The organism is Kitasatospora sp. NPDC024654 (assembly GCF_055559155.1).
In genome coordinates this window covers 23380-137668 of record NZ_JBVHLF010000003.1, presented here as the reverse complement: position 1 = coordinate 137668, position 114289 = coordinate 23380, and the positions used below count along the sequence as shown (strand labels likewise).

The following is a 114289-nucleotide window of genomic DNA, read 5'->3' as shown; positions in this document are numbered from 1 at the left end:
GCTTCTTGTCGGCCGGGGCCAGCCCGTCGCCGGCGGCACAGATCACCGCGCCGGCGTCGCGCAGCACGGCCATCATCTCGTCGTTGGAGAGCAGCGCCCGCCAGCCGGGGATCGACTCCAGCTTGTCCAGGGTGCCGCCGGTGTGGCCGAGGCCGCGCCCGGAGAGCTGCGGTACGGCCGCGCCACAGGCGGCGACCAGCGGGGCCAGCGGCAGGGTGATCTTGTCGCCGACGCCGCCGGTGGAGTGCTTGTCGGAGGTCGGCAGCGGCAGGGCGGAGAAGTCCATCCGGACGCCCGAGCGGATCATCGCGTCGGTCCAGCGGCTGATCTCGCGCAGGTTCATGCCGTTCAGCAGGATGGCCATGGCCAGCGCCGACATCTGCTCGTCGGCCACCTCGCCGCGGGTGTAGGCGTCGATCACCCAGTCGATCTGAGCGTCGGTCAGCTCGTGGCGGTCGCGCTTGGCCCTGATGACGGAGATGGCGTCCATGTGGTGCTCCAGAGGGAAGTGGAAGCGGGGTGGAAGGGAAGAGCAGGAAGAAGGGGAAAACGCGAACGACGCGGGGGCGGCCACTGCTCAAGGCCGCCCCCGCGCCACTCTACGCGCGTCACTGACGCTTCTGCCAGATCCGGTCCAGAGCGGTCCGGGTGGCGTTCCGGAGGCCTACAGGTGCTCGGGCCCGAAGGCCTCCGGCAGCACCTCGGACATCGGCCGGATGCCCGAGGGCAGGTCCACCAGCAGCTCCGGCCCGCCGTGCTCGTAGAGCAGTTGGCGGCAGCGCCCGCACGGGACCAGCAGCTGCCCGCGGCCGTCCACGCAGGTGAAGGCGGTCAGCCGGCCACCGCCGCTGGCGTGCAGCGCGGAGACCAGACCGCACTCGGCGCACAGGCCGAGGCCGTACGAGGCGTTCTCCACGTTGCAGCCGGTCACCGTGCGGCCGTCGTCGACCAGGGCGGCCGCCCCGACCGGGAAGTTGCTGTACGGGGCGTACGCCCGGGACATCGCGTCCCGGGCCGCCGCGCGCAGCGCCTCCCAGTCGGGTGCCGGCGCCGAGGCCCGGTCGGCCGTCACTTGCCCTGACCCTTGCGGTAGATCTGACCGTCGGCCTTCGGCGGCCGCAGTCGCTGCGCCGACAGCACCAGCACCACCAGGGTGATGATGTACGGGGTCGCCACGATCAGCGGACGCGGCACCGCGCTGGAGTCCGCGTACCAGGCCGCCAGGCCGGCCGCGCAGGCCAGGCTGACCAGCGCCGGAACGAAGCGGCGGCGGTACAGCTGCCAGAGCGTCAGCAGCGCCAGCACCAGCGCGACCACCAGCAGCAGCACGTGCACCGAGTTCGGGTCGCGCAGCTGGAGGCTGTCGGTGAAGCCGAACAGGCTCGCGCCGACGGCCAGGCCACCCGGCATCCAGTTACCGAAGATCATCGCGGCGAGACCGATGTACCCGCGGCCGCCGGTCTGACCGTCCTGGAAGTTGCTCGCCGCGACCATCGAGAGGTACGCGCCGCCGAGGCCGGCGAAGGCACCGGAGGCGGTCACCGCGAGGTACTTGTACTTGTAGACGTTCACACCCAGCGACTCGGCCGCGATCGGGTTCTCACCGCAGGAGCGCAGCCGCAGGCCGAAGCTGGTGCGCCAGAGCACGAAGTAGCTGGCCACCAGCAGCACGCCCGCCAGCAGGGTGACCACCGAGAGGTCGGTGACGAAGCCGCCGAGCACGCCCGCGACGTCCGAGACGAAGAACCAGTGGTGGTTCTCGATCCCGTCCAGCCAGGACGACAGCCCGGGAACGGTGATGCTGGGCAGTTGGGGCGTCGGCGGGGACTTCGAGGCGCCGGCACCGGCCGAGACGTAGTCCGGGTAGTAGATCCGGTTGACGTACAGGCAGATGCCCGGGATCAGCAGGTTGATACCGACACCGGAGACGATGTGGTCCACGCCGAAGCCGACGGTGATCACCGCGTGCAGCAGGCCGCCCAGCGCACCGCCGATCATGCCGGCCAGCAGGCCGACCCAGGGGTTGACCAGGTAGCCGGTCCAGGCGCCGCAGAAGGTGCCGGCCGCCATCATGCCCTCGAGACCGATGTTGACCACACCGGCCCGCTCGGCCCAGAGACCGCCCAGACCCGCCATGCCGATCGGCACGGCCGAGCCCAGCGCGGCCTCCATCTGGCCGGAGGAGGTCAGGTCGTGGCTGCCGGTGAGGGCGCCGACCACCGAGAAGAGCAGCAGCGCTCCGGCGGTCAGCAGCAGCACGACGGGCAGCGAGAGCCGCTTGCCGCTCTTGGTCGGCGCCGCCTTGGCGGGCGCCTTGGCAGGTGCCGTGGTCGCGGTGCTCATGCCGCCACCTCCTTCTTCACGGCCGAAGCGGCCTGAGCGGCGAGCTGGGCGCCGACCTTCTGCTGCTGGCGCTTGAGGCCGAAGCGGCGCACCAGCTCGTAGGCGACGACCACGCAGATGACGATGGTGCCTTCCATGACGTTGACGATCTCGGGCGGGAAGCCCTGCAACGGCAGCTGGCCGCCGGTGGCGTCCAGGAAGGCCCACAGCAGCGCGGCGAAGGCGATGCCGAGCGGGGTGTTGCGGCCCAGCAGCGCGATGGCGATACCGGTGAAGCCGAGGCCCACCTGGAAGCCCTGGCCGAAGACGTGCGAGTTCTGCAGCAGGTCCGGCATGCCGATCAGACCGGCCAGCGCGCCGGAGATGCACATGCTGGTCAGCACCATCCGCTTGACGTTGACGCCGCTCGCGGCGGCGGCCGACTCGGAGCGGCCGGTGGCGCGCAGGTCGAAGCCGAACCGGGTGCGGGTCAGCACCAGCTGGAAGCCCACGCCGACGGCGGCCGCGACGAAGATGAAGCCGTAGAGCTGGCCGCCCTGGGTGGTGATGCTGAAGAAGTCGCTGGAGGTCGCCATCGTCTTGGTCTGGATGCCGTAGGTGACCCCGCCCGTCTTCGGCGCGAGGATCCCCGGCACCAGCAGCACGCCGATGATGGCGGTGGTGATGGAGTTCAACATGATGGTCGAGATGACCTCGTTGACCCCGCGGGTGACCTTGAGGACACCCGCGACGCCCGCCCAGGCCGCGCCGATCAGCATCGCGACGATCAGCACCAGCGGGATCTCGATGAACGAGGGCAGGTTCACCGTGGCACCGACGAAGGCGGCACCCATCATCGCCAGCTGGTACTGGCCGTCGGCGCCGATGTTGAACAGGTTCATCCGGAAGCCGAAGGCGACCGCGACACCGGCGAGGTAGTAGGTGATGGCCTTGTTGAGGACCGCGACCTGCCCGTTGGAGGCGAAGCCGTAGTTGGCCATGGTCTGGAAGGCCTGGACCGGGTTCTTGCCGGAGACCAACAGCAGGACCGAGCAGATCAGCACGGAGATGATGACCGCGAGGACGGGCGCGGCCAGGCCGAGAACCATCCGCTCGCGGTCGATCCGCTGCAGGAAGCCGCGCTTGGCGGGTTCAGTGGAGGTGGTCATGTGGGTCACTCCCCCGCCTGGGTGCCGGGGTCGGCGGCGGTGTCGGTGGTGGTGTCGTCCGACTCCTCGGCGGAGGAGTCGTCGGCCGCGGAGTCGTCAGCCGCGGTCGTGTCGGCCGCGGAGTCGTCAGCCGCGGTCGTGTCGGCCGCGGAGTCGTCAGCCGCAGTGCTGTCGGCCGCGGAGTCGTCAGCGGTCGCGTCGGCCGCGTGGCCGTCCAGGTGCCCGCCCGGCTCGTCGCTGCGGCCGTGCTCCTCTGCGGTGATCGCGGCGGCCTCGACCAGCGCCTCCTCGTCGGACTCGATGTGGCCGGCGGCCGCACCGGTCATCGCGGTGCCCAGGTCCTCGGCGGTGACCGTGGCCGGGTCCGCGTCGGCGACCAGACGGCCGCGGTAGATCACCCGGATGGTGTCGGAGAGCCCGATCAGCTCGTCCAGGTCCGCGGAGATCAGCAGGACGGCCAGGCCCTCGCGCTGCGCGGAGCGGATCTGCTCCCAGATCTGCGCCTGGGCGCCGACGTCCACACCGCGGGTCGGGTGGGCGGCGATCAGCAGCTTGGGGTCGTGGCTCATCTCGCGGCCGATGATCAGCTTCTGCTGGTTGCCGCCGGAGAGCGAGGCCGCGGTGACCTCGATGCCGGGGGTGCGGACGTCGTACTCCTGGACGATCCGCAGGGTGTCCTGCCGCGCGGCGGCCGGGTCGAGCCGGAAGCCCTTGGAGTTCGGCGCCTCGGTGACGTGGCCGAGGATCCGGTTCTCCCACAGCGGGGCCTCCAGCAGCAGGCCGTGCCGGTGCCGGTCCTCGGGGATGTAGCCGATGCCGGCCTCCCGACGGGCCCGGGTGAGCAGCTTGCTGAGGTCGGCGCCGTCCAGCGTGACGGCGCCTGCGTCCAGCGGGAGCATGCCCATGATGGCCTCGACCAGTTCGGCCTGGCCGTTGCCCTCGACACCCGCGATGCCGAGGATCTCGCCCTTGCGGATCCGCAGCGAGATGTCGTCCAGCACCACGCGCTCGATGCCCTCGGCGTCGCGCTTGGCGATCCGCAGGCCCTCGACCCTGAGCATCTCGGTCTCGGTGACGGTCGACTCGCGGCTCTCCGGGGAGGGCAGCTCGGCGCCGACCATCAGCTCGGCCAGCTGGCGGGCGGTGACGCTCTTCGGGTCCGCGTCGCCGACCGTGGTGCCGCGGCGGATCACGCTGATCGCGTCCGCCACCGAGAGCACCTCGTGCAGCTTGTGCGAGATGAAGATGACGGTGACGCCCTCGGACTTGAGCTCCCGCAGGTTGCCGAAGAGCGCGTCCACCTCCTGCGGGACCAGGACGGCGGTCGGCTCGTCCAGGATCAGGATCCGGGCACCGCGGTAGAGCACCTTGAGGATCTCGACCCGCTGGCGGTCGGCCACGCCGAGGTCCTCGACCAGGGCGTCCGGCCGGACGTTCAGGCCGTACTGCTCGGAGATCTCCAGGACCTTCTGCTTGGCCTTGGCGCCGATGCCGTGCAGCTTCTCGCCGCCGAGGACGACGTTCTCCAGCACGGTGAGGTTGTCGGCCAGCATGAAGTGCTGGTGGACCATGCCGATGCCGCGGGCGATGGCGTCCGCGGGGGTGTGGAACTCCACCTGCTCGCCGTTGATGGCGATGGTGCCCTCGTCGGGGCGCTGCATCCCGTAGAGGATCTTCATCAGCGTCGACTTGCCGGCGCCGTTCTCACCCATCAGGGCGTGCACGGTGCCAGGGCGGACGGTGATGTCGATGTCGTGGTTGGCCACGACACCCGGGAAGCGCTTGGTGATACCGCGCAGTTCGACGGCCGCAGGCGCCGTCCCCACGCTGGGGCTACCTCCCTTGCTGAGGGAGGGGTCGGAAGCGGTGATGGCGATCTCCTGGAGGTGAGCAGACGCGTCGTTGCGCTGGGGAGGCCAGTAGTGCTGCGAAACGGCGCTGTGGGACGCCGCGAGCGGGGAGGTGCGCGCGGGTTTCATTCGGGGGCGCACAGCCCCGGAGGGAAGGCAGGGGCCCGGCGGGATGCGCTCGCGCGCGACCCACCGGGCCCCTCCCTGTCATGCGTGGTGCTGGCGGGCGGTCAGCGGCTGTGGGTGCCGCCGCCCGGTGTCAGCGGGTGGATCAGTTGGCCGGCGGCGCGGTCGGAACGGTGATCTGGCCGGAGATGATCTGCTGGGTGGCCGCGTCCAGCTTGGCCTTCAGGTCGTCGATGTGACCACCGGTGGTGGCCAGGCCGACACCGCCCGACTTCAGGTCGAAGCGCTGGATACCGGTCAGCGGGGTGCCGTTCTTCACGCTCTGGATGTACGCGTAGACCGCGTTGTTCACGTTCTTGAGCGCCGAGGTGAGGATGCTGTTCTTGTACGCGGCCAGCGCGGGCTGCTTGGCCTGGTCGGTGTCGACACCGATCACCCAGGCGCCCGGCTTGGCGGCGACGGCCTGGATGGCACCGGTGCCGGAGGCGCCGGCGGCCGTGTAGATGACGTCGTCACCCTTGTCCAGCTGGCCCTGTGCGGCCTCCTTGCCCTTGGCGGGGTCGGAGAAACCGGTGTTGTCCGGCGGGGTGGTCAGGTAGGTGACGTCGACCTTGATGCTCGGGTCGACCGAGGCGACACCCGCCCGGTAACCGGCCTCGAACTTCTTGATCAGCTGGGACTGCACACCGCCGATGAAGCCGACCTGCTTGGTCTTGGTCTTGCTGGCGGCGGCGATGCCGGCGAGGTAGGAGCTCTCCTGCTCGGTGAACTCCAGCGAGGTCACGTTGCTCGGCTGGGACGGGTCGTCCGAGTCGATGATCGCGAACTTGACGTTCGGGTGCTCCTTGGCGACCGCGTCAACGGCGGGCTGGTAGAGGAAGCCGACCGCGATGATCGGGTTGTACCCCGCGTCGACCAGGCTCTCCAGGCGGTTCTGCTTGTCGGAGTCGGCCTCACCGGCCTTGGCCTCGGCCTCGTCGACCTGGATGCCGAAGTCCTGCTTGGCCTTGTCGAGGCCCGCGGCGGCGGAGTCGTTGAAGCCCTGGTCCCCACGGCCACCGACGTCGTAGGCCATACCGACCTTGAGGCCGGAGGAACCGGAGGAGCTGCTGCTGGTGGTGGTGCTCTGTGCGCCGCAAGCGGCGAGCGAGGCGATGCCCAGGGATCCCGAGAGCACAACCGCGGCGAGCTTTACTGAACGGCGCAAGGGAGTTCTCCTTCTACACACCCGTTTGGCGTGGTCTGGCGGAAACCGTAACGCGCGTAGAACACAGTTGTGTCACGGGCAGCCGGGGCATCCGGGTTGTTATCAAAACGTGGCAATTCAACCCGTCCCATCGGGAACACGCCCGAAGCCGACACCAGCCAACCCCCTTGAGTCGCTTAATGATCGTAATCCGGACACTCACCGACCGGGCGGCCGCCCCCTCCTTATAGAGCGACGGACAGCACGAGGGCCCGGCGGAGGTTCCGCCGGGCCCTCGGAGAAAACACGACTACTTGACCACGTGCTCCTGGGCGAGCGAGACAAAGAGTTCGACGCCCACCGCGATGGCACGTTCGTCCACGTCGAAGCGGCCCTGATGGAGATCGCGGACGGTCGTCTCGTCCGGCGCGCGGACGCCGAGCCGGGCCAGCGCGCCGGGGGCGTGCTCCAGGTACCAGGAGAAGTCCTCGCCCCCCAGGCTCTGTTCCGTTTCCTCCACGACTTCTTCACTTCCATCACCGAACTGAAGATTCATCGCCTTTTCCAGCACCGCGATGGAGCTGGCCTCGTTCACCACCGGCGGCACGCCCCGGTGGTAGTCGAGGGTCCACTTCGCTCGATGGGTTTCGGCCAACTTGGTGATCAGCTCGTGCAGCACGTCCGGTGCCCCGCGCCAGCCGGGCAGCTCCAGGCAGCGGACGGTGCCCTCCAGCTCGGCGTGCTGCGGGATCACGTTCGGCGCCGAACCGGAGGCGATCCGGCCCCAGACCAGGCTGACGCCCCAGCGCGGGTCCATCCGGCGGGCGAACGCGGCCGGCAGGTCGGCGGCCACCTTGGCGATCGCGGTGACCAGGTCGGTGGTCAGGTGCGGCCGAGCGGTGTGGCCGCCGGGCCCGTCCAGGTGCAGCACCAGCCGGTCGCAGGCCGAGGTGATCGCCCCGACCTTCAGGCCCACCTTTCCCACCAGCACCTTCGGGTCGCAGTGCACCGCGAAGATCCGCTCCACCCCGGCCATCCCGCCGGCCTCGATCACCTCCAGAGCACCACCGGGCATCACCTCCTCGGCGGGCTGGAAGATCAGCCGCACCGGCCGCCGCAGCCGCCCCTCGCGCAGCGCGTCACCCAGTACCAGCCCGGCGCCCAGCGCGATCGCGGTGTGCACGTCGTGGCCGCAGGCGTGGGCCCGGCCGGGGACCGTCGAGCGGTACGGGACCTCGGACTTGGCGTCGTCGATGGGCAGCGCGTCGATGTCCGCGCGGAAGGCCAGCAGCGGTGCGCCGGCCGGCGCGTCGGCCGGCACCAGATCGACCGTCAGTCCGGTGCCGCCGGGCAGCACCTTCGGATCCAGGCCCGCCCTGCGCAACCGCTCGACCAGCAACGAGGTGGTGCGGAACTCCTGTCGCCCCAGCTCCGGGTGGCGGTGCAGGTCGCGCCGGAAGGCGATCAGCTCCGCCTCGTAACCCCCGACCCGCGCCCGCAGCGAACCCCGCCCGGCGGCCGCCGGACCGGGTGCGGCGGACCGGCGTCCGGCGGCTGCCGCGGCGACGGTGGCCGGTGAGGGCGTGCGCCCGGCGACGGAACGGACCTGGGGGGGCGCCTGTTCGGCGGAGTGAGGCTGGTTCACCCCAACAAGGGTATGTCCGCGGCCGGATTTTGGCCTGGGTTCTGCGGAAGAAGCACCCGGATTGGCGCATACACGGCCGGGGGGTGGGTATGACATCGGAATTTGGCCGCCTTCCCCGGCTGACGCCGCGCTGGGTCATGGCCCTGTGCAACGACCGAGCGGCCGTCCGGTCACGTCTCGCGGGCACCGCAGGTCACCCAGTGCGCCGGGGGCGCATCACACCCGAATGGCCGGCATGTTTCAAGATCCGGACGCACTGGTCATGTGCTGGTAAAAAATTCAGACAAAGTCTTGAGCTTCGACCATCCGAGCGAATAGACAACGAGCGCACAGTCAAACCTCGCAGCCGCTCGACGCTCCGTCAGGAGCCAGGTCGGGCGGGGCGATCCGCCATGCCCGCGTCCGGCCGCGCCCACGAGGCGCGGCCGAGCCGCCGTCAGACATCCCTGCTCCGCAGGTGATGCGGCCCAGCCATGAGAGTGGGGAACCCACGTGCCAGCAGCTGTTCGCAGCCGGCTCTCCCGGATAGCAGTGGCGGCTCCGGCCGCCGCCGCGCTCGTCCTGGGAACGCTCGCGATCGCCTCCCCCGCGATCGCTGACACCACCTCCGACGGCCCCGGTGCCGCCAAGGCGCTCCAGGGGACCAGCCCCGCCTGGGCCACGCCCCAGGCCGACGCCGGCGCGGTGCCCGACGGCACCCCGGCCACCGCCCGGGTCTACCTGGCCGGCAGGGACCCGCAGGGGCTGGCCGCCTTCGCGCAGGCCGTCTCCTCGCCGGGCTCCTCGCTGTACGGCGAGTTCCTCTCCGCGTCCGACGTCAAGGCCCGCTTCGGGCCCAGCGAGCAGCAGGTCAAGGCGGTGACCGACTGGGTCACCGGCGCCGGTCTCAAGGTCACCGCGACCACCGAGCACTACGTCGAGGTCAGCGGCACCACCGCGGGCATGGCCAAGGCCTTCGGCACCCAGTTCCGCAACTACCGCACCGCGGACGGCACGCAGAGCGCCCCCGCCTCCGACGCGGTGGTCCCGGCCAGTGTCGCCAACGCCGTGCTGGACATCGGCGGGCTGACCAGCGTCAACCAGAAGTCGGCCTCGCAGGCCGTCTCGGTGGCCGCCGCCGAGGCCAAGGCCGAGGGCCGGAACCCCGCCGCGCAGTCGGCCCGTTCGGCCGCCGCGCCGCAGGCCACCACCGACGCCAAGGGGCAGAACACCCTGCCGACCACGCCGACCTGCTCGGACGACGGCTACGGCTCGAAGACCGCCAAGGGCGCACCCACCGGCTACGAGAAGAACGACCCCTTCGCCCCGTGCAGTTACGTCCCGAGCCAGCTGCGCAAGGCGTACGGCGTGACCGACGCCAAGCTGACCGGCAAGGGCGCCACCGTCGCGATCGTCGACGCGTACGGGCTGGGCACCATGGAGGCCGACGCCGACCACTTCTCGACCGCGCACGGCGACAAGCCGTTCGCGCCCGGGCAGTACAAGGAGGTCGTCACCCCCGCCAAGTGGACCCACCAAGCCGACTGCGGCGACTGGTCGGGCGAGGAGGCGCTGGACGTCGAGATGGTGCACGGCCTCGCGCCGGACGCCAACGTGGTCTACGTGGGCGCCAACTCCTGCGAGGACGCGGACCTGAGCGACGCGCTGGCCGACATCGTCGACAACCACCTGGCCGACATCGTCTCGAACTCCTACGGCGAGATCATGCACGGCAAGAGCGGTGACCTCGACCCGGCCGTGATCGCCAACGACAACCAGCTCTTCGAGCTGGGCGCCGCCGAGGGCATCGGCTTCAACGCCTCGGCCGGCGACTGCGGCGACAACTCGCCGGGTGCCGCGGCCACCGGTGTCAACTGCCAGGCCGACACCAACCAGGCGCAGACCCAGTGGCCGTCCTCCTCGCCGTGGGTGACCGCGGTGGGCGGCACCGCGCTGGAGCTGAAGGACAAGAAGGGCGACTACGGCCACGAGGTCAGCATGGGCGACGAGCGCTCGGTGCTCTCGGCCGACGGCAAGTCGTGGACCCCGGCCCCCGGCCAGGCCCCCTTCTACTTCGGCGGTGGCGGTGGCGTCGTCAAGGGCGAGCCGCAGCCGTGGTACCAGAAGGGCGTGGTGCCGGACTCCATCTCGCTGGTCGCGGCGGACGGCACCAAGTCGGCCACCCCGCAGCGCGCCACCCCGGACGTCGCGATGAGCGGTGACCTGGTGGCCGCCACCCTGGTCGGCTACACCCCGACCGGCGGTACCTACAGCGAGGGCGGCTACGGCGGCACCTCGGTCTCCTCGCCGGAGTACGCCGGCATCGAGGCCGACGCCATCCAGGCCCGCGGCGGCCGTCCGATCGGCTTCGCCAACCCGGGCATCTACGACCGGGCCGGCACCAAGGCCTTCCACGACGTCAACGACGCGGCCGTGCGCACCAAGCGCGGCAACGTGGTCGACCTGGGTGTCGTGGACGGCGCGTTGAAGGTCCGGCTGTACAAGATCGGCGCCGACTACGGCCTGTCGGCCTCGGCCGGCTACGACACCGCGACCGGTGTCGGCTCGCCGGGCAAGGACTTCTTCAAGTCCTACCGGCTGGGCAAGCAGCACTGATCGCGACGGCGAGGCCCGGAGTCCTGGACCCAGGAGGTCGGACTCCGGGCCTCGCCCGCGTTCGGTGACGGGTCAGAACCGTTCGACCGGGGTGTAGGTGCCCCAGACCTCCCGCAGCGCGTCGCACACCTCACCGACCGTGGCACGGGCGGCCAGCGCCTCCTTCATCGGGGGGAGCACGTTCTCGGTGCCCTCGGCGGCCCTGCGCAGTCCGGTGAGCGCGCGGCCCACCGCCGAGCCGTCCCGGTCGGCGCGCAACCGGGCCAGCCGGGCGGCCTGTTGGGCCTCGATCGCCGGGTCCACCCGCAGCGGCTGGTACGGCTCCTCGGCCGCCAGCTGGAAGCGGTTGACGCCGACCACGGTCCGCTCGCCGGAGTCGGTCTCCTGCTGGATCCGGTAGGCGGTGCGCTCGATCTCCGCCTTCTGGTAGCCGTTCTCGATCGCGGCCACCGCACCGCCCATCTCCTCGACCCGGGCCATCAGTCGCACCGTCGCGGCCTCGACCTCGTCGGTCATCGCCTCGACCGCGTACGAGCCGGCGAAGGGGTCGACGGTGGCGGTGACGTCGCTCTCGTAGGCGAGCACCTGCTGGGTGCGCAGCGCCAGTCGGGCCGACTTCTCGGTGGGCAGTGCGATGGCCTCGTCGAAGCTGTTGGTGTGCAGCGACTGGGTGCCGCCGAGCACCGCGGCCAGTGCCTGGATCGAGACCCGGACCAGGTTGACCTCGGGCTGCTGCGCGGTCAGTTGCACCCCGGCGGTCTGGGTGTGGAACCGCAGCATCTGCGACCGGGGGTTCTTCGCGCCGAACTCGTCGCGCATCACCCGGGCCCAGATCCGGCGCGCGGCACGGAACTTGGCGACCTCCTCCAGCAGCGTGGTGCGCGAGACGAAGAAGAAGGAGAGCCGCGGCGCGAAGTCGTCCACGTCCATCCCGGCCGCCACCGCGGTGCGCACGTACTCGATGCCGTTGGCCAGCGTGAAGGCGATCTCCTGCGCGGGGTTCGCGCCGGCCTCGGCCATGTGGTAGCCGGAGATCGAGATGGTGTTCCACTTCGGGATCTCGGCCCGGCAGTACCGGAAGACGTCCGCGATCAGCCGCAGGCTCGGCTTGGGCGGGAAGATGTAGGTGCCGCGGGCGATGTACTCCTTCAGCACGTCGTTCTGGATCGTCCCGGTGAGCCGGTCGGCCGGCACCCCCTGGGACTCGCCGACCAGTTGGTAGAGGAGCAGCAGCAACGAGCCGGGCGCGTTGATGGTCATCGAGGTGGAGACCTCGCCCAGCGGGATCCCGTCGAGGAGCACGCCCATGTCCTCGACGCTGTCGATCGCCACGCCGACCTTGCCGACCTCACCGGCCGCGATCGGGGCGTCCGAGTCGTAGCCCATCTGGGTCGGCAGGTCGAAGGCGACCGAGAGGCCCGTCGTGCCGTGGGCGATCAGCTGCTGGTAACGGGCGTTGGACTCGGCGGCGGTGCCGAAGCCCGCGTACTGGCGCATCGTCCAGGGCCGGCCGGTGTACATCGACGGGTACACGCCGCGGGTGAACGGGTACTCGCCGGGCCGGCCGAGCCGCTCCACCGGCTGGTCCGGGCCGTACAGGGGGTCGATCACGAAGCCCGACTCGGCCCGACGGACAGGCTGTGGGCCGCGCGACTCGGCTGCCATGGGATCCTCCGCGGGATGCAGGTGGGACGCCCGGAACGGGCGGACTCGCGGTCGGTGGAGATGATTCCGCTCCCGGGGCCGCCCTCACACCTCTGTTCCTACCCCGACTGCGATGATGGCGCCGGTATCGGGCACGACCAAACGGGAGAGTGGGCAGATGACGAGCGACCGGCAGAGGGTGGCCGTGGTGACCGGGGCGAGCAGCGGGATCGGCGCGGCGACCGCCCGGCGGCTGGCGGGCGAGGGCTTCTCCGTGGTGCTGACGGCCCGCCGCACCGAGCGGATCGAGGAGATCGCCAAGGAGATCGAGAGCACCGGCGGGACGGCCCGCGCGGTCACCCTGGACGTCACCGACCGGGCCGCGGTGGACGCCTTCGCCGCCACCTTCGACGAGCTGCACGTGCTGGTCAACAACGCCGGTGGGGCGATCGGCGCGGAGTCGGTGGAGGAGGGCGACCCGGCCGACTGGCTGGCGATGTACCAGGTGAACGTGCTGGGCGTGCTGCACATGACGCAGGCGCTGCTGCCGGCGCTGCGGGCCAGCGGCGACGGGACGGTGCTGATCCTCTCCTCCACCGCGGCGCTGGCCGCCTACGAGGGCGGCGGCGGCTACGTGGCCGCCAAGCACGCCGCGCACACCATCGCGGCCACCCTCCGTCTGGAGCTGGTGGGCGAACCCATCCGGGTGATCGAGATCGCCCCGGGCATGGTCCGGTCGGAGGGCTTCGCGGTGACCCGGTTCCGTGGCGACGAGGCCCGGGCGGCCGCCGTCTACCAGGGCGTCTCGCACCCGCTGACCTCGGAGGACATCGCCGACACGGTGACCTGGGCGGTGACCCGTCCGTCGCACGTGAACATCGACCTGCTGGTGGTCCGGCCGCGCGCCCAGGCCTCCAACTACAAGGTCCACCGCGACTGATCCCGGCAGGCGGGGTCGGGCGAGCCGGTGGTACCTGTGTTCGTGTGAACATATTCCGGTTCGCCCGCCTCGCCGTACCCGTGTCGCTCGGCTCGCTGCTGCTGGCGAGCTGCTCCGGGAGTGACCACTCCGCCGACACCGGCGCTCGACCCGCCGCCGCGAGCCCCACCGCCGCGAGCCCCGTCCCCGCCGTGGCCAGCCCCACGGATCCGGCCCTGCGGGCCTTCTACGGCCAGCGGATCGGCTGGACCAAGTGCTCGGACGGCTCCGACCTGCAGTGCGGGAAGCTGCGCGTCCCGCTCGACTACGGCCATCCGACCGGCGACTCGATAGAGCTGGCGCTGATCCGGGCGCAGGCCGCGCAGACCTCCAAGCGCGAGGGCTCGTTGGTGGTCAACCCCGGCGGTCCGGGCGCCTCCGGCGTCGACATGGTCAAGGACGGACTCTCCGACTTCGACGGCCCGCTGCGCGACCACTTCGACGTGGTCGGCTTCGACCCGCGCGGCACCGGCGCCAGCGCCCCGGTGCACTGCCTGAGCGACCAGCAGCGCGACGCCCGGTCCCAGCAGGACTCGCCGACCGACCCGGTGGCCCGCAAGGCCCAGCTCGACCAGCAGGCCAAGACCTTCGCGGCGGCCTGCCAGGCCAACTCCGGCAAACTGCTCCCCCACGTCGGCACCCGCGACAGCGCCCGCGACATGGACGTGCTGCGCCAGGCCCTGGGCGACGCCAAGCTCAACTACCTCGGCGTCTCCTACGGCACCTACCTGGGCTCGCTCTACGCCGAGCAGTTCCCGCAGCGGACCGGCCGGCTGGTGCTGGACGGTGCGATCGACCCGGCCGCCGACAGGCTGGACTCCAACGTCAACCAGCAGATCGGCTTCGAGAGGTCGCTGGAGCACTTCGCCACCGACTGCGCCACCAACCACGCCGCCGACTGCCCGTTGGGCAGCGACCCGGAAACCGCCGCGGACGAGGCCGCCGACTTCCTGGACGACCTCCGGACCAAGCCGCTGCCCACCGACGACGGCCGCAAGCTGACCTCCACCCTGGGCTGGACCGGCACCCTGTTCTTCCTCTACGGCGACCAGACCAGCGCCTGGCCGCAACTGCGCCAGGCGCTCGGCACCGCGATGAAGCAGGGCCAGGGCGACGACCTGCTGGACGCCGCCGACCTCTACGACGGGCGCGGCGCCGACGGCCGCTACGACGCCAGCTCGGACGCCCAGACCGCCATCTCCTGCGCGGACGGCCAGGAGCCGGCGCCCTCCCGGCAGCGCGCCCAGCAGGTGCTGGCCGAGCTCAAGCAGGAGGCGCCGCTGCTCAACCGGGACACCACCGCGGATGACGTGAGCAGCCCGGCCTGCGTCGACTGGCCGGTGCGGAGCGCGGAGCACCCGCACACCATCCGGGCCGAGGGCAGTGCCCCGATCCTGGTGATCGGCACCACCGAGGACCCGGCCACCCCGTACGCGGCTGCGCAGAACCTAGCCAAGGGCTTCGCCAACGCGACCCTGCTCACCCGGGAGGGTGAAGGTCACGCGGCGTTCGGCAGCGGCAACGCCTGCATCGACCAGGCGCTCGATGCGTACCTGGTCAACGGCACCATGCCGCCCCCGCACACCAGCTGCGCCAGGTAGTCCCAGCGTCCGATCGACGGCACGGGCGGCACCTCGGTCACAACTTGATAGCTCGTGCGAGTGAATTCCGCGAGCACTCTCCCCAACTGATGGGCACTCAACTACCGTGGTGCCGCTACCGGGAGGACCGAAGCGCCGCCCGGCCGAGCGCACCCGCACCCGTCGCCGCCGAGCTCGCCCGCAACCGCTGATCTCCGCCGTTCGTCCCCGCCGTCGCGGCCCGCGGGTGCCGCATGCTTGTTCCGTCCACCCGTCGCGCCGCCGTGCCCCTGCGAGGGGTAGCACAGGAGGAGGATTCCGCTGGCCAGCGACATTCCGGCCGACCGCTCGAAGGATCACACCGTCGAGCACCCGTCGGCCGGCCTACCCCCGCAGCGCCCGGACGGCCCGGCGGCCCTGCTGCAGCCGACCCCGCTCCAGCCGCCGGCCGCCGTCGGCCTGCACCGCTTCAACGAGGCCGACCCCGGCGCCGCCGAGGAGGCCCTGCTCGCCTGCTGCGGCAGTCACCGCTGGGCGCTCCGGCTGACCGCCCACCGTCCCTACCCGGACCTGGAGTCCCTGCTCGCCGCCGCCAGCGAGGCCTCCTACGACCTGCGCCCGAGCGACCTGGCCGAGGCGCTGGCCGACGAGAGCTGGATGCCGCAGCCGCTGCTCGGCATGCGCGCCCCCGGCAGCCAGGCGGCGCACACCGCGCTGCGGGCCGCGCACGCCGCCTACGAGTCCCGGTTCGGCCACGTCTTCGTGGTCTGCCTGGACGGCGTGGACCCGGAGGAGATGCTGGACGCCGTGCTCAGCTCGATCCGCACCCGGCTGGCCAACGAGCCGGACGAGGAGCGGCTGATCGCCGCCGACGAGCTGCGCCGGATCGCGCTGCACCGGCTGGAGCACCTGGTCGCCAGCCACGCCGCGGGCGCACACTGACCGCCCCGTTGGCATCACCCGGAGTGATCGGAGCGGGCCACATTACGCCGCCCGTGCCTGATTGATCACACTCAAACCCCCCGGAGGCGGGACCCGACAGGGCGTCGATAGGATGACCGCGGCCGGTGGACCGTACCCGGCCGGGCTGACCGACACCGAAGCCGGCCGAGCCCTTCAACCGCTCCCGGAGGGTTTTCCGTGCCGGCTGGAACGCTGTACCGCGGCCGAGAAGGCATGTGGTCCTGGGTGGCTCATCGAGTCACTGGCGTCCTCATCTTCTTCTTCCTGTTCGCACACGTCCTGGACACCGCGCTGGTGCGGGTCTCCCCCCAGGCGTACGACACCGTCATCGCGACCTACAAGACGCCTCTGGTGAACCTGATGGAGTACGGCCTGACGGCCGCCATCCTGTTCCACGCCCTGAACGGCCTGCGGCTGATCGCGGTGGACTTCTGGTCGAAGGGCCCGAAGTACCAGAAGCAGATGCTGTGGAGCGTCGTCGGCCTCTGGGTCGTCCTGATGGCCGGTGCCTTCTGGGGCATCCTGCAGCACACCCTGCTCACCTGGTTCGGGAAGTGATCTGGCATGTCGACTGACACCACTGACCTGGAGCTGGCCACCGCCCCCCAGGCGCACACCGGGCGGGGCCTCGGCACCGGCAACCCGGCCGACCAGTTCGTCATCCAGCCGCCGCGCACCCGGTCCACGAAGACCCCGCGCCGCACTCGGACCAACTTCGAGATGCTCGCCTGGCTCTTCATGCGCCTCTCGGGCGTCGTCCTGGTGGTGCTGATCCTCGGCCACCTGACGATCATGCTGCTGCTGGACGGCGGCGTGTCGAAGATCAACTTCGCCTTCGTCGCCGGCCGCTGGGCCTCCCCGTTCTGGCAGGGCTGGGACCTGCTGATGCTCTGGCTCGCCATGCTGCACGGCGCCAACGGCATGCGCACGGTCATCAACGACTACGCCGAGAAGGACTCCACCCGGCTCTGGCTGAAGACCCTGATGGGTGCCGCGACCATCTTCACGGTCCTGCTCGGCACCCTGGTGATCTTCACCTTCGACCCGAACATCTAATCGGCAATCGGCAGAGGCCAGAGGCGAGCTAACCCCCATGCAGATTCACCAGTACGACACCGTCATCGTCGGCGCCGGCGGCGCCGGCATGCGCGCGGCCATCGAGTCGACCCAGCGCAGCCGTACCGCCGTCCTGACCAAGCTCTACCCGACCCGCTCCCACACCGGCGCGGCCCAGGGCGGCATGTGCGCCGCCCTCGCCAACGTCGAGGAGGACAACTGGGAGTGGCACACCTTCGACACGGTCAAGGGTGGTGACTACCTGGTCGACCAGGACGCCGCCGAGATCATGTGCAAGGAGGCCATCGACGCGGTCCTCGACCTGGAGAAGATGGGCCTCCCCTTCTCCCGGACCGAGCAGGGCCGGATCGACCAGCGGCGCTTCGGCGGCCACACCCGCAACCACGGCGAGGCGGCGGTCCGCCGCTCCTGCTACGCGGCCGACCGTACCGGTCACATGATCCTCCAGACGCTGTTCCAGAACTGCGTCAAGCACGGCGTCGAGTTCTTCAACGAGTTCTACGTCCTCGACCTGCTGATCAACGACGGCAAGACCGCCGGCGTGGTCGCCTACGAGCTGGCCACCGGCGAGATCCACGTCTTCCAGGCCAAGTCGGTGGTCTTCGCCTCCGGCGGTACCGGCAAGTTCTTCAAGGTCACCTCCAACGCCCACACCCTCACCGGTGACGGCCAGGCGCTGGTCTACCGCCGCGGCCTGCCGCTGGAGGACATGGAGTTCTTCCAGTTCCACCCGACCGGCATCTGGCGGATGGGCATCCTGCTCACCGAGGGCGCCCGCGGCGAGGGCGGCATCCTGCGCAACAAGGACGGCGAGCGCTTCATGGAGCGCTACGCCCCGGTCATGAAGGACCTCGCGTCCCGTGACGTCTGCTCGCGCGCGATCTACACCGAGATCCGCGAGGGCCGCGGCTGCGGTCCGGACGGCGACCACGTGTACCTGGACCTGACCCACCTGCCGCCGGAGCAGCTGGACGCCAAGCTCCCGGACATCACCGAGTTCGCCCGCACCTACCTCGGCATCGAGCCCTACACGGACCCGATCCCGATCCAGCCCACCGCGCACTACGCGATGGGCGGCATCCCGACCAACGTCGAGGGTGAGGTGCTGCGCAACAACACCGACATCGTCCCGGGCCTGTACGCGGCCGGCGAGGTCGCCTGCGTCTCCGTGCACGGCGCCAACCGTCTGGGCACCAACTCGCTGCTGGACATCAACGTGTTCGGCCGCCGGGCGGGCATCGCCGCCGCCGACTACGCCAACGCCAACGACTTCGTCTCGCTGCCCGCCAACCCGGCGGAGAAGGTGCAGGCGCTGGTCGACGGCCTGCGCGAGTCCGAGGGCACCGAGTCGGTCGCGCAGATCCGCAAGGAGCTGCAGGAGACCATGGACGTCAACGCCATGGTCTACCGCACCGGCGCCACCCTCAAGCAGGCCGCCGAGGACATCGCGGCGCTGCGCGAGCGCTACAAGAACGTCGCCATCCAGGACAAGGGCTTCCGCTACAACACCGACCTGCTGGAGGCCGTCGAGCTGGGCAACCTGCTCGACCTGGCCGAGGTGCTGGTCGTCTCCGCGCTGGCCCGCGAGGAGTCGCGTGGCGGCCACTTCCGCGAGGACTTCCCGACCCGTGACGACGTGAAGTTCATGCAGCACACCATGGCGTACCAGGAGGTGGCCGAGGACGGCACCACCTCGATCCGCCTTGACTACAAGCCGGTCGTCACGACCCGCTACCAGCCGATGGAGCGTAAGTACTGATGAGCGCCCCCACTCTCGACAAGCCGCACTCCTCGGCGCTCGACGCGGCCGAGTCCGGCGCCGTCCAGCTGATCACCTTCACCCTGCGGATCCGCCGGTTCAACCCGGAGGAGCACCCGGAGCCGGTGTGGGTGGACTACCAGCTGACCATGGACCCGAAGGAGCGCGTCCTGGACGCCCTCAACAAGGTCAAGTGGGAGCAGGACGGCACCCTGACCTACCGTCGCTCCTGCGCGCACGGCATCTGCGGCTCGGACGCCATGCGGATCAACGGCCGCAACCGGCTGGCCTGCAAGACCCTGCTGAAGGACGTCGACCCGGAGAAGCCGATCACGATCGAGGCCATCAAGGGCCTCGCGGTCCTCAAGGACCTGGTCGTGGACATGGACCCGTTCTTCCAGGCGTACAAGGACGTCATGCCGTTCCTGATCACCAAGGGGAACGACCCGACGCGCGAGCGCCTGCAGTCCGCCGAGGACCGCGAGCGCTTCGACGACACCACCAAGTGCATCCTGTGCGCCGCGTGCACCTCGTCCTGCCCGGTCTTCTGGAACGACGGCCAGTACTTCGGCCCGGCCGCCATCGTCAACGCGCACCGCTTCATCTTCGACTCGCGCGACGAGGGCGCGGAGCAGCGCCTGGAGATCCTCAACGACCGTGAGGGCGTCTGGCGCTGCCGGACCACCTTCAACTGCTCGGAGGCCTGCCCGCGTGGCATCGAGGTCACCAAGGCGATCCAGGAAGTGAAGCGGGCCCTGGTCACCCGCCGCTTCTGACCCACCCCCGCCGAACGGCTGAGGCCCCGTCCACCCGGACGGGGCCTCAGCCGTTCCCGGAACCCGGGCCAGCGCAGCGCGCCGAGGTCCTTCGGGGTGCTCCAGCCGGTGAAGGTCGCCAGGTGCCGGTCAGCGCTGACGGCCCACAGGTCGGGAGGAAAGCACGATAGGAGTCCCCCCAAGTTCGTGGTCGGTGAAGCGGGGAGACTCTGTCAGTCACTGCCTCGTCAGGTCAAAGGCTTTGCGGAGCGCAGGCCGCGGAGGCCGACCAGGCCCACCAGGACGCCGAGGATGAAGGAGGTGATGGCGAGGGTCAGGTGGATCCAGAAGAAGGCGGTGGGGTGGGAGTGGTCGCCGTGGACGAAGGCCTGGCCGCTGGAGTCCTGCCAGAGGTTCTTCACGAAGGTGGTCCAGATGATCATGGACCAGACGCCGAAGGCGGCGAGGAACCAGGAGGTGCGGCGGCTGAGCTTCACGGGGCTGTCCTTCGGAGGGGCGGGGCGTGTCGGGCCCTTCCAGTATGGGCAGCGGGCCGAACGGCCCAGTCCCGGGTCCCCTTTCGAGGGACATCGGCGGCGCGCCGGGGCGCACCGGGGTCGGCCGGGTACTTTCACACGGTGAAGTCAAATGATCACATGATGTTTCGAGGCAGTCGTCTGTCGGCCGGGCTGGCCGCGCTGCTCGTCCTGGGCGTGACCCCGAGCGCCGTCGCGGCGACCCGCCAGTTGCCGCCGCCTCCGGTGGTCGGCGGCGCCCGACTGGGGCTGTCCGGCGTCCAGGTCGACCCGTCGCACGAGGTCCCGGAGCTGCCGCAGGACCTCACCGCGATGTCCTGGCTGGTGGCCGACGCCGACAGCGGCCAGGTGCTGGCCGCCTACAACCCGCACCTGCGGCTGCCGCCCGCCAGCACGCTGAAGATGCTCTTCGCCGACACCGTGCTGCCCAAGCTGGACCGCAACACCGTGCACCGGGTGGCCAACAAGGACCTCGCGGGACTCGGCGCCGGCAGCAGCCTGGTCGGGGTCAAGGAGGGCCTCGACTACAAGGTGGAGGACCTCTGGCGCGGGGTCTTCCTCAGCTCGGGTAACGACGCCGTGCACGTGCTGGCCAGCATGAACGGCGGGATCGACGAGACCGTCCGGCAGATGCAGGACAAGGCCGACGAGTTGGGCGCCGCCGACACCCACGTGGTCACCCCGGACGGCTACGACGAGGACGACCAGCTCTCCTCCGCCTACGACCTCGCGCTCTTCGCCCGCGAGGGCCTGCGCAACCCGGACTTCCGTTCGTACGTCGCGACCAAGCAGGCGACGTTCCCCGGTGCGGTGGACCGCGACAGCGGCAACCGCGGCTCGTTCGGGATCGCCAACACCAACCGGCTGCTCGGCAAGTACCCCGGGCTGATCGGGGTGAAGAACGGCTACACCACCAACGCGGGCAGCACCTTCGTCGGCGCGGCCCAGCGCGACGGGCGCACCCTGCTGGTCGCCGCGATGCACCCGAACACCTACCAGAAGGTGTACGACGAGACCGCCGAGCTGCTCGACTGGGGCTTCGCGTCCGACGGCAAGGCCTCGCCGGTCGGGGTGCTGGTCTCCCCCAAGGCCTCCGGCAGCTCGGACTCCGCCTCGACGGCCGCCGTCCCGCCCAGGCCCGGCCGGGGCGGCGGGCACCCGGCCGGCCGCGGGCCGCAGGCGCTGCGCCGGACGGCGGCCGACTCGGGCATCACCGGCTGGACGGTGGCGGCGCTGGTGTCGATCGCCGCGTTGGCCACGGCCAGCTGGTTGGCGGTGAACCGGCGGCGCCGGCACACCACGGGGACCGCCCTGTCGACCGACGGCACCGCGCCGGCCGGGGCCACCGCGCTGCGCCGCGAGTGACGGCTCACGCCGCCGGCTCGGCCGCCTCCGCCCGGGCCGCCTCGGCGGCGTCCAACGCCCGCCGCCGGGCGGCGTCCGGGTCGGCCAGCGCCGTCCAGGAGACGCAGTAGAGCAGCAGCCGGCAGACGAAGTCGATCCAGAGCAGCAGCGCCACCGGGACGCCGAAGGCGCCGTACAGGCTCTTGCCGGCCACCCTGGAGAGGTACGAGGAGAGCAGCAGCTTGAGCAGCTCGAAGCCGATCGCCGCGATCAGCGCGGCGGTCAGCAGGTCGGCCCGGCGCTGTCCGGGGATCCGCGGGAACGGCGCCAGCAGGTACCAGAAGAGCAGCAGGTCGGCGATGACCGCGAGGACGAACCCGGCGACCGCGAGCAGCACGTGGCCCGGTCCGCGGTCGGCCAGGCCGAGCGCGGACGCCAGCCGCCCGGCCAGCGTGGTGCCCACCGACGAGGCCCCCAGTGAGATCACCGAGACCACGCCGAGCCCGACCAGGACCAGGCAGTCCCAGCCCCTGCGCAACAGGAAGTTCTCGCTCTCCTCGGGCAGCCGCCAGACGTCCCGGATCGCGCCGCGCATGGTGTCCACCCAGCCCAGGCCGGAGATCAGCAGCACCACGCCGCTGATCACCCCGACCGCGGCCGCGTTGGCGACCAGCGAGTCCAGCCCCAGCGAGCTGGCCAGGCCCGGGATCTGATGGGCGATCCGGTTCTTCAGGTCGTCCACCTGGTGCCGCGAGAGGGTGGCCACCGCGATCGCCAGGGCCACGGTGAGCAGCGGGAAGAGCGCGAGGAAGCCGAAGAAGGTGATCGCGCCGGCCAGCCGGTTGGCCTTGACGGCGGTGAAGTGCCCGTACACGCGGTAGGGGCGGCTGCGCAGCACGGCGGCGGCGACCGGGCCGATGACCGGCAACCTGGTGAGCAAGTCCATGGGCGCAGGCGTACCCGGCCGGGCCGGCGAAAAGTCCTGAAAGCGCCCGACTCGCCCTGGAAGAGCTCCGGAGCGGCCGACCCCGGCGTGACCACGCATTGTAGGCCCCGGCCGAACCTGGGATTCCGGCCCCGGAAGGTAGGATCCCGTGGTAGTGCCTGTCCTGTGGCTCCACCGCGGTGGGTCCGAGCCCGCTCAGGCCCGTCGTTCGTCCCCGCGTTCCCGATGAAAGGCCCACGCAGCTGATGGCCCCCCGTCTCTCCGTCGTTGTTCCGATCTACAACGTCGAGCGGTACCTGCAGGAGTGCCTGGAGTCCATCGCCGCCCAGACCATGCGCGATCTCGAATGCGTCATGGTCGACGACGGCTCCACGGACGGGAGCGCGGCGATCGCCGAGGCGTTCGCCGCCCAGGACTCCCGGTTCCGGCTGGTCCGCAAGAAGAACGCGGGCCTCGGCGCCGCGCGCAACACCGGTCTGCTGCACCTCACGGACGGCACCGAGTTCCTCGCCTTCGTGGACAGCGACGACACCCTCCCGCCGAGCGCGTACGAGCTGATGATCAGCACGCTCGACCAGACCGGCTCCGACTTCGCCACCGGCAACGTGCTGCGCTTCCGGGCGGTCGGCCACTACCAGTCCGGCGGCCACGTCAAGCCGTTCCGGAACACCAAGCTGAAGACCCACATCACCGAGATCCCCGCCCTGGTCACCGACCGCACCGCGTGGAACAAGGTCTACCGGCGGACCTTCTGGGACGCGGCCGGTCTGCTCTACCCCGAGGGCATCCTGTACGAGGACGCCCCGGTCAGCGTGCCGCACCACTACCTGGCCCGCAGCGTGGACGTGCTCTCCGAGCCGATCTACCACTGGCGCGAGCGCGAGGTCGGCGAGATGTCGATCACCCAGATGCGCACCAACCCGCGCGGCCTGATCGACCGGGTCGCCTCGATGGAGCTGGTCCGCTCCTGGCTGCTGAAGCAAACCGACCCGAAGTACAAGGAGTACCTGCGCAGCTACGACGAGAACAACCTCGTCGAAGAGATCCCGATGTTCTTCTGGTCGGTGGTCGACGGCGAGCAGGACTACCGGGACGCCTACCTGGAGTGCGTCGGCCGGCTGCTCCGGGCGATCGGCCCCGAGCAGGTCCGCAAGCTGCGCGCCCCACTGAAGCTCAAGTACCACCTGACCCTGCAGGGCCGGATCGACGAGTTCGTCGAGCAGATGCGCTTCGAGGCGGAGAGCAACGGCGCGGCCCCGGCCCGCGGCCTGCTCCGCCCGTACGCCGACTACCCGTTCCTGCGCGGCGGCCGCAAGAGCGTGCCGACCGACGTGCTGCGGCTGGACAACGCGCTGGTCATGCGCAGCCGGATCTACGAGTCGGCCTGGGAGAACGGCAGGTTCCGGCTCACCGGGCACGCCTTCCCCGAGCACCTGGGCGCCGAGAACAAGCACGACATGGTCAAGGTGATCGTGCTCCGGGAGGCCAAGGGCCGCCGGGTGGTGGCCGTGCCGACCAAGGCACAGCACTCCGCCGAGGCCACCGCCAGCTCCCCGCACGACCTCTACAGCTGCGACTGGGCCGGCTTCACCACCACCATCGACCCGGCCAAGCTGAAGCGCCGCGGGGTCTGGCAGGAGGGCACCTGGCGGGTGCTGGTGGCCGGCGCCGGCAAGGCCGGCCTCTACAAGGGCCGGATCAGCGGCGGCTGGGCGGACACCGCGGAGAACTTCACCCCGCACTGGGTGGACCCCACCACCCGGGTGGTGCCGTTCCTGCGCGACAACTTCCTGCACCTGAAGGTGGAGCGGCTGCGGGCCGCGGTCACCGGGCTGCGCACCGACGGCGGCGAGATCGAGCTGACCGGGGCCGTGCGCAACGCCGGTGACCTGGCCGGCCTGCGGCTGCGGCTGCGGCACGCCGAGTCCGGCAACCAGCTCGACTTCCCGGTGGAGTTCGGCACCCCGGCCGGCCGGCCGGTGCCGTTCACCGCCAAGGTCCCGATGGCCGAGCTGACCGAGGTGCGGCGGGCCTGGGACGCCCTGGACCCGGCCGCCGAGGAGCGCACCGCCGACCACTGGCACGCCGAGCTGCTGCTCACCGACGGGACCGTGCTGCCGGTGATCGTCGACGACCGGGTGCCGCTGGAGCACCTGGACTTCGTGGTGGACCCCGAGACGCCGGTGGGCACCGCGCGGGCGCTGCGCAGCACCCCGGACGCCACCGGGCACCTTCAGCTGGTCGACCAGCTGCTGCAGCCGGTGGTGGACGGACTGCGCGCCACCGACGAGGAGGGCTTCGTGCTCTCCGGCAGCTTCGCGCTGCCCGGTGAGCACCGCTACGACCTGGTGATCCGGCACGCCTGGCGGGAGGAGGACTACCTCCACCCGGTGCTGATCCGCGACGGACGGTTCGAGGTCGAGCTGCCGGCCGTGCCGCTGAACGCGTACCGGGGCCGGGTGCCACTGCACAAGGGCACCTGGGAGGTCTTCTTCCGCCCGGTCGACGGCGCCCCGGAGCGGACCTGGCCGCACGCCCAGCTGGCGCTGTCGCTGCACGGCTCGCTGCCCAGCGAGGTCCAGCAGCGCGGCAAGCGGATCGCGCTGGAGCGCCGGCACTTCGACACCCTCTCCCTGGAGGCGCACTCCGACCTCGGCCCGCACGAGCGCAGCGGCTTCCGCCAGCGCGAGCAGCGCAAGGAGGCCTACCCGGCCGCCCAGCGCAAGCCGCTGCGCGACGCGGTGCTCTACAACGTCTCGCACGGCGGCCAGTACGCCGGCTCGCCGCGCGCCATCCACGAGGAGCTGGTGCGCCGCGGGCTGCCGCTGGAGCACCTGTGGACGGTCGACGACCAGCAGGCCGAGGTCCCGTCCAGCGCCCGCGGGCTGCGCCAGTGGAGCCCGGAGTGGTACGAGGCGCTGGCCACCGCGAAGTACGTCGTGACCAGCGACCACCTGCCGGACTTCGTCCGCAGGCGGTCGGGCCAGGTGATCATCCAGACCTGGCACGGTTCTCCGCTCAAGCGGATCGGCCACGACTTCGAGAAGATCTGGTTCATCGACAGCAACTACCTCAAGCAGCTGGACAAGGAGGTGCTGCTCTGGGACAAGTTGGTGTCGCCGAGCAGCTTCGCCTCGCCGGTGCTGCGGCGTGCCTTCGGCTTCACCGGTGAGCTGCTGGAGACCGGCTACCCGCACAACGACGTGTTCTTCGCGCCGGACCGGGAGAAGCGGGCCGCCGCGGTGCGCGAGCGGCTCGGCCTGCCGGAGGACAAGAAGGTGGTGCTCTACGCGCCGACCTTCCGCGAGGACCGCAAGCGTCCGCAGGGCGGCTACCAGACCGACCTCCGCCTCGACCTGGCCGCGGCCCGCGAGGCGCTGGGCGACGACCAGGTGCTGCTGGTCCGGCCGCACTCCTCGTGCCACGGTTCGATCCCCGGGGCCGGCGACGGTTACGTCTGGGACGTCTCGCGCTACCCCGACATGACCGACCTGCTGCTGATCGCCGACGTGCTGGTCACGGACTACTCGGCCTCGGCGTTCGACTTCGCCAACACCGGTCGTCCGATCCTCTTCTTCACGTACGACCTGGAGCACTACCGCGACAACCTGTGCGGCTTCACCTTCGACTTCGAGCGGGAGGCCCCGGGGCCGCTGCTGCGCACCTCGCAGGAGGTGATCGCCGCGCTGGGCTCGGTGGAGTCGGTGGCCGCCGAGCACCGCGAGGCGTACGAGAAGTTCCGCGCCACCTACTGCGACCTAGACGACGGCTCGGCCGCCGCCCGGGTGGTCGACAACATGCTGGGCTGAGGCCCGGGGCGCGCAGCACTGAGCCCCGGGGGCTCCCGCTGATGGCGGGAGGCCCCGGGGCTCAGTGCTGCGCCGGTGCTAGGAGTGGTCCGCGCCCACCGGGAGCGGGGTGCGGCGGGGCCGGTGCGGGGCCGCCCCGGCGGCGGCCTCGTCCGCCCCGGCCGGCCCCGTCCCCGCCGGCTCGTCGGTCTCCTGGTCGGTCTCCGACGGTTCCGGGTGGCGGGCGGCCTCGACCGGCGGCGTGAGCTCGAAAGGCCCGGCCACCGGGAAGTAGTCCTGCAGGAACCTGGTGACGATCCGGTCCTGCTCCACCCGTGGGACGTGGTCCAGATCGCCGTCGTTGAGGCAGAAGGTGTCGATGCCGCGGTCCCGCAGCAGGCCGGGCAACTGCTCCAGCGCGGCGTAGCGGTCCACGTCGACGTAGCGGTGGCCGATCCGCCCGAAGGCGACCCGCTGGCTGAGGTAGCCGACGGTGACCGCCAGGGTGATCGGGGCGAGGTCGGCGCGGGAACGGAACGCCGCCCGGGCGGTGTCGGCCAGCTCGGCCGCGAACTGCTCGGCGGTCTCGGCGAGCAGACCACGGGTCAGCGGGTGCGCCGCGTGGCTGAGCACGTTGGTGGTGTGCCGGCCGTGGACCCGCTGGACCACCGCACGGGTGTTCTTCTGCGAGGCGACGTACTCGTCGTCCGTCGCCTCGAGTTCACCAGGAGGAATGACCCGTGAGTCGAGAGTGATCAATGGTGCGCCATTGCCGAGGAAGAACTGCTCCGGACTGACCGGGCGACCGAGAAAGACGTCGTCGTTGAAATAGATGAAATGCTCGGAAAGACCCTGGATTCGGTGCAGTTGGGTCTCGATCGCGTGCGAGTTGAAAACCGGCAGCGCGCTCGGGTCGGCGAACAGCTCGCGGTGATGGACCACGGTCAGATCGGGGTGGTCGACACGCAGCCAGTCCGGCACCTGACCGTCGGTGACCAGGTAGATGTGCCGAATCCATGGCGCATACATGGCGATCGAGCGCAGGCAGTACCGGAGTTCATCACGGTTGTGGAACCGCTCCTGCCCGGTGCCGCCGGCCGGCGGCGCGTCCAGCGCGGCCAGCGCGGCGTCCCGCCGCCTGCGCCAGACCGGGTCGCTGTCGTCCACCCAGGTGATCACGGCGTCCACCGGGAACGTCACGTCGGTGAGCAGCGGCTGGGTGAAGGCCGCCGCGGTCGGGTAGTCGCGCCCACCGAGCCGCACCGTGGCGGTCGGCTCCAGCGACGGCACCCACCAGCCGAACGGCGGTTCGTGGATCGACGCGATGGCCCCCTCGGACGGCTCGGCGGAGTCCCAGAACTCCAACTCGCAGCCGTACTCGGCGCCGTAGTACAGGGTCCGACCACTGGTCACCACCGGGCGGTAGAGCCGCACGCCCTTGGCCAGTACGGCCGGGGCCGCGTCCGCCGACTCGCCCTCGCCGGCCGGCTCCCGCTCCAACTCGGCGACGGCCTGCGGAAGTTGCTCGGCCAGCACGGTACCCAGGGTGACGTCGTGGCCGAGCAGGTCGGCGTAGACCGGCTGTCCGGCGAAGGCCGCGGCACAGGCTTCCAGCACCGCTTCGCGACCGCCGGGCGGGATGGCCACCCGGTAGCGGGGCTCCCGGGCCGGCATCGGCACGAACTCCAGGCCGGCCGCCGTCAGCAGCTCGGTGGCCTCGGTGAAGCCGGCCAACAGGGCGTCCGCCGCGAGCAGATCGTCGCGCACCTCGGCCAGCCGGCCGTCGTGCCGGACGAGTTCGGGCCGCCGCTCGCCCAGCGCGTCCTCCAGCGCGACGGTGCGGTCCGCCTCGGTGGGCTCCGGTTCCGGCGCCTCCTCGACCACCGGCTCCGGCTCCGGCCCGCGCTGCCTCGGAAGTGCGTCGGCCGCCAGGACGATCCGCCGGGCCCGACGGACCGAACCTCGGATCACTCGCCGAAGCCAGCGAGGACTGCGCATCATCTCTCCAGACGGTGGGCACTCTGACCGTTCAATGCCCCCCGGCAGCCATTGGCGCCTAAGTGTAGCTGGCAGATCGCACGGAGATGAATTAGAAGCAACTAAGAAAAAACTATGACATGCCTCTCATGAAAACCTCGCTCATTCAATCAGCGAACCGGTAGCCGCGCCACGGCCGCCAGATCTCATCCGCGTCAAAACGGGACAAGGTGAACCCAAAGACCGGGAAGGCCGCATAAAATCCCCGGGCCTCCTGGTGGGCCTCGTCCAGCACCCGCTCGGACAGACCGTGCGCCAGGGTGACGTGCGGGTGATAGGGAAACGCCAACTCGCGGGCGAGCGGCCCGGAACGGACCGCGGCCTCCAGCACCCGGCATTCCTGGGCGCCCTCCTCGACCCGGAGGTAGACCACCGGGGAGACCGGCCGGAAACTCCCGCTGCCGCGCAGCAGCATCCGGAACGGCCGGTGCGCGGCGGCCACCGCCGCCAGGTGCGCCCGCACCTCGGGCAGCCGGGCGACCGGCACACTGGTCGGCGGCAGCAGCGTCACATGGGTGGGTATCGCCCGGGCCAGCGGATCGCCGTGCGCGGCCCGGGCGTCCTGAACGGCCGAACCGAACGGCTCGGGGACCGAGATCGCCACCCCGATGGTGATCCGGACGGGCCCTGGGTCGCCGGGGACGACGGGACCGTCGCCCCCGGCCGGCTCGGCGACCGGCATCAGCGGCCGGCCGGCCGCAGGAATCCGATCCGGTCGAAGACGGTCTCCAGCGTCTCGGACGCCACCGCGCGGGCCTTCTCGGCGCCCACCGCCAGCACCCGGTCCAGCTCCGCCGGGTCGTCCAGGTAGCTCCGGGTGCGCTGCTGGAACGGGACCACCCACTCGCTGTACAGCTCGGCCAGCTCGGTCTTCAGGGCGCCGTACATCTTGCCCTCGAAATGCGCGACCAGCTGCTCGATGGTCTGCCCGCTCAGCGCGGCGTGGATCCGCAGCAGGTTGGAGACCCCGGGCTTCTTCTCCTCGTCGTAGGAGACCACGGTGTCGGTGTCGGTCACCGCGCTCTTGAACTTCTTCACGCTGACCCGCGCCTCGTCCAGCAGGTTGACCAGACCCTTGGCCGAGGCCGCCGACTTGCTCATCTTGGCCGTCGGGTCCTGGAGGTCCAGGATCTTCGCGGTCTCCTTGAGGATGTACGGCTTGGGCAGCGTGAAGGTCGGCTGGTACCGGCTGTTGAAGCGCTCGGCCAGGTCCCGGGTCAGCTCCAGGTGCTGGCGCTGGTCCTCACCGACCGGGACGGCGTCCGCCTGGTAGAGCAGGATGTCGGCGATCTGCAGGATCGGGTAGGTGAACAGGCCGACCGAGGTGCTCTCGCTGCCCTGCTTGGCCGACTTGTCCTTGAACTGGGTCATCCGGGCGGCCTCGCCGAAGCCGGTGAGGCAGTTCATGACCCAGCCGAGCTGGGTGTGCTCGGGGACGTGCGACTGGACGAAGAGGGTGCACCGCTCGGGATCCAGGCCCGCGCCGAGCAGCTGGGCCGCCGAGATCCGGGTGTTCTGCCGGAGCGCCTGGGGATCCTGCTGCACGGTGATCGCGTGCAGGTCGACCACCATGTAGAAGGCGTCGTTCGCCTCCTGCAGGTCCACCCACTGGCGCACCGCGCCCAGGTAGTTGCCGAGGTGGAACGAGCCCGAGGTGGGCTGGATGCCGGAGAGCACCCGGGGGCGCTCCTTCGCCGGACCGTTGACCGCTGCGTTGACCATGCCCGCCATTCTTCCAGCTCCGCGCGGCGGTCAGGACAGGGAGTCGTTCGGAGGTTCTGCCAAGCGTGCGGTGCTCACCCGGATCCGGTCGATCCGCCGGCCGTCCAGCGCGGCGACGGTGAGCAGCGCGCCCTCCTCGACCCCGACCTCGGCCACCCGCACCTGGTCACCCACCGACGGCAGCGCGCCGAGTTCGGCGACCACGTAGCCGGCCACCGTCTCGTACGGGCCCTCGGGCAGGGTGACGCCGGTCTCCTCGGCGAAGTCGGCCAGGTTGAGCAGGCCGTTGACCTCCATGCCGCCGCCGGCCAGCCGGCGGCTGGCGGTCGCCTCGTGCGCGTCGTACTCGTCCCGGATCTCCCCGATCACCTCCTCGACCAGGTCCTCCAGCGTGACGATGCCGGCCGTGCCGCCGTACTCGTCGACCACGATCGCCAGGTGGTGGCCCTCCCGGCGCATCTCGCTCATCGCCTCCAGCACCAGCTTGGTGGCGGGCAGCAGCTTCACCGGTCGGGCGATGTCCCGGACCCGGACGGCCAGCTCGCCGAGCGCCCGGTAGAGGTCGCGGACGTGCACGAAGCCGACCACCGCGTCGTAGGAGCCCTCCACCACCGGGTAGCGGGAGTGCGGCGAGGTGCTGGTCTCCTCCCGGACCTCGGCGAGCAGCTGGTCGGCGTCCAGGAAGGTCACCTCGGTGCGCGGCACCATCACCTCGCGCAGCTGCCGCTCGCCGGCCTCGAAGACGTCGGCGATCAACGCCCGCTCGTCGCTGCCCAGTTCGGTGCTGGCGGCGACCAGGCCGCGCAGCTCCTCCGAACTCATCGCGCCACGGCCCGCCTTGGGGTCGCCACCGAGCAGCCGGACCACCAGGTTGGTGGAGCGGCCGAGCAGCCAGATCACCGGACGCAGCACGATCGACATCACGTCCACCACCGGCGCGGCCAGCAGCGCGAGCGACTCGGCCCGCTGAAGCCCGATCCGCTTGGGGGCCAACTCGCCGAGGACCAGCGAGACGTAGGAGATCAGCAGGGTCAGGCCGACCAGCGCCACGGCGTCCGCGACGCCCTTCGCGAGGCCGAGCGAGACGAAGGCGGGGGCCAGCTTGCCGGCCAGCGTGTCGGCGCCGAAGGCGGCCGACAGGAAGCCCATGCAGGTCACCCCGACCTGCACGGCGGCCAGGAAGCGGTTGGGGTCGGCGGCCAGGTGCGCGGCCCGCTCGGCCCGCTTGCCGCCCTTCTCGGCGAGGGTGCGGATCTGGCCCTCGCGCAACGAGATCAGCGAGATCTCGGCGATGTTGAACAGCCCACCGAGGACGATGAAGACCAGGACCAGGGCGGCGTCGCCGAGGGTTTCGTTCACGGTCGGCAGTTTAGGCGTACAACTCAAACAAACCCGGACGGCCGCCCCCGGGTGGGAGCGGCCGTCCTGGTGCTGCGGGGGACGACTCAGATCAGGCCGAGGGCCTGGACCGCGTCGCGCTCCTCCTTCAGCTCGTTCACCGAGGCGTCGATCCGGGCGCGGGAGAACTCGTTGATCTCCAGGCCCTGGACGATCTCGAACTTGCCGTCCTTGGTGGTGACCGGGAAGGACGAGATGATGCCCTCCTCGATGCCGTACGAGCCGTCCGAGACGATGCCCATCGAGGTCCAGTCGCCCTCGGCGGTGCCGTTGACCCAGGTGTACACGTGGTCGATGGCGGCGTTGGCGGCCGAGGCGGCCGAGGACGCGCCACGGGCCTCGATGATCGCGGCACCGCGCTTGGCGACGGTCGGGATGAACTCCTCGGCCAGCCACTTCTCGTCGTTGACGGCCTCGGCGGCGTTGACGGCGGTCTCGGCCCGCTTGACCTCGGCGTGGAAGATGTCCGGGTACTGGGTGGCCGAGTGGTTGCCCCAGATGGTCAGCCGCTTGACGTCGTTCACGGTGACGCCGAGCTTCTTGGCGAGCTGGGCCACCGCGCGGTTGTGGTCCAGGCGGGTCATCGCGGTGAACCGCTCGGCCGGCACGTCGGGGGCGTTGCGCTGGGCGATCAGGGCGTTGGTGTTGGCCGGGTTGCCGACCACCAGGACCTTGATGTCGTCCGCGGCGTGGTCGTTGATGGCCTTGCCCTGCGGGCCGAAGATGCCGCCGTTGGCCTGCAGCAGGTCGCCGCGCTCCATGCCGGCGGTGCGCGGGCGGGCGCCGACCAGCAGGGCCACGTTGGCGCCCTCGAAGGCGACGTTGGCGTTGTCGGTGATGGTGATGTCGCGCAGCAGCGGGAAGGCGCAGTCGTCCAGCTCCATCGCGGTGCCCTCGGCGGCCTTCACGCCCTGCGGGATCTCCAGCAGGCGCAGGTTCACCGGCACGTCCGCGCCGAGCAGGTGGCCGGAGGCGATGCGGAAGAGCAGCGCGTAGCCGATCTGGCCGGCGGCTCCGGTGACGGTGACGTTGACGGGGGTGCGGGTCATTTCTACCTTCTCCAGCTAATCGCCAGGTGCCCCAGGCACGTCGGCGCGCCGGAGCCGAGGATGTTCTCTCGACATCGAGAGAACCGGCGTCAGGTTATCGCAAGGGGAGCGCGAGGAGTACGCACGGGTGTGGCTGGTGCGTCACACGCCGTTGGCCTGGCAGGCGGCGCGGGCCCGCCCCTCGTCGAGGGGCGGGCCCGCGGCATCCGGCCGTCACCCGGGTCAGCGCTGCCGGCCGATGTAGTGGCCGAAGTCCTCCAGGGCCGGGATCTGCAGCCAGGGGTCGGGCTGGGCGAGCAGCGCTATCACCGCGATCGCCAGGCCCAGCACCAGCAGCACCAGCACGTCGGTGAAGCGGCTGCGCACCGCGAGCAGGCCGACCTCCGGCACCAGCGCCCGGAGCAACGCGCCGAGCATCAGCCCGCCGCCGATGGTCAGCAGCCCGTAGCGGAAGTCGACGGCGCAGGTGAGCCCCAGCCCGATCGCGACCACCGCCAGGACCAGCGTCATCGGCCACTGCCGTATCGGCAGCGGATGGCCGCGGTCCATGGCCGCACCGGAACCCTCCGGCGGGAGGGTCCCCGTGGTCCTCTCCGGCCGCCGACGCGACCGCCCCACTCGTACCGCACTCATCGGACGTCTCCGGTGGTCAGCGGGCGGCCTGGCGCTCGGCCGCCTCGACGATGTTGTTGAGCAGCATGGCGCGGGTCATCGGGCCGACCCCGCCCGGGTTGGGCGACAGCCAGCCGGCCACCTCGGCGACCGCCGGGTGCACGTCGCCGACCAGGCCGTCCTCGCTGCGGCTGACGCCGACGTCCAGCACGACCGCACCCGGGCGGACGTCCTCGGCCTTGACCAGGTACGGCACGCCGGCCGCGGCCACGATGATGTCCGCGCGGCGCAGGTGCGCGGAGAGGTCGCGGGTGCCGGTGTGGCAGAGGGTGACGGTGGCGTTCTCGCTCTTCCGGGTGAGCAGCAGACCGATCGAGCGGCCGACCGTGACGCCGCGGCCGACCACCACGACGTCCGCGCCGTTGATCTCCACCTGGTGCCGGCGCAGCAGCTCGACGATGCCGTACGGGGTGCACGGCAGCGGGCCCTGGATGCCGAGCGCGAGCCGGCCGAGCGAGGTGGGGTGCAGCCCGTCCGCGTCCTTGTCCGGGTCCATCAGCTCCAGCACCGGGTTGGCGTCCAGACCCTTGGGCAGCGGGAGCTGGACGATGTAGCCGGTGCAGGCCGGGTCCTCGTTCAGCTCGCGGACCACGGCCTCGACGTCGGCCTGGCTGGCGGTGGCGGGCAGTTCACGGCGGATCGAGGCGATGCCGACCTGGGCGCAGTCGCGGTGCTTGCCGCGCACGTAGGAGTGGCTCCCCGGGTCGTCGCCGACCAGCACGGTGCCGAGGCCGGGCACGATGCCCCGCTCCTTGAGGGCCGCCACGCGGACGGCGAGTTCGGACTTGATCGCGGCCGCGGTGGCCTTGCCATCGAGAATCTGGGCAGTCATGCCCCCTATCCTCCCGGATCCGCGGCGCTGCTCCGACACCCCCGCCCCGCGGACGGCGGACAGTGCCGGAAAGTGCCGGAACGTGTGGATCCGATTGCGGTTGCGCCACAGTTCTCCCGACGACCGCTCAGCTGCTGGACAGGTCACCGCGAAACGGTCGACGATATGGCCGAGTAAGTGATCGAGCCTGCCGTCCGCACCGTGGGCGGCGGGCGAACGGGGGAAGCACGCAGTGAGTAATCCGTACCAGCCGCCGGGGCCGTACGGGCAGCAACAGCCTGGCTACGGGCCGCCGCCGGCGGCCTACGGCCAGCCGCAGCCGTACGGGCCGCCGCAGCAGCCGGATCCCTACGCCCAGCAGGGCGGTTTCCAGCAGGCCGGCTACGGCTACCCGGTCGTCGCGCCGCCGCAGCAGAACAAGATGGCGACCGCGTCCGTGGTGCTCGGCTTCATCGGCATCTTCGGGTTCTGCTTCCCCGGCTCGTTCCTCTGCGGGCCGATCTCGCTCGGCCTGGCCATCGGCGGGCTGAACCGGGCCAGGAGGACCGGCGTCGGCCACCGGCAGGCGGTCGGCGGGCTGGTCATCGGCACGGTCGCCACCCTGGTGCTGATCGGCTGGATCGTCTTCTACGTCGTGCTGAGCAAGAACCACTCCGCGTGATCACCCCGGTTACGACCGCGCCCCTCACCCCGGTGGGCCGGCTGCGGCAGACCGCGCTGCGCTGCGCCCTGGCGACGGGAGCCGCGCTGGCGGTGGCGACGCTGCACTCCTGGCACGACCCGGGGGTGCTCTGCCCGCTGCGCCGGTTCACGGGGATCCCGTGCCCGGTCTGCGGCAGCACCACGGTCTTCGTCGAGGCCGGCCACGGGCACTGGCTGGCCGCGCTGACGGCCAATCCGGTCACCGTGGTCGCCGTGCTCGGGCTGCTGACCGCGCCGCTCGGGGGCGGCGCGTGGTGGTGGCGGCTGGCGCCACGCACCCGCGGCCGGTTGATCGCGTCAGCCGCCGTCATCTCCTGGGTCTGGCAGCTGAACCGTCTCGGTGTCGGTCTGTCATGACCCTCCACTAGTCTCACCCGCTGTCCGTCCCCCAGTTGATCCGTCCTGTTCAGAGCACTCCCGCAGTCCCGTCTCCGGAGGAATCCGTGTCCTACCCGCCCGATCCCAACAACCCCTACGGCCAGCCGCAGCAGGCCCCGTACGGCGTCCCGCCGCAGCAGAACCCGTACGGCCAGCCGGGGTACGGACAGCAGCCCGGGTACGGCTACCCGCAGCAGCCCGGGTACGGCATGCCGCCGCAGAACCCGTACGGCCAGCCCGGCTACCCGGTCGCACCGCCGGTCCTCGCCGGCTGGGGCGCCCGGCTCGGCGCTACCTTCATCGACAGCCTGGTGATCGGCCTGCCGGCGATCATCGGCTACTCGGTCGGCGTCGGGATGCTGGTCAGCAACGTGGTGAAGTCGACCACCAACTGCCCGGTCGACTCCTACGGGATCCAGAACTGCCCGCCGCCCTCCACCGGGATCAGCGGCGCCGGCATCGCGTTCATCGGGATCGGCGCGCTGCTGACGATGATCCTGGGCATCTGGCAGCTGGTCCGCGAGGGCGGCACCGGCCAGACCATCGGCAAGAAGGCACTCAACATCCGGGTGGTCCGGGAGGCCGACGGGCAGCCGCTCGGCTTCGGCATGGCGTTCGTCCGTCGGCTGGCGCACGTCGTCGACGCGATCCCCTGCTACGTCGGCTTCCTCTGGCCGCTGTGGGACGACAAGGGCCAGACCTTCGCCGACAAGATCGTCAGCAGCCTGGTGGTCCGCACCCAGTAGTCCGCCGACGGCCCGACCCTCCCTCGTCCGGGGGGCCGGGCCGCCCGCTCTGTCCAGGAGAGGCTATGAGCACCCCGTACGACCCGACCACCGCCTACCCGAACCCGCCGGTGCTGGCGCACTGGGGGCTGCGCGTGGCAGCCTTCGCGATCGACTGGCTGATCATGGCGGCCGTCGGGGTGGTGGTCGTGCTGGCCACCGGCTCGTCGGGGCTGGCCGAGATCGTCAACTTCGCCGCGCTGGCGATCATCGCGAACCTGGAGGGCAGCACCGGCCAGTCCCCGGGGAAGCGGATCGTCGGCACCCGGGTGCTACGGGAGGCGGACGGCGGCCTGCTCGGCTTCGGCCCGGCCCTCGGCCGGCGGCTGCTGCACACGCTGGACGCGCTCTGCTGCTTCCTCGGCTTCCTCTGGCCGCTCTGGGACCAGCGCCGGCAGACCTTCGCCGACAAGATGATCCGATCGGTCGTCATCCGGGCCCGCTGAGCGGTCAACCGACCGTTCGTGGGCGGAGGTTGACGCCGCGGTCGGCGTTTATCCGACGCTCACCCCGGTGCGTTATCGTTCACGCCTGGTGGGGCATCAGCAGGCCCGTCGTGCACCGCACGACACGAACGAGCAGGGGAGCAACCGTGCGAGAGCGGTTCTACGAGCGGGAAGAGCGCATCGAGCGCGACGGTTTCTTCGGTGGCGAGGAGATCATCGAGCGCGAGGAGATCGTCCGTCGCGACCGCTTCGGGCGCGAGGAGATCATCGAGCGCGAGCGGGTCGAGGAGCGCGGCGGCCTGTTCGGTCTCTTCGGCGGTGACGAGGTCATCGAGCGCGAGGAGATCATCGAGCGGCGCGACTTCTTCTGAGCCGAGCGACGCGAGGGGCGGGTGCCGATCCGGCATCCGCCCCTCTGCTGTCAGCACATCACTTCGTCAGTGGGAGAAGTGCCGGGTCCCGGTGAAGTACATGGTGACCCCGGCCGCCGCGGCCGCCGCGACGACCTCCTCGTCACGGACCGAACCCCCGGGCTGGACCACGGCCTTCACACCGCCGTCGACCAGGATCTGCAGCCCGTCGGCGAAGGGGAAGAAGGCGTCCGACGCCGCGAACGACCCCACCGCGCGCTCGCCGGCCCGCTCGACCGCGAGCTTGGCCGAGTCCACCCGGTTGACCTGGCCCATCCCGACGCCCACCGAGGCGCCGTCCTTGGCCAGCAGGATCGCGTTGGACTTGACGGCCCGGCAGGCCCGCCAGGCGAAGGCCAGGTCGGCCAGCTCGCCCTCGGAGAGCGCGTCACCGGTCGCCAGCGTCCAGGTCGCCGGGTCGTCGCCCGCGGCGTCGATCCGGTCGACGTCCTGCACCAGCACGCCGCCGCTGATCCGGCGCGCCTCGCGCCGCTCGCAGGGCGCCTCGGGGGCGCGCAGCACCCGGAGGTTCTTCCTCCGCGCCAGCACCTCCACCGCGCCCTCCTCGTACGCCGGGGCGACCACCACCTCGGTGAAGATCGGCGCGATCTGCTCGGCCAGCGCGACCGTCACCGGGCGGTTGACGGCGATCACGCCGCCGTACGCCGAGACCGGGTCGCACTCGTGCGCCTTGCGGTGCGCCTCGGCGACGTCCGCGCCGGTCGCGATGCCGCACGGGTTGGCGTGCTTGATGATCGCCACGGCCGGCTCGTCGTGGTCGTAGGCGGCCCGCCGGGCGGCGTCGGTGTCGACGTAGTTGTTGTACGACATCTCCTTGCCGTGCAGCTGCTCGGCCGCCGCCAGGCCGCCCCTCCCGTCGGTGTACAGCGCCGCCGACTGGTGCGGGTTCTCGCCGTAGCGCAGCACGCTCCCGCGCTCCCAGGTGGCGCCGAGGAAGCGCGGGAACGCCTCCTCCGACTCCGTGTAGCCCGAGGTCTCGAACCAGGACGCCACCGCGACGTCGTACGCGGCGGTGTGCGCGAAGGCCGCACCGGCCAGCCGCTTGCGGGTGAGCAGGTCGAAGCCGCCGGCCTGGACCGCGGCCAGCACGTCCCCGTAGCGGGCCGGGTCCACCACCACGGCGACCGAGGGGTGGTTCTTGGCCGCCGCGCGGACCATCGAGGGCCCGCCGATGTCGATCTGCTCGACGCACTCGTCCGGGGTGGCGCCCGAGGCGACGGTGGCGGCGAACGGGTAGAGGTTCACCACCACCAGGTCGAAGGGCTGGATGTCCAGCTCGGCCAGCTGCGCGCGGTGCGACTCCAGCCGCAGGTCGGCGAGCACGCCGGCGTGCACGCGGGGGTGCAGCGTCTTCACGCGCCCGTCCAGGCACTCCGGGAAGCCGGTCAGCTCGGAGACCTCGGTGACCGGGACGCCGGCGGCGGCGATCCGGGCTGCGGTGGAACCGGTGGAGACCAGCTCGACCCCGGCGGCGTGCAGGCCCTGGGCCAGCTCCTCCAGGCCGGTCTTGTCGTACACGCTGACCAGGGCGCGACGGATCGGGCGAACGTCCTCGGAGACGGGAGGGACACTGCTGGCACTCATGCCGGGATCCATACCTTTCGGTCTTCGATGCGGTGGCCTTCGCGGGCGAGACGGCCCACGACCTCGACGAGCAGGGTGCGCTCGACAATCTTGATGCGCTCGTGCAGCGCTTCGCCGCCATCGGCGTGGTCGGCGTCGGTGACCTCGACGACCCCCTGCGCGATGATCGGCCCGGTGTCCACCCCGGAGTCGACCAGGTGCACGGTGCAGCCGGTGACCTTCACCCCGTACGCCAGCGCGTCGGTGACGCCGTGGGCGCCGGGGAAGGACGGCAGCAGGGCGGGGTGGGTGTTGACGATCCGCCCGCCGTAGGCACGCAGGAAGCCGCTCCCGAGGATCTTCATGAATCCCGCGGTCACCACCAGGTCGGGCTGGTACGCCCGTACCGAGGCGGTCAGCGCGGCGTCCCAGTCGGCCCGGCCGGGGAAGTCCTTGATCCGGTGGACGAAGGTCGGCAGGCCGGCCCGCTCGGCGCGCTCCAGCCCCGCGATGCCGTCGCGATCGGCACCCACGGCGACGATCTCGGCGCCGTACGCCGGGTCGGCGACGGCGTCGATCAGCGCCTGCAGATTGGTGCCCGAGCCGGACACCAGGACGACCAGCCGCGCGGGACGGCCGACGGGGGGTGGGAAGGCGAGCGAGGAAACGGCGGCCACTGGCGCGATTCTCCGTACGTCGGTGTGCCTGACCGCTGGTACGTCCACCGGCGGTGGGGCCACTACGGACAGGCGAAACGTCGGCGTGTCCCGCGCTACCGCGGGTCCGGGAACCCGGGAGAGCCGCCGACCGTCACCACGATAACGGCTGGTTGAACGGGCGCTGTACCTGGGAATCCCCTTGACGCGCGTAGATGAGAGCGGGATCTCGCCCCGGCCCGCGAACCGGCCGTCCACCGGGCGCGGACGCCCCCGCCGGCGCCCCTCCGGCGACCGTGGGGCCGCCGGTCCCGCACCCGAACGGCAGGCCGCCCGCACCCGTTCATCGGCCTGCGGGATCATTGGGTCGCGGTGCCCCGCACGCGGAGTACCGGATCCAGGCCGGCCCGCCGGCGATCCCCGCCCCCGGCACCGCCGACGCCCGACAACGATTGAGGACCCCGACGCATGAGCAGCGGCCAGAACAGCGACGAGCGCAACCCCTTCGCGCCGCCGCCGGCAGATGCCCCGGACCAGCCGTGGCGGCCCCGCCTCCCGCAGGGCCAGGCGTCGGGGGCGGGCGGGGCCCAGGGCGGACCGGACGGCGACGACGACCAGCAGGGGCGCGGCCCCGCGGGCCGGCCGCCGGTGCCCCCGCCGCACCCGTGGAGCCCGAACTGGCAGGGCGGCGGCCGGCCCGAGCGGCCGCAGGCGCCGCAGCAGCCGCGCTTCGATCCCACCGACCCGGTGCAGCGCCGCTCCCGCTACGCGCTGCTCAGCGGGATGGCCGCGCTCTTCTCCGGGCTGTCCGCACTGCTGCCGCTCGCCCTGCTCTTCGGCGCCCTCGCCATGTACTGGGGGATCAGCTCGCTGCTCGCCTCCGGCAAGGACGAGCCGGCGACGGCCAAGGCCGCGCGGCCGAACCCGTTCGCGGCGCCGGCCGCGCCGGTCACGCCGGTCACGCCGAACGCCTGGCCGTACGGGCAGCGCAGCCGGCCACAGGTGCCGGCCGCGCTCGGCGGGCTGCTCACCGGCGGGGTGGCGGTCGCGCTGGTGCTCGGCTCGTTCGCGCTGCAGCTCGCCTACCGGCCGTACTTCGAGTGCGTGAACGACGCGCTGACCCAGCAGGCCCAGCAGAGCTGCTCCACGCTGGCACCGCAGTGGCTGGTCAGCTACACCGACCCGACGAACTGACCGGCTGACCGGGCGGGTCAGCCGCGGCGGCCCGGGAGCCGGCCGAGGAGCGCCGCCCAGCCGGCCCGGCCGGTCCGCCGCCAGCGGGCCGTCCGGTCCGCCAGGCCCCGGCGCGGCGCGAGCACGGGTTCCTCGTCGAGTCCGTCCGAGCCCCCGTCGACCTCGTCCCGACCCCCGTCGTCCCGGCCCCCGTCGACGGCCGGCGCCCGGAGCCGCCACCAGCGCACCACCGCGGTGCCCGGGACCAGCAGCACCGCGAACCACCCGGCGGCCACCGGCCCCACCCACCACGGCGGCCCCAGCACGGCCATCCGGCCCGCACCGAGCGCGCCGCCGGCCAGCCACCCGGCCAGCGTCACCACCGCCCCGGCGGCCAGCGCGCTGCCGAGCGCGACCAACGCCGTCGCCGGGACCCGCCAGGGCTCGGACGGCCCGTCCTCCGCGCGCCGCCCGCCGGCCGCCGCCGCGCGTCCGAGTAGCCCGGCCGCCACCGCGCCCGCCAGCACCGGAACCACGAAGGCCAACCGCTGCCAGCCCGACGCCGTCCAGGGCACCAGCCCGAGCAGCGGGAAGCTCGGCAGCGCGCCGAGCACCAGCCGGCCGGGGCCGACCGCCGTCCCGGCCCCCAGCAGGAAACCCGGCCCGAGCGCGTAGGAGGCGGACCAGACCACCGCGTTGGGCACCAGCAGCAGGCAGCTCAGCAGCAGCCCGGCGAACCCGGCGAGGCTGCCCCCGGCCAGCGAGTGGACCGCCGGCCCGGTGCGGTCGGCGCGCACCAGCAGAGCGAGCGCGAAGAGCAGCGCTCCCCCGGCGGCCAGGGTGAGCACCCCGACCGCCGCCGCCCGCCAGAGTGGTCCCAGCGCACCGGCCGGCCGGGCCCAGCCGGGCAGCCGCTCCGCCCAACCGGTCCAGCGCTCCCGCTGCTCCCGCCAGCGGGCCGCGCCGGGCAGCGCCCGGGCACCGGCCGCGGCCGAGAGGTAGGCCAGCGCGGCGACCGCCAGCACGTCCGGCAGCGGACGGGCCCGCAGCCCGCCCGCGCCCACGACGGCCGAGGAGCAGGCCAAGGTGATCGGGAGCGCGATCGCCAGGTATCCCGCGCACAGTGCGCCCGGCACGCTCCCGCGGCGCGCGCCCGCCGACCGGGCGGCCCGGGCGCCGGCCCGGCGCAGCAGCAGCGCGGTGAGCAGGGTGGGCAGCAGCGGGGTGAGCGAGAACGGGACGGCCGCGGCGCCCCGGGTCAGCGGGCCGCCGTGGGCGAGCAGCCAGAGGCCGCCGACCAGCCTGGCGGCGTCGCCCGCGTCGGCGGCGGAGTCCTCCGGGCCGGACGAGACGACCCACAGCACGAGCACGGGGAGGGCGGTCGCGGCGAGTCCGAGCAGCGCGGCGGTGATGCCGACGACGATCGGGCCGGATGCCGAGTTGAGCCCGCGTGAGATCGGACGGCCCATCAGGTGGTGCCTCATGGTCCCTCATGGTGCCAACGTCACCCGTCCTGTCCTCTGCAGGCGCGAGCGTTCGCCGTGTCCCAGATTATGTGCTTATGTGCCGCATCTCAGTCAGCTGCTGCCACGACCGGGCCGGCGCGCGCCGCGCCCGGTCCGTCCGTACCGGTGCACTCGGCGGGGGTGGTCGATGACCCACCAGCCGGACACCCCGGACAGCACGCCGGAGAGCGCGCCGGAGGAGACCACGCCCAGCCTCTCCGCCAAGGAGGTCCAGCTGCTCACCCGGCTGGCCGCCGGTGACGACCTCCCGGCGGCCGCCGCCGCGCTGCGGATCCCGCCCGACAGCGCGCGTGGGCAGCTGCGGCGGGCGATGCGGAATCTCGGTGTCCGGACTGACCGCGAGGCCGTCGCGCGGGCCGTCGAGGCCGGGCTGCTGGCGCCCACCGCCGGCGCCCCCGATCCCTGCGCCACGCCGTCCGCCGCGACGCCCGTCCCGCCCACCCTGCTGGGCTTCGACGCGCTGCACTCGCGCGCCTACACCGACCTGGTCCAGCAGACCTACCTGCTCACCGCCTCCCCCCACCGGGCCGAACGCGCGGTCTGGCGGGCCTTCGGCTCCGCCTGGAACAGCTGGGCCAAGGTCGCCGCGACGCCCGACCCGGAGTCCTGGGTCCGGGTCCGGGCATTCGACCACGCGCTCTCGCCCTGGCACGCACTCGGCCCCGAGCGGGGCTGGCGGCTCCCGGGGCTGCCCGGGGCGGCCACCCCCCTGATGGCCGCCGCCCCCGGCCGGTGCCGGGAGCAGCCGACGGAGCAGGACCGGGCACTGCTCGAGGCGGTGTCGCGGCTGTCCCGCCCGCGCCGCCGGGCGCTGCTGCTGCACGACGTGCTGGGCCATTCGGTGCCGGCGATCGCGACCGAGGTGCAGTCCAGCACGGCGGGCGCCGAACACCGGGTACGGGCCGCCCGGGCGGCGCTGGCCGCGGCGGTGCCGGAGGTGGTCGGCGCCGATCCGGACGCCCCGGGCTTCGGCGAACGGCTGGGCGGCCTGCTCTACCGGGCGGCGATCCGCGGCTGCGTGCTGCCGCCGTGCTCGTCGGGGACCGGGACGCTGCGGACCCGTGCCCGGATGCGCGCGGTCGCGGTGCCGGGGGCCGCCGGGCTGCTGGTGCTGGCCGCCGTGCTGACCGGCTGGACCACGGTGGACGGGCACGGGCCGTCCTCGCTCTTCGCGGTGCCCGCGCCGGAGCCGCTGCCGCTGTGCAGCGGCCCGGAGTCGGGCAGCGCCGGCCCCGCCGCGCCACCCGGGCCGGGGACGCCGGTCGGCAAGCCGGGGCTGCGGACCGAGTGGTGCTGGCCGCTGGACGAACGCCCGGTGGTGCTGACCGACCCGTCCCCCACGGCCACCGCGCAGGGGCCGGTCCTGGCCACGGACAGCACCGGCGGTTCCTCGGACGCGCTCGCCCTCCGCCCCGCCCCCTTCGCCCACCGCCCGCTCCCCCGGCCACCGGCCGGCCTGTTCGGCGCCCCGGTCCCGCCGCCCCACGTCCTCCGCCCCGCCCCGGCACCCCCGCGACCCGCATCCGCCGCACCTGCACCCGGCCCGCAGCCTCCGCAGGCCGCGCCGCAGCCCGCACCCGCGCCCGCACCGCACCCCCCGTCCCCACCCGCCGCGCCGGCGGCCCCGGCCCCCGCGCAGCGGCCCTGGCTGCCCTCCCTCCGCACGCGGCCCTGACCGGCCCACCCCGGAAGGCGGCCCCCGGAAAGCCGTGAGCCCCGGACCACCACAGCGGTCCGGGGCTCACTACGTGCTGCTACCGGCTACTTCAGCCGATCAGCTCACGGGCCAGGCGCGCGGTCTCGGACGGGGTCTTGCCGACCTTCACGCCCGCGGCCTCCAGGGCCTCCTTCTTGGCGGCCGCGGTGCCCGAGGAGCCGGAGACGATGGCGCCGGCGTGGCCCATGGTCTTGCCCTCGGGGGCGGTGAAGCCCGCGACGTAGCCGACGACCGGCTTGGTCACGTGCTCGGCGATGTAGGCCGCGGCCCGCTCCTCGGCGTCGCCGCCGATCTCACCGATCATCACGATGATCTCGGTCTGCGGGTCCTCCTGGAACGCCTTGAGGGCGTCGATGTGGGTGGTGCCGATGACCGGGTCGCCACCGATGCCCACGGCCGAGGAGAAGCCGAGGTCGCGCAGCTCGTACATGAGCTGGTAGGTCAGGGTGCCGGACTTGGACACCAGGCCGATCTTGCCGGCGGTGGTGATGTCGGCCGGGATGATGCCGGCGTTCGACTGTCCGGGGGAGATCAGGCCGGGGCAGTTCGGGCCGATGATCCGGGTCTTGTTGCCCTTGCTGCCCGCGTACGCCCAGAAGGCGGCCGAGTCGTGGACCGGCACGCCCTCGGTGATGACGACGGCCAGGCCGATCTCGGCGTCGATCGCCTCGACGACGGCGTCCTTGGTGAACTTCGGCGGCACGAAGATGACCGTGACGTCGGCGCCGGTCTCCTTCATGGCCTCGGCGACGGAGCCGAAGACGGGCACCTCGGTGCCGTCCACGTCAACCGTGGTGCCGGCCTTGCGCGGGTTCACGCCGCCGACGATCTGGGTGCCCGAGGCGAGCATGCGGCGGGTGTGCTTCATGCCCTCGGAGCCGGTCATGCCCTGGACGATGACCTTGCTGTCCTTGGTAAGGAAGATAGCCATGGTGTTAGTCCCCTTCCTTACTTCGCGTTGGCCAGCTCGGCGGCGCGGTCAGCGGCACCGTCCATGGTGTCCACCTGCTCCACCAGCGGGTGGTTGGCGTCGGTCAGGATCTTGCGACCCAGCTCGGCGTTGTTGCCGTCCAGACGGACGACCAGCGGCTTGGTGACCGCCTCGCCCTTGCTCTCCAGGAGGGCGAGGGCCTGCACGATGCCGTTGGCGACCGCGTCGCACGCGGTGATGCCGCCGAAGACGTTGACGAAGACCGACTTGACGTCGGGGTCGCCCAGGATGATCTCCAGGCCGTTCGCCATCACCTCGGCCGAGGCGCCGCCACCGATGTCCAGGAAGTTGGCGGGCTTGACGTTGCCGTGCTGCTCACCGGCGTAGGCGACGACGTCCAGGGTGCTCATGACGAGACCCGCGCCGTTGCCGATGATGCCGACCTCACCGTCGAGCTTGACGTAGTTGAGGCCCTTGGCCTTGGCCGCCGCCTCCAGCGGGTTGGCCGCGGCCTTGTCCTCCAGCGCCTCGTGCTCCGGCTGGCGGAACTCGGCGTTCTCGTCCAGCGAGACCTTGCCGTCGAGCGCGATGATCTTGCCGTCGCCGGACTTGATCAGCGGGTTGACCTCGACCAGGAGGGCGTCCTCCTTGATGAAGACCGTCCAGAGCTTCTGGAGGACCTCGGCGACCTGGTCGGCGATCTCGGCCGGGAAGTTGGCCGCGGCGACGATCTCGGCGGCCTTCTCCGGGGTGCAGCCCTCGTTGGCGTCGACCGGGACCTTGGCCAGCTTCTCCGGGGACTCCTCGGCGACGACCTCGATCTCCACGCCGCCCTCGACGCTGGCCATGGCCAGGAAGGTGCGGTTGGTGCGGTCCAGCAGGAACGAGACGTAGTACTCGTCCTTGATGTCCGCGGTCTGGGCCAGCATCACCTTGTGAACGGTGTGGCCCTTGATGTCCATACCGAGGATCGCCTCGGCCTTGGCGACGGCGTCGGCCGGGTCGGCGGCGAGCTTGACGCCACCGGCCTTGCCACGCCCACCGACCTTCACCTGAGCCTTGACGACGGCGCGGCCGCCGAAGCGCTCGGCGATGGCGCGAGCGGCTTCCGGGGTGTCGATGACATCACCGTCAAGCACGGGTACCCCGTGCTTGGCGAAGAGGTCCCTCGCCTGGTACTCGAACAGGTCCACGTGTGTTCGTCCTTGTTCGTGGTCGCGGATTGTCTCTGTAACGAGCGTGCCACGGCAGGATCTTCGCTGCGGGTCGTCGGGGCGGTACGGGTACGCAGAATTTTGTTCTTGCGGCCCGAACCGCCACGGGCGCACACGTCAATCAACACGCGCGTCACGTCCGTCTGGCAGGTTATCCCCGCAGGACCGGCGCGATTCGCCCGGGATGGGCCCCGCTTGGGTGAGAACCGTCACAACGGGTGCGTTCCACCGGGCCACGCGCCGGCCGGGGGTCGTTCCGTCCACCCGTCCGCTCACCCGCTCGCCCGGCTCCCGTCCGGTACCGGCAGCGGACGCTTCTCGATCGCGGCGGCCATGATCTCGGGGAAGGCGTCCGGGGTGCAGGCGAAGGCGGGCGCGCCCAGCGCGGCCAGGGCCGCCGCGTGCGCGTGGTCGTAGGCGGGGGCGCCCTCGTCGGAGAGCGCGAGCAGGGCGATGAACTGGACGCCGGCCGCCTTCATCGCGGCCACCCGGCGGAGCATCTCCTGCCGGATGCCGCCCTCGTAGAGGTCGCTGATCAGCACCACCACGGTCTCAGCCGGACGGGTGATTCTCGACTGGCAGTAGGCCAGCGCCCGATTGATGTCGGTGCCGCCACCGAGCTGGGTGGCGAACAGCACGTCCACCGGGTCGCCGAGCTGCTCGGTCAGGTCGACCACCGAGGTGTCGAAGACCACCAGCCGGGTGTCCAGGCTGCGCATCGAGGCGAGCACCGCGCCGAAGACCGCCGAGTGGACCACCGAGGCCGCCATCGAGCCGGACTGGTCGATGCAGAGGATGACGTCCTTCCTCACCGCGCGCTGGGCCCGTGCGTAGCCGACCAGCCGCTCGGGGACGACCGTGCCACGGCCGTCCGGGCCGACGTCCGGCAGGTAGTTCCTCAGGTTGGCCCGGATCGTCCGGTCCCAGTCGATGTCCCGGTGCCGGGGGCGGTTGACCCGGGCACTGCGGTCCAGCGCGCCACCGAGGGTGGCCCGGGTGCGGTCGGCCAGCCGGCGCTCCAGCTCGGCGACCACCTTGCCGACCACCAGCCGGGCGCTCTCCCGGGTGGTCTCGGGCAGCGCGTGCTTGAGTGAGAGCAGGGTCCCGACCAGGTGGACGTCCGGTTCGACGGCGGCCAGCATCTCCGGCTCCAGCAGTAGCCGGTCCAGGCCGAGCCGGGAGATGGCGTCCTGCTGCATCAGCTGGACCACCGAGGTCGGGAAGTACTCCCGGATGTCGCCCAGCCAGCGGGCCACCTGCGGGGCCGAGCCGCCGAGCCCGGCGCTGCGGGCGGCGGCCCGGTCGGGGCGGCCACCGGCCTCGGGCGTGCCGCGGTAGAGGGCGGCCAGCGCCTGGTCCAGGCCGGTGTCGCGGCCGGTCAACCGGCGGCCGGTGCCGTCCGCCTCGCCGCCGAGCACCAGCCGCCAGCGGCGCAGGCGCTCGGCGGCGGGATCGAGCGAAGTGCTGGTCATCGGGTGCTCCTCTGCACGGAGTCGTTCGCGGTGGGCAGGCCGAGCAGCAGGGCCAGGGTGGGCAGCGCGGCGTCCGCCCGTCGGGTGTCGAGCGGCTCGGCCGCCGCCGGGCCGCCGACCGGCAGGGTGCCGTCCCCACCCGGCGGGCCGGCCGCCACCCGTGCGCCGATCGTCCGCCGGACGCCGGCCTCCAGGGCCGAGAAGGTGCGCCGCAGCAGCGGCAGCACGTCGACGAAGGTGTCACCGGACACCCCGGTGAGCCACTCGTCGAGCAGCCCGAGCAGCTGCGGGTCGTGCAGCAGCAGCGCCCCGCCGCCGGCCAGGAAGCCCTCGATCCAACCAGCGGCGTCGGCCGGGCTGTTGGCCGTCGAGAGCACCAGCCGCAGCCGGCGGCCGGCCTCGGCCGTGTCCAGCCGGGCCTCGTCCAGCAGCAGTCGGACCGCCCGGCCGCGCAGCAGGCCGGGGACCCCGGTGGCCGGTCCGGCCGCGGGCTCCCGGCGGGCCAGCGAGCCGAGCGCGGCGGCCCAGCGGTCGGCCAGACCGTCCGCCCCGCCGGCCGCCCCCCGCGCCAGCAGCGCGACCGCCGCGTGCACCGCGTCCAGGTGGGCGCGCATCGCCGCCGCGCCGTCCGCGTCCAGCCCGGTGCAGGCGGGCGGCAGGCCGACGCGGATCCGCTCGGCCAGCCCGCGCGCCACGCCGTCCAGCGCACCGCTGTCGGTGCCCCGGACGTCCCCGTAGCGCAGCGCCCGGACCAGGGCCGGCAGCGCCTCGGCGAGCTGCGCGACGTCGGTGTCCAGCGCGGCCCGGTCGGCCAGCTCGCGCATCACCGCGGGCAGCGCGGCGGGCAGCTGGGCCACCAGGCACTGCTCGGCGAGCCTGGTGAGCTCGGCGAGTTCGACGGCGTCGGCCGCCCGGGCCGCGACCTTGGCGGCGGCGGCCTCGGCCACCGTCGTCCCCCACTGCGCGGCCTCCACCACCCGGACGGCGAACTCCGGCTCCCAGCGCAGCCGCCAGCTCTCCCGGAAGGTGCCGGTGGAGTTGACGGCAGAGCGGGTCTCGGTGCCCCAGCCGATGCCGAGCAGCCGCAGCCGGTGCAGCAGCAGCGAGCGGGCCGCGTCCAGCTCCTTGCGCAGGTCCAGGGCGAGTTCACGGTCCCCCGGGTCCGGCCTGAGCCGCAGGGTGCGCTGCTGGCGGGTCAGGTCGCGCTGCAACGGCACGGTCGGGGTGCCGGACGGCACCTCGCCGAGCGCCTCGCCGACCACCAGCCGCTCGCGGACCAGCGCGAGCGCGACCTCGGAGCCGTCGCACATCACGGACCGCACCGCGTCCAGCGTCTCGGCCAGCCCGGGCACCGGGCGGCCGCGCATCGCGGCCAGCGTCTCGGCCAGCCGGACCGCCTCGATGACGTGCGCGGAGGAGACCGGGTGGTCCTCGGCCCGCAGCAGTTCGGCGGCGCCGGTCAGCCAGCGGGCCAGGCCCTCCGGGCCGTTCCGGAACAGGTGCCGGTACCAACCGGGCGACTCGATGCCGGCGCCGTAGCCGGTGTGCTGGGAGAGCCGGCGGTGCGTCCAGGGCACCCAGGTGATCTCGGTGCGCACCTTCTTGGGCAGCTCGGCCAGCAGCGCGCGGTCGGCGGCCACGGTGGTCCCCACACGCAGCGCGGGGACGTGCCAGGCGCCGCAGACCACCGCGATCCGCCGGTGGCCGGCCCGCCCGGCGGCCCGGATCCGCTGGCGCATGTACGCCTCGCGCAGCTCGTCGCGACGGGCGGCGCCGCGCCGCGGGCCGGGGATCCCCTCCGCCCCCGGCCGCTCGCGCAGCGCCGCCATCGCCTCCGCCAGCGCCGCGAACGGCGCCAGCGCGTCCGCACCGGGGGTCCGGTGTTCGACGACGTCCTCCCACCAGGCCTCGGGGTCGTCGTGCCCGGCCGCCGCGGCGAGCGCCGCGATCGGGTCGACCCGTTCGGTCGGCCCGGCCTCCGCTTCGGCGGGCTCCCCGGCAGCCGCGAGCGCGAAGCCGTACCCCGCCGGGAGGTCGATGAAGTGGACCGGCAGCTGCCGGTCCAGTCCGTGACGGATCGCCACCCACTCCGGTGAGAAGGCGGCGAACGGCCAGAACCCGGCGCGGGCCGGATCGTCCACCGCGTGGGCCAGCAGCGCGACCGGCGGCACCATATCCCGTTCCGCCGCCAGTGCGATGATCGGATCGGCCTCGGCCGGCCCCTCGATGAGCACGACGTCCGGTTCCAGCTGCCCGAGCGCGGCGGCCACCGCCCGGGCCGAGCCCGGACCGTGGTGCCGGATCCCCAGCAGCGTCACTTCGGCGTCCACGTCCCCCTCCTCCTTCCGGTTCCTCCCGACTCGGGCGCTCAGCGGGAGAGTTCGCGAGCGGCCCGGTAGAAGTCCTTCCAGCCGTCCCGCTCGCGGACCACGCCCTCCACGTACTCCCGCCAGACCAGCTGGTCGGCCACCGGGTCGCGGACCACCGCTCCCAGCACGCCGGTCGCCACGTCCGCCGCCCGCAGCACGCCGTCGCCGAAGTGCGCGGCCAGCGCCAGACCGTTGGTGACCACGGATATCGCCTCGGCGGTGGAGAGCGTGCCGGTCGGCGTCTTGACCTTGGTCCGGCCGTCGGCGGTGACACCGTCCCGCAGCTCGCGGAAGACGGTCACCACCCGGCGGATCTCCTCGGCACCGCCGGGCAGTTCGGGCAGGTCGAGCGAGCGGCCGAGCTGGCCGACCCGGCGGGTGACGATCTCGACCTCCTCGTCGAGCGTCGCGGGCAGGGGCAGCACGACCGTGTTGAAGCGCCGGCGCAGTGCGCTGGACAGCTCGTTGACCCCACGGTCACGGTCGTTGGCGGTGGCGATCAGGTTGAAGCCGCGGACGGCCTGCGTCTCGCCGCCCAACTCGGGGACCGGCAGGGTCTTCTCGGACAGGATGGTGATCAGACTGTCCTGCACGTCGGCCGGGATCCGGGTCAGCTCCTCGACCCGGGCGATCTTGCCGTCCGCCATCGCCCGCATCACCGGGGACGGCACCAGCGCCTCCCGGCTCGGACCATTGGCCAGCAGCTGCGCGTAGTTCCAGCCGTACCGGACGGCCTCCTCGGGTGTCCCGGCGGTGCCCTGGACCAGCAGCGTGGAGTCCCCGCTGATCGCGGCGGCCAGGTGCTCGGAGACCCAGGTCTTGGCCGTCCCCGGCACCCCGAGCAGCAGCAGCGCCCGGTCGGTGGCCAGCGTGGTGACGGCGACCTCGACGATCCGGCGCGGGCCGACGTACTTGGGCGTGATCACCGTGCCGTCCGGCAGTTCGCCGCCGAGCAGGTAGGTGGCGACGGCCCACGGCGAGAGCCGCCACCGCTCGGGGCGCGGCCGGTCGTCCTGCGCGGCGAGCGCGGCCAGCTCGGCGGCGAACGCGTCCTCGGCGTGCGCGCGGAGGACCTCGGGGATCGGCGTGGTGGTCAAGGGGCTCCTTCAGGTCGGCCGCCGGGCGGGTACACGGGGGCGGTGAGGTGATCGGGGAGCATCGCGAAGAGGGGGCGGGGGACGATCGGTGACCCGGCCCCCGCCTGCGGGAACCACTCTGTCCCCCGCCACTGACAACGCACCGTCGCCGGGCGCCGTGCGGTCGCTACCCTGCGGTGAGGAGGAGGTGCGGAGATGACCGCCACAGTGCCGGAGACCGCACACGACCTGGTGCGCCTGCTCGAAGACATCCCGGAGCTCGACGGCAACCGCATCGAGCTCATCGACGGAGAGATCGTGCTGCGCCCGTCCGCCACGCCGTTCCACAACTTCATCCAGTCGACCATCACCAGCCGGTTCATCCAGCACGGCTGGCGGTCGATGACCGAGCAGGCCCTGGTCTCGGCCGGGCAGACCTTCGGGCCGAAGCCCGACATCGCCGTCACCACCCGCGAGTTGGCCGCCGACAACGCCAACCCGTTCCCAGCCGACCGGATCGCCGTCACCGTGGAGATCGTCTCCTCGGACCGCGACGGCGACCACACCAAGAGGCGGCTCTGGTCCGCCCGCTGCGGGATCCCGCTCCACGTCATCGTCGACCCCGACGACGGCCTCTGGGAGCTGTACTCACAGCCCCGTGGCGGTGACTACCGGGTGGTGGAGAAGGGCGAGTCCGGCGAGGGGATCTCCCTCCCCGAGCCCTTCTCCTTCGCACTGGGCACCAGCAGCTTCAAGGTCCACCCGCCCAGGCACCCCTGAGCGCTGAGGCCCTGTCAGTCCCTCGCTCTAGCGTTCGAGTCATGGAGGAACGCTGGAGCACCGAACACGTCCTGTCCCTCGCGCCCGACGCCGCTTCGCGGAAGGCGGCGGGGAAGCTGTCGTCGCCCGCGCCATGGTCCGGGGCGGGGAGCGGCCAGGGGGCGCTGTGGGGGTCGTGCGAGGGGAGCGGGAGCACACCGTACCGGACGGTCGTCGAGCTGGCCACGCCCGCGTACCAGTGCAGTTGCCCCAGCCGGAAGTTCCCCTGCAAGCACGCGCTGGGCCTGCTGCTGCTGTGGAGCGCCGGATCCGAGGCGGTGCCGGGCGGCGCCGAGCCGGCGGACTGGGCGGCCGAGTGGCTGGCCGCGCGGCAACAGCGGGTCGAGCGGGCCGTCGAGCGGCGGGCGGCCCGGGCGGAGGCGGTGGGCGCCGATCCGACCGCCGCCCGGCGTCGGGCCGATCGGCGGGCGGCCCGGGTCGCCGGCGGCGCCCAGGAGTTGCGACTGCGGCTGGCCGACCGGGTGCGCCGCGGCCTGGCCGACCCGAGCGCCGCGAGCGGCTCCTGGGAGCAGGTGGCCGCCCGGATGATCGACGCCCAGGCCCCCGGACTCGCCTCCCGGGCCCGGGAGTTGGACGAGCTGCCGGAGGACTCCGCACTGGCCGGCTACGCCCTGCTGCACCTGCTGGCCACCGGCTACGAACGGGTCGGCGAGTTGCCCGAGGCGCTGGCGGCGACCGTCCGCAGCCGGGTCGGCTTCACCGCCGACACCGCCGAGCTGCTGGCCGGCCCGACCGTGCGCGACCACTGGCTGGTCCTGGGCAGCCAGGACAGCGCCGACGAGCGGCTGACCACCCGCCGGCTCTGGCTGCGGGGCACCAAGACCGGCCGGACGACCCTGCTGCTGGCCTTCGGCCGGCCCGGCCAGGCGCCCGAACTGGCCATCCCCACCGGCCAGTCGCTGGAGGCCGAGGTGGCCTACCAGCCGGCCGCGCGCCCGCTGCGGGCCGTCCTCGGCACCCGCCACGGCGCCCCCGCGGCACCACCACCGGAGGCGGCCGTGCCACCCGGGCTCAGCCCCGCCGAGGCGCTGGCCGGCTACGGCGAGGCGGTCGCCGAGGACCCGTGGCTGGACTCCTGGCCGACCGTGCTGACCGGCGTGGTCCCGGTCCCGCCGGCCGGAGCGGGGGACGGCTGGCGGCTGACCGACGGCCGGCACGCGCTGCCGGTGCCCGCCGACGCGCCGCCGGGCGCGCTGTGGCGGCTGGCGGCGGTGTCCGGCGGCCGTCCGGTGACGGTCTTCGGCGAGTGCGGGCACCGCGGCTTCGCCCCGGTGACGGTCTGGGACGAGCAGGGACGAGCGACGGGAGTGGGCCAGTGACCGACGACTTCTGGGCGGAGCTGCGGGCCACCGCACTGCTCGGCACCGACCGCCGACCGCTGCCCGCGCCGGGCGGCGGCGGCCCGCTGGCCGTGGCGGCCGGCGCGGTCCGCCGCGACGACCCGGCGACGGCCCTGCTGGAACTGGCCGCGCTGGCCACCGTGCGGCGCCGGGCCGGGCTGCTGCCGGCCGAGGCGCCGCCGGCCGGCCCGGCCGCCGCGCCGGACGACCGCCCGCCGCTGCCCGAACCGGCCGCCCGCCGACTGGCCGTGCTGCTGGCCGGCCGGGCCCCCGGGCACGCCGGCACGCTCGCCAACCTCACCGAGCTGCTGCCGCAGTGGCTCAGCCGGGCACGGGAGTCGGGCCACCGCCCGCCCGCCGCGCTGGTCCCGACACTGCTCGACACCGCCCGGGCCCGCAGCGAACTGCGCGACGACGCCGTGGCATTGGCCGGTCCGCTGGGCCGCTGGCTGGCCGAGCGCAACCCGGACTGGTCGTACGTGCTGCGCACCGTCCCGGAAGCCGCCGAGCCCGGCTGCCCGGAGGACGAACGGGCCTGGGAGGAGGGCCTGTTCGCCGAGCGGGTCACCCACCTCACCCGGCTGCGCCGGCGCGATCCGGCCGCCGCGCTGGCCCTGCTGGCCGGCAGCTGGCCCACCGAACGGGCGGAGGACCGGCTGCTCTTCCTGGACGCCCTGCAGGAGAACCTCGGCGAGTCCGACGAGCCCTTCCTGGAGGCCGCGTTGGGCGACCGCAGCAAGAACGTCCGGGCCACCGCGGCCGACCTGCTCACCACTCTGCCGGGCTCGGCCCTCGGCAGCAGGATGGCCGAACGCGCCCGCGCCGCGGTCCGGTTGAGCGAGGGCCGGCTGCTGGTCAGCCCGCCCACCGAGTGCGACCCGGCGATGCGACGGGACGGCATCGCGCCCAAGTCACCGACTGGCCGCGGCCAGCGCGCCTGGTGGTTCGGCGAGATCGTGGCCGCCACCCCACTGCGCACCTGGACCACCGAACTCGGCCTGACCCCGGCCGAGTTGATCGCCCTGCCGGTGGCCGAGGCGACCGCGGAACCGGAGTCCGCCGAGTGGCGGGACGATCTGCGCGAGGCGTGGGCCCGGGCCGCGGTCCGGCAGCGCGACGCCGACTGGGCGCGGGCCCTGCTCGGCCCGGCGCCCCGGCGGTCCGGCGCGGTCCGGTCGGCCGGCGCGCCGGCCAAGCTGCTCGCCGTACTGCCGCCGGCCGAACGGGCCGCCTGGACGGCCGCGTTCCTGCGCAGCCACGGGCTGGGCGACGCCTTCCAGCTGCTCGGCGCCTGCGCCACCCCGTGGACGCCGCCGCTCAGCACCGCGGTGGTCGCGGCGCTGGAACGGGCCGCCGCCGCCGGCTCGTACCCGTGGAGCCACAGCGGCGTGCTGGGCATGACCGAGCGCTCGCTCTCGCCGGCCGCCGCTCCCGCGGTGGAGGCGCTGGCGGCGGACGCCGTGCCGGACGGCGCCTGGGCGGAGACCTTCGGGCGGCTGGCCGGGACGCTGCGGTTCCGAGCGGCGATGCTCGCCGAGCTGAGCCCCGGCGCCGAGCCCTGAGCCGGCGGGCCGGGCGGCCCGACCGCCCGGCCTCGGGCTCAGCCGGCGGCCCGCAGGTTGGCCTGGACCCAGGCCACCACGTCACGGGTCGGGGTGCCCGGGGTGAAGATGTCGGCCACCCCCATCGCCTTCAGCTCGGTGATGTCCTCGTCCGGGATGATCCCGCCGCAGAACACCTTGATGTCCGCCGCGTCGCGCTCCTTCAGCAGCTCCATCACCCGGGCGCAGAGCGTCATGTGCGCGCCGGAGAGGATCGACAGGCCGATGCCGTCCGCGTCCTCCTGGATCGCCGTGTCGACCACCTGCTCGGGCGTCTGGTGCAGGCCGGTGTAGATCACCTCCATGCCGGCGTCGCGCAGGGCACGCGCGATCACCTTCGCGCCCCGGTCGTGGCCGTCGAGCCCCGGCTTGGCGACCACCACCCGGATCGGGCCTGACACACCCATCACTGCCTCCACGTTAACCAGCAATAACACGGACCTGAGGGGAGGTTAGCGCCAGCGGCGCCCGGCCACGGATCCGCGAGTCGAGAGGAGGGGAAAATCACAGCACGACTACAGCTTCTCCACCGGCGCGTAGCGCAGCAGCAGCACCTTGCGGCCCGACGAGCCGAAGTCGACGGTGGCCTTGGCCCGGTCGCCGGTCCCGGCGACCTCGGCCACCGTGCCGAGCCCGAAGGTGTCGTGGCTGACCCGGTCACCGACCGCCAGCGCGACCACCTCGCGCTCGGTCGCCATCCGCGCCGACTTGCCCCAGCCCGCCTGCGGCGAAGCCGTGCCGGAGCCGCGTCCGCCCGACCCGCCCGAGCTCCACGAGGAGCCGCGCGAACCCCCCGTGGCGAGGCCGCGCGAGGCGGGCACCGCCGCCGCGCCGGTGCGCTTCCAGTCGACCAGCTGGTCCGGGATCTCCTCCAGGAACCGCGAGGCCGGGTTGTAGGCCGGCTGCCCCCAGGCGCTGCGCAGCACCGACCGGGTCAGGTAGAGCCGCTGCCGGGCCCGGGTGAGCCCGACGTAGGCCAGCCGGCGCTCCTCCTCCAGCTCCTTGACCTGGCCGAGCGCCCGCATGTGCGGGAAGATCCCGTCCTCCATGCCGGTCAGGAAGACCACCGGGAACTCCAGGCCCTTGGCGGTGTGCAGGGTCATCATCGTGATGACGCCCTGCCCCTCCTCGTCGTCCGGGATCTGGTCAGAGTCGGCGACCAGCGCGACCCGCTCCAGGAAGTCGGCCAGCGAGCCGACCGGCGGCGCGCCCTCCTCGTCCGCGTCCGGGCGCTCGCCCGGGTCCTGTTCGTACTCCAGCGCGACCGAGGCCAGCTCCTGGAGGTTCTCCACCCGGGTCTCGTCCTGCGGGTCGGTCGAGGCCTGCAGCTCGGCCAGGTAGCCGGTCTCCTCCAGCACGGCCTCCAGCACCGCCGCCGGGCCGGCGCCCGACTCGACCACCTGGCGCAGCCCGGCCAGCAGCTCGTTGAACTTCCGCACCGCGTTGGCCGAGCGCGCGGCCATCCCGTACGCCTCGTCGACCCGCAGCAGCGCCTGGGCGAAGGAGATCCGCTCGCGGGCCGCCAGCGCCTCGATCATCGCCTCCGCGCGGTCGCCGATCCCGCGCTTGGGCACGTTGAGGATCCGGCGTAGCGGCACGGTGTCCTCGGGGTTGGCCAGCACCCGCAGGTAGGCCAGCACGTCCCGGACCTCGCGCCGCTCGTAGAAGCGCACCCCGCCGACCACCTTGTACGGCAGGCCGACCCGGATGAACACCTCCTCGAAGACCCGGGACTGCGCGTTGGTCCGGTAGAAGATCGCCACGTCACCGGGCCGGGCCGCGCCCGCGTCGGTCAGCCGGTCGATCTCGTCGGCGATGAACTGCGCCTCGCCGTGCTCGTCGTCGGCGACGTAGCCAACCACCTTCTCGCCGTGCTCGCCGGCCGTCCAGAGCTTCTTCTCGCGCCGGTTGGCGTTGCGCTCGATCACCGCGTTGGCGGCGCTCAGGATGGTCTGCGTGGAGCGGTAGTTCTGCTCCAGCAGGATGGTGGTCGCGCTCGGGTAGTCCTCCTCGAACTGGAGGATGTTGCGGATCGTCGCGCCGCGGAAGGCGTAGATCGACTGGTCGGCGTCGCCCACCACGCACAGCTCGGCGGCCGGCACCTCGGCCAGCGCGGCCGCCGCCGGGTTGACGAATTCACCGTCCACCGTCCGCCTGGGCGCCGTGCCCGCCGCGCCGCCGCTCAGCTCGCGGACCAGGGTGTACTGCGCGTGGTTGGTGTCCTGGTACTCGTCGACCAGGATGTGCCGGAACCGCCGCCGGTAGTGCTCGGCCACGTCCGGGAAGGCCTGCAGCAGGTGGACGGTGGTCATGATGATGTCGTCGAAGTCCAGCGCGTTGGCCTCGCGCAGCCGCCGCTGGTAGAGCGTGTACGCCTCGGCGAGCTTGCGCTCCATCGGGTTGGCGGCCTGGCCGGCGTAGGTCTCCTCGTCGATCAGCTCGTTCTTGAGGTTGGAGACCTTGGCGGTGAACGACTTCGGCGGGAACTGCTTCGGGTCCAGGTCGAGGTCCCGGCAGACCAGCCCCATCAGACGCTGCGAGTCGGCCGAGTCGTAGATCGAGAAGCTGGAGGTGAAGCCGAGCTTCTTGCTCTCCCGGCGCAGGATCCGCACGCAGGCGCTGTGGAAGGTGGAGACCCACATCGCCCGGGCCCGCGGGCCGACCAGCTGCTCGACGCGCTCGCGCATCTCGCCGGCCGCCTTGTTGGTGAAGGTGATCGCCAGGATCTCGCCGGGGTGCACCCCACGGGCACCCAGCAGGTGGGCGATCCGGTGGGTCAGCACCCGGGTCTTGCCGGAGCCGGCGCCGGCCACGATGAGCAGCGGCGAACCCGCGTGCAGCACGGCCTCGCGCTGCGGGTCGTTCATCCCCTCCAGCAGCTGCGCGGGGTCGACCACCGGCCGGTGCGCGCCGTTGCGGTAGAAGGCGTCCCGCTCGGCGGCCGCGGCGTAGTCGGTCTGGAAGAGATCATGAGGGATCTCCTCCTCGTACCCGCCCTCCGGGCCGTAGTAGTCCTCCGGCGGAGGCTCCTCGGCGTGGTCCGCGGGCGTCGCGTCGGACGGCTTCGCCTCGAAGGGCTCGAAGCCGGGCAGCGGGAGGTCGTCAAAGAGGCTACTCATGGCGCATCCGAGTCTAGGGCCCGGCACCGACACCGCGGCGCGGAACCGTCTGCCCGCCCCGGGGAGACGGTTCCGAAGGGTCAGCCGGCCGCCCTGGCGCGCTCCAGCAGCGACACGGTGATCCCCTGCACGTGCTTGACCTGCTCCTGGGTGAACTCCGAGGTCAGCACCTTCACCTCGTCCGCCGGCAGCCCCTTGAGCGGGTCGCTCTGGTCGCCGTAGGTGACCACCCAGAGCCGGTCGGTGCCCCCGGCGCAGCTGTCCGCGTCCGGGCAGGTGACCGAGTAGAGGTCGTTGTTCTGCACCGGCGTCTTCTCCGCGAAGACGTCCTTCGGGTGCACGTTCCGCGGCAGGTAGTAGGCCATCGCGAAGTCCAGCATCATGTACGCCTGGTCGCCCCGGACCGGGACGATGCCGTCGCCCGCGTGGTAGCCCTTGGCGATGATCCGGGCCGCGCCGCGCTCGTCGGCCCACTCGTGCGAGGTGCGGGTGCGCAGCGCCTGCTGGTCCTGCAGGCCCAGCAGGGCGGTGCCGATCAGGCCGACCGCGATCAGCGGCTTCGGGCGCAGCGAGGTCAGCCCGGCGCCGGCCAGCACGGCCCAGGCGGGCACCGTGAAGAGCAGGTAGCGGTCGAGGAAGTAGGACGTGCTGCCCTGCGAGACGACCCAGACGGCGAGCACCGGCAGCGCGGCCACCAGGCCGATCTCCACCGCCCGGCGGCGGCTGCGCGGCCAGGCCACCGGCAGCGCGCAGAGCGCCAGCACGCACAGGCTGACCAGCGCCGAGCCGAACATGCCGTGCCAGGTGGTGACGAAGTCCTGCAGCGTCGGGGAGTGCAGCCAGGAGATCTGCCGGCCGACCTGGCGCCGCCCGACGATCACCAGCGGCACCATCGGGAGCAGCGCCACCAGCACGGCGACCGCGAAGCCGATCAGCAGCGCCCGCCGGCGCTCCCGCCGCCAGCGCAGCAGCACGATCAGCGCGTGGCTGGCCAGCACGGTCAGCGTGACCATGTGGAAGAGACCGGCCGCCATGATGCTCACCGCGTACGGGAGCCAGCGCAGCACGCTGCCCGGCCGCTCCACCGCCCGCAGCAGCAGCCAGGTGGCGGCGGCCACCGCGAGGACGGCGAACGCGTAGGCGCGTCCCTCCTGGGCGTACCGCGAGATGCTCGGGAAGATCGCGAAGAGCAGGCCGGCGGCCAGCGCGGTCCGGGTGTCGAAGAGCTTGCGGGCGGCCAGCACCACGCAGGCGGCGGCCCCCGCCATCGCCAGCGCGGACGGCAGCCGGAACATCGTCGGCGAGTCGCCGAAGACCGATATCCACCCGTGCATGAAGAGGTAGTAGGTGCCGGACACCGCGTCGACGTGGTGCAGCATGGCCCACAGCTGGCCGGTGCTGCGGGTGGCCGCGCTCCAGGTCGCCAGCTCGTCCCGCCACAGCTCCGGGCGGGCACTGCCGCGGACCCCGAGCCCGAGCGTGACCAGCGCGGGCCACAGCCAGACGAGCCGGACCGCCCAGTCACGCAGGCCGGCCGGAGCCTGGACGTCCTCACCAGCCGCCGGTTCCGGCCGCTTCCGCACGGGACCCGACGCCTCGGCGACGTCGGACTCGGCGCTGGTACTCATTCTCTTCTCAAACCTTCCAGACTGGCGTCACGGCGAGTTGGTGTAGACGAACGCGAGGTATCCGCCGTACAGCGCGGAGGCCACGGCCGCCGATCCCAGAACGATAGCGACCGCGCCACGGGTTCTGACCCGCGCCAGGTGACCGGCGAGTGGGAACAACAGACCGACGGCGGGCAGCAGGAAGCGCGCCCGCGAGTTGAAGTATGCCGCGTCCCCCAGCGCGATCACGAGGGTGAGCCCGCTGAAGGCGAGCAGGGGCAGGGGCTGGCGCTGCAGCACCGAGAGCAGGAACAGGACCACCGCCGTGCCGAGGCTGAGGCCCACCACCACCTCGGCCAGCCACAGGGTCGTGCTGTAGGTCAGCATGTGCGCGAACGCGCGGACCGTCGAGGCGCCGGCGTCGAAGTGCGACGCCCAGGCGTCCTCGATCTTGAAGTAGGCGTCCGCGTTCCCCTTCACCAGCCCGACCCAGGCGATGAAGGAGACCACGCCCACCGGGGCGATCAGCGCCCCGAGGACGGGACGCCACCAGGCGACCCGCTCGGCGTCGGGCAGCTCCGCGCCGCGGCCGCGCCGCCACTGGGAGACCAGGGCCCACAGCGCGCCGAGGCAGACCGCCCCCGCCACCGCGACGGCGGTCGGCCGGGTCAGCCCGGCCAGCAGGCTGAGCCCGCCGGCCCAGATCCAGCGCCGGGTGATCGCCGCGTAGACCGCCCAGACGGCGAAGGCGGTGAACATCGGTTCCGAGTAGGCCAGGCTCTCCACCAGGGCGTAGGGGATCACCCCCCAGAGCACCGTGGCGATCACGCCGGCGCGGTGCCCGTACAGCCGCGCCCCGATCGCGTACGTCCCCCAGGCCGCGACGAACGAGGAGACCCAGGCCACCAGCAGCGCGACCAGTCCCAGCGAGACCGGCAGCAGCCAGCCGAGGACCCGGATCGTCATCGGATAGGCCGGGAAGAAGGCGTAGGCCTGGTAGAAGCCCTTGGGGCCGGGCACCAGCGGCGTGCCCGCGTAACCGTGCTGGGCGATCTGCTGGTACCACCAGGCGTCCCACATGCTGCTGAGCTGGTGCAGGCCGGAACGGCCGTGCTTGTGGTACCAGCAGAGCACCGCCAGCACGCCCAGGGCGCGGACCGCCGCGTAGCCGGCCAGCGCCGGGGCCGCCCGGCGGAGCGGGGGGAGCAGCCGGTGCCCCCACGGGCTGCGGACCGGCCGCGGACCCCGCGGCGGGTCGTCGCGACGGGCCGCCGCGTCATCACGCGCCTGCGGCCCCGCAAGCTGAGCAGTCACCGGCACTCCCCTGAGGAACCATCACAGAATCAGGACGACACCCGACAAAACCTCGGATCGCCAAGAGGATTCCTACCAGATTCGTCCAACGCGCGACGGCGCCCCCTGCCCGGCAAACCCGACTACTGGCCGAATTGATCGTGATCAGCAGAACATCCTCCCGAAAGGGCCGCTATAACCAGTACGGCCGGTGGGGACCTTGACAGTCTCCGCCGGCCGTACGGGCAGGTCAGTGGCTAGGCACGGCGCCGGACCGGCGGGTCCAGGCGGGGCAGCGTCAGCGAGGGCGAGTCCAGCAGCCGCTTGAGGAACCGCGACAACGGTCGCTCGGCGTACTTGTGGACGATCCAGGCCAGCAGGAGGATCACCGCCAGGCAGCAGAGCAGCAGCGGCTTGGGGCTCATGTGGTGCTCCCGGCCCCAGCGGATCAGGGCCCAGCCGATCTCCTGGTGCAACAGGTACACCGGGTAGGTGAGCGCGCCGGCCACCGAGAGCCACTTCCAGCGGACCCAGTTGAAGGCCCCCAGGGCGACCAGCAGCATCACCAGGAAGGCCGCTCCGGAAAGGGTCGCCATGACCGGCCAGGAAAGGTGGTGGGCGACCTCGTACTCGTAACTGCCCTCGGTGATGTGAATACGGTTCTGGGCAATCAGCCAGGAGAATCCGACTATACCTAGCAACATCGGCGTGGCACCGAAGCGGTAGATCAGGTAGAGCGCCATGCCCGCGATGAAGTACGGGCAGTCCTCGGGCTGCGTGATCGAGTTCAGGAAATCATTGTTGGGGAAGGCGCCGGTGATCACCGCCGCAATCGTCCAGATTCCGCAGAAAGCGACCACCCGACGGTAGGTCAGGCCGATCACCGCGAGAATCGCGAAGAGCAGGTAGAAACGGAGTTCGATCCAGAGCGTCCAGTAGACGCCGTCGGCCTCCGTCACCCCCATCGGCCGTTCCAGCATGGTGAAGTTGGTCAGCACGTCACTGATGCTCATGTGCTGCCGGTCCGGCCGCGTGGTCGGCCAGTAGTTGATCACCGCCGAGGTCAGCAGCACACCGACCCAGTAGGCCGGGTAGAGGCGCACCACGCGGGAGGTGAAGTACTGCCGCGGGGTCTTGCCCCAGGCGGACATGCAGATGACGAACCCGCTGATCAGGAAGAAGAGCTGCACCCCCAGCCAGCCGTAGGAACCGAACCGGTGCAGGTGCGGCATCAGCACCCGCGGCGCCTTGCCCCACACGGACGGGTGGATGTCGACGCCCGTCCAGTGGAACGCCACCACGCCGAGCGCGGCGATCAGCCGCAGCCCGTCGAGGACGTACAGGCGGTTACGGGGAGGAGCCGACTTGGCAGGCTCGGGGGACGCCCCGCCGGCGACCGTCGCTCCATCCGATTGGAGTGGCGGTGTGATAGTTGACATGACGGCACTCTCAGTGTCGGGTCCAGGGGGGACGGACTCGCAGTGTCGGGTCCAGGGGGGACGGACTCGTGGCTGACTCCCGACCCCACGAACAGGCCCGAACGCCACAGAAGACCATATGCGCTGCGACTCGAGTTGTGGACCCCGGGCTTACCCCCGGGTCCGCCACTCCTGATCAGCCGCCCACCCGCGCCGGTCACCGTGTCAGGCCCGATCAGGCCTGTTCAGCACCAGCGCGGCACCACCCGCCCCGTCCACCCCATCGGCGGGCAGCCCGTGGCCGGCGGCCGCCGGCAGCCGGGTCCCGGACGGGTCGGCGGCGTTCGTACCGGTGTCCGGGTGGCTCGCAGCCCGGCGTAGCAGCACGGCGGCGGTGGTCACGTTCAGCGTCGCCACAGGATAGGCCCAGTTTTGGGCCGGAGCGAATTCGGGCAGGTCGAAGCCGGCGAACCGGGGCAGCAGGGCGAGCCAGAACCACGGGGAGCGGGCGGCCGCCCGTGGCCGGACCGTCGAGGCGAGCAGCACCGGGAGGACGACCAGGAGGTAGTGGTCGAACGAAGGGCGATTGACGATCAGGGCGGCCACCATGAGCGTGGCGCCGGTCTCGACCAGTCGCAGGCCCTCGTCCCCGCCCAGCCGCCAGCGTCGCCAGGCGCCCAGCACGAGGGCCGCGGCGAGCAGCCCGGCCACCCCGAGCGCCATCCGTTCCGACACGCCGAGCCTCGGGAGCAGCGTGCCCAGCGAGGCGTCGTAGGGGCGGGCGAAGTCGTCCTGGCCGTGCAGGACGAACGGCAGGGTCCTGGTGAAGAAGAGCCGGGAGTCCGGCATCAGGGCCGCGGCCAGCACCCCGGCCAGCACCGGCACCACGACCGCCAGCAGGAACGCCCGGAGCTGGCGGGCGAAGAGGAAGAGCAGGGTGAGCGGCACCAGCATCGGCTTGCCGGCGATCGCCAGCCCGACCACCAGGCCCGCCCAGCCCCAGTGCGACCGGCGGGCCAGCAGCAACGCGGCCGGCAGGGCCAGTGCGGAGCAGGCGGTCCAGTTCCCGAGCTGCACCAGGTTGCGGAACGGCTCCAGGAAACTGATCAGCAGCACCCCCGCCGCGGCCAACCTGCTGCGGAGCGGCACCCCGAAGATCCGGACCGCCAGTAACCAGCCGACCAGCACCATCAAGGCGGTCGCGGCCGGCACCAGCCAGCTCAGCAGCGGGTCCGGAAGACCGGTCTGCGGCACCGCCAGCAGAACCGAACTCGGAAAATAGAGGAAACGTTTGTCGGCGTACGGTGATCCACCGGCCAGAAAGGTCCGGGCGGCCATCACGACGACACGGTCGTCCATCGTGTTGTTTCCGGACCAGGTGGCCGAATAGACGGTGAGCAGAAAAGTCAGTCCGGCGGCTCCCAGCAGCGGAATCGGCGCCGGCGCCCTGAGCCAGGCCTCCGCTCCCGGTCTCGGCGAAGCTTTCACGCTCACGGTGACAACCTGCCTCGACTCGACCTGCCGCTCCGACGCACTGGTAGCGACATCGTAAGCAGCGGCCCGGGCGGCAGCCAATTAAGTGTCCGCCCAGAGTGTCATTCGGCGGTCGTGCACGGAACGGAACGACGACCCGGTATCGGCTCGCCCCCACCGAACGCTGGGATCGTCGCCGTGCCGGGCCGTCGAAAGTCGGATACCGGACCCTGGAAAACCGGAATCGGCGTTCAGACCAGCCGGCGGGCGGTGGCCCAGCGGGTCAGCTCGTGCCGGTTGCTGAGCTGGAGTTTGCGCAGCACCGCCGAGACGTGGCTCTCCACCGTCTTCACCGAGATGAAGAGCTGCTTGGCGATCTCCTTGTACGCGTAGCCGCGGGCGATCAGCCGGAGCACCTCGCGCTCGCGCTGGGTGAGTCGGTCGAGGTCCTCGTCGACCGGCGGGGTGTCGGTGGCCGCGAAGGCGTCCAGCACGAAGCCGGCCAGCCGCGGCGAGAAGACCGCGTCGCCGTCGGAGATCCGGAAGATCGCGCTGACCAGGTCGCCGCCGGTGATGGTCTTGGTGACGTACCCCCGGGCGCCGCCGCGGATCACGCCGATCACGTCCTCGGCCGCGTCGGAAACCGAGAGCGCCAGGAACTTCACGCCCCCCGGCTCACCCATCACGCCCGCCGAGCGGCGCAGCACCTCGACCCCGCCGCCCCCGGGGAGGTGGACGTCGAGCAGCACCACGTCCGGCCGGGTCTCGGCGACCACCCGGACCGCGGACTCCACGTCGTCGGCCTCGCCGACCACGTCGATGCCGGTGACCTCGGTCCGCCCGATCTCGGCCCGCACCCCGGTGCGGAACATCCGGTGATCGTCGACCAGCACCACCCGGGCCACCCTCCCGGCCGCCGGGCCGGGGGCGGGTGCCCCCAGCGGCCCGGTCGACCCGACGTCAGTCGGGCCGGACGCCGATACGGACTCAGTCATCAGCAGCTCTCTCCATTTCCAGCTCGACCTCGGTCCCGCCGTCCGGCGCGGGCCGCACCCTCGCGGTGCCCCCGTGCCGCTTCATCCGGCCGATGATCGACTCCCGTACGCCCAGCCGGTCCTCCGGCACGGTGTCCGGGTCGAAACCGGGGCCGTGGTCGCGCACGAACACCGACACCGTTCTCCCCTCCACCTCGGCGTAGACCTGCACCGGTCCCCCGCCACCGTACTTGGCCGCGTTGACCATCGCCTCCCTCGCGGCCTGCATCTGCGCCGAGATCCGGTCGTCCATCGGGCAGTCGCCGACGCAGACCAGCTCCACCGGCACCCCGTGCCGGTCCTCGACCTCGGCGACCACCTCGCGCAGCCGCTCGGCCAGGGTGTCCGGGGCGGCCTCGGCGGCGGCCTCCGGGCGGTAGAGCCAGAGCCGCAGCTCGCGCTCCTGGGCCCGGGCCAGGCGCTGGACCTCCTTGGGATCCTCGGCCCGACGCTGGATCAGGGTCAGCGTGTGCAGCACCGAGTCGTGGATGTGCGCGGCGATCTCGGCCCGCTCCTGGGCCCGGATCCGGGCGGTCCGCTCGGCGGCGAGGTCCTGCCACATCCGCAGCGCGTACGGACCGGTCAGCACCAGCACCCCGGCCAGCACCGCGAGCGAGGCCTCGACCACCGAGGCCAGCGTCGAGCCGGCGCCCTGCAGCACCAGGAAGCCGATGATGCCGACGGTCACCAGCAGCACGCCGGCGCCGACCCGGACGAAGGCGCTGCTGCGCTTCTTGCCGGTGTCCAGCCCGAACCAGCGCTGCCAGCGCGAGTCATCGGCCTGCCGCCAGACCAGCGCCACACCGACGCCGATCGCCAGCAGCGGCCAGACGTAGGGCCGCGAGGACTGGATGTGCAGCGCGTTCAGCAGCGCCATCACGCCGACGACCAGCATCAGCAGCGCGGCCAGCTGCCCGAGGTTCTGCCGGCTGGCCGCGCCGCCGGACGGCGCCTCGCCGCCCTCCGCCGTGCCGGCGGGCACCGGGTCGCCCTGGAAGGTCTGCTCCAGCAGGTCGCGCAGCCGGCCGAGCCGGCCCTGGCGGCTCTTGCGCAGCGGGCCGGGGGTGGCCCCGGCGGTGCCGGCCGGGACGAACGCGCCGTTCACCCAGACGTAGCCGCCGAGCCCGCCACGGGCCGGCTCGCCGATGCCGATCGGCACCACGAACCAGAAGGCCGCGTAGAGCAGCCCACCGATCCCGTTGGCGAAGAAGAGCAGCACGAAGGCGAGGCGCACCCAGGCGACCGGCAGCCCGAGGTGGACCGCCAGACCGTGCGCCACCCCGCCGAGCATCCGCCGGTTCGGGGTCCGGTACAGCTTGCGGAACGGCGGCCGGCCACCGTCCGGGGTCGGCTCGGCGCCGCCGGACGGCGGGCCGTCGGAGGCGGGCGGAGCGCTGCTGGGTTCGGTACCGGGGACTGCCACGCCACCGATGGTCACACGTCCGGGCCCCCGGACACATCAGGGTGCGCCCCTAGGGCGTCCGGATCGCGGCCCGCCCACCGCGGGCGACCCGGCGGAGCCAATCCGGTGAGATTTTCTCCTGATTCACTTCGAATCAGCTTGCAAATCGATCATCTGGTTATTCTCGAGCTGCCGTGACCGGATACCGGTGAACCGTTGGCAGAACGGTTCCCGTGTGCCGGGGCGGCACCGCTCGGCCCTGTATCTCCGTGCCCCGTCCGCCGGCTGAGCACCGCGACGCGCCGGCGGATTCCCGCCGAACCGCCGCGCGGCAGGCAGCCGAACCGAGAACCGCAGGACGGCCGCAGGAATGTCACCGGTGATTCCACCGGCGCCCGGCGCTCCACTCGTCCTTCCGTCTGCGAGGAACCATGAAGAGAAGCCTCGCTGCCGCCCTGGCAGCTCTGGTCACCGTCACCGGTGGTCTGCTCGGCAGCGCCCGACCGGCCCAGGCCGGCCCGGCCGTGGGCCGCGGCGGCGACGATCCGCTGCCCACCGTCCGGCTGATGCCGCTCGGGGACTCGATCACCGTCGGCGTCGGCAGCACCACGGGCGCCGGCTACCGCCTGCCGCTCTGGAACCTGATCCTCCAGCAGTCCCGCTTCCGGGCGCACTTCGTCGGCTCGCAGCGCGGCGGCGCGTTCCCCCAGCCCGACCACGAGGGGCACAGCGGCTGGACCATCAACGACATCCGGGGCAAGGTGGACGGCTGGCTCGCGACCGCCCGGCCGGACGTGGTGCTGCTGCACATCGGCATCAACGACCTCGACCGCAACGAGGACACCGCGCACGCCGCCGACCGGCTGGGACACCTGGTCGACCAGATCTACGCCGACGAGCCGGGCGTGACCCTGATCGTCCAGGGGCTGATCCCCACCACCAACGGGCTGCAGGACCTGGTGCAGCGGTTCAACGACCAGGCCCGCCGGCTGCAGCGCACCGAACGGCAGCGGGGCCGGCACTTCGGGTACGTCGACGCGCCCGCCCTGACGTCCACGGAGTTCGCCGACCAGCTGCACCCCAACGACCAGGGCTACGACCGGATGGCGCGGACCTTCTTCGGCGCGCTGCACCGGGACCTCGCCCCGCTCTGGGTCGGCGGCCGGCCGCTGCTGCCGAGTGACGACGACGGGCCGGTCCGGCAGCGGAGCCGCACCAGCGCCTGAGACCGGGGACGCTCGGGAACGCTGATCGGAGCGCCCCCTGAGGCGCTCTCAGGGAGAGATCAGGGTCGGGGCAGGGCTCCCACCGGTGCCGGCAGCCGGCCGCAACCCGCAGGATAGAGCCATGACGGACGAGCAGAGCGCGGCCCAGGACCGCCCCGCCGGCGAGGCCGGGACCGAGGACCAGCGCCCGCCGCTGACCCGCACCGAACGGCACCGGGTGGTGGCCGGCGTGTGCGGCGGGCTGGGCCGCCACCTGGACATCGACCCGGTGGTGTTCCGGGTGGTGGTCGCGGTGCTCTGCCTGACCGGCGGGCTCGGCCTCTTCCTGTACGGGCTGGCCTGGCTGGTCATCCCGCTCGAACACCCCGAGGGCGAGCACGGCCGGACCGAGCTGCAGCGGGTGCTGACCGGGCGGGTGGACGGCCAGTCGATCGGCGCGGTGCTGCTCACGGTGATCGGCACCGGGGTGTTCTTCTCCTGGATGGGCAGCGGCGACTCGGTCTTCCCGCTGGTGCTGCTCGGGGCGATGATCTTCTTCGCGGTGCGCTACGACCCGGAGCGCCGGCGCCGGGCGGCCGGGCTCGGCACCCCGCCGCGCCCGGGCGGCCCGTACGACCGGCCGACGGCCGGGGCGAACTCCGCGCTCACCGACTGGAAGACCTGGCGGCAGGAGTTCCACGAGGACTGGACGGCCCGCAAGGCCGCCATGCACCGCGAGTGGGAGGCCCACCAGGCCGAGCTGCACCAGCACGTGAACCTGATCAAGGAGCAGAGCCGGTCCTGGGCGGCCGGGGCGCGCGGCACCGAGCCGGCCGACGCCCCGCCCACCCCGCCGCCCGGGGCCACCGGCTACCTCTGGGACCCGCGGCACCCGGAGCGCAACCCGTACGGCGCCCGCTACGCCTCCACCGCGCCGGGCACGCCCGCGCAGCCCTGGTGGCAACGGACGGACCTGCCGACGGGCGACCCGCTGCGCAAGTCCGACGCCAAGCGGTCGGCGCCGCTCCCGCCGGAGCGGCCGTGCCGCCCGCGCTCGTTCCTGGCCCCGCTCGGCCTGCTGGTCTCGGCCGGCGCCGGCTGGGCGGTCTGGTGGACGCACGGCCGGACGATGAGCACCTCGGGCACCTTCGCCACGGTCCTCGCCACCGGCCTGCTCGGGCTGGGCCTGACCATGCTGCTGGGCACCAGGTTCGGCCGGGCCCGGGTGCTGGTACTGCCCGCGCTGGTGATCACGCTGACCCTGGCGGTGTTCGGCAGCACCGGCTCGATGAGCGCCACCATCGGCGACCGCAGCTGGGCACCGGCCACCGCGAGCGACGTCCAGCGCCAGTACGACCTCGCCGCCGGGGACCTCACCCTTGACCTGTCGGCGGTGGACCCGGGCGGCGGCACGGTCGGCACGGCGGTCCGGGTCGGCGCGGGCGACGTGCACGTCACCGTCCCGTCCGACGTCGCGGTGGACCTCACCGTGCACACCGCGGCCGGCGACGTCCAGCTCCCGGCCGGCGGCAGCCACGGCGGGCTGGGCACCGACCGCAGCGTCCGGCTCGCCCCGGCGGACGGCGTGCGGTCCAAGGGTGACCTCACCCTCAACATCCAGGTAGGTCTCGGCGACGTAGAGGTGGTACAGGCATGAAGCGGCACCGGATCGACCCCTTCTCGCTGATCTCCGGCGCGCTCTTCACCGGGATCGCGCTGCTCTACCTGGTCGCCTCGCTGAACGACGTCACGGTGAACGGACGGATCGTCATCCCGGTCACCTTCATAGTGCTGGGCACCGCCGGGCTGGCCGGGGCGGTGGCCGCGATGGCCCGTCGCGGCCGGTCCGCCGAGCCCCCGTCGCTCGACCGCGAGGGCTGAGGGACGAGCCGCCGGGGCCCGTCCGACGATTCCCGCCGGGCGCGCGACGACAGGCCCCCGGGGACGGCAGGCCCTAGGACCGCTGGATCGGGCCGAGCTCCAGCCGGTCGCCGGACTTGCTGACGGTGTACCGCGGCAGCGGCTTCACCGCCGGGCCGGCCAGCACCGCGCCGGTGGCGGCGTCGAACCGGGAGCCGTGGCAGGGGCAGCTGAACTGGCCGTTCCTCGGCGGGTCGACGGTGCAGCCGGCGTGCGTGCAGATCGAGGAGAAGCCGCAGTACTGGCCGGCCTCGGGCTGCACCAGGTAGACGGTGTCCCCGGTGGCCGGGTCCTGGACGGCGGTCGAGCCGCCCACCGGGACGGCGCCGGCCGACACCGTCACGGCGGTCGAGCCGCCCACCGGGACGGCGCCGGCCGGCGCCGACACCGTGCCGCCCCCGCCCGCCGGAGCACCGGCGGTGACCGGACGCGGCTTCTTCCGCACGAAGGTGGCGGTCAGCGAGCCGAGCAGCAGCCCGGCCCCGCCGAGCGCCACGGCCGCGATGCTGCCGTCGACCACGATCCGGCGGCGCACCTCGGCCTCGGCCAGCCCGCGCCCGCGGTCCCGCTCGGCCCGCCGGGCCAGGTAGCCGTCGACCGACAGGTACGGCGTCCCGGCCAGCAGCAGGGTGGTCCAGGCCATCAGGTAGGGCAGGTCGTTGCCGAGGTAGTAGGGCGAGACGTTCCAGCTGGCGGTGAGGAAGAAGGTCAGGCTGAGCGTGACGCCGCCGAGCGCGGCCAGCCGGCCCCAGAGCCCGAAGAGCGTGCCCAGCCCGACCGCCAGCTCGCCGAAGGCGATCAGCAGCGCGAAGGGGGTCGGCTCGTGCAGGGCCGGGGTGAGCAGCCAGCCGATCGGGCTGTGCACCCGGTAGCCGGCGGTCATCGCGGTGAAGGAGAGCGGGTCGCCGGCCGCGGCAAGGTAGTGGCTGTCGGCGAGCTTGTCCAGGCCCGCGAAGCAGTAGGTGACGCCGAGGAAGAGCCGCAGCGGCAGAAGCGCGTATCGGGTGGCGAGGGCTCGGCGCTGGGCGGCCCGGACCTCACGGTCCGTCCGGCCGTCGGCACCGGCCTCCCCCAGCGGGCCTCCGGTCCCGAGCGGCTCTCTGGTCCCCTCCAGCATGGGCGTCACCTTCCCGTACAGCCCGCCGTGTCCTGACGGGTCCGGTCCGCATTCTGCCCTTTTTCGAGCAGGAGCAGCGGCACCCGAAACGCTTATCGTCAGAACAGACTGCAGATCTGCCGCAAACGGCCGCACCGCCAGCCACGGATACGTGGCTGGCGGTGCGGCCGTTCAACGGGTGGGGACTAGGTGGGGACTACTCCCACTCGATGGTGCCCGGGGGCTTGCTGGTGACGTCCAGCACCACCCGGTTCACGTCCGGGACCTCGTTGGTGATCCGGGTCGAGATCTTCGCCAGCACCTCGTACGGGACCCGCGACCAGTCGGCGGTCATGGCGTCCTCGGAGGAGACCGGGCGCAGCACGATCGGGTGGCCGTAGCTGCGGCCGTCGCCCTGCACGCCCACCGAGCGGACGTCGGCCAGCAGCACCACCGGGCACTGCCAGATGTCCCGGTCCAGGCCGGCCGCGGTCAGCTCGGCGCGGGCGATCGCGTCGGCCTCGCGCAGCAGGTCGAGGCGCGCCCTGGTGACCTCGCCGACGATCCGGATGCCCAGGCCCGGGCCGGGGAACGGCTGGCGCCAGACGATCTCGGCGGGCAGGCCGAGCTCCAGGCCGACCATCCGGACCTCGTCCTTGAACAGCCGGCGCAGCGGCTCGACGAGCTGGAACTGCATGTCGTCGGGGAGCCCGCCGACGTTGTGGTGCGACTTGATGTTGGCGGTGCCGGCGCCGCCGCCGGACTCCACCACGTCCGGGTAGAGGGTGCCCTGGACCAGGAACTCCACCGGCTCGCCGGTCGCGCCGGCGTCCTCGACCACCTCGCGGGCGGCCTGCTCGAAGACCCGGATGAACTCCCGGCCGATGATCTTGCGCTTCTCCTCGGGATCGGTGACCCCGGCCAGCGCGTCCAGGAACCGCTGCTGCGCGTCGACCACCTTCAGCTTGACGCCGGTGGCGGCCACGAAGTCCTTCTCGACCTGCTCGGCCTCGCCCTTGCGGAGCAGCCCGTGGTCCACGAAGACGCAGGTCAGCTGGTCCCCGACGGCCTTCTGGACCAGCGCGGCCGCGACCGCGGAGTCCACCCCGCCGGAGAGACCGCAGATCACCCGCTTGGTCCCGACCTGCGCGCGGACCGCCTCGATCGACTCCTCGACCACGTTGCTGGTGGTCCAGCTCGGGGTCAGGCCGGCGCCGCGGTAGAGGAAGTGCTCCATCACCTGCTGGCCGTGCGTGCTGTGCAGCACCTCGGGGTGGTACTGGACGCCGTAGAGCCGCAGCGCGTCGTTCTCGAAGCCAGCCACCGGAACGCCCTCGGTGCGGGCGGTGACGGTGAAGCCCTCGGGAGCGGCGGAGCAGGCGTCGCCGTGCGACATCCAGACCGACTGGTCGACCGGGGTGCCCTCGAAGAGGGTGGAGCCGGGCTGGGTGACGGTCATCGGGGTGCGGCCGTACTCGCGGTTGCCGGTGTTGTCCACGGTGCCGCCGAGCGCCTGCGCCATCAGCTGGAAGCCGTAGCACATGCCGAAGACCGGGATCCCGGACTCGAAGATCTCACGCTCGATCGAGGGCGCGCCCTCGGCGTACACGGAGGACGGGCCCCCAGAGAGGATGATCGCCTTCGGGTTCTTGGCGAGGATCTCCGCCACCGGCATGGTGTGCGGGACGACCTCGCTGTAGACCCGGGCCTCACGCACCCGACGGGCGATGAGCTGGGCGTACTGGGCGCCGAAGTCGACCACCAGGACGGTGTCGACCGACGGTGCGGACTGGTCGGGCGGTGCAGAGGACACGGACAGCCTTCCGGCAGCAAACGGGGGTGTCGCCGCGCAGCGCGTCCGTGGGGGTGGCGGCGGGCGACGGATGGGCGGGTGTCGTTCCCGAGTCTACCGGCCGGGCCGCATCACCCGTCTGCCGCGCCCCCGTGTCCGCTCCCGGCCCGGACTCGTTGCACCGGCCGACCGTACGACCGTGCCGCGCCCGCCAGGCGCGGCACACCGCGGCCAGGCGCCTGGACCGTCGCGACGTACGGCTCGGCAGGACCACGCGTGGAAGCACCAGTCCACTCGCGCACGTGGCACCCCCGACTCCCGGCCCGGCCGGGCACCCGGGGTGCCGTGGGACCGTGCGCGGGTGCGGTGGACCGGCGGCAGGGGACAGCGGCCGGCCCACGACTGCACCCGGAGGTGCGGCGGTCGGCCCGGGGACGCCCGGCCGGTCGCCGCACCGCCCGGCGCACCCGCCGGTCAGCTACCGACAGTGACCGCTTCTCGCCGGCCCGTCCGCGCCGGCCGGCAGCTGCTGACAACGTGTCAGGAGCGCCGCCGGGAGAAAATGGACTGTGCCGAACTGTGCCGAACCGGTTGCAGAGCACGGCCTCCGTCCACCACGATGCTCAGGAGGGGTTCGGCGCAGGTGGTGCTCACTGGGGTCCACCGGGATGCCGCCGGCCGCTCACTCCGGGTGAGCGAACACCCGCTGTCACTGCCGATCGGCCGTGCCACCCACGCGTGACCCGCGTGCCCGGCCCGCCCGGCGCACCGCAGAGCCAACCGAATAGACGGCGCTCCTCCCCCCAGCGCCGTCGCCCCAGCACCGGCGCTGCCCTGACGCCGCGTGCTGAGCGACAAAGGGCCCCGTTCCCCCGCGGGGCCCTTTGCCCTGCCCTAGTCCTCCTGCGTCCCTGCCGGCCGGGCCGGCACCACCGGGACCGGCAGCAACGGCAGCCGCAGCGCCGCGAACGCGCCCTCCGGCACCGCCGCCCGCACCGGCGGCACCGCCGCGACCCGCCGGTACGACTCGCCCTGGGCCGGCCGCGGGTCCGGCTCGCCCTTGTTCGGCCACATCGCCATCGCCCGCTCGGCCTGCGCGGTGATGGTCAGCGACGGGTTCACCCCGAGGTTGGCGGAGATCGCCGAGCCGTCCAGCACGCTGATCCCCGGGTAGCCGTACAACCGCTGGTACGGGTCGACCACGCCGGTGCGGGCGCTGTCCCCGATCGGGCAGCCGCCGATGAAGTGCGCGGTCATCGGGATGTCGAAGACCTCCCCGACCGTGCTGCCGGCGAAGCCGTTGATCTCGGCCGCCAGCGCCCGGGCGCCCTCCTCGGCCGCCGGGATCCAGCTCGGGTTGGGCGCGCCGTGCCCCTGCCGGGAGGTCAGCGAGCCCCGGCCGAGTCCGCTCTTCTTCCGCGAGACGGTGATCGAGTTGTCCAGCGACTGCATCACCAGGCCGATGATGGTCCGCTCCGACCACTTGCGGTTGCTCAGCGAGCGGGCGAAGACCCCGGGGTGCCGCAGCCAGGTGGCACCGGCCCGCAGCCAGCGCGGGCCCCGGCCGCCGCCGGGCACCTGCATGATCGACAGGAGGCCCATCGCGTTGGAGCCCTTGCCGTAGCGGACCGGCTCGATGTGGGTGTTCTCGTCGGGGTGGATCGAGGAGGTGATCGCCACGCCCTTGGTGAAGTCCACCGGGCCGCCGTAGCGCCGGTCGGTGGTCTGCGCGCCGACCAGTGCCTCGGAGTTGGTGCGGGTCAGCTCGCCGAGCCTGGCCGAGATGGCCGGCAGCCGGCCCTCGTCGCGCATCCGGTGCAGCAGGGTCTGGGTGCCGTAGGTGCCGGCCGCGACCACCACCCGGGCCGCGGTCAGGGTCCGCGCGCCGGCCCGGCGGGCGTCCCGGGAGCGGGCGTTGGTGCGCTTGACGTCCACCGCGAAGCCGCTGCCGCGCGGGCGGATCCGGGCCACCGTGGTGAGCGGGTGGATCTCCGCGCCGTTCCGCTCGGCCAGGTACAGGTAGTTCTCGGTGAGGGTGTTCTTGGCGCCGTGCCGGCAGCCGGTCATGCACTCGCCGCACTCGACGCAGGCCCGCCGCTCGGGCCCGGCGCCGCCGAAGTACGGGTCCTCGACGGACGCGCCCGGAGCGGCCTTGGCCGTCCCGTCGGCATCCCGGCCGTCGCCGAAGAAGACCCCGACCGGCGCGGGGTGGAAGGTGTCACCGACGCCCATCCGCTCGGCCGCGCCCTTGAGGTGGACGTCGGACGGCGTGGTGGTGGGGTTGGTCCGCACGCCGAGCATCCGCCGGGCCTGGTCGTAGAAGGGCCGCAGCTCCTCCTCCCAGTCGGTGATGTGCCGCCACTGCCGGTCCTCGAAGAAGGCCTTCGGCGGGACGTACAGGGTGTTGGCGTAGTTGAGCGAGCCGCCACCGACCCCGGCCCCGCCGAGCACCAGCACGTTGGCCAGCAGGTGGATCCGCTGGATCCCGTAGAGGCCCAGCGCCGGGGCCCACAGGTAGTTGCGCAGGTCCCAGGAGTTCCTGGGCAGGTCGTCCCGGGTGAACCGGCGCCCGGCCTCCAGCACGGCGACCCGGTAGCCCTTCTCGGTCAGCCGCAGCGCCGCCACCGATCCGCCGAAGCCCGAGCCGACCACCACCACGTCGTAGTCGAAGTCCTCCGCCACGCTCAACTCTCCCTCCTGGCTGGTCACTTGAAGCCCAGCGCCTTCAGCGCGCGCAGGCCCCCGGTCAGCAGGGCCGCGAAGGCCTGCTCGTCCAGGCCGAACGCGGGACGGATCGGCATGATCCGCTGGGTGGCGATGGTCTGCGCCTCGGTGTAGCGCAGGATGCCCTCCGTGCCGTGCCGACGGCCGAGGCCGGAGTCGCCCATCCCGCCCATCGGGGAGGCGACCGAGCCGTAGGCCGCCGCGTAGCCCTCGTTGATGTTGACCGTGCCGGTGCGCAGCCGGGCGGCAAGCCGCGCGCCGTGCCGGGTGTTGCGCGTCCAGACGCTCGAATTGAGGCCGTACGGCGTCGAGTTGGCGGCCGCGACGGCCTCCTCCTCGGTGTCGAACCGGTACACCGAGACCACCGGGCCGAAGGTCTCCTCGGCGCAGACCGCCATCTCCGGGGTCACACCGTCCAGGATCGTCGGCTCGAAGAAGAACGGGCCGACGTCGGGCCGGGCCTGGCCGCCGGCCAGCACCGTGGCGCCCGCCTTGACCGCCTCCTCGACGTGCCGGGTGACCACCTCCAGCTGCCCTGCGGAGGCCAGCGATCCCATGTCGGCGCCGTACGCCAGGCCGGTGCCCAGCCGCATCGCGCGGGTCCGCTCGGCGAACCTCGCCAGGAACGCGTCGGCCACCGAGCGGTGCACGAAGAGCCGCTCGACCGAGACGCAGAGCTGCCCGGCGGAGGAGAAGCAGGCCCGCACCGCGCCCGCCGCGGCCTGGTCCAGGTCGGCGTCGGAGAGCACCAGCATGGCGTTCTTGCCGCCGAGCTCGAGCGAGGCGCCGACCAGCCGGGCGGCCGCCCGCTGGGCCACCTCGCGACCGGTGCGGGTGGAGCCGGTGAACGAGACGTAGTCGGCCCGCTCGACCACCTCGGGCCCGACCACCGGGCCGTCGCCCACCACGACCTGCCACAACTCGGCCGGCAGCCCGGCCTCGACCAGCAGCTCGCGGGCCCAGAGCGCGGTCAGCGCGGTCTGCGTGTCGGGCTTGTTGACCACCGCGTTGCCCGCCGCGAAGGCCGGCAGCGCGTCGCCGACCGAGAGCTCCAGCGGGAAGTTCCACGGCGAGATCTGGCCGACCACGCCCTTCGGCCGGCGCGCCTCGACGGTGTGGGTCAGCACCGGCAGCGCGCCGCTCCGCCGGTGGTCGCGCAGCTGGCCGGGTGCGCGCCGCCCGTAGTAGCGGGCCGCCATGGCGACCGAGAGGATCTCGTCGAAGGCGTGCAGCCGGGACTTGCCGGTCTCCGCCTGGATCAGGTCGAGCGCCTCGTCCTGTCGCCTGAGCAGCAGGTCGTGGAAGCGCAGCAACACCGCCGCCCGGCGGCGCACCGGCTGCGCGGCCCAGTCCCGCTGCGCCTGGCGGGCCAGCCGGTAGGCGCGCTCGACGTCCGCCGGGGTGGACTGCGGCAGCTCGGCCAGCGGCTCACCGGTCAGCGGCGCGATGGTCCGTACGGTCTCCGCGCCGGCGGCGGCGGTGACGCCCCGGGCCAGCCGGGCTACCAGGGAGCGGGGGACCGCCGAGGCGACCGTACGGCCGGGGCCCGGGGCCACGGGGTTGCGGCCGGAGCCGCGGCTGACTGCCGTGATGTCCGTCATGCGCGCAGCCTAAGGGCTGGATGGTCGGACCGGTACCCGCCGGTAACCGGAAACCCACCAGCAGGTTTCAGGAGGTGGGGGTGAAGTTGTTGAGCACCGCGGTGAACCACTGCTGGGTCAGCGTCCAGTCCGAGGGGTTGTCGGGGCAGGACATCAGGATCGCGTAGGAGGTGCCGTCGGTGTCCATGTACTCCTCCTCGATCATGTGGCGCGGCCCCGGGTTGGTCGGGTTGACGCTGTTGTAGGTGAACTCCCAGCGGGCGCCCTGCATGCCGCGGACCTTGTTCGCGGCCAGGGTGATCCGCTGGTAGGCCTTGAGCTTCTTGCGGACGTCCACCTCCAGCTGGGTCAGGTGGTCCAGCGGGGAGAGCGACTGGCCCACGTTCACCGCGAACTGCAGCACGTGCCGCTGGCTGTCCGGGCTGTAGTAGATCTGGTTGGAGCTGTCCGTGGTGCGCTGCCAGCTGCCGATGGCGGTGGGCAGCTGGAAACCGAAGCCGGCCGGGTCCTGGGTCCACTGGTAGCCGGGCAGCACGGTGCCCGGCGCCAGCGGGGAGGCGCTGGCGTCCTCCGGGACCAGACTCGCGCTCGTCGAGGGTGACGGGGACGGCGTGCCGGGGGTGGCAGCGCCCGTCGAGGTCGTGCGGCCCAGCCGGTCCACCGCCACCAGCGCGCCGGCGCCGCCGACCACCAGCACGACCAGCACGACCAGCGCGATCCGCACCCGTGAGCGGCGGCGGCGCGGGGCGGGCGCCGGCGGGGTCGGGGCGGGCTGTTCGGGCGACCGGAGCTCGGTCGGCCCGGTCGGCTGGTGCTGCTCCTCGGCCACGGACTCGGGCTGGGACTCCGCCTGGGGCTCCGGCTCCTGGCGGTCCACCACCGGAACCGCCTGGGTCGGCGTCCGGTGCACCTGCTGAGCCTGCCGCGGGACCTGCGCCATGCCGATGGTGTGGCCCGCCATGACCTCCTGCAGCATCCGCAGCGCCTCGTCGGCGCCCGGCCGGTCGCCCGGCCCCTTGGCCATCAGCGCGGCCAGCACCGGACCGAGCGCGCCCGCCCGGCGCGGCTCGGGCAACGGCTCGTCGACCACGGCGGCCAGCGTGCTCAGCGGGCTCTCCCGGCGGAACGGGGACTGGCCCTCGACCGCCGCGTACAGCGTGGCGCCGAGCCCCCACAGGTCGGAGGAGGGTCCGGGGCGCTCGCCCTGGGCCCGCTCCGGCGCCAGGTAGTCCGGGGAGCCGACCAGGTCGCCCGGGCGGGTCAGCTCGGAGTCGCCCTCGAACTTGGCGATGCCGAAGTCCAGCAGCACCACGCGGCCGGTGCCGTGCTCCAGCAGCACGTTGGCCGGCTTGACGTCCCGGTGCAGCACGCCGAGCTGGTGGCCGCGGTGCAACGCGGCCAGCACCTGGGCGCCGATCCCGGCGGCCTCGCGGGCGTTCAGCGGGCCGTCCTGCGAGATCACGTCGGCCAGCGAGCGGCCGTCGACCAGCTCCATCACGATCCACGGCCGGCCGTCCTGCTCCAGCACGTCGTGGATGGTGATCACGCCGGGGTGCTTGATCCGCGCCGCGGCGCGGGCCTCCTGCTTCATCCGGGACTGGAGGATCGCGAGGTCCTCCTCCGGCAGGTGGTTGACGGTCAGCTCCTTGACCGCGACCTCGCGATCGAGCATCAGATCGCGGGCGCGCCAGACCGTGCCCATGCCACCCCGGCCGAGCCGGTCACCCAGCTCGTAGCGGCCGGCCAGCATCCGCACTTCCTGGTCCCGTCCGCTCATGGCGACCGCTCCCCCTCTTCGGTGCACCACGCAACTGATCACCGCTCGAACAACGTATCCCTCACAGCCTAGGCGCCCGGCCCGCCAGCCGGAATCGCGCCCCGCTCACGTGACCCTGCTGTGACGTGACCCACCGGCGGCGGGCGGGTCGTCAGCCTGCCAACCAGACGATGGCCGCCAGCGCCAGCAGCGTAGCGGTCAGTACACCCACCACCAGCAGCACCGGTAGGAGCGCCGACGGGCGGTGCCGGGCGTGCCGGGCGTGCTCGCTCGGCACCGCTTCGGCAGCCCCACGGCGCCAGCGCACCAGCCGCCCGGCCGGACGCGGCACCGGCAACGGCTCCTCGGCCGGACGCTCCTCGGGATACGGCTCCGGGGCGCTCGCCAGCAGCTCCGCGAGCACGAGCACCGCCTCCTCGGCGGTCAGCCGGGCGGTCGGATCCGGGTCGAGCAGCCGGTCCACCAGCGGGCGCAGCGGCCCGCAGTCCGCGGTGCCGTCCGGCCCGCCGGCGCGGACGGCCGCGAACAGCGCGGCCGGGGTGTGTTCGGGGAACGGGCTGCGGCCGGTCAGCAGCCGGTACAGCAGCACGCCGAGCGCCCAGCAGTCGGCGGGCGGCCCCGGCTCGGCGACCGGACCGGGCGCCGCCAGCAGCTCCGGCGCCCAGCGCTCGGCCCGCGGCCCGACCAGCTCGGCGCGGACCGGCACCCAGCGCCGACCGTCCGGGCCGCCCAGCGTCCGGGCCAGCGCCTCCTCCGCCGCGCCCGAGGCATGGCCGCCGAGCAGCGCGGCGCCGTCCTCGCAGAGCAGCACGGTCTGCGCGAGCACCTTGCCGTGCACCCGGCCGGCCCGGTGCACGGCCCGCAGCGCCCGCGCCAGGTCCGCCGCCAGCTCGGCCACCCGGTACGGCGGCAGCGCCCCGCCGGCCAGCCGCGCCGGCAGCCCGGCCGCGGCCGGCCGCTCCACCGCGCACCAGAGCACGCCCTCCTCGGCCAGTGCCGCGAAGGCCTGCTGCAGCCGCGGGTGCTCCGGACAGCCGTCGATCGCCTCGGTGGCGGCGGCGAGCACCTCGGCCGGGTCCAGCCAGCGGCCGGGGCCCGGCGACTCACTGCCGTACAGGTCGGGGGCGAGGACTTCGGGCAGCTCCAGCGGCTCCAGCCGCACGGGCGTGCCGTCGCGCAGGTCGACGGCGTCCAGCGGCTCGCCCGCGGCGGACGGCTGCCGGTCGCCCGTCAGCCGGTACCGGCCGCCGACCACCCGGTCGGACTCCGCGCGCATGCCCTCCCCGTCCCCGTCCCGGCTCAGGAGGCCGGCTGGAAGGTGGCGAAGCCGGTGTCCCGGGCCTGGCTCAGGTCCGGGGAGTTCCAGTCGCTGTCGTTGGCCGTCCAGTAGATCGCGTAACCGTACTTGCCGTTGCCGGTGACGAAGCCGCGGTTCAGCGAGTGCTGCCTGGTGCCCGAGCCGAAGGTCCACTCCCAGTCGGCCGCGTTGCTCCACCGCCAGCCGGACACCGCCTGCAGCTGGACCAGCTGGTAGTCGCTGGCGTGGAAGCCCGCCGCCTCCTGCTGCCAGTCGGCGAGGGCGCTGGCGTCGGCGGGCGACTTCCACTCGACCACCAGCGTGACGTCGCGGCCGGTGAACCGGCTGCTGTCGGCGGAGTCGCTGGTGTGGCCCTGGTAGCTCAGCCAGTCGGGGAGCTGGATCGAGTAGCCGGACGGGTCCTGGTGGAGCGTGTAGCCGGACGGGACTGCGGAGCCGGACGGGACTGCGGGCGAAGCGGCGACCGAGGCCGGAACGGCGGCGGCCGGGCCGCTCGCGGGGGCTTCGGACCCCTGCGGGGCGCTCGCGCTCGCCGCCGGGGTGCTCGGGACCGGCGACGGCGACACGGCCCCCGCCCCGGCCGGCGTGCTCTGCGCGGCCAGCGACATCGGGTCGCTCGGCCCCGCGGCGGCCTTCCCCGCGCCCTTCCCGCCGGACGCCATCGCCAGCCCGACCAGCCCGGCTATCAGCAGCAGCACGACCACCACCAGCACCAGCTGGCGGCGCCGCAGCCGGAGCCGCGAGGGCGCGCCGAGCGTCTCGCTGCGGGTCCAGCCGCCGGTGTCGGCCGGCTCACCGCCCGCGGGGGCGGCCGGCGGAGCGTCCTCCTTGGCCGGGCTCGGCGTCGCGGCCTCCGGCGCGGGCAACCGGCTGCCGACCCGGACCGTGCTCAGCCCGGGCACCTTCGGCAGCTGCTTCGGCTTCTTCCCGCCGGCCGGCTCGCTCTCCTTCGCCGGCTCGGCCGGCTCGACCTGCTCCGGCTTCTCCGCCGTGGTCTTCTGGTCCGGCTTGCGCGCCGGCATCGCCGACTGGGTGGTCGACTCGGCCCGGCTGGTCGACTCCGCGATGATCCGCTTGAGCATCGACCGGGTGGTCGAGTTGTCCAGCCGCTGCTCCGGGTCCTTGTCCAGCAACCCCTCGATCACCGGGCGCAGCGGGCCGGCGTTGGCCGGCGCGGGCAGCTCCTCGGTCATCACGGCGGTGAGGGTGGCCAGCGCGGACCCGCGGTCGTACGGCGGTTTGCCCTCGACCATCGCGTAGAGCGTGCCGCCCAGCGACCAGAGGTCGGCCGGCGGGCCGGGCTTCTGCCCGCGGGCCCGCTCCGGCGAGATGTACGAGGGCGCGCCGACCAGCATCCCGGTGGAGGTGACCGAGGAGTCGCCCTCCACGCTGGCGATGCCGAAGTCGGTGAGCACCACCCGGCCGTCCTCGCCGATCAGCACGTTGGACGGCTTGACGTCGCGGTGCAGGATGCCGTGGCTGTGCGCGGCACCGAGCACGCCGAGCAGTTCGAGCGCGATCTCGGCGGCCCGGGACGGCGCGACCGGGCCGTCCTCCTTGATCACCTCGGCCAGTGAGCGGCCGTCGACCAGCTCCATCACGATCCACGGCCGGTCGTCCTCCTCGACCACGTCGAAGACGGTGACCGCGGCGGCGTGCCGGATCCGGGCGGTGGCCTTGGCCTCGCGCAGGGTGCGAACGATCAGACGGTGCTTCTCGTCCTCGTCGACCCCGCCGTGCATCCGGAGTTCCTTCACCGCCACGATCCGGCCGAGCATCTCGTCCTCGGCCCGCCAGACGGTCCCCATCCCGCCGCTGCCGAGGATCGAGTCGAGCCGGTAGCGGCCGGCCAGGACGCGTCCGGAAGTGCCCTGCGGCTGGGTCATTCGGGCGTTCCCCCATGTGCTGCTGCCGATCGGGTGACGGACCGTCGGTCCTCAGCGGGACGTAGAGGACGGCCAAGCCTCCATCATCCCCTGTGTCGAGGGCGGATGTTCACTCGACCCCTGGATTTTCCCGCATCCCGATCGGATTCCGCCACTCCCCGGAACGGGTGTGGCCCCCACCGGACGGCGGGGGCCACACCCGGGCAAGCGTTCTGACGGCGGATCAGCGGTGGCTGACCGTCACCTCGACCCGCTGGAACTCCTTCAGCTCGGAGTAGCCGGTGGTGGCCATCGCCCGGCGCAGCGCGCCGAACAGGTTCATCGTGCCGTCCGGGGTGTGCGAGGGACCGGTCAGGATCTCCTCGGTGGTGCCGACCGTGCCCAGGTCGACCCGCTTCCCGCGCGGCAGCTCCTCGTGCACCGCCTCCATGCCCCAGTGGAAGCCCTTGCCGGGGGCATCGGTGGCCCGGGCCAGCGCGGCACCGATCATCACCGCGTCCGCGCCGCAGGCCACCGCCTTGGCGATGTCGCCGCTGTAGCCCACGCCGCCGTCGGCGATCACGTGCACGTAGCGGCCGCCGGACTCGTCCATGTAGTCCCGGCGGGCCGCCGCGACGTCGGCCACCGCGGTGGCCATCGGCACCTGGATGCCCAGCACGTTGCGGGTGGTGTGGGCGGCGCCGCCACCGAAACCGACCAGCACACCGGCCGCGCCGGTGCGCATCAGGTGCAGGGCCGCGGTGTAGGTGGCGCAACCGCCGACGATCACCGGGACGTCCAGCTCGTAGATGAACTGCTTCAGATTGAGCGGCTCGGCCGCGCCGGAGACGTGCTCGGCGGAGACCGTGGTGCCGCGGATCACGAAGACGTCCACACCGGCGTCCACGACCGCCTTGGAGAACTCGGCGGTGCGCTGCGGGGAGAGCGCGGCGGCCGTGACGACGCCCGACTCGCGCACCTCCCTGATCCGCTGGCCGATCAGCTCGGCCTGGATCGGCGCGGCGTAGATCTCCTGCAGCCGGCGGGTCGCCTGGGCCGCGTCACTGATCGCGGCGATCTCGTCCAGCAGCGGCTGCGGGTCCTCGTAGCGGGTCCACAGCCCCTCCAGGTTGAGCACCCCGAGGCCGCCGAGCCGGCCGATCGCGATGGCCTGTGCGGGCGAGACCACGCTGTCCATCGGGGCCGCCAGGAAGGGCAGCTCGAACCGGTAGGCGTCGATCTGCCAGGCGATCGAGACCTCCTTCGGGTCCCGGGTCCGGCGGCTGGGGACGACGGCGATGTCGTCGAAGGAGTACGCCCGGCGGCCGCGCTTGCCTCGCCCGATCTCGATCTCAGTCACTTCGAGCCTCTCTGCTTGCTGCTCACAATCGCCCCCCAGTATCCCGGACGCCCGCCGCCCACGCGCACGAAGGCCCGCCACCACCGGTGGCGGGCCTTCCAAAGATCTTCGTCAGCGCGCGGTGTAGTTCGGCGCCTCGACCGTCATCTGGATGTCGTGCGGGTGGCTCTCCTTGAGGCCCGCGGAGGTGATCCGGCAGAACCGGCCCTTGCTCTCCATCTCGGCGACGGTGGCCGCACCCACGTAGCCCATGGTCTGCCGCAGGCCGCCGACCAGCTGGTGCAGCACCGCGGAGAGCGGGCCGCGGTAGGGCACCTGGCCCTCGATGCCCTCGGGCACCAGCTTGTCGTCCGAGGCCACCTCGGCCTGGAAGTAGCGGTCCTTGGAGTACGACCGGCCCTGTCCGCGGGACTGCATGGCGCCCAGCGAGCCCATGCCGCGGTACGACTTGAACTGCTTGCCGTTGATGAACAGCAGCTCGCCCGGGGACTCCTCGCAGCCGGCCAGCAGGCTGCCCAGCATCACGGTGTCGGCGCCGGCTGCCAGCGCCTTGCCGATGTCGCCGGAGTACTGCAGGCCACCGTCGCCGATCACCGGCACGCCGGCCGCGCGGCAGGCCAGCGCCGCCTCGTAGATCGCGGTCACCTGCGGCACGCCGATGCCGGCGACCACCCGGGTGGTGCAGATCGAGCCAGGGCCGACGCCGACCTTGACGCCGTCCACGCCGGCGTCGATCAGCGCCTGGGCGCCGTCCCGGGTCGCCACGTTGCCGCCGACCACGTCGACCGCGACGGCCGACTTGATCTTGGCGATCCAGTCCAGCGCGTTGTGGCTGTGGCCGTGCGAGGTGTCCACCACCAGGAAGTCGACGCCCGCCTCGACCAGCGCCTGGGCCCGGTCGAACGCCTCCGAGCTGGCACCGACGGCCGCGCCGACCAGCAGCCGGCCCTCGGCGTCCTTGGCCGCGTTCGGGTACTTCTCGGCCTTGACGAAGTCCTTGACGGTGATCAGGCCCTTGATCCGGCCCTCGTCGTCGACCAGCGGCAGCTTCTCGATCTTGTGGCGGCGGAGCAGCGCCATGGCATCCTCGCCGGAGATCCCGACCTTGCCGGTGATCAGCGGCATCGGGGTCATGATCTCGCGGACCTGGCGGCCGCGGTCCGACTCGAAAGCCATGTCACGGTTGGTGACGATGCCCAGCAGCTTGCCGTCCGGGTCGGCGATCGGCACGCCGCTGATCCGGAACTTGGCGCAGAGCGCGTCCGCCTCGCCCAGGGTGGTCTCCGGGCCGACCGTGATCGGGTCGGTGACCATGCCGGACTCGGAGCGCTTGACCAGGTCGACCTGGTTGACCTGGTCCTCGACGGACAGGTTGCGGTGCAGCACGCCGACGCCGCCCTGGCGGGCCATCGCGATGGCCATCCGGGCCTCGGTGACCTTGTCCATCGCGGCGGAGAGCAGCGGGATGTTCACCCGGACGTTCCGGGACACCCGGGAGCCGGTGTCGACCTGGTTGGGCAGCACCGACGAGGCCCCGGGCAGCAGCAGGACGTCGTCGTACGTGAGCCCGAGCATCGCGAACTTCTCGGGTACGCCTGCGGCGTTGTAAGACATGGTGGGGGATACCTTCCCGTGGCCGGCCTGGTCGGTCTGAGCGCGCCCTGTGGAGGGTCGGGGGCGCATGTCACGCGCGACGGAGCGGTCGGCTGCCGTGGTACGGCCGCCTCGCACCCGCGCGCTCACCGGCACAGGTCAGGCCGCCAAGAACCACCGCACTTGGAGGAACATCCAAGAGAAAGCCGCTCACACGTGCAGATCTTTGGCAACCCGTCCAGGCGCCGATACCCCATGGTACTGGCATCGCGAATGTCCACTCGCGCCCCCTTGACAACAGCTCGATCACGTGTGTGCTTCCGGCACACAGCGTGGCCGGCCGGTCCCTCAGCCGCCCCTCGGGCGGACCCCCTCAGGCGGACTCCTCCGCCAGCGCCCGCAGCCGGCTGAGCGCCCGGTGCTGGGCCACCCGGACCGCCCCCGGCGACATCCCGAGCACCTCGCCGGTCTCCTCCGCCGAGAGCCCGGCCGCCACCCGGAGCAGCACCAGCTCGCGCTGCCGGGCCGGCAGGTTGGAGAGCAGCTCCCGGGCCCAGGCCGCGTCACTGCTGAGCAGCGCGTGCTCCTCCGGGCCGAGCGCCTCGTCCGGCAGCTCCGGCAGGTCGTCCGGCGGGATCACGGTCGAGCCGGGCCCGCGCATCGCGGCCCGCTGCAGATCGGCGATCTTGTGCGCGGCGATGCTGTAGACGAAGGCCTCGAACGGGCGCCCCTCGTCGCGGTAGCGCGGCAGCGCGCAGAGCACCGCGACGCAGACCTCCTGCGCCACGTCGTCCACGTGGTGCCGGGCACCGCCGGGCAGCCGGACCAGCCGGCCGCGGCAGTACCGCAGCACCAGCGGGTGGACGTAGGCGAGCAGCGCGTCGGTGGCCGGGCCCTCGCCCCGGACGGCCGCCGCCACCAGCTCGGCGACCAGCGGCGAGGTGCCGACCCGGTCCGCGCTCCGGCGGCCGCGCCGACCGGCGGACGAAGGATCGGACGACTCGTCGCCGGAGGCACCGTCCGTCACGGCACCACCCGGATCTGCCTGGCCGGGGTCGGCGGCCTCGTCGTCACGCATCGGTCCATGGTGCCTGGTCGTTCCTTCGAGCGTCGCACCGCACCCGGAGTTGTGCATCGGAACGTTATCCGCCGCGGGCACCGCCCCACCCCCCTTCACGCCACTGTCGACCCCGTCGTTCTCGGTCGTGCCGACCACGGCTGCGAGATCCGCCGCAGTGCCTGTCCGCTGCTCCCCGAGATGCTCCACCCCTCCATGGTGCAGCCTCCGGGGCCCGGCGGCCTATATCCGGGCGCGCCCCGCCCTCCGTTGCGAGGAGGGCGGAGCGCGCCACCGGGCCGGCGGACGGGCTCAGCGGACCAGGCCCCAGCGGAAGCCGAGCGCGACCGCGTGGGCGCGGTCCGAGGCGCCGAGCTTCTTGAAGAGCCGCCGGGCGTGGGTCTTCACGGTGTCCTCGGAGAGGAAGAGCTCGCGGCCGATCTCCGCGTTGCTGCGCCCGTGGCTCATGCCCTCCAGCACCTGGATCTCACGCGCGGTCAGGGTGGGCGCGGCGCCCATGTCCGGGCTGCGCAGCCGACGTGGCGCCAGGCGCCAGGTCGGGTCGGCCAGCGCCTGGGTCACGGTGGCCCGCAGCTCGGCCCGCGAGGCGTCCTTGTGCAGGTAGCCGCGGGCGCCGGCGGCCACCGCGAGGGCCACCCCGTCGAGGTCCTCCGCGACGGTGAGCATGATGATGCGGGCTCCGGGGTCGGCCGACAGTAGCCGGCGGACCGTCTCGACCCCGCCGAGCCCGGGCATCCGGACGTCCATCAGGACGAGATCCGAGCGATCGGCCACCCAGCGGCGGAGGACCTCCTCACCGTTTGTCGCTGTGGTCACCCGGTCCACACCGGGGACGGTCGCGACCGCCCGGCGCAGCGCCTCCCGGGCGAGCGGTGAATCGTCGCAAACGAGAACGGATGTCATGACCGTCCTCCGCAGCTGATCCGCGTCACGTTGAGCCTCCTGGCTGGTACGAATCTCTCCGACACGGCCTCTTCGGCGCCGACCCCGTTCGGACCGCCGGTCACCCGACGATCACCCTGGGCGTCCGGCACCCGCCAACCGCCTCCACGCTTCCAACGACCGTCACTCGAATGAGTTACGGGCCTCAGGGCCATATCCACCACTGTACGTGGCCGTCCCATTACCGATCAGCCGCATCGCGGGGCAGACACCGCTCTTTTGTGCTCATGGCGCGCGCCGGTCACCGGCCGCGCACGCCGGAGCACGGCCACGGACAGCCTCGAACCCGGGCGCGCCGACACTCCGGGCCACCCGATTGCCACGCCACCGCCCGCCGATTCTCATGCCCCGATCGTCCGTTTTAATAGCTTTTGTACGATCATTGACTGATGTGCAACTCTGTGGGTGACTTGTCCCGTGGGTCGCCGTAAGTCATATTTCCAGGTGTCCATCCCGACACCTCGAAGCCTCGCCGAACGGACGCCTTCACCGAAGGGAATGAGCCATGGCAGATTTCTCCCGACTCCCCGGCCCCAACGCGGATCTGTGGGACTGGCAGCTCTCCGCCGCCTGTCGCGGCGTGGACAGCTCGCTCTTCTTCCACCCCGAGGGGGAACGCGGCGCCGCCCGCAGCTCACGCGAGCAGAGCGCCAAGGAGGTCTGCATGCGCTGTCCGGTCCGTACCGAGTGCGCCGCCCACGCGCTGGCGGTCCGCGAGCCGTACGGCGTCTGGGGAGGACTGACCGAGGACGAGCGCGAGGAACTGCAGGGCCGCTCGCGCAACCGGCTGGTCGAAGTGCCGTTGAGCGTCCGTCAGTAGCAGAAACGTTTCTTCAGTGCGCCTCCGTGGTGCGGCGCATCAAGCACGCCCGGGCCGCCACCCGGCGAACCGGCTCAACGACCGGCCGCCACCGAGGCGAGCCGGTCGAGCATGAGCGCCACGGCCGGCACCTCGGCCAGATCCGGCAGGGTGAGCGCGACCACCTGTCGCACCGCGGGCCCGCCGGGCACGGCGTGCACCGGCACCGCCGCCACCCCGTCGTACCGCACCGCCGTCAGCGCCAGCCCCGGCAGCACCGCCACCCCCAGGCCGGCCGCCACCAGGCCCACCACCGCCGGGTAGTCGTCGGTCGCGAAGTCGATCCGGGGCTCGAACCCGGCTCCGGCGCAGAGCTCCACCAGGTGCCCGCGGCACTGCGGACAGCCCGCGATCCACTGCTCCCCGGCCAGCTCGGCCAGCTTCACCGGCTGCCCCTCGGTACGCTCCGCGAGCCGGTGCCCGACCGGCAGCAGCCCCACCAACGGATCGTCAAGCAGCGGGCGCACCACCAGGTCGGACCAGTCGCCCGCGGCCGCCGTCTCGGCCGCCGCCAGCACCGCCTCGGCCCGGGCCGCCCGGGTGCCGCCGTGAGCGGGCACGGCCGGCGGAGCCGCGCCGTCCGAGTAGCGGAAGGCCAGCGCGACCTCGCACTCGCCGCCGCGCAGCATCGCCAGCGACTCCGGCGGCTCGGCCTCCACCAGCGACACGCGCACCCCCGGATGGGCGCCCCGCAGCTGGGCGACAGCGGGCGGCACCAGGGTGGAACTCGCGGTCGGGAACGAGACCAGCCGCACCCGCCCGGCCCGCAGCCCGGCGATCGCGGCGACCTCCTCCTCGGCCGCGCTCAGCCCGGCCAGGATCCCGGTGGCGTGCTTGAGCAGCACCTCGCCGGCCTCGCTCAGCTGCATCCCGCGGCCCGCGCGGACCACCAGCGGCAGCTCGACCGCCTTCTCCAGCGCCTTCATCTGCTGGCTGACGGCCGGCTGGGTGCAGCCCAGCTCGCGCGCGGCGGCGGAGAAGGAGCCGGTCCGGGCGACGGCGCGCAGGACCCGGAGATGGCGAGCCTCGATCATGCGTCCGTTATAGGCCCTAGCCCGGCCGGGGCAAAACGCCGCCGGATCCCGAGGCCGGGAAACGGCCGAGGCCCGGCCACCCCCGCGGTGCGGGAGCGGCCGGGCCTCGGTGCGGTACCGGTACCGGCTCGCGTCAGTGCGAGTGGCCGTGGCCGCCGTGCGAGTGGCCGGCCTCGGCCTCCTCCTCCTTCTTCTCCACCACCAGGGTCTCGGTGGTGAGCAGCAGGGAGGCGATCGAGGCGGCGTTCTCCAGCGCGGAGCGGGTGACCTTGACCGGGTCGATGACGCCGGCCTTCACCAGGTCGCCGTACTCACCGGTGGCGGCGTTGTAGCCCTGGCCGGCCTCCAGCTCGGCGACCTTGGAGGTGATGACGTAGCCCTCCAGGCCGGCGTTCTGGGCGATCCAGCGCAGCGGCTCGGCCAGCGCCTTGCGGACGACCGCGACACCGGTCGCCTCGTCGCCGTCCAGGCCCAGGCCGCCGTCCAGCACCTTGGCGGCGTGCACCAGGGAGGCGCCACCACCGGCGACGATGCCCTCCTCGACCGCGGCGCGGGTCGCCGAGATGGCGTCCTCCAGGCGGTGCTTGCGCTCCTTGAGCTCGACCTCGGTGGCCGCGCCGACCTTGATCACGCAGACCCCGCCGGCCAGCTTGGCCAGGCGCTCCTGCAGCTTCTCGCGGTCCCAGTCCGAGTCGGTGTTGGCGATCTCGGCCTTGATCTGGGCCACCCGGCCGGCGACCTCGTCGGCCGCGCCGGCGCCGTCGACGACCGTGGTCTCGTCCTTGGTGATGGTGACCCGGCGGGCGGTGCCGAGCACGTCCAGGCCGGCCTGGTCGAGCTTGAGGCCGACCTCCTCGGAGATGACGGTGGCACCGGTCAGGGTGGCCAGGTCGCCGAGGATGGCCTTGCGGCGGTCACCGAAGCCCGGGGCCTTGACGGCCACCGCGTTGAAGGTGCCACGGATCTTGTTCACCACGAGGGTGGAGAGCGCCTCGCCGTCCACGTCCTCGGCGATGATCAGCAGCGGCTTGGAGGCACCGCCCTGCAGGATCTTCTCCAGCAGCGGGAGCAGCTCCTGGATCGAGGAGATCTTGCCCTGGTTGATCAGGATGTACGGGTCCTCCAGGACCGCCTCCTGGCGCTCCTGGTCGGTGACGAAGTACGGCGACAGGTAGCCCTTGTCGAACTGCATGCCCTCGGTGAAGTCCAGCTCCACACCGAAGGTGTTGGACTCCTCGACGGTGATCACGCCGTCCTTGCCGACCTTGTCGATCGCCTCCGCGATCAGCTCGCCGACCTGCGGGTCCTGGGCGGAGAGGGAAGCGACGGCGGCGACGTCGTCCTTGCCCTCGATCTCGCGGGCGACCGAGAGCAGGTGCTCGGTGACGGCGGCGACGGCCTTGTCGATGCCCTTCTTCAGGGCGGCCGGGCCGGCGCCGGCGGCGACGTTCCGCAGACCCTCGTTGACCAGGGCCTGGGCCAGCACGGTGGCGGTGGTGGTGCCGTCACCCGCGACGTCGTTGGTCTTGGTGGCGACCTCCTTGACGAGCTGCGCGCCGAGGTTCTCGTACGGGTCGTCGAGCTCGACCTCACGGGCGATGGTGACACCGTCGTTGGTGATGGTCGGGGCGCCGAACTTCTTGTCGATGACGACGTTGCGGCCCTTGGGACCGATGGTCACCTTGACGGTGTCGGCCAGCTTGTTGACACCGCGCTCCAGCGAGCGGCGGGCGTCCTCGTCGAACTGCAGGATCTTCGCCATGATTCCGTTTCCTCGGGATATCTGCGTCACGTGGACCAACAACCGCGCCCCGGGCCCCTGTCACGGGTCCCGGGGCGGGGCGAGGTGGCGGACCGTCAGCCCGCCGGGGCTTGCTTACTTCTCGATGATGGCGAGAACGTCGCGAGCCGAGAGGACGAGGTACTCGTCGCCCTGGTACTTCACCTCGGTGCCGCCGTACTTCGAGTACAGGACGACGTCGCCGACGGCGACGTCGAGCGGCAGACGCTGGCCGTCCTCGAAGCGGCCCGGGCCGACGGCCAGGACGACGCCCTCCTGGGGCTTCTCCTTGGCGGTGTCCGGGATAACCAGGCCGGAGGCCGTGGTGGTCTCGGCGTCGAGCGGCTGGACCACGATGCGGTCCTCAAGCGGCTTGATGGCAACCTTGCTGCTGGTGGTCACGTCCGAGCTCCCCTTCGGAGATTACGGGGTTGTCTAACAGGTAGGTGGGCGACGTCTGCGGTCTGCCGTCGCGGGGGTCAGACCGGTTCAGTCGCGTTAGCACTCCCCCTGGGGGGAGTGCCAGGAACGACCATAGGCGGCGGTTAGCACTCAGTCAACCAGAGTGCCAACGGCGCGCCCGACGTCTTTCGCCGGGCCGCTCGGCGCGGGACCGGAACCGGGACAATGACCGGGTGGAGACCGAGAACTTCGAGCGCCTGCTCACCGACCAGGGCCAGCTGCTGCTGGCCGAACTGCGCGACTACGCGCCCGGGCAGGAGCTGGCGTTGGCCACCCGGCTGCGCCGTGACCACCCGGCGGAGCTGGTCACCGCGGCGCTCGGGCAGGCCGCGCTGCGGCAGCGGGCGGCGGCCAAGTTCGGCGTGGACGCCGAACGGATGTACTTCACCCCCAACGGTGTCGAGCAGTCCACCCGGCGCAGCGTCGCCGAGTGGCGGGCCGGCCGGTTCGCGGCGCTCGGGGTGCGCCGGCTGGCCGACCTGTGCGCCGGCATCGGGGGCGACGCGATCGCCCTGGCCCGGGCCGGGATCTCCGTGGTCGCCGTCGACCGGGACCCGCTGACCTGCGCGGTGGCCGCCGCGAACGCCGCCGCGCTGGGCCTCGCCGAGCTGATCGAGGTGCGCTGCGCCGACGTCACCGAGACCGACCTGACCGGCTTCGACGCGGTCTTCACCGACCCGGCCCGGCGCACCTCGCACGGCCGGGTGTTCGACCCCGAGGCGTACGCGCCGCCGCTCAGCTGGGCGGTCGGCGCCGGGCGGGCGGCCCGGTTCGGCGCGCTCAAGGTGGCGCCGGGCATCCCGCACGAGGCGGTGCCCGAGGACGCCGAGGCGGAGTGGGTCTCCGACCACGGCGACGTCAAGGAGGCGGTGCTCTGGTTCGGCACCGACGTCGGCGCCGACCGGCCGCACCGGGCCACCCTGCTGCCCGGCGGGCACACCCTGACCGGCGGCCGGCTGCCCGACCCGCCGGTGCTGCCCGGCGGCGGGCGCTGGCCGGCGGCCGGGCAGGTCCGCCAGTACCTCTACGAGCCGGACGGCGCGGTGATCCGCGCCCACCTGGTGGCCGAGGTGGCCGAGCTGGTGGGCGGCACCCTGATCGACCCGCGGATCGCCTACCTGACCTCCGACCGGCTGGTGCCCACCCCCTATGCCCACGCGTTCGAGCTGACCGACGTGTTGCCGTTCCAGGTCAAGCGGCTCAAGGCACTGCTGCGCGAGCGCGGCGTCGGGACGGTCGTGATCAAGAAGCGCGGGGTCGGGATCACCCCGGAGGAGCTGCGCCGGCAGCTGCGGCCGAGCGGGCCGAACGAGCTGACCGTGATCCTCAGCCGGACCGACCACGGGCCGCTGATGATGCTGGGTCAGCCGGCGCGCGGCTGAGTTCAGCCGGCGGGAGCCTGTATGTAGTCCTCCAGGCGGGCCACGGCGAAGCCCTGCTCCTGGATCCGGCTGAGCAGCTCGCCGAACATCTGGGTCATCGTCTCGCCCTTGAGGTCCTGCGGACCGCGGAAGTGCGCCAGGATGATGTCGCCGGGCTTCAGCCTGTGGTCCCCCGTCTGGTACTGCATGTCGTGTATCTGCATGGTCTCCTGCCAGAGCACGACGGCGCGCGGGCCGCACTGCTGCACGGCGGTGTTGAGGTTGGCGCTGTGCGCGCCGTCGCCGTACGGCGGGCGGAACAGGAACGGCGCGCTGCCGTACTGCTGGGTGAGCACCTGCTGGTCGCCGCAGACCTCGGCCTTCTGCTGGGCGAGCGACTTGGTGCTCATCGCCGGGTGGTGCAGCGTGTGGTTCTGGACGTGGTTGCCGAGCGCCTGGAGCGGCTTGAAGTAGCCGTAGTCGTTCCTGATGGCGTCGTCCATCAGGAACATGGTGACCGGGACCTTCAGGTCGTTCATCATCTCGACGAACTTCGGGTCCTTCTCCGCGCCGTCGTCCAGGGTCACGAAGACCACCTTGTCGGTGGTGGGGATCGAGCTGATCACCGGAACCGGACCGGCGGCGGTCAGCTTGACCGGCTTGTCCACCGGGGCGGCCGGGGCCGGCGGCAGCGGCTGGAGGTTCCACTTCGCCCAGGCCGCGGCAGCGGCCACGGTGGGCGTGCCCGAGGCCGGGGCGGCCGGACCGGACGGCGCGGCGGACGGGGCCGGGGTCGGCGCGGCGCCGGTGCTCGTCCTGCCCCCACCACTGCCGCCACAGCCGCTCACTGCCGCGAGGACCGCCAGCGCCCCCACCGCAGAAACCTTTCGCCGGCTCCCGCCCCGCCTCGCCACCACGTGCTCCCCAAGCCCCTGTTTCGAACAGATTCTGGGGAGGAACGCTACCGCGCTTATACGATTTTCTCACTTGTGAAGGACCAGCGATGCGGTGGCCGGGCCAGCAGCCCGGCCGGCGGCTCCGGCACCGCGCCCGGCTCCACGCCCTCGGGCCACCAGCCGATCAGCAGCACCCGCTCGCCCGGAGCGCTGAACAGCTCGGCCCGCTCGGCGCCGGCCAGCGCCGCCAGCGCCGTCGCCTCGGCCCAGGCCAGCAGCTCGGCGCCGCGGCCGTCCGCCGCCCTGGCCTCCCACATCGCCGCCAGGGTCATGCCCCGCCGCCCAACTCGCGGTAGGCCTGGCCGTGCACGTCCCCGTGCGGATCGGAGACCGCGGGTACCGACACCTCGGTGACCGGGAGCGAGGAGTCGGCCGAGAGCTCGATCGCGGAGGGCGAGCGGTCCCGGCGGACCATCTCGGCGCCCAGCGCGGCCACCATCGCGCCGTTGTCCGTGCACAGGCCCGGGCGCGGCACCCGCAGCCGGATGCCGGCCTTCTCGCAGCGCTGTTCGGCCATCGCCCGCAGTCGGGAGTTGGCCGCGACCCCACCGCCGATCATCAGGTGGTCGACGTCGTTGTCCCGGCAGGCCCTGATCGCCTTGCGGGTCAGCACGTCGGTGACCGCCTCCTGGAACGAGGCCGCCACGTCCGCCACCGGCACCGGCTCACCGGCCCGGCGCCTCGCCTCCACCCAGCGCGCCACCGCGGTCTTCAGACCGGAGAAGGAGAAGTCGTACTCCGGGTCGCGCGGCCCGGTCAGCCCGCGCGGGAAGGCGATCGCCTTCGGGTCGCCCTCGCGGGCCATCCGGTCCACCACCGGGCCACCGGGGAAGCCCAGCCCGAGCACCCGGGCCACCTTGTCGAAGGCCTCGCCGGCCGCGTCGTCGATGGTCGCGCCGAGCGGGCGGACGTCGCTGGTGATGTCGGTGGTCATCAGCAGCGAGGAGTGGCCTCCGGAGACCAGCAGCGCCATCGTCGGCTCGGGCAGCCGGCCGTGCTCCAGCTGGTCCACGCAGATGTGCGAGGCGAGGTGGTTGACCCCGTACAACGGCTTGTCCAGCGCCCAGGCGTACGCCTTGGCCGCCGAGACGCCGACCAGCAGCGCGCCGGCCAGGCCGGGGCCGGCCGTGACGGCGATGCCGTCCAGGTCGCTGCCCTTGATCCCCGCGGTGTCCAGGGCCCGCTGGATGGTCGGGACCATCGCCTCCAGGTGCGCCCGGCTCGCGATCTCCGGGACGACCCCGCCGAAGCGCGCGTGGTCGTTGACGCTGGACGCCACCGCGTCGGCCAGCAGCGTGGTGCCGCGCACGATGCCGACGCCGGTCTCGTCGCAGGAGGTCTCGATGCCCAGGACGAGCGGTTCGTCAGCCATGCGGGGTTTCCTTCGTGTCGGGCTGCTCAAGGTCGTCCGGCTTCAGGTCGTGCCGGTTCGGGTCGGGGTGGTCGAGGCGCATCACCAGGGCGTCCACGTTCGCCGGCTGGTAGTAGCCGCGCCGGATGCCGATCGGTTCGAAGCCGAACCGCTCGTAGAGCCGCTGGGCCCGGATGTTGTCGATCCGGACCTCCAGCAACAGCTCCGCGCAGCCGCGCCGGGCCGACTCGGCTACCAGGTCGGCCAGCAGCAGCGCGCCGAGGCCACGGCCCTGGTGGGTCTCGTCGACGGCGATGGTCTGCACGTCGCTCTCGACGCCGATCGCCATCAGGCCGGCGTAGCCGACGATCCGGCCGGCCGGATCGGTGGCGACCGTGTAGTACCGGCTGCCGCCCGGATGGGCCTCGGCGAGTTCGGACCAGAACATGCCCGGGGACCAGGCGTCCTCCGGGAAGAGCCGCCGCTCCAGGGCCATCAGCGGCTCGATGTCCCACCAGCGCATCGGGCGCAGCGCGGTGGGCGGGCTCACCGCGGTCACGCCGGGAGCACCGCCTTGTAGCCGGCCGGCACCTGGGCGTCGGGCCGGCGCAGGTAGAGCGGGCGGGGCGGCAGCAGCTCGCGGCCGGCGGCCAGCTCGGTGACCGCGAAGTCGGCCAACGCGCCGGCCGAGACGTGCTCCGGGCCGCGCGCCTCCGGGAAGGTCCCGGGGTAGAGCAGCGCGCCGGCCCCGACCGCACCCGGCCGGACGGCCAGCTCGCCCGGGCGGTCCACCGCCGGACCCTCGACGCGGCGCCCCTCGGCGTCGTACGAGGCCCAGTAGACCTCCTTGCGCCGGGCGTCGGTGGCGACCGTGAACGGGCCGGTCACACCCTCGGCCCGGGCCTGGTGGGCGATCGCGTCCAGCGTGCAGACGCCGTGCACCGGCAGGCCGAGCGCGTGGCCGAGCGCGGCGGCGGAGACCAGGCCGACCCGCAGCCCGGTGTACGGGCCCGGGCCGACGCCGACCGCCAGCGCGGTCAGCCGGCGCTTGTCCACCCCGGCCTCGGCGAGCACCCGGCCGATCGCGGGCAGCAGCAGTTCGCCGTGGCGCCGGGCATCGATCTGGAAGGTCTGCGCCAGGACGGCCGTGCCGTCGTGGACGGCGGCGGTGACGGCGGGGGTAGCGGTGTCGAACGCGAGCAGCAGCACGGGTCCAGGTTAGAGGGTCGGCCGGGTCGACCTTTTGTCCCGGTACGGAACACACGTTCCCGACGGCGGGGAACGGGCCGGGGAACCTGGCACGATGAGCCCGACGGCCCTACGGATGGCGGGAGCACTCATGGCAAGGACGGGTCCTGGAGTCGTGGTCACCGGGCTGACCCTGGGCGCGCTCGGCGTGGTCGGCCTGCTCGCCGCGCAGGCGGACGGCGCGCAGAACCGGGCCGTCACCGACCAGGCGCAGAGCCGGGTGAGCAACCTCGCACCGGACTCGGCCACCCCCTCCCCCGGCGCCGCCGCCTCCCCGGCCGCCGTCCCCGCGCTGCCGGCCGGCTCGGGCACCGGGCGCCGGGTGGTCTACTCGGTGAGTTCGAAGGCCGTGTGGCTGGTCGACCCGAAGAAGAACCCACAGGTCCAGGCCGCCTTCACGGTCCAGCGCGGCTCGGTGGACCCGGCCCCGGGGACCTACGCGGTGTTCAGCCGGTCGGCGGAGACCACCGGCGGCGACGGCCGGCAGGTCGAACACGTGGTCCGGTTCACCCAGCTGGGCGGCGTGGTGATCGGCTTCAGCGCGGCCGTGGACGGCTCGACCCCGGCCGCCGACCCGACGGCCAGGACCGGCGGCATCCGGGAGACCCGGCAGGACGCTCAGTCGCTCTGGGACTTCGCCCCGACCGGCACCCGGGTCACCGTCGTCCCCTGAGCCTTCGCCTCGGCCTTCCCCTGCTGGGCCGGGGCCGGCTTCGGCGGGGTGCAGACCGCGGCGGCCGCCGCGTTGGCGGCCAGCAGTTCGCGCATGCCGACACCGGCAGTCGGCTCGGGACCGCGCTTGACGGTCTCTTCGGAGCTGGCGGTGCTCGACATGGCGCCTCCCTAGTTAGGCACACCTAACTGCAAAGACCATCCCATCACGCGCACCGCTCCGGCCGCAACATCTTGCCGACACGCTGTCGGGAAACCGCACCCAGGGGTGAACCGCACCTCAGTCGCGGTCCAGCGCGGCCAGGTCCACCCCGTCCCAGCGGCTGCCCAGCCCGGTCAGGGTGACCCGGCGGGGGTCGCCGGCATCCTCGGCCGAGTCGCTCGCGTCGTCCCCGACGGCCCGCTCGATCCGCACCTCCAGCCGCTCCTCGGCGAGCTGCTCGACCTTGCCCTCACCCCACTCGACCACCACCACCGACTCCGGCAGCGAGACGTCCAGGTCGAGGTCCTCCATCTCGTCCAGCCCGCCGCCGAGCCGGTAGGCGTCCACGTGCACCAGGGCCGGGCCACCGACCAGCGAGGGGTGCACCCGGGCGATCACGAAGGTCGGCGAGGTGACCGGGCCGCGCACGCCCAGTCCCTCCCCCAGGCCACGGGTCAGCGTGGTCTTGCCGGCGCCGAGCTCGCCGGAGAGCAGCACCAGGTCGCCGGGGCGCAACAGCCCCGCCAGCCGGCCGCCCAACCGGTTCATCCGCTCGGCGGTGGGGACGGTGAGAGTCGTGTACGCGCCCATGGTTCCTCTGTCCGGGATCGGTCGGTCCGAGCCCAACGGTGCCACATCGGGGGCGTGGAACGTCGACCCGTCCGGGCGAGGACGGGACGGGCGACGGTCAGTCGCCGTTCGGCAGGTCGCGGACGGCCGGTGGAACCGGGAGGGCCGCCCGCTCGGCGGCCCGCCGGAGCAGCGCGGCCAGCTCGCCGTTCACCCGTTCGGGCGCTTCCAGCATCACCAGGTGGCCGGTGTCGGGCAGCACCACCAGCCCGGCTCCCGGCAGCTCGCGGGCGATCGCCTCGCTGTAGACGGGCGGGGTGAGCAGGTCCTTCGTCCCGGCCAGCACCAGCGCCGGCAGGCCGGCCAGCGCCCGCAGCGCGGCGGTCTTCTCGTGCCCGGCGAAGACCGGGTAGAACTCCGCGACCACGTCGATCGGCGTGCTGTCCAGCAGCTGCTCGGCGAACCGGACCACCGCCGGATCGACGGCCTCGGAGCCGAACGAGAACCGGCGGTAGAGCACCCCGGCGAAGTCCGAGCCGACCCGCCGGGCCGCCTCCACCAGGCCGGTCTGGCTGCCCAGCAGCTTCACCACTCCCGGCCCGACCCGCCGCCAGAGCCGCGCCCCGGCCGGCGGCAGTCCGAAGGTCGCCGCGTCCCAGCCACCCGCCAGGGTGCCGAGCAGCGCGACCCCCAACACCCGGCCGCCCGGGTCGGCCCGGAACAGCTCGGGGTGTTGGGCGGCCAGCGCCATCACGGTCATGCCGCCCATCGAGTGGCCCACCAGCACCAGCGGCCCGGTCGGCGCCACCGCGTCCAGCACCGCCTTGAGGTCGGCGCCCAGCTGGTCGATGCTGGCCGGCTCGCCCGCGAGGTGGGAGCGGGAGCGCTCGGAGCGGCCGTGGCTGCGCTGGTCCCAGAAGACCAGCCGAAGGCCGGCCGCCCGGAACGCGGCGCGCTGGAAGTGCCAGGAGTCCTGGTTGAGGCAGTAGCCGTGGCAGAAGACCACGGTCAGCGGCGCGGCCGTGGCCGACTCCGAACCGTCCTGCCCCGGCTCGTCGACCTCGACGTACAGGCCGGTGCCGTCGGGCGCCGGAACGGTCCGGGCCCGGCCGCGCAGCGAACCGAACGGCGCCTCCGCGTCCAGCGCGGCGCGGGCCGCGCGGCGGGTGGCCCGACCGACCGTCAGCCGTTCGATGGCCACCCCGGCGGCGGCACCCGCGGCCAGGACACCGAGCGAGATGCCGATCAGCCCGGCCCGGCTCACCCCGCTGGTGGCCTGCTCGGCCGCCCGGGCGAGCGCCCGGACCGGGTTGCCGCCGACCGCGTCGGCCGGCTCGGTCATCCGGTGGCCCCGCCGACGTAGCGGCGCGGGACCCGCGGGCCGATCCGGGTGACGATCTCGTACGCGATCGTGCCGGCCGCCCGGGCCCAGTCCTCCGCGGTCGGCTCGCCCTGCTCGCCGGTGCCGAAGAGCAGCACCTCCTCGCCGATCCCGGGGGTGTCGCCGCCGAGGTCCACCACGAACTGGTCCATCGCGATCCGGCCGGCGGCCGTCCGCCACTTGCCACCGACCAGCACCGGACCGGCGTCGCTGGCGTGCCGGGGCAGGCCGTCCGCGTAGCCGACCGGGACCAGCCCGAGGGTGGTCGGGCCCGGGGTGGTGTAGTGGTGGCCGTAGCTGACGCCGTGTCCGCCGGGGACGGTCTTGACCAGCGCGAGCCGGGCACTGAGCGACATCACCGGGCGCAGCCCGAAGTCGGCCGGCGCGCCCACCTCGGGGACCGGCGACACCCCGTACATGGCCAGACCGGTGCGGACCAGGTCGTAGTGCGTCTCGGGGAGCAGCAGGGTGGCCGGCGAGTTGGCGATGTGCCGCACCTCGGGCCGGGCCCCGGCCCGCTCCGCGTACTCCAGCGCGGCCGCGAAGGCGTCCTGCTGCTGCCGGATGGACGGGTGGCCGGGCTCGTCGGCGGCGGCGAAGTGCGACCAGACGCCGACCACCTCGACCATCCCGGCGGCCTGCGCGCGCAGCGCGGCGTCCACCAACTCGGGCCAGTCGTGCGGCTGGCAGCCGTTGCGGCCCAGCCCGGTGTCCGCCTTGAGGTGGATCCGGCCGGGTACCCCGGTGGCCCGCACCGCGGCCAGCAGCTCGTCCAGTGCCCACCGGCCGCTGACCGAGACGTCCACGCCGGCCCGCAGCGCCTCGGCGAACGGGCCGCCCGGCGTCCACAGCCAGCAGAGTACGCGCGCCTGGTCCGGGCCGATGCCGGCCGCGCGCAGCGCCAGCGCCTCCTCGGGAGTGGCGGTGCCGAGCCAGCGGACGCCCGCGGCCACCGCCTCCAGCGCACAGCGGATCCCGCCGTGGCCGTAGCCGTCGGCCTTCACCACGGCCATCACGGCAGCGCCGGAGACCCGCTCGCGGAGCGCGGCCAGGTTGCCGCGGAGCGCGGCCAGGTCAATGGTCGCCTCGGCGCGTCGGCCCTCGGTGAGCAGGACGGTGGCAGTGTTCGCAGTCGTCATCCCGATCAGTCTCCCAGACCTGCGGTGCTTCGCCTCCCACCACCCTCGACCACTCCGCGCCAGGCGGCGGGCAGCGCCGCGGCGACCTCGCCGGCCGTGATGGGGGCACCGCCCCACGGCGGCGCGCTCGGCGGGTAGGACTGCTCGCCGCTCCGCTCCGGTTCCCACGGGTCGGTGACCAGGCGGCGGACCGGACCCGAGCCGGCGAAGACCCCGACGCCGCCGCCCGGTGACAGGGCCGGACGGTGCCGGACGGGCGCGGCCCGGCCCGGCTGGCCAGCGCTCTCGCCCGCCGCGGCCAGCCGACCGGCCAGTCCGTGCAGGTGGGCGGCGGCCGGTGCGGCGTCCCAGGGGTCCAGGCCGGCCGCCAGCAGCGCGCCGGCCAGGCCGGCGAGCACGTCCCCGCTGCCCGCGGTGGCGAGCCAGCCGGTGCCGGTCGAGTTCACCCGGACGGCCCCGTCCGGGCGGGCCACCACCGTGGTCGAGCCCTTCAGCAGCACCGTCGCGCCGTAACGGGCGGCCAGCTCGCGGGCGTACCGCAGCCGGGCCGCCGCGACCTGCTCCGCGGTCACCGCGCCGCCCAGCAGCCGGGCCGCCTCGCCGGTGTGCGGGGTGAGCAGGGTCGGCGCGCTGCGGCCGACCAGCGTGCCGGGTCCGCGCCGGGCCAGCTCGGTCAGCCCGTCCGCGTCCACCAGGACCGGCACCTCGGAGGCCAGCACGTCGGTCAGCGCGCCGGGGGCGTCGTCGCCGGAGCCCGGGCCGACCACCCAGGCCTGCACCCGGCCGGGGGTCAGCAGCACCTCGGGGTGGTGCCGCACCACCTCCTCACCCGGCCGGCCCTGGTAGCGGACGGCGCCGGCGCCGCCGTGCAGCGCGCCGGCCACCGCGAGCAGGGCCGCGCCCGGGTAGCGTTCGGAACCCGCGAGCAGCCCGAGCACACCGCGCCGGTACTTGTCGCTCTCCGCGCCGGGCCGTGGCAGCAGCGCGGCCACATCGGCGTGCTGCAGTGCCTGGACGGCGGCCGGCGGCGCGGTCATCCCGATCGGGACGAGCTGCACCACCCCGGCGTAGCCCGCGCCCGGGTCCACCAGCAGCCCGGGCTTGTACGTCCCCATGGTCACCGTCAGGTCGGCCCGCAGCGCCGCGCCCGGGACCTCTCCGGTGTCGGCGTCCACCCCGCTCGGCAGGTCCACCGCGACCAGCAGCCCGGTCCGTCCGGCGGACGCGTAGGGCTGCGCCGCGGGGCGCAGGCCGCCGCGCCCGCCGATGCCGACGATGCCGTCGAGAATGAGATCGGCGCGGCGGAAGTCGGCCAGGCCGACTTCCTGATCAGTGGTCACCTGACTGCCGGTGGCCCGCAGCGCGGCCAGCGCCGCCGGGTGCGCCTTGTCGGGGCTGAGCAGCACGGCGCTGACGGCGGCTCCGCGCCGGGCCAGCCGGGCACCGGCGAAGAGCGCGTCCCCGCCGTTGTCCCCGCTGCCGGCCAGCACCAGCACCCGGCTCCCGTAGACCCGGCCGCGTCGCTCCGTCAGCAACCGGGCGCAGCTGGCGGCGAGACCGGCCACCGCGCGGTCCATCAGCGGCTGCCCGGCCAACAGCGCCTCGGCGGCGCGAACCTCTTCGACGGTGTGTGCCTCACGCATACCTCGACGCTACCCCGCGCGAGGACGGCTAGCCTTCGGCGATCACCATCGCCGAGGCCACCCCGGCGTCGTGACTCAGCGAAAGGTGCCAGGACGACACGCCGAGCCGCTCGGCGCAGGCCGCCACCGTGCCGCGGATCGACAGGTGCGGTCGGCCGGCCGGATCCACCTGCACCTCGGCGTCGTGCCACTCCAGCCCGCTCGGCGCGCCCAGCGCCTTGGCCACCGCCTCCTTGGCGGCGAACCGCGCCGCCAGCGAGGCGATCCCGCGCCGCTGGCCCGAGGGCAGCAACAGCTCGTCCGGGGTGAAGAGGCGGTCGGCCAACGCCGGGGTCCGTTCCAGCGTGGCGGCGAAGCGGTCGATGGAGGCGACGTCGATACCCACTCCGATGATCATGGCGCCGACGATATACCGGTCCCCCGCGGCCGGGCCGCAGGGGACCGGGAACCTCCTACTCCACGGTGACCGACTTCGCCAGGTTGCGCGGCTGGTCCACCTCGTGCCCCTTGGCGGTGGCCAGCTCGCAGGCGAAGACCTGCAGCGGCACGGTGGACACCAGCGGCTGGAGCAGCGTGGGTGTCACCGGGATCCGGATCAGGTGGTCGGCGTACGGGACCACCGCCTCGTCGCCCTCCTCCGCGATCACGATGGTGCGGGCGCCACGGGCCCGGATCTCCTGGATGTTGGAGACGATCTTGTCGTGCAGCAGCGACCGCCCGCGCGGCGAGGGCACGACCACCACCACCGGCAGACCCTCCTCGATCAGCGCGATCGGACCGTGCTTCAGCTCGCCCGCCGCGAAGCCCTCGGCGTGCATGTACGCCAGCTCCTTGAGCTTGAGCGCGCCCTCCAGCGCCACCGGGAACCCGACGTGCCGGCCGAGGAAGAGCACCGAGCGGGCGCCGGCCAGCGAACGGGCCAGCTCGCGCACCGGCTCCATGGTCTCCAGCACCTGCTCGACCTGGCGCGGCGCGTCGGCCAGCTGCTGGATGACGGCGAGGATCTCGTCGCCCCACTTGGTGCCGCGCACCTGGCCGAGGTAGAGCGCGACCAGGTAGCAGGCGACCAGCTGGGTGAGGAACGCCTTGGTCGAGGCGACCGCGACCTCCGGCCCGGCGTGGGTGTACAGCACCGCGTCCGACTCGCGCGGGATGGTCGAGCCGTTGGTGTTGCAGATCGCCAGCACCCGCGCGCCCTGCTCCCGGGCGTGCCGCAGCGCCATCAGGGTGTCCATGGTCTCGCCCGACTGCGAGATCGCGATCACCAGCGTGCGGTCGTCCAGGATCGGGTCGCGGTAGCGGAACTCCGAGGCGACCTCCACCTCGCACGGGATCCGGGTCCAGTGCTCGATCGCGTACTTGGCGATCATGCCGGCGTGGAACGCGGTGCCGCAGGCCACCACGACGATCTTGTCGACCTCGCGCAGCACCGAGTCCGGGATCCGCACCTCGTCCAGGGTCAGTCGCCCGTCGGTGCCGATCCGGCCGAGCAGGGTGTCGGAGACCGCCTTCGGCTGCTCGGCGATCTCCTTGAGCATGAAGTAGTCGTAGCCGCCCTTCTCGGCGGCCGAGGCGTCCCAGTCCACGTGGTACTCGCGGACGGCGGCCGGCCGGCCGTGGAAGTCGGTCACGGTGACGGCGTCCGCGCGCAGCTCCACCACCTGGTCCTGGCCCAGCTCGACGGCCTCCCGGGTGTGCGCGATGAACGCGGCGACGTCCGAGGCGAGGAAGTTCTCGCCGGCCCCGCGGCCGACCACCAGCGGCGAGTTGCGGCGCGCCCCGACCACCACGCCGGGCGCGTCGGCGTGCACCGCGACCAGCGTGAAGGCGCCGTCCAGCTGGCGGCAGACCGCCCGCATGGCCTCGGCCAGGTCGCCCTGGTACGCCTCGGCCAGCAGGTGGGCGACCACCTCGGTGTCGGTCTCCGAGCGCAGCGTGTGGCCGCGCTCGGCGAGCTCGGCCCGGAGCTGGGCGAAGTTCTCGATGATGCCGTTGTGGACCACGGCCACCCGGTCGGCGTCGTCCAGGTGGGGGTGGGCGTTGGCGTCGGTGGGGCCGCCGTGGGTGGCCCAACGGGTGTGCCCGATGCCGGTGGTGCCGCCGGGGAGAGGGGTCTCGGCGAGCGACTTCTGAAGGTTGGCGAGCTTCCCGGCCCGCTTGTCGGTGGCGAGACTCCACTGCCCTGAGGAGTCCGCCGTCTGGATGGCCACGCCGGCCGAGTCGTATCCTCGGTACTCCAGCCGCTGCAGGCCGGCGATCACTACGTCGAGCGCGGGCTGCGCGCCCACATAACCAACGATTCCGCACATATGTGTCAGCATAAGGGCGGCTTGTTTTCGAAGAACGCGCACCGGGGCACCGTGCGTGACCGACGCCACACCATCCGCCCCTGCCGCGACGGCCCACAATGGACCATGTGCTGACCGAACTCTGTACCCGGGGCGCCGCCACGCCCGGACCGTCGCCGTCTCCGTACGTCGACCTGGACCGGTCCGAGTGGAGCGCCCTGCGCGACCGTACTCCGCTGCCGCTCAGCGCGGAGGAGGTGGAGCGGCTGCGCGGTCTCGGCACCGCGCTCGACCTCGACGAGGTGCGCGACGTCTACCTGCCGCTCTCCCGGCTGCTCAACCTCTACATCCACGCCACCCACGAGCTGCGCGGCACCCTCGGAACCTTCCTGGACACCCCGGACACCGAGCGCACCCGCACCCCGTTCATCATCGGCGTGGCCGGCTCGGTGGCGGTCGGCAAGTCCACCACCGCCCGCCTGTTGCAGGCCCTGCTGGCGCGCTGGCCCGAGCACCCCCGGGTCGAGCTGGTCACCACCGACGGTTTCCTGCTCCCCAACGCCGAGCTGCGCCGCCGCGGCCTGATGGCCCGCAAGGGCTTCCCGGAGTCCTACGACCGGCGCGCGCTGATGCGCTTCGTGGCCGACGTCAAGGCCGGCAAGCAGGAGGTCAGCGCCCCGGTCTACTCGCACCTGGTCTACGACATCGTGCCGGACCGGCGGCTGACCGTGCAGCGGCCGGACATCCTGATCGTCGAGGGCCTGAACGTGCTGCAGCCGGCGCTGCCCGGCACCGACGGCCGCACCCGCCTCGCGGTGGCCGACTACTTCGACTTCTCGATCTACGTCGACGCCCGCACCGACGACATCGAGAGCTGGTACCTCTCCCGCTTCAAGAAGCTGCGGGACACCGCCTTCCTGGACCCCAGCTCCTACTTCCGCCGGTTCACCGAGGTGCCGGAGGAGGAGGCGATGGAGTACGGCCGGCAGGTCTGGCGCACCATCAACAAGCCCAACCTGCTGGAGAACGTGCTGCCCACCCGCGGCCGGGCCACCCTGATCCTGCAGAAGGGCGCCGACCACAAGGTCCGTCGCGCCCTTCTGCGGAAGCTCTGAGCGGGTCTCAGCCCAGGTACGTGCGGACGGCCTCGGCCAGGCGCTCGGCGACCGCCTTCGCCTGCGCCTGGTCGGCGGCCTCGACCATCACCCGGACCAGCGGCTCGGTGCCGGACGGACGCAGCAACACCCGGCCGGTGGCGCCGAGTTCGGCCTCCGCCTCGGAGACGGCGGCGGTCAGCTCGGCGCAGCCGGCGACCCGGGTGCGATCCACACCCTTGACGTTGACCAGGACCTGCGGCAGCCGGGTCATCACCGCGGCGAGGTCGGCCAGCGGCTGCTTGGTGGCAGCCAGCCGGGCGCCGAGCATCAGACCGGTCAGCGTGCCGTCGCCGGTGGTCGCGTGGTCCAGCAGGATGACGTGGCCGGACTGCTCGCCGCCGAGCGCGTAGCCCTCCGCCTTCATCGCCTCGAGCACGTAGCGGTCACCGACCGCGGTCTGCACCAGCTCGATGCCCTCGCGCTCCATCGCCAGCTTGAAGCCCAGGTTGGACATCACGGTGGCGACCGCGGTGTTGCGGCGCAGCGTGCCGGCCTCGCGCATGGCGACCGCCAGGATGGCCAGGATCTGGTCGCCGTCCACCTCGTTGCCCTCGGCGTCGGCGGCCAGGCAGCGGTCCGCGTCGCCGTCCAGCGCCACGCCGAAGTCCGCCCGGTGCTCCAGCATCGCGGCCCGCAGCTGGTCCAGGTGGGTCGAACCGACGCCGTCGTTGATGTTCAGGCCGGTCGGCTCGGCACCCAGGGTGTAGACCACCTCGGCGCCGGCCCGGGCGAAGGCCTCCGGGGCGACCCGGGCCGCCGCGCCGTGCGCGCCGTCGATGACGACCTTGATCCCGTCCAGCCGGTTCGGCAGCACCGCGACCAGGTGGGCGACGTACTTGTCGAAGCCCTCGGTGTACTCGTGCACCCGGCCGACCGCCGCGCCGGTGGGCCGCTTCCAGTCCGCCGCGGTGCCGTTCGCGTAGCGCCGGTAGTGCGCCTCGATGGCGTCCTCGACCGCGTCGTCCAGCTTGTGGCCGCCGCGGGCCAGGAACTTGATCCCGTTGTCGGGCATGGCGTTGTGGCTCGCCGAGAGCATCACGCCGAAGTCGGCGCCGAGCGCGCCGGTGAGGTACGCGACCGCCGGGGTGGGCAGCACCCCGACCCGCAGGACGTCCACGCCGGCGCCGGCCAGCCCGGCGATCACCGCGGCCTCCAGGAACTCGCCGGAGGCCCGCGGGTCGCGCCCGACCACCGCGACCGGCCGATGGCCGGCGAACGCGCCGGCGTCGCCCAGCACGTGGGCGGCCGCCGTGGAGAGACCGAGAGCCAGTTCCGCGGTCAGGCCCTCATTGGCCACACCGCGGACGCCGTCCGTACCGAAGAGTCGTGCCACTGTCCCGTCCTTCGTTGCTCGTCACCGGGCAGGGCGTTGTGGTCCGCCCTGGTCGGCGGGGAGGACTCCCTGGCCGCCTGACCGGTCCAGGGAGCACGACGCCCCGGGGCACACGAAGTGCTCCGGGGCGTACGAGTCCCACCTGCGGGGTGCGCACCAAGGGCGGTACGCACCCCGGGGCGCGACTAGCGCTTGCTGTACTGCGGGGCCTTACGGGCCTTCTTCAGACCGGCCTTCTTGCGCTCGACGGCGCGGGCGTCACGGGTCAGGAAGCCGGCCTTCTTGAGGGCGCCGCGGTTGTTGTCCACGTCGGCCTCGTTCAGGGCGCGGGCCACGCCGAGGCGCAGCGCGTAGGCCTGACCCGACACGCCGCCACCCGCGATGCGGGCCACGACGTCGTAACGGCCGTCCAGCTCGAGGAGCTTGAAGGGCTCGTTCACGGTCTGCTGGTGCACCTTGTTGGGGAAGTAGTTCTCCAGGGTGCGGCCGTTGATCTTCCACTTGCCGGTGCCCGGGACGATCCGCACGCGGGCGATCGCCTCCTTGCGACGGCCGAGGCCGGCGCCGGGGACGGCCTCGCCGAAGCGGCCGGCCAGCGACTCGCTGGTGTACTCGGAGGTCTCGCCCTCGGACGTGTACTCGGTCACGTCCTCGTCGAAGTCGACCTCAAGGGTGGTCTCAATGGCAGTCTCGGCCACGGTGTTCCTCAGCTCTGTTCAGTGATGGGGTTGGGTGGCCGGAATTACTGCGCGACCTGGGAGATCTCGAACGGCACCGGCTGCTGGGCAGCGTGCGGGTGCTGGTCGCCCGAGTAGACCTTCAGCTTCGAGAGCATCTGGCGGCCCAGGCTGTTCTTCGGGATCATGCCCTTGATGGCCTTCTCGACGGCCTTCTCCGGGTTCTTGTCCAGGAGGTCGTCGTAGCGGACCGAGCGGAGACCGCCCGGGAAACCGCTGTGGCGGTAGGCCAGCTTCTGGGTCTTCTTGTTACCCGAAAGGTGCACCTTGTCCGCGTTGATGATGATGACGAAGTCACCAGTGTCAACGTGCGGCGCGTAGATCGCCTTGTGCTTGCCCCGGAGGAGGTTGGCGGCCTGGGAGGCCAGGCGGCCGAGCACGACGTCGGTCGCGTCGATGACGTGCCACTGACGCTGGACGTCGCCGGGCTTGGGGCTGTACGTACGCACGGTCGTAGCCTTCGCTTTTCAGTGAGTGAGTCCTGACAGGAGCACCCGGACGAGGAGATCAGCCTGGATCCGCTTGGACGCAATTCAAGAGGAGCCGCTGGTCATCGGCCTGGTATCTCCGGCGTACCGACCTCTCACGTGAGATGGAGCGAGCCAATACGCACAACAAGTGCCCAGCCTACCGGGCAGGTCCGTACGGGTCAAAAACGGTCGCCGTCAAACCGGTCACCGGTCACGCTGGACCCGCTTCTCGTCCCAGACCGGCTCCGGCGACTCGTAGACCCGGCCGTCCGCGCCGAAGACCAGGAAGCGGTCGAAGGTGCGGGCGAACCAGCGGTCGTGGGTCACGCAGAGCACCGTGCCCTCGAAGGCCTCCAGCCCCTCCTGCAGCGCCTCGGCGCTCTCCAGGTCCAGGTTGTCGGTGGGCTCGTCGAGCAGCAGCGCGGTGGTGCCGGACAGCTCGAGTTTGAGGATCATCAGCCTGGCCTGCTGACCGCCGGAGAGCGACTCGAAGCGCTGCTCCTCCTGCCGGTCCAGCTCGTAGCGGCGCAGCGCGCCCATCGCGGCCTTGCGGTCGAGGGCGTGCTCCTCCTCGATGATCGAGCGGACGGTCCGGCCGAACAGCTCGGGGTGCGCGTGGGTCTGCCGGAAGTGGCCGGGCACCACCCGGGCGCCCAGCTTCCAGCTGCCGGTGTGCGCGACCGACTCGTCACCGGCCAGCAGCCGCAGGAAGTGCGACTTGCCGGAGCCGTTGGAGCCCAGCACGGCCACCCGCTCGCCGTAGTAGACCTCCAGGTCGAAGGGCTGCATCAGCCCGCTGAGCTCCAGCTTCTCCAGGGTGACCGCCCGCACGCCGGTGCGGCCGCCCTTGAGCCGCATGGTGATGTTCTGCTCGCGCGGCGGTGCCTCCGGGCGGCCCACCTCCTCGAACTTCTTCAGCCGGGTCTGCGCGGCGGCGTAGCGAGAGGCCATGTCGTGGCTGACCGCGGCCGCCTGGCGCAGGGTGACCACCAGCTTCTTCAGCTTGGCGTGCTCCTCGTCCCAGCGGCGGCCGAGCTCCTCGAAGCGCTCGAAGCGCTCCTTGCGGGCGGCGTGGAACGAGTCGAAGCCGCTGCCGTGCACCCAGACGCTGCTGCCGGTGACGCCGGTCTCGACGCTGATGATCTTCTCGGCGGTCCGGGAGAGCAGCTCACGGTCGTGCGAGATGAAGAGCACGGTCTTCGGGGTGGCCTTGATGGCCTCCTCCAGCCAGCGCTTGCCCGGGACGTCCAGGTAGTTGTCCGGCTCGTCCAGCAGCAGGACCTCCTCCGGGCCGCGCAGCAGCGCCTCCAGCACCAGGCGCTTCTGCTCGCCGCCGGAGAGGGTGTTCAGCCCGCGCCACTGGGCCCGGTCGAAGGGCATCCCGAGCGCGGCCGTGGCGCAGACGTCCCAGATCGTCTCGTACTCGTAGCCGCCGGCGTCGGCCCAGTCGGCGAGCGCCTGGGCGTAGGCCATCTGGGTCTTCTCGTCGTCCTGGGCCAGCATGGCCAGCTCGGCGGCGTCCACCGCGCGGGCCGCGGTGGCGATCCGGGCCGGCGCGACGGAGACCAGCAGGTCGCGGACCGAGGCGTCGGCGGGCAGCGCGCCGGGCGTCGCCTTCTGGTCCTCCCGGCCGGTGGTCCCGACGAACTGGCGCATCACGCCCAGGCCGCCGCTGACCGTCACGGTGCCGCCGTGCGGCTGGGTGTCACCGGCGATCATGCGCAGCAGGGTGGTCTTGCCCGCGCCGTTGGCGCCGACCAGCGCGACCGCGGCGCCCTCGCCGACCCGGAAGGACGCGTCGTCGAAAAGCACCCGCCCGTCCGGCAGGTAGTACTCCAGATGTGAAATCTCGACGTGTCCCATGGCTCGGAATTGTGCTACGCCCGCGCCATCAGGCCCAAACGGATTACGACTGGCCCGGCAACGTGCGCATCCGACGGGCCGCCCGGTTGCGCTCGGCCAGCTGGTCGTCCGGCGGGTAGCCGACCTCCTCCAGCGTCAGCCCGTACGGCCGGACCACGTTGACGGCACTGTTGCGCACCCGGCCGGCCAGCACCTGACCGGGGAACTCCACCGGCCGGTGGCCGTCGCCGACCAGCAGCATCGCGCCGACCAGGGCCCGCACCATGTTGTGGCAGAAGGCGTCCGCGCGGACCGTGGCCACCGCCAGCGGCCCGGCCACCCCCGCGGTGTGGTGGTCCGCGGCGACCCGCTCCCAGTGCAGGTCGAGCAGGGTGCGGATGGTGGTGGCGCCCTCGCGCTTCTTGCAGTACGCGGCGAAGTCGTGCTCGCCGAGCAGCAGCCGGGCCGCCTCGTTCATCTTCTCGATGTCCAGCGGCCGGTCGTGCCAGAGCACGTGGCCGCGGAGCAGCGGGTCCACCCCGCCCGGGTGGTCGGCCACCCGGTAGGCGTACCGGCGCCAGATCGCGGCGAATCGGGCGTCGAAGCCCGCCGGCGCCTCGGTCATCCGGTAGACCCGGACGTCGCCGGGCAGTCGGCCGGCCAGCCGGCGCAGCAGCTTCTCGCCGTGCGCGGCCCACAGCTCGACCGGCAGGTCCACGTGCGCCACCTGGCCGCGGGCGTGCACCCCGGCGTCGGTCCGGCCGGCCACCGTGAGGTCGTAGCCCTGCTCGCTGCGGGTGACGATCCGCAGCGCGTCCTCGATCTCGCCCTGCACGGTCCGCCGCCCGGGCTGGCGGGCCCAGCCGGAGAAGTCGGCTCCGTGGTAGGCCAGGTCGAGCCGGATCCGGACGGTCCCGTCGGCGGGCCCCTCCTGCTGCTGCGGCGGCTGCTCGCAATCCTTCAGCACGTGCGTTGACTCCAGGGAATCGTTGACTCCGGGGGTATCTCCGGGCAATGAGGAACGGGCCCGCCCCCCGGAGGGAAGCGGGCCCGAGCTGCACCTAAAGGTGTCAGGCGTTCTCGACCTCGGTGGTCTCGTCAGCCTTGGGGGCCTCGGCGGCAGCGCTCTCGGCGGCCTCCTTCGAGGCGCGCTTGGTGGCGGCCTCGGCCTCGCCGACGGCGGTCTGCGCGACGGTCAGCGCCTCGACCAGCTCGATCACGGCCATCGGGGCGTTGTCGCCACGACGGGTGCCGATCTTGGTGATGCGGGTGTAGCCACCCGGGCGGTTCTCGTAGCGCGGCGCGATCTCGGTGAAGAGGGTGTGCAGCACCGAGACGTCGGTGATGGTCTTGCGGACCAGGCGACGGTTGTGGATGTCGCCCTTCTTGGCCTTGGTGATCAGCTTCTCCGCCAGCGGGCGCAGGCGGCGGGCCTTGGCCTCGGTGGTGGTGATGCGGCCGTACTGGAACAGCTCACGGGCCAGACCGGCGAGCAGCAGCGGCTCGTGGTGCGGGCCACCGCCGAGGCGGGCACCCTTGGTGGGACGCGGCATGGATGACTCCTTGAATCTCCGACTACGGCCGTATCAGGTACCGCGGCGGGCGGCCGGGCACGGTTGCCCGGACGACTTTCGGTGCATTTCTGCATTGAAGCGGGGGCGACCCACGAGGAGTCGCCCCCGCCACAAACTCTTAGTACTGCTCGGTCTCCGCGTAACCCGCGTCGTCCAGGTCGTCGGCGCCGAAGGCGTCGGCGGCAGCGGTCGGGTCGAACCCGGGCGGGCTGTCCTTGAGGGCCAGGCCCATGCCGGCCAGCTTCGCCTTGACCTCGTCGATCGACTTCGCACCGAAGTTGCGGATGTCGAGCAGATCGGCCTCGGAGCGGGCGACCAGCTCACCCACGGTGTGGATGCCCTCGCGCTTGAGGCAGTTGTACGACCGAACGGTGAGCTCCAGCTCCTCGATCGGCAGCGCCAGGTCGGCGGCCAAGGCGGCGTCCGTGGGGGACGGGCCCATGTCGATGCCCTCGGCGTCGATGTTCAGCTCGCGGGCGAGACCGAACAACTCCACCAGGGTCTTGCCGGCCGAGGCCATGGCGTCCCGCGGACGCATGGCGGGCTTGGTCTCGACGTCAACGATCAGCTTGTCGAAGTCGGTCCGCTGCTCGACACGGGTGGCCTCGACCTTGTAGGTGACCTTCAGCACCGGGCTGTAGATCGAGTCGACCGGGATCCGGCCGATCTCCTGGCCGGAGGCCTTGTTCTGCACGGCGGAGACGTAGCCGCGACCGCGCTCGACGGTCAGCTCCATCTCCAACTTGCCCTTGCCGTTCAGCGTGGCGAGGACCAGCTCGGGGTTGTGCACCTCGACACCGGCCGGCGGCGCGATGTCGGCGGCGGTGACCACACCCGGGCCCTGCTTGCGCAGGTACATCACGACCGGCTCGTCGTGCTCCGAGGAGACGACCAGCTGCTTGATGTTGAGGATGAGGTCGGTGACGTCCTCCTTGACGCCCGGCACGGTGGTGAACTCGTGCAGGACGCCGTCGATGCGGATGCTGGTGACAGCGGCACCCGGGATCGAGGAGAGCAGCGTGCGGCGGAGAGAGTTGCCGAGGGTGTAGCCGAAGCCCGGCTCCAGCGGCTCGATGACGAACCGCGAGCGGTATTCGTCGACAACCTCTTCGGTCAGCGAAGGACGCTGAGCGATCAGCATGGTTCTGGATCCTCCAGTTGTCTTCGGCACCCACTATTTGATGCCGACAGGACCAAGCGTACGGGGTCCCGTGGGAAACGGGACCCCGTAGCAGGTTCAAAGCACTGCGGAAACGCCCAGCGCGTCAGACGCGGCGACGCTTCGGCGGACGGCAGCCGTTGTGCGGGGTGGGGGTGACGTCCTGGATCGAGCCCACCTCCAGGCCGGTGGCCTGGAGCGAGCGGATCGCGGTCTCGCGGCCGGAGCCCGGACCCTTCACGAAGACGTCGACCTTGCGCATGCCGTGCTCCTGCGCGCGACGGGCAGCGGCCTCGGCGGCCATCTGCGCGGCGAACGGGGTGGACTTGCGCGAGCCCTTGAAGCCGACGTGACCGGCGGAGGCCCAGGAGATCACGTTGCCCGCGGGGTCGGTGATCGAGACGATCGTGTTGTTGAACGTGCTCTTGATGTGCGCGTGGCCGTGAGCGACGTTCTTCTTTTCCTTGCGGCGGATCTTCTTCGCGCCGGCAGCCTGACGACCCTTGGGGGGCATAAGTCTGTTTCTCCTACTGAGGTGGTCGGTCCGCTAACCCGCGGGCCGGAGGGATGTCCGGTTAACGGGCGGACTACTTCTTGCCCGGCTTCTTCTTGCCGGCAATCGCGCGACGCGGGCCCTTGCGGGTACGCGCGTTGGTGTGGGTGCGCTGACCGCGGACGGGCAGGCCGCGGCGGTGACGCAGACCCTCGTAGCAGCCGATCTCGACCTTGCGGCGGATGTCGGCGGCCACCTCACGGCGGAGGTCACCCTCGACCGTGTAGTTGGCGTCGATCCACTGCGCCAGCTTGACGAGGTCTTCCTCGGAGATGTCGCGAACGCGGATGTCGGGGTTCACGCCCGTCTCGGCCAGCGACTGCTGGGCGCGGGTACGACCGATGCCGTAGACGTACGTGAGGGCGATCTCGATCCGCTTCTCGCGGGGGAGATCAACGCCGGCGAGGCGTGCCATTCATGGCTCCTGTGGTTCTTCAGAGGTCTTACGAGTCGCCTACTCGGAAGCATCCCTCGGCCCTGCGGACCTCGGAGAGATGAGAGCCCCGGCCTCTGACCGGGGGTGGCAGTCCTGCCGTGCGGCAGGATCGGGCGGCCCGTGTATGACGTTGTGCGCGTCGCGCGAAGTACTACGAGAAATGCGGAGAGATCAGCCCTGGCGCTGCTTGTGGCGCAGGTTGTCGCAGATCACCATGACCCGGCCGTGGCGGCGGATCACCTTGCACTTGTCGCAGATCTTCTTGACGCTCGGCTTGACCTTCATGGTTCAGGTTCTCCGGGTCTAGATCTGACGGTGGAACTACTTGTAGCGGTAGACGATCCGACCACGAGTCAGGTCGTAGGGGCTGAGCTCAACGACCACCCGGTCGTCCGGGAGGATACGGATGTAGTGCATCCGCATCTTGCCGCTGATGTGCGCGAGGACCTTGTGACCGTTCTGAAGCTCGACCTTGAACATGGCGTTCGGAAGAGACTCGATCACGGTGCCCTCGATCTCAATGGCGCCTTGCTTCTTTGCCATGAACTACGAGATCCACCTTCCGGGACCGGCTACCGTATGCGGCACGCTCGTGCGAACCTGGGTCCACCCCAACCCGGCGGGAAGAGGGCGTGCCGAAGCACGCTACGAGTGAGCCGACGGTCCATCGTACGTTAGGCCCCGGCCCCACACCAAACCGGGGGGCCAGGTGCACCAACCCGGGCTCAGCGCTGCGCGCCGATCCGATCCTGGACCAGCACCGCGGTGCAGGCCGGGCAGCGGCTGGCGGCCTCCGGGATCTCGGTGAGGCACTCCGGGCACGGGCGCTTGACGACCTTCGCCTTCGGCGGCAGGTACCGGGCGGTGGCCTTGGTGACCGGCAGCACCACGCAGAAGTAGAGCACCGCGGCGGTCAGCAGGAAGGCGATCAGGTCGTTGAGGAACTGCCCGTAGGGGAACGTGACGTGGTGCACGGTGAACTGGTCGGCGCTGAAGTCGCCGGCCGCCCCGACCACCAGGCCCACCAGCGGGGTCAGGAACGCCTTCACGAAGCCGTTCACCACCCCGGTGAAGGCCGCACCGATGACGACACCGACCGCCATGTCGACGACGTTGCCGCGCATCATGAAGTCGCGGAACCCCTTGAGCACCCGTTCTCTCCTCTATGTCCGATACGTCCCCCGAGGGAGAAACGATACCGGTTCAGCCGAGCGGGTCCGGCGCGGCCGTGACGCCCAGCGCCGCCAGCTGGGCCTTGCCCCCGTCGAAGGCGGTCAGCACCAGCGGGCCCTGCTCGGTGACGGCGACCGAGTGCTCCCAGTGCGCGGCCCAGGTCCCGTCGTTGGTGACGACCGTCCAGTCGTCCTCCAGCACGCTGGTGTGCGGCGTGCCCAGCGAGACCATCGGCTCGATCGCCAGCACGGTGCCGGGGATCAACTTGGGGCCCTTGCCGCGACCACGCTCGACGTAGTTCAGCACGTGCGGCTCCATGTGCATCGCGGTGCCGATGCCGTGGCCGCCGTAGCCCTCGGTGATGCCCCACTTGCCCTTGGGTGGCAGCGGCTGGCGGCGGATGAAGCCCTCGATCGCCTTGGAGACGTCGACCAGCCGGTTGCCCTTCTTCATCTGGGCGATGCCGGCCCACATCGAGCCCTCGGTGACCTTGCTGAGCATCGCGACCTCCGGGCGGACCTCGCCGACCGGCACGGTGATCGCCGCGTCGCCGTGCCAGCCGTCCACGATCGCACCGCAGTCGATCGAGATGACGTCGCCCTCCAGCAGCACCCGGTCGCCCGGGATGCCGTGCACCACCTCGTTGTTGACCGAGGCGCAGATCACCCCGGGGAACCACAGACCACCGTGGTGGGCGCGGAAGTTGGAGGTGGCGCCGTGATCGGCGATCACCTTCGCCGCGATGTCGTTGAGCTCCTGGGTGCTCACGCCCGGGGCGACCGCCTCGCGGCAGGCCTTGAGCGCCTCCGCGACGACCAGGCCGGCCACCCGCATCTTCGCGATCTGCTCGGGGGTCTTGATCTCCACCATCTGGCCAAGCCTTTCGTCCGTGTGCCGCCCGGTCCTTGCCGGCCGGCCCTTCGCTGAAACCACCGTACGACGCCGCACGGGCGCGGGGGGGGGGGGGGGGGGGGGGGGGGGGGGGGGGGGGGGGGGGGGGGGGGGGGGGGGGGGGGTGTGGGGGGTGGGGGGGTGGGGTGTGGTGGTGGACGGGAAGCGTGGGCGGGTTGGGCGACTGAGCTGTGGAGGAGAGGAGAG

100 protein-coding genes (1 of these 100 cut by a window edge) are annotated in these 114289 nt (G+C 72.6%); 27 read left to right on the top strand and 73 right to left on the bottom strand.

Features of this window, described 5'->3' with window-relative positions; all coding sequences use genetic code 11:
* The 7 genes from ACZ38L_RS03035 to ACZ38L_RS03005 form a co-directional block, all read right to left on the bottom strand.
* Window positions 1-490: the 5' end (the start) of a thymidine phosphorylase gene (locus ACZ38L_RS03035; RefSeq protein WP_465688632.1), read on the bottom strand. It extends 788 nt beyond the left edge of the window; 490 of the gene's 1278 nt are visible here — the first part of the coding sequence; its start codon is at window positions 488-490; the stop codon falls past the left edge of the window.
* A gap of 174 nt (window positions 491-664) precedes the next feature.
* Window positions 665-1072 carry a cytidine deaminase gene (locus ACZ38L_RS03030; RefSeq protein ID WP_396555283.1) on the bottom strand — a complete coding sequence of 136 codons (408 nt, stop codon included), beginning with the start codon at window positions 1070-1072 and terminating at the stop codon, window positions 665-667.
* Complete coding sequence (locus tag ACZ38L_RS03025) at window positions 1069-2343, bottom strand: ABC transporter permease (RefSeq protein ID WP_465688630.1); 1275 nt, start codon at window positions 2341-2343, stop codon at window positions 1069-1071. Before ACZ38L_RS03025 ends, ACZ38L_RS03030 begins: the two co-directional genes overlap by 4 nt.
* Complete coding sequence (locus ACZ38L_RS03020) at window positions 2340-3491, bottom strand: ABC transporter permease (protein ID WP_465688628.1); 1152 nt, start codon at window positions 3489-3491, stop codon at window positions 2340-2342. The genes ACZ38L_RS03025 and ACZ38L_RS03020 overlap by 4 nt, the downstream gene beginning before the upstream one ends.
* 5 nt (window positions 3492-3496) lie before the next feature.
* Window positions 3497-5317 carry an ABC transporter ATP-binding protein gene (locus ACZ38L_RS03015; RefSeq protein WP_465688626.1) on the bottom strand — a complete coding sequence of 607 codons (1821 nt, stop codon included), beginning with the start codon at window positions 5315-5317 and terminating at the stop codon, window positions 3497-3499.
* A gap of 295 nt (window positions 5318-5612) precedes the next feature.
* The gene (locus tag ACZ38L_RS03010; protein ID WP_465688624.1) at window positions 5613-6674 is read right to left on the bottom strand and encodes a BMP family lipoprotein; all 1062 of its coding nucleotides are present in this window, start codon (window positions 6672-6674) and stop codon (window positions 5613-5615) included.
* A gap of 289 nt (window positions 6675-6963) precedes the next feature.
* Window positions 6964-8154 carry an amidohydrolase gene (locus ACZ38L_RS03005; protein ID WP_465688775.1) on the bottom strand — a complete coding sequence of 397 codons (1191 nt, stop codon included), beginning with the start codon at window positions 8152-8154 and terminating at the stop codon, window positions 6964-6966.
* A gap of 636 nt (window positions 8155-8790) precedes the next feature.
* Between ACZ38L_RS03005 and ACZ38L_RS03000 the strand changes: the two genes are divergently transcribed.
* A complete protein-coding gene (locus ACZ38L_RS03000; protein ID WP_465688622.1) occupies window positions 8791-10893 on the top strand; it encodes a S53 family peptidase in 2103 nt (700 codons plus the stop codon).
* Between the two features lie 72 nt (window positions 10894-10965).
* Here the strand turns inward: ACZ38L_RS03000 and ACZ38L_RS02995 are convergent, their stop codons facing one another.
* Window positions 10966-12558, bottom strand: a complete 1593-nt coding sequence (locus tag ACZ38L_RS02995) for an acyl-CoA mutase large subunit family protein (RefSeq protein ID WP_465688620.1) — start codon at window positions 12556-12558, stop codon at window positions 10966-10968.
* A gap of 157 nt (window positions 12559-12715) precedes the next feature.
* Here ACZ38L_RS02995 and ACZ38L_RS02990 point away from each other — a divergent pair, with 157 nt between their 5' ends.
* Both ACZ38L_RS02990 and ACZ38L_RS02985 read left to right on the top strand, forming a co-directional pair.
* Window positions 12716-13477, top strand: a complete 762-nt coding sequence (locus ACZ38L_RS02990) for an SDR family NAD(P)-dependent oxidoreductase (protein ID WP_465688618.1) — start codon at window positions 12716-12718, stop codon at window positions 13475-13477.
* A 44-nt stretch (window positions 13478-13521) separates the two neighbouring features.
* Entirely contained in the window at window positions 13522-15117 is a 1596-nt protein-coding gene (locus tag ACZ38L_RS02985) for an alpha/beta hydrolase (RefSeq protein WP_465688617.1), read from the top strand.
* A gap of 363 nt (window positions 15118-15480) precedes the next feature.
* Here the strand turns inward: ACZ38L_RS02985 and ACZ38L_RS02980 are convergent, their stop codons facing one another.
* Window positions 15481-15624: a hypothetical protein gene (locus ACZ38L_RS02980; protein ID WP_396555299.1), complete on the bottom strand. Its 144-nt coding sequence runs from the start codon at window positions 15622-15624 to the stop codon at window positions 15481-15483.
* On the opposite strand from ACZ38L_RS02980, the gene ACZ38L_RS02975 reads away from it, so the two are divergent.
* The 5 genes from ACZ38L_RS02975 to ACZ38L_RS02955 all read left to right on the top strand — a co-directional run bounded on the left by ACZ38L_RS02975 (window position 15556) and on the right by ACZ38L_RS02955 (window position 19671).
* Window positions 15556-16038 carry a 2-oxo-4-hydroxy-4-carboxy-5-ureidoimidazoline decarboxylase gene (locus ACZ38L_RS02975; RefSeq protein WP_465688773.1) on the top strand — a complete coding sequence of 161 codons (483 nt, stop codon included), beginning with the start codon at window positions 15556-15558 and terminating at the stop codon, window positions 16036-16038. The two genes, ACZ38L_RS02980 and ACZ38L_RS02975, sit on opposite strands and share 69 nt — an antisense overlap.
* Window positions 16039-16236: 198 nt before the next feature.
* Window positions 16237-16617, top strand: coding sequence for a succinate dehydrogenase, cytochrome b556 subunit (sdhC, locus tag ACZ38L_RS02970; protein WP_396555301.1), 381 nt, complete (start codon window positions 16237-16239; stop codon window positions 16615-16617).
* A gap of 6 nt (window positions 16618-16623) precedes the next feature.
* The gene (sdhD, locus tag ACZ38L_RS02965; RefSeq protein WP_465688614.1) at window positions 16624-17115 is read left to right on the top strand and encodes a succinate dehydrogenase, hydrophobic membrane anchor protein; all 492 of its coding nucleotides are present in this window, start codon (window positions 16624-16626) and stop codon (window positions 17113-17115) included.
* 37 nt (window positions 17116-17152) lie between these two features.
* Entirely contained in the window at window positions 17153-18895 is a 1743-nt protein-coding gene (gene sdhA / locus ACZ38L_RS02960) for a succinate dehydrogenase flavoprotein subunit (protein ID WP_465688612.1), read from the top strand.
* The gene (locus ACZ38L_RS02955) at window positions 18895-19671 is read left to right on the top strand and encodes a succinate dehydrogenase iron-sulfur subunit (RefSeq protein WP_465688610.1); all 777 of its coding nucleotides are present in this window, start codon (window positions 18895-18897) and stop codon (window positions 19669-19671) included. The genes sdhA and ACZ38L_RS02955 overlap by 1 nt, the downstream gene beginning before the upstream one ends.
* A 227-nt stretch (window positions 19672-19898) precedes the next feature.
* Here the strand turns inward: ACZ38L_RS02955 and ACZ38L_RS02950 are convergent, their stop codons facing one another.
* Window positions 19899-20147, bottom strand: coding sequence for an SCO4848 family membrane protein (locus ACZ38L_RS02950; RefSeq protein ID WP_396555311.1), 249 nt, complete (start codon window positions 20145-20147; stop codon window positions 19899-19901).
* Window positions 20148-20306: 159 nt separating this feature from the next.
* Between ACZ38L_RS02950 and ACZ38L_RS02945 the strand changes: the two genes are divergently transcribed.
* A complete protein-coding gene (locus ACZ38L_RS02945; protein WP_465688608.1) occupies window positions 20307-21551 on the top strand; it encodes a D-alanyl-D-alanine carboxypeptidase family protein in 1245 nt (414 codons plus the stop codon).
* A 4-nt stretch (window positions 21552-21555) separates the two neighbouring features.
* Here the strand turns inward: ACZ38L_RS02945 and ACZ38L_RS02940 are convergent, their stop codons facing one another.
* A complete protein-coding gene (locus tag ACZ38L_RS02940; RefSeq protein ID WP_465688606.1) occupies window positions 21556-22476 on the bottom strand; it encodes a YhjD/YihY/BrkB family envelope integrity protein in 921 nt (306 codons plus the stop codon).
* A gap of 245 nt (window positions 22477-22721) precedes the next feature.
* Between ACZ38L_RS02940 and ACZ38L_RS02935 the strand changes: the two genes are divergently transcribed.
* The gene (locus ACZ38L_RS02935; RefSeq protein ID WP_465688604.1) at window positions 22722-26285 is read left to right on the top strand and encodes a bifunctional glycosyltransferase/CDP-glycerol:glycerophosphate glycerophosphotransferase; all 3564 of its coding nucleotides are present in this window, start codon (window positions 22722-22724) and stop codon (window positions 26283-26285) included.
* Window positions 26286-26363: 78 nt separating this feature from the next.
* On the opposite strand, the gene ACZ38L_RS02930 is transcribed toward ACZ38L_RS02935, so the two are convergent.
* The 7 genes from ACZ38L_RS02930 to ACZ38L_RS02900 form a co-directional block, all read right to left on the bottom strand.
* Window positions 26364-28265 carry a Stealth CR1 domain-containing protein gene (locus tag ACZ38L_RS02930; protein ID WP_465688602.1) on the bottom strand — a complete coding sequence of 634 codons (1902 nt, stop codon included), beginning with the start codon at window positions 28263-28265 and terminating at the stop codon, window positions 26364-26366.
* Window positions 28266-28407: 142 nt separating this feature from the next.
* Window positions 28408-28905: a 2'-5' RNA ligase family protein gene (locus tag ACZ38L_RS02925; RefSeq protein ID WP_465688600.1), complete on the bottom strand. Its 498-nt coding sequence runs from the start codon at window positions 28903-28905 to the stop codon at window positions 28408-28410.
* A gap of 77 nt (window positions 28906-28982) precedes the next feature.
* Complete coding sequence (gene trpS, locus ACZ38L_RS02920; RefSeq protein WP_465688598.1) at window positions 28983-30023, bottom strand: tryptophan--tRNA ligase; 1041 nt, start codon at window positions 30021-30023, stop codon at window positions 28983-28985.
* A 30-nt stretch (window positions 30024-30053) separates the two neighbouring features.
* A complete protein-coding gene (locus ACZ38L_RS02915; RefSeq protein WP_396555323.1) occupies window positions 30054-31382 on the bottom strand; it encodes a hemolysin family protein in 1329 nt (442 codons plus the stop codon).
* Window positions 31383-31468: 86 nt separating this feature from the next.
* Window positions 31469-32470: a malate dehydrogenase gene (locus tag ACZ38L_RS02910; protein WP_465688596.1), complete on the bottom strand. Its 1002-nt coding sequence runs from the start codon at window positions 32468-32470 to the stop codon at window positions 31469-31471.
* 222 nt (window positions 32471-32692) lie between these two features.
* Window positions 32693-33019, bottom strand: coding sequence for a DUF3017 domain-containing protein (locus ACZ38L_RS02905; RefSeq protein WP_465688594.1), 327 nt, complete (start codon window positions 33017-33019; stop codon window positions 32693-32695).
* 100 nt (window positions 33020-33119) lie between these two features.
* Window positions 33120-33974 carry a bifunctional methylenetetrahydrofolate dehydrogenase/methenyltetrahydrofolate cyclohydrolase gene (locus tag ACZ38L_RS02900; RefSeq protein WP_465688592.1) on the bottom strand — a complete coding sequence of 285 codons (855 nt, stop codon included), beginning with the start codon at window positions 33972-33974 and terminating at the stop codon, window positions 33120-33122.
* 232 nt (window positions 33975-34206) lie between these two features.
* On the opposite strand from ACZ38L_RS02900, the gene ACZ38L_RS02895 reads away from it, so the two are divergent.
* The 5 genes from ACZ38L_RS02895 (at window position 34207) to ACZ38L_RS02875 (ending at window position 36656) form a co-directional block, all read left to right on the top strand.
* Window positions 34207-34635 carry a hypothetical protein gene (locus ACZ38L_RS02895; RefSeq protein WP_465688590.1) on the top strand — a complete coding sequence of 143 codons (429 nt, stop codon included), beginning with the start codon at window positions 34207-34209 and terminating at the stop codon, window positions 34633-34635.
* Entirely contained in the window at window positions 34632-35033 is a 402-nt protein-coding gene (locus tag ACZ38L_RS02890) for a DUF2752 domain-containing protein (protein WP_465688588.1), read from the top strand. Before ACZ38L_RS02895 ends, ACZ38L_RS02890 begins: the two co-directional genes overlap by 4 nt.
* Window positions 35034-35119: 86 nt before the next feature.
* Window positions 35120-35800, top strand: a complete 681-nt coding sequence (locus ACZ38L_RS02885; RefSeq protein WP_465688586.1) for an RDD family protein — start codon at window positions 35120-35122, stop codon at window positions 35798-35800.
* A 65-nt stretch (window positions 35801-35865) separates the two neighbouring features.
* The gene (locus ACZ38L_RS02880; RefSeq protein ID WP_396555335.1) at window positions 35866-36285 is read left to right on the top strand and encodes an RDD family protein; all 420 of its coding nucleotides are present in this window, start codon (window positions 35866-35868) and stop codon (window positions 36283-36285) included.
* A gap of 146 nt (window positions 36286-36431) precedes the next feature.
* Window positions 36432-36656, top strand: coding sequence for a hypothetical protein (locus ACZ38L_RS02875; protein ID WP_465688584.1), 225 nt, complete (start codon window positions 36432-36434; stop codon window positions 36654-36656).
* Window positions 36657-36722: 66 nt separating this feature from the next.
* On the opposite strand, the gene purH is transcribed toward ACZ38L_RS02875, so the two are convergent.
* Window positions 36723-38300: a bifunctional phosphoribosylaminoimidazolecarboxamide formyltransferase/IMP cyclohydrolase gene (purH, locus tag ACZ38L_RS02870; RefSeq protein WP_465688582.1), complete on the bottom strand. Its 1578-nt coding sequence runs from the start codon at window positions 38298-38300 to the stop codon at window positions 36723-36725.
* Entirely contained in the window at window positions 38297-38956 is a 660-nt protein-coding gene (gene purN / locus ACZ38L_RS02865) for a phosphoribosylglycinamide formyltransferase (protein WP_465688580.1), read from the bottom strand. The genes purH and purN overlap by 4 nt, the downstream gene beginning before the upstream one ends.
* Window positions 38957-39403: 447 nt before the next feature.
* Between purN and ACZ38L_RS02860 the strand changes: the two genes are divergently transcribed.
* Window positions 39404-40129, top strand: a complete 726-nt coding sequence (locus ACZ38L_RS02860) for a hypothetical protein (protein WP_465688578.1) — start codon at window positions 39404-39406, stop codon at window positions 40127-40129.
* A gap of 17 nt (window positions 40130-40146) precedes the next feature.
* On the opposite strand, the gene ACZ38L_RS02855 is transcribed toward ACZ38L_RS02860, so the two are convergent.
* A complete protein-coding gene (locus ACZ38L_RS02855; RefSeq protein WP_465688576.1) occupies window positions 40147-41592 on the bottom strand; it encodes a cell division protein PerM in 1446 nt (481 codons plus the stop codon).
* Window positions 41593-41761: 169 nt separating this feature from the next.
* Here ACZ38L_RS02855 and ACZ38L_RS02850 point away from each other — a divergent pair, with 169 nt between their 5' ends.
* Window positions 41762-43309, top strand: a complete 1548-nt coding sequence (locus ACZ38L_RS02850; protein ID WP_465688574.1) for an RNA polymerase sigma factor — start codon at window positions 41762-41764, stop codon at window positions 43307-43309.
* A gap of 91 nt (window positions 43310-43400) precedes the next feature.
* Here the strand turns inward: ACZ38L_RS02850 and sucD are convergent, their stop codons facing one another.
* The 5 genes from sucD to ACZ38L_RS02825 all read right to left on the bottom strand — a co-directional run bounded on the left by sucD (window position 43401) and on the right by ACZ38L_RS02825 (window position 50434).
* A complete protein-coding gene (gene sucD, locus ACZ38L_RS02845; RefSeq protein ID WP_465688572.1) occupies window positions 43401-44282 on the bottom strand; it encodes a succinate--CoA ligase subunit alpha in 882 nt (293 codons plus the stop codon).
* Between the two features lie 17 nt (window positions 44283-44299).
* Window positions 44300-45475, bottom strand: coding sequence for an ADP-forming succinate--CoA ligase subunit beta (sucC, locus tag ACZ38L_RS02840; RefSeq protein WP_465688570.1), 1176 nt, complete (start codon window positions 45473-45475; stop codon window positions 44300-44302).
* Window positions 45476-45768: 293 nt separating this feature from the next.
* A complete protein-coding gene (locus tag ACZ38L_RS02835; protein WP_465688568.1) occupies window positions 45769-46968 on the bottom strand; it encodes a VWA domain-containing protein in 1200 nt (399 codons plus the stop codon).
* Window positions 46965-49298, bottom strand: coding sequence for a DUF5682 family protein (locus ACZ38L_RS02830; protein ID WP_465688566.1), 2334 nt, complete (start codon window positions 49296-49298; stop codon window positions 46965-46967). Before ACZ38L_RS02830 ends, ACZ38L_RS02835 begins: the two co-directional genes overlap by 4 nt.
* A 38-nt stretch (window positions 49299-49336) precedes the next feature.
* Window positions 49337-50434, bottom strand: coding sequence for an ATP-binding protein (locus tag ACZ38L_RS02825; RefSeq protein WP_465688564.1), 1098 nt, complete (start codon window positions 50432-50434; stop codon window positions 49337-49339).
* Window positions 50435-50629: 195 nt separating this feature from the next.
* Between ACZ38L_RS02825 and ACZ38L_RS02820 the strand changes: the two genes are divergently transcribed.
* From ACZ38L_RS02820 to ACZ38L_RS02810, 3 genes are read left to right on the top strand one after another with little or no spacing between them, the layout of a single operon-like run.
* On the top strand, window positions 50630-51193 hold the full coding sequence (locus tag ACZ38L_RS02820; protein ID WP_465688562.1) for a Uma2 family endonuclease: 564 nt from the start codon (window positions 50630-50632) through the stop codon (window positions 51191-51193).
* A gap of 41 nt (window positions 51194-51234) precedes the next feature.
* Window positions 51235-52572, top strand: a complete 1338-nt coding sequence (locus tag ACZ38L_RS02815) for an SWIM zinc finger family protein (protein ID WP_465688560.1) — start codon at window positions 51235-51237, stop codon at window positions 52570-52572.
* Window positions 52569-54155, top strand: coding sequence for a DUF5691 domain-containing protein (locus tag ACZ38L_RS02810; RefSeq protein ID WP_465688558.1), 1587 nt, complete (start codon window positions 52569-52571; stop codon window positions 54153-54155). The genes ACZ38L_RS02815 and ACZ38L_RS02810 overlap by 4 nt, the downstream gene beginning before the upstream one ends.
* Before the next feature lie 38 nt (window positions 54156-54193).
* Here ACZ38L_RS02810 and ACZ38L_RS02805 read toward each other — a convergent pair whose 3' ends face one another.
* The 8 genes from ACZ38L_RS02805 to ACZ38L_RS02770 form a co-directional block, all read right to left on the bottom strand.
* Window positions 54194-54601 (bottom strand): cobalamin B12-binding domain-containing protein, encoded by a 408-nt coding sequence (locus ACZ38L_RS02805; protein WP_396555362.1) that lies wholly within the window; start codon window positions 54599-54601, stop codon window positions 54194-54196.
* A 108-nt stretch (window positions 54602-54709) separates the two neighbouring features.
* Complete coding sequence (pcrA, locus tag ACZ38L_RS02800; RefSeq protein WP_465688556.1) at window positions 54710-57313, bottom strand: DNA helicase PcrA; 2604 nt, start codon at window positions 57311-57313, stop codon at window positions 54710-54712.
* Window positions 57314-57393: 80 nt separating this feature from the next.
* On the bottom strand, window positions 57394-58941 hold the full coding sequence (locus tag ACZ38L_RS02795; protein WP_465688554.1) for a glycosyltransferase family 39 protein: 1548 nt from the start codon (window positions 58939-58941) through the stop codon (window positions 57394-57396).
* Window positions 58942-58968: 27 nt separating this feature from the next.
* A complete protein-coding gene (locus ACZ38L_RS02790; RefSeq protein WP_465688552.1) occupies window positions 58969-60234 on the bottom strand; it encodes a hypothetical protein in 1266 nt (421 codons plus the stop codon).
* 236 nt (window positions 60235-60470) lie between these two features.
* The gene (locus tag ACZ38L_RS02785) at window positions 60471-61652 is read right to left on the bottom strand and encodes an acyltransferase family protein (protein ID WP_465688550.1); all 1182 of its coding nucleotides are present in this window, start codon (window positions 61650-61652) and stop codon (window positions 60471-60473) included.
* Between the two features lie 204 nt (window positions 61653-61856).
* Window positions 61857-62990, bottom strand: a complete 1134-nt coding sequence (locus ACZ38L_RS02780; RefSeq protein WP_465688548.1) for a glycosyltransferase family 87 protein — start codon at window positions 62988-62990, stop codon at window positions 61857-61859.
* A gap of 365 nt (window positions 62991-63355) precedes the next feature.
* Entirely contained in the window at window positions 63356-64099 is a 744-nt protein-coding gene (locus ACZ38L_RS02775) for a LuxR C-terminal-related transcriptional regulator (RefSeq protein ID WP_465688546.1), read from the bottom strand.
* Window positions 64092-65453: an ATP-binding protein gene (locus tag ACZ38L_RS02770; RefSeq protein ID WP_465688771.1), complete on the bottom strand. Its 1362-nt coding sequence runs from the start codon at window positions 65451-65453 to the stop codon at window positions 64092-64094. The genes ACZ38L_RS02775 and ACZ38L_RS02770 overlap by 8 nt, the downstream gene beginning before the upstream one ends.
* Window positions 65454-65971: 518 nt before the next feature.
* On the opposite strand from ACZ38L_RS02770, the gene ACZ38L_RS02765 reads away from it, so the two are divergent.
* The 3 genes from ACZ38L_RS02765 (at window position 65972) to ACZ38L_RS02755 (ending at window position 68626) form a co-directional block, all read left to right on the top strand.
* Window positions 65972-66766: an SGNH/GDSL hydrolase family protein gene (locus ACZ38L_RS02765; RefSeq protein ID WP_465688544.1), complete on the top strand. Its 795-nt coding sequence runs from the start codon at window positions 65972-65974 to the stop codon at window positions 66764-66766.
* Between the two features lie 121 nt (window positions 66767-66887).
* Window positions 66888-68402: a PspC domain-containing protein gene (locus ACZ38L_RS02760; RefSeq protein ID WP_465688542.1), complete on the top strand. Its 1515-nt coding sequence runs from the start codon at window positions 66888-66890 to the stop codon at window positions 68400-68402.
* Entirely contained in the window at window positions 68399-68626 is a 228-nt protein-coding gene (locus ACZ38L_RS02755) for a hypothetical protein (protein ID WP_396555379.1), read from the top strand. The genes ACZ38L_RS02760 and ACZ38L_RS02755 overlap by 4 nt, the downstream gene beginning before the upstream one ends.
* Window positions 68627-68699: 73 nt before the next feature.
* On the opposite strand, the gene ACZ38L_RS02750 is transcribed toward ACZ38L_RS02755, so the two are convergent.
* The 11 genes from ACZ38L_RS02750 to ACZ38L_RS02700 all read right to left on the bottom strand — a co-directional run bounded on the left by ACZ38L_RS02750 (window position 68700) and on the right by ACZ38L_RS02700 (window position 85772).
* Window positions 68700-69782 (bottom strand): Rieske 2Fe-2S domain-containing protein, encoded by a 1083-nt coding sequence (locus ACZ38L_RS02750; RefSeq protein WP_465688540.1) that lies wholly within the window; start codon window positions 69780-69782, stop codon window positions 68700-68702.
* A gap of 196 nt (window positions 69783-69978) precedes the next feature.
* Window positions 69979-71574 (bottom strand): glutamine-hydrolyzing GMP synthase, encoded by a 1596-nt coding sequence (gene guaA, locus ACZ38L_RS02745; protein ID WP_465688538.1) that lies wholly within the window; start codon window positions 71572-71574, stop codon window positions 69979-69981.
* A gap of 873 nt (window positions 71575-72447) precedes the next feature.
* Window positions 72448-74262 (bottom strand): GMC oxidoreductase, encoded by a 1815-nt coding sequence (locus ACZ38L_RS02740; RefSeq protein WP_465688536.1) that lies wholly within the window; start codon window positions 74260-74262, stop codon window positions 72448-72450.
* Window positions 74259-75878 (bottom strand): succinic semialdehyde dehydrogenase, encoded by a 1620-nt coding sequence (locus tag ACZ38L_RS02735; RefSeq protein WP_465688535.1) that lies wholly within the window; start codon window positions 75876-75878, stop codon window positions 74259-74261. The genes ACZ38L_RS02740 and ACZ38L_RS02735 overlap by 4 nt, the downstream gene beginning before the upstream one ends.
* 67 nt (window positions 75879-75945) lie before the next feature.
* On the bottom strand, window positions 75946-77655 hold the full coding sequence (locus ACZ38L_RS02730) for a serine/threonine-protein kinase (RefSeq protein ID WP_465688533.1): 1710 nt from the start codon (window positions 77653-77655) through the stop codon (window positions 75946-75948).
* A 151-nt stretch (window positions 77656-77806) separates the two neighbouring features.
* A complete protein-coding gene (locus ACZ38L_RS02725) occupies window positions 77807-78931 on the bottom strand; it encodes a protein kinase domain-containing protein (protein WP_465688531.1) in 1125 nt (374 codons plus the stop codon).
* A 23-nt stretch (window positions 78932-78954) separates the two neighbouring features.
* Window positions 78955-80859, bottom strand: coding sequence for a serine/threonine-protein kinase (locus ACZ38L_RS02720; protein WP_465688529.1), 1905 nt, complete (start codon window positions 80857-80859; stop codon window positions 78955-78957).
* A gap of 223 nt (window positions 80860-81082) precedes the next feature.
* Window positions 81083-82198: a GuaB3 family IMP dehydrogenase-related protein gene (locus tag ACZ38L_RS02715; protein WP_396555393.1), complete on the bottom strand. Its 1116-nt coding sequence runs from the start codon at window positions 82196-82198 to the stop codon at window positions 81083-81085.
* 111 nt (window positions 82199-82309) lie between these two features.
* The gene (gene guaB / locus ACZ38L_RS02710; protein ID WP_465688527.1) at window positions 82310-83812 is read right to left on the bottom strand and encodes an IMP dehydrogenase; all 1503 of its coding nucleotides are present in this window, start codon (window positions 83810-83812) and stop codon (window positions 82310-82312) included.
* A gap of 352 nt (window positions 83813-84164) precedes the next feature.
* Window positions 84165-84869 carry an RNA polymerase sigma factor ShbA gene (shbA, locus tag ACZ38L_RS02705; RefSeq protein ID WP_465688525.1) on the bottom strand — a complete coding sequence of 235 codons (705 nt, stop codon included), beginning with the start codon at window positions 84867-84869 and terminating at the stop codon, window positions 84165-84167.
* Window positions 84870-85160: 291 nt separating this feature from the next.
* Complete coding sequence (locus ACZ38L_RS02700) at window positions 85161-85772, bottom strand: response regulator transcription factor (protein WP_014136228.1); 612 nt, start codon at window positions 85770-85772, stop codon at window positions 85161-85163.
* Between the two features lie 544 nt (window positions 85773-86316).
* Between ACZ38L_RS02700 and ACZ38L_RS02695 the strand changes: the two genes are divergently transcribed.
* Window positions 86317-86631 (top strand): WhiB family transcriptional regulator, encoded by a 315-nt coding sequence (locus ACZ38L_RS02695; protein WP_465688523.1) that lies wholly within the window; start codon window positions 86317-86319, stop codon window positions 86629-86631.
* Between the two features lie 74 nt (window positions 86632-86705).
* On the opposite strand, the gene ACZ38L_RS02690 is transcribed toward ACZ38L_RS02695, so the two are convergent.
* The 3 genes from ACZ38L_RS02690 to groES form a co-directional block, all read right to left on the bottom strand.
* A complete protein-coding gene (locus ACZ38L_RS02690; RefSeq protein ID WP_465688521.1) occupies window positions 86706-87704 on the bottom strand; it encodes a LysR family transcriptional regulator in 999 nt (332 codons plus the stop codon).
* A gap of 133 nt (window positions 87705-87837) precedes the next feature.
* Window positions 87838-89466, bottom strand: a complete 1629-nt coding sequence (gene groL / locus ACZ38L_RS02685) for a chaperonin GroEL (RefSeq protein WP_465688519.1) — start codon at window positions 89464-89466, stop codon at window positions 87838-87840.
* Between the two features lie 114 nt (window positions 89467-89580).
* The gene (groES, locus tag ACZ38L_RS02680) at window positions 89581-89886 is read right to left on the bottom strand and encodes a co-chaperone GroES (RefSeq protein WP_396555403.1); all 306 of its coding nucleotides are present in this window, start codon (window positions 89884-89886) and stop codon (window positions 89581-89583) included.
* A 233-nt stretch (window positions 89887-90119) separates the two neighbouring features.
* Between groES and ACZ38L_RS02675 the strand changes: the two genes are divergently transcribed.
* Window positions 90120-91328, top strand: coding sequence for a class I SAM-dependent methyltransferase (locus ACZ38L_RS02675; protein WP_465688517.1), 1209 nt, complete (start codon window positions 90120-90122; stop codon window positions 91326-91328).
* Window positions 91329-91330: 2 nt separating this feature from the next.
* On the opposite strand, the gene ACZ38L_RS02670 is transcribed toward ACZ38L_RS02675, so the two are convergent.
* From ACZ38L_RS02670 to tsaB, 5 genes are all read right to left on the bottom strand, one after another.
* Window positions 91331-92182 carry a polysaccharide deacetylase family protein gene (locus ACZ38L_RS02670; RefSeq protein ID WP_465688515.1) on the bottom strand — a complete coding sequence of 284 codons (852 nt, stop codon included), beginning with the start codon at window positions 92180-92182 and terminating at the stop codon, window positions 91331-91333.
* 95 nt (window positions 92183-92277) lie between these two features.
* Window positions 92278-92520, bottom strand: a complete 243-nt coding sequence (locus tag ACZ38L_RS02665; protein WP_465688513.1) for a hypothetical protein — start codon at window positions 92518-92520, stop codon at window positions 92278-92280.
* Window positions 92521-92531: 11 nt separating this feature from the next.
* Window positions 92532-93635: a tRNA (adenosine(37)-N6)-threonylcarbamoyltransferase complex transferase subunit TsaD gene (gene tsaD, locus ACZ38L_RS02660; protein ID WP_465688511.1), complete on the bottom strand. Its 1104-nt coding sequence runs from the start codon at window positions 93633-93635 to the stop codon at window positions 92532-92534.
* Window positions 93628-94137 carry a ribosomal protein S18-alanine N-acetyltransferase gene (gene rimI / locus ACZ38L_RS02655; RefSeq protein WP_465688769.1) on the bottom strand — a complete coding sequence of 170 codons (510 nt, stop codon included), beginning with the start codon at window positions 94135-94137 and terminating at the stop codon, window positions 93628-93630. The genes tsaD and rimI overlap by 8 nt, the downstream gene beginning before the upstream one ends.
* 32 nt (window positions 94138-94169) lie before the next feature.
* Window positions 94170-94823, bottom strand: a complete 654-nt coding sequence (gene tsaB / locus ACZ38L_RS02650; protein ID WP_465688509.1) for a tRNA (adenosine(37)-N6)-threonylcarbamoyltransferase complex dimerization subunit type 1 TsaB — start codon at window positions 94821-94823, stop codon at window positions 94170-94172.
* 130 nt (window positions 94824-94953) lie between these two features.
* Here tsaB and ACZ38L_RS02645 point away from each other — a divergent pair, with 130 nt between their 5' ends.
* Window positions 94954-95535 (top strand): hypothetical protein, encoded by a 582-nt coding sequence (locus ACZ38L_RS02645; RefSeq protein WP_465688507.1) that lies wholly within the window; start codon window positions 94954-94956, stop codon window positions 95533-95535.
* Here ACZ38L_RS02645 and ACZ38L_RS02640 read toward each other — a convergent pair.
* The 7 genes from ACZ38L_RS02640 to glmS all read right to left on the bottom strand — a co-directional run bounded on the left by ACZ38L_RS02640 (window position 95481) and on the right by glmS (window position 102778).
* Window positions 95481-95696, bottom strand: a complete 216-nt coding sequence (locus ACZ38L_RS02640; protein ID WP_465688505.1) for a hypothetical protein — start codon at window positions 95694-95696, stop codon at window positions 95481-95483. The two genes, ACZ38L_RS02645 and ACZ38L_RS02640, sit on opposite strands and share 55 nt — an antisense overlap.
* A 118-nt stretch (window positions 95697-95814) precedes the next feature.
* The gene (tsaE, locus tag ACZ38L_RS02635) at window positions 95815-96327 is read right to left on the bottom strand and encodes a tRNA (adenosine(37)-N6)-threonylcarbamoyltransferase complex ATPase subunit type 1 TsaE (protein ID WP_465688503.1); all 513 of its coding nucleotides are present in this window, start codon (window positions 96325-96327) and stop codon (window positions 95815-95817) included.
* Window positions 96328-96424: 97 nt separating this feature from the next.
* Window positions 96425-97648: an alpha/beta fold hydrolase gene (locus ACZ38L_RS02630; protein WP_465688501.1), complete on the bottom strand. Its 1224-nt coding sequence runs from the start codon at window positions 97646-97648 to the stop codon at window positions 96425-96427.
* On the bottom strand, window positions 97645-98826 hold the full coding sequence (gene alr / locus ACZ38L_RS02625; RefSeq protein WP_465688499.1) for an alanine racemase: 1182 nt from the start codon (window positions 98824-98826) through the stop codon (window positions 97645-97647). Before alr ends, ACZ38L_RS02630 begins: the two co-directional genes overlap by 4 nt.
* A 5-nt stretch (window positions 98827-98831) precedes the next feature.
* A complete protein-coding gene (locus ACZ38L_RS02620; RefSeq protein WP_465688497.1) occupies window positions 98832-100469 on the bottom strand; it encodes an NAD(P)H-hydrate dehydratase in 1638 nt (545 codons plus the stop codon).
* 28 nt (window positions 100470-100497) lie between these two features.
* A complete protein-coding gene (locus tag ACZ38L_RS02615; protein WP_465688495.1) occupies window positions 100498-100866 on the bottom strand; it encodes a holo-ACP synthase in 369 nt (122 codons plus the stop codon).
* Between the two features lie 55 nt (window positions 100867-100921).
* Window positions 100922-102778 (bottom strand): glutamine--fructose-6-phosphate transaminase (isomerizing), encoded by a 1857-nt coding sequence (gene glmS / locus ACZ38L_RS02610; RefSeq protein WP_465688493.1) that lies wholly within the window; start codon window positions 102776-102778, stop codon window positions 100922-100924.
* Between the two features lie 98 nt (window positions 102779-102876).
* Here glmS and coaA point away from each other — a divergent pair, with 98 nt between their 5' ends.
* Window positions 102877-103872 carry a type I pantothenate kinase gene (coaA, locus tag ACZ38L_RS02605; RefSeq protein ID WP_465688491.1) on the top strand — a complete coding sequence of 332 codons (996 nt, stop codon included), beginning with the start codon at window positions 102877-102879 and terminating at the stop codon, window positions 103870-103872.
* Between the two features lie 7 nt (window positions 103873-103879).
* Here the strand turns inward: coaA and glmM are convergent, their stop codons facing one another.
* The 13 genes from glmM to map form a co-directional block, all read right to left on the bottom strand.
* The gene (glmM, locus tag ACZ38L_RS02600) at window positions 103880-105247 is read right to left on the bottom strand and encodes a phosphoglucosamine mutase (protein ID WP_396555429.1); all 1368 of its coding nucleotides are present in this window, start codon (window positions 105245-105247) and stop codon (window positions 103880-103882) included.
* A gap of 185 nt (window positions 105248-105432) precedes the next feature.
* Window positions 105433-105945, bottom strand: coding sequence for a 30S ribosomal protein S9 (gene rpsI / locus ACZ38L_RS02595; RefSeq protein ID WP_396555431.1), 513 nt, complete (start codon window positions 105943-105945; stop codon window positions 105433-105435).
* A gap of 44 nt (window positions 105946-105989) precedes the next feature.
* Complete coding sequence (rplM, locus tag ACZ38L_RS02590) at window positions 105990-106433, bottom strand: 50S ribosomal protein L13 (RefSeq protein WP_396555433.1); 444 nt, start codon at window positions 106431-106433, stop codon at window positions 105990-105992.
* Window positions 106434-106658: 225 nt separating this feature from the next.
* Window positions 106659-108317: an ABC-F family ATP-binding cassette domain-containing protein gene (locus ACZ38L_RS02585; RefSeq protein WP_465688488.1), complete on the bottom strand. Its 1659-nt coding sequence runs from the start codon at window positions 108315-108317 to the stop codon at window positions 106659-106661.
* Between the two features lie 43 nt (window positions 108318-108360).
* Entirely contained in the window at window positions 108361-109260 is a 900-nt protein-coding gene (gene truA / locus ACZ38L_RS02580) for a tRNA pseudouridine(38-40) synthase TruA (RefSeq protein ID WP_465688767.1), read from the bottom strand.
* Window positions 109261-109366: 106 nt separating this feature from the next.
* Window positions 109367-109849, bottom strand: a complete 483-nt coding sequence (gene rplQ / locus ACZ38L_RS02575; RefSeq protein WP_465688486.1) for a 50S ribosomal protein L17 — start codon at window positions 109847-109849, stop codon at window positions 109367-109369.
* Between the two features lie 139 nt (window positions 109850-109988).
* Window positions 109989-111011, bottom strand: a complete 1023-nt coding sequence (locus ACZ38L_RS02570) for a DNA-directed RNA polymerase subunit alpha (protein ID WP_035848201.1) — start codon at window positions 111009-111011, stop codon at window positions 109989-109991.
* Window positions 111012-111135: 124 nt separating this feature from the next.
* Entirely contained in the window at window positions 111136-111543 is a 408-nt protein-coding gene (rpsK, locus tag ACZ38L_RS02565) for a 30S ribosomal protein S11 (RefSeq protein WP_030232513.1), read from the bottom strand.
* 73 nt (window positions 111544-111616) lie between these two features.
* On the bottom strand, window positions 111617-111997 hold the full coding sequence (gene rpsM, locus ACZ38L_RS02560; RefSeq protein ID WP_035800870.1) for a 30S ribosomal protein S13: 381 nt from the start codon (window positions 111995-111997) through the stop codon (window positions 111617-111619).
* A gap of 192 nt (window positions 111998-112189) precedes the next feature.
* Window positions 112190-112303 carry a 50S ribosomal protein L36 gene (gene rpmJ / locus ACZ38L_RS02555; protein ID WP_003956441.1) on the bottom strand — a complete coding sequence of 38 codons (114 nt, stop codon included), beginning with the start codon at window positions 112301-112303 and terminating at the stop codon, window positions 112190-112192.
* 36 nt (window positions 112304-112339) lie between these two features.
* Entirely contained in the window at window positions 112340-112561 is a 222-nt protein-coding gene (infA, locus tag ACZ38L_RS02550; RefSeq protein WP_003956442.1) for a translation initiation factor IF-1, read from the bottom strand.
* Window positions 112562-112743: 182 nt separating this feature from the next.
* Window positions 112744-113169, bottom strand: a complete 426-nt coding sequence (gene mscL / locus ACZ38L_RS02545) for a large conductance mechanosensitive channel protein MscL (RefSeq protein ID WP_465688483.1) — start codon at window positions 113167-113169, stop codon at window positions 112744-112746.
* 52 nt (window positions 113170-113221) lie between these two features.
* Entirely contained in the window at window positions 113222-114061 is an 840-nt protein-coding gene (gene map, locus ACZ38L_RS02540) for a type I methionyl aminopeptidase (protein ID WP_396555441.1), read from the bottom strand.
* Window positions 114062-114289 lie beyond the last annotated feature (228 nt).

What these genes read in the sequence shown, in the direction of transcription:
- rplQ (WP_465688486.1), bottom strand. Translation starts at nt 109,849, where the DNA reads ATGCCGCGTCCCACCAAGGGTGCCCGCCTCGGCGGTGGCCCGCACCAC.
- guaB (WP_465688527.1), bottom strand. Translation starts at nt 83,812, where the DNA reads ATGTCTTACAACGCCGCAGGCGTACCCGAGAAGTTCGCGATGCTCGGG.
- ACZ38L_RS02850 (WP_465688574.1), top strand. Translation starts at nt 41,762, where the DNA reads ATGACCCACCAGCCGGACACCCCGGACAGCACGCCGGAGAGCGCGCCG.
- ACZ38L_RS02930 (WP_465688602.1), bottom strand. Translation starts at nt 28,265, where the DNA reads ATGATGCGCAGTCCTCGCTGGCTTCGGCGAGTGATCCGAGGTTCGGTC.
- pcrA (WP_465688556.1), bottom strand. Translation starts at nt 57,313, where the DNA reads ATGAGTAGCCTCTTTGACGACCTCCCGCTGCCCGGCTTCGAGCCCTTC.
- ACZ38L_RS02690 (WP_465688521.1), bottom strand. Translation starts at nt 87,704, where the DNA reads ATGATCGAGGCTCGCCATCTCCGGGTCCTGCGCGCCGTCGCCCGGACC.
- ACZ38L_RS02935 (WP_465688604.1), top strand. Translation starts at nt 22,722, where the DNA reads ATGGCCCCCCGTCTCTCCGTCGTTGTTCCGATCTACAACGTCGAGCGG.
- tsaE (WP_465688503.1), bottom strand. Translation starts at nt 96,327, where the DNA reads ATGGGCGCGTACACGACTCTCACCGTCCCCACCGCCGAGCGGATGAAC.
- ACZ38L_RS02795 (WP_465688554.1), bottom strand. Translation starts at nt 58,941, where the DNA reads ATGAGTACCAGCGCCGAGTCCGACGTCGCCGAGGCGTCGGGTCCCGTG.
- ACZ38L_RS02630 (WP_465688501.1), bottom strand. Translation starts at nt 97,648, where the DNA reads ATGACCGAGCCGGCCGACGCGGTCGGCGGCAACCCGGTCCGGGCGCTC.
- ACZ38L_RS02665 (WP_465688513.1), bottom strand. Translation starts at nt 92,520, where the DNA reads ATGTGGGAGGCCAGGGCGGCGGACGGCCGCGGCGCCGAGCTGCTGGCC.
- sdhD (WP_465688614.1), top strand. Translation starts at nt 16,624, where the DNA reads ATGTCGACTGACACCACTGACCTGGAGCTGGCCACCGCCCCCCAGGCG.
- sdhA (WP_465688612.1), top strand. Translation starts at nt 17,153, where the DNA reads ATGCAGATTCACCAGTACGACACCGTCATCGTCGGCGCCGGCGGCGCC.
- ACZ38L_RS02900 (WP_465688592.1), bottom strand. Translation starts at nt 33,974, where the DNA reads ATGACTGCCCAGATTCTCGATGGCAAGGCCACCGCGGCCGCGATCAAG.
- ACZ38L_RS02735 (WP_465688535.1), bottom strand. Translation starts at nt 75,878, where the DNA reads ATGACGGACATCACGGCAGTCAGCCGCGGCTCCGGCCGCAACCCCGTG.
- ACZ38L_RS02905 (WP_465688594.1), bottom strand. Translation starts at nt 33,019, where the DNA reads ATGGACCGCGGCCATCCGCTGCCGATACGGCAGTGGCCGATGACGCTG.
- shbA (WP_465688525.1), bottom strand. Translation starts at nt 84,869, where the DNA reads ATGCGTGACGACGAGGCCGCCGACCCCGGCCAGGCAGATCCGGGTGGT.
- ACZ38L_RS02860 (WP_465688578.1), top strand. Translation starts at nt 39,404, where the DNA reads ATGAGCAGCGGCCAGAACAGCGACGAGCGCAACCCCTTCGCGCCGCCG.
- ACZ38L_RS02785 (WP_465688550.1), bottom strand. Translation starts at nt 61,652, where the DNA reads ATGTCAACTATCACACCGCCACTCCAATCGGATGGAGCGACGGTCGCC.
- ACZ38L_RS02945 (WP_465688608.1), top strand. Translation starts at nt 20,307, where the DNA reads ATGATGTTTCGAGGCAGTCGTCTGTCGGCCGGGCTGGCCGCGCTGCTC.
- ACZ38L_RS03020 (WP_465688628.1), bottom strand. Translation starts at nt 3,491, where the DNA reads ATGACCACCTCCACTGAACCCGCCAAGCGCGGCTTCCTGCAGCGGATC.
- ACZ38L_RS02760 (WP_465688542.1), top strand. Translation starts at nt 66,888, where the DNA reads ATGACGGACGAGCAGAGCGCGGCCCAGGACCGCCCCGCCGGCGAGGCC.
- ACZ38L_RS02815 (WP_465688560.1), top strand. Translation starts at nt 51,235, where the DNA reads ATGGAGGAACGCTGGAGCACCGAACACGTCCTGTCCCTCGCGCCCGAC.
- alr (WP_465688499.1), bottom strand. Translation starts at nt 98,826, where the DNA reads ATGACGACTGCGAACACTGCCACCGTCCTGCTCACCGAGGGCCGACGC.
- ACZ38L_RS02700 (WP_014136228.1), bottom strand. Translation starts at nt 85,772, where the DNA reads ATGACATCCGTTCTCGTTTGCGACGATTCACCGCTCGCCCGGGAGGCG.
- ACZ38L_RS02955 (WP_465688610.1), top strand. Translation starts at nt 18,895, where the DNA reads ATGAGCGCCCCCACTCTCGACAAGCCGCACTCCTCGGCGCTCGACGCG.
- ACZ38L_RS02725 (WP_465688531.1), bottom strand. Translation starts at nt 78,931, where the DNA reads ATGCGCGCGGAGTCCGACCGGGTGGTCGGCGGCCGGTACCGGCTGACG.
- ACZ38L_RS02750 (WP_465688540.1), bottom strand. Translation starts at nt 69,782, where the DNA reads ATGCTGGAGGGGACCAGAGAGCCGCTCGGGACCGGAGGCCCGCTGGGG.
- trpS (WP_465688598.1), bottom strand. Translation starts at nt 30,023, where the DNA reads ATGGTCAACGCAGCGGTCAACGGTCCGGCGAAGGAGCGCCCCCGGGTG.
- ACZ38L_RS02880 (WP_396555335.1), top strand. Translation starts at nt 35,866, where the DNA reads ATGAGCACCCCGTACGACCCGACCACCGCCTACCCGAACCCGCCGGTG.
- ACZ38L_RS02820 (WP_465688562.1), top strand. Translation starts at nt 50,630, where the DNA reads ATGACCGCCACAGTGCCGGAGACCGCACACGACCTGGTGCGCCTGCTC.
- ACZ38L_RS02585 (WP_465688488.1), bottom strand. Translation starts at nt 108,317, where the DNA reads ATGGGACACGTCGAGATTTCACATCTGGAGTACTACCTGCCGGACGGG.
- map (WP_396555441.1), bottom strand. Translation starts at nt 114,061, where the DNA reads ATGGTGGAGATCAAGACCCCCGAGCAGATCGCGAAGATGCGGGTGGCC.
- ACZ38L_RS02805 (WP_396555362.1), bottom strand. Translation starts at nt 54,601, where the DNA reads ATGGGTGTGTCAGGCCCGATCCGGGTGGTGGTCGCCAAGCCGGGGCTC.
- ACZ38L_RS02720 (WP_465688529.1), bottom strand. Translation starts at nt 80,859, where the DNA reads ATGACCCAGCCGCAGGGCACTTCCGGACGCGTCCTGGCCGGCCGCTAC.
- ACZ38L_RS02990 (WP_465688618.1), top strand. Translation starts at nt 12,716, where the DNA reads ATGACGAGCGACCGGCAGAGGGTGGCCGTGGTGACCGGGGCGAGCAGC.
- rpsK (WP_030232513.1), bottom strand. Translation starts at nt 111,543, where the DNA reads ATGCCCCCCAAGGGTCGTCAGGCTGCCGGCGCGAAGAAGATCCGCCGC.
- ACZ38L_RS02615 (WP_465688495.1), bottom strand. Translation starts at nt 100,866, where the DNA reads ATGATCATCGGAGTGGGTATCGACGTCGCCTCCATCGACCGCTTCGCC.
- ACZ38L_RS02775 (WP_465688546.1), bottom strand. Translation starts at nt 64,099, where the DNA reads ATGACTGAGTCCGTATCGGCGTCCGGCCCGACTGACGTCGGGTCGACC.
- rimI (WP_465688769.1), bottom strand. Translation starts at nt 94,137, where the DNA reads ATGCGCTGGTGGGACATCGAGCCGCTGATGGCCCTGGAGCGGCGGCTC.
- infA (WP_003956442.1), bottom strand. Translation starts at nt 112,561, where the DNA reads ATGGCAAAGAAGCAAGGCGCCATTGAGATCGAGGGCACCGTGATCGAG.
- ACZ38L_RS02570 (WP_035848201.1), bottom strand. Translation starts at nt 111,011, where the DNA reads ATGCTGATCGCTCAGCGTCCTTCGCTGACCGAAGAGGTTGTCGACGAA.
- ACZ38L_RS02940 (WP_465688606.1), bottom strand. Translation starts at nt 22,476, where the DNA reads ATGGACTTGCTCACCAGGTTGCCGGTCATCGGCCCGGTCGCCGCCGCC.
- ACZ38L_RS02695 (WP_465688523.1), top strand. Translation starts at nt 86,317, where the DNA reads ATGGCAGATTTCTCCCGACTCCCCGGCCCCAACGCGGATCTGTGGGAC.
- ACZ38L_RS02755 (WP_396555379.1), top strand. Translation starts at nt 68,399, where the DNA reads ATGAAGCGGCACCGGATCGACCCCTTCTCGCTGATCTCCGGCGCGCTC.
- purH (WP_465688582.1), bottom strand. Translation starts at nt 38,300, where the DNA reads ATGAGTGCCAGCAGTGTCCCTCCCGTCTCCGAGGACGTTCGCCCGATC.
- coaA (WP_465688491.1), top strand. Translation starts at nt 102,877, where the DNA reads ATGGACCATGTGCTGACCGAACTCTGTACCCGGGGCGCCGCCACGCCC.
- groL (WP_465688519.1), bottom strand. Translation starts at nt 89,466, where the DNA reads ATGGCGAAGATCCTGCAGTTCGACGAGGACGCCCGCCGCTCGCTGGAG.
- ACZ38L_RS02640 (WP_465688505.1), bottom strand. Translation starts at nt 95,696, where the DNA reads ATGTCGAGCACCGCCAGCTCCGAAGAGACCGTCAAGCGCGGTCCCGAG.
- ACZ38L_RS02995 (WP_465688620.1), bottom strand. Translation starts at nt 12,558, where the DNA reads ATGGCAGCCGAGTCGCGCGGCCCACAGCCTGTCCGTCGGGCCGAGTCG.
- ACZ38L_RS02620 (WP_465688497.1), bottom strand. Translation starts at nt 100,469, where the DNA reads ATGCGTGAGGCACACACCGTCGAAGAGGTTCGCGCCGCCGAGGCGCTG.
- tsaD (WP_465688511.1), bottom strand. Translation starts at nt 93,635, where the DNA reads ATGGCTGACGAACCGCTCGTCCTGGGCATCGAGACCTCCTGCGACGAG.
- sucD (WP_465688572.1), bottom strand. Translation starts at nt 44,282, where the DNA reads ATGGCTATCTTCCTTACCAAGGACAGCAAGGTCATCGTCCAGGGCATG.
- ACZ38L_RS02730 (WP_465688533.1), bottom strand. Translation starts at nt 77,655, where the DNA reads ATGAGCGGACGGGACCAGGAAGTGCGGATGCTGGCCGGCCGCTACGAG.
- rpsM (WP_035800870.1), bottom strand. Translation starts at nt 111,997, where the DNA reads ATGGCACGCCTCGCCGGCGTTGATCTCCCCCGCGAGAAGCGGATCGAG.
- ACZ38L_RS02780 (WP_465688548.1), bottom strand. Translation starts at nt 62,990, where the DNA reads ATGGACGACCGTGTCGTCGTGATGGCCGCCCGGACCTTTCTGGCCGGT.
- ACZ38L_RS03025 (WP_465688630.1), bottom strand. Translation starts at nt 2,343, where the DNA reads ATGAGCACCGCGACCACGGCACCTGCCAAGGCGCCCGCCAAGGCGGCG.
- ACZ38L_RS02910 (WP_465688596.1), bottom strand. Translation starts at nt 32,470, where the DNA reads ATGACCCGCACCCCCGTCAACGTCACCGTCACCGGAGCCGCCGGCCAG.
- ACZ38L_RS02765 (WP_465688544.1), top strand. Translation starts at nt 65,972, where the DNA reads ATGAAGAGAAGCCTCGCTGCCGCCCTGGCAGCTCTGGTCACCGTCACC.
- ACZ38L_RS02645 (WP_465688507.1), top strand. Translation starts at nt 94,954, where the DNA reads ATGGCAAGGACGGGTCCTGGAGTCGTGGTCACCGGGCTGACCCTGGGC.
- ACZ38L_RS02855 (WP_465688576.1), bottom strand. Translation starts at nt 41,592, where the DNA reads ATGAGGCACCACCTGATGGGCCGTCCGATCTCACGCGGGCTCAACTCG.
- glmS (WP_465688493.1), bottom strand. Translation starts at nt 102,778, where the DNA reads ATGTGCGGAATCGTTGGTTATGTGGGCGCGCAGCCCGCGCTCGACGTA.
- ACZ38L_RS02835 (WP_465688568.1), bottom strand. Translation starts at nt 46,968, where the DNA reads ATGACCAGCACTTCGCTCGATCCCGCCGCCGAGCGCCTGCGCCGCTGG.
- rpmJ (WP_003956441.1), bottom strand. Translation starts at nt 112,303, where the DNA reads ATGAAGGTCAAGCCGAGCGTCAAGAAGATCTGCGACAAGTGCAAGGTG.